Annotated in this window: 107 protein-coding genes and 1 pseudogene (1 of these 108 running past the window's edge); 50 read left to right on the top strand and 58 right to left on the bottom strand. The window is 68.7% G+C overall.

Features of this window, described 5'->3' with window-relative positions:
- The 3 genes from KL771_RS21145 to KL771_RS21135 all read left to right on the top strand — a co-directional run.
- Positions 1–928, top strand: the 3' portion of a protein-coding gene (locus KL771_RS21145) for an allantoate amidohydrolase (protein ID WP_261970495.1). Its footprint begins 338 nt before the window's first position; only the last 928 of its 1,266 coding nucleotides appear in the window; its start codon lies off the left edge, out of view; the stop codon is at positions 926–928.
- 10 nt (positions 929–938) lie between these two features.
- The gene (gene guaD / locus KL771_RS21140) at positions 939–2,240 is read left to right on the top strand and encodes a guanine deaminase (RefSeq protein ID WP_261970494.1); all 1,302 of its coding nucleotides are present in this window, start codon (positions 939–941) and stop codon (positions 2,238–2,240) included.
- 376 nt (positions 2,241–2,616) lie between these two features.
- On the top strand, positions 2,617–3,219 hold the full coding sequence (locus KL771_RS21135; RefSeq protein ID WP_261970493.1) for a transglutaminase-like cysteine peptidase: 603 nt from the start codon (positions 2,617–2,619) through the stop codon (positions 3,217–3,219).
- A 168-nt stretch (positions 3,220–3,387) separates the two neighbouring features.
- On the opposite strand, the gene KL771_RS21130 is transcribed toward KL771_RS21135, so the two are convergent.
- From KL771_RS21130 to KL771_RS21100, 7 genes are all read right to left on the bottom strand, one after another.
- Positions 3,388–4,722, bottom strand: coding sequence for a M16 family metallopeptidase (locus KL771_RS21130; protein WP_261970492.1), 1,335 nt, complete (start codon positions 4,720–4,722; stop codon positions 3,388–3,390).
- A gap of 58 nt (positions 4,723–4,780) precedes the next feature.
- Positions 4,781–6,286, bottom strand: a complete 1,506-nt coding sequence (locus KL771_RS21125) for a M16 family metallopeptidase (RefSeq protein ID WP_261970491.1) — start codon at positions 6,284–6,286, stop codon at positions 4,781–4,783.
- Positions 6,287–6,662: 376 nt separating this feature from the next.
- Positions 6,663–7,280 carry a hypothetical protein gene (locus KL771_RS21120; RefSeq protein WP_261970490.1) on the bottom strand — a complete coding sequence of 206 codons (618 nt, stop codon included), beginning with the start codon at positions 7,278–7,280 and terminating at the stop codon, positions 6,663–6,665.
- 136 nt (positions 7,281–7,416) lie between these two features.
- The gene (gene lspA / locus KL771_RS21115) at positions 7,417–7,917 is read right to left on the bottom strand and encodes a signal peptidase II (RefSeq protein WP_261970489.1); all 501 of its coding nucleotides are present in this window, start codon (positions 7,915–7,917) and stop codon (positions 7,417–7,419) included.
- Between the two features lie 82 nt (positions 7,918–7,999).
- Positions 8,000–11,074: an isoleucine--tRNA ligase gene (ileS, locus tag KL771_RS21110; protein ID WP_261970488.1), complete on the bottom strand. Its 3,075-nt coding sequence runs from the start codon at positions 11,072–11,074 to the stop codon at positions 8,000–8,002.
- A 291-nt stretch (positions 11,075–11,365) separates the two neighbouring features.
- On the bottom strand, positions 11,366–12,370 hold the full coding sequence (locus KL771_RS21105; RefSeq protein WP_261970487.1) for a bifunctional riboflavin kinase/FAD synthetase: 1,005 nt from the start codon (positions 12,368–12,370) through the stop codon (positions 11,366–11,368).
- Between the two features lie 255 nt (positions 12,371–12,625).
- A complete protein-coding gene (locus KL771_RS21100; protein WP_261970486.1) occupies positions 12,626–13,072 on the bottom strand; it encodes a MaoC family dehydratase in 447 nt (148 codons plus the stop codon).
- Between the two features lie 322 nt (positions 13,073–13,394).
- On the opposite strand from KL771_RS21100, the gene KL771_RS21095 reads away from it, so the two are divergent.
- Both KL771_RS21095 and KL771_RS21090 read left to right on the top strand, forming a co-directional pair.
- The gene (locus KL771_RS21095) at positions 13,395–13,778 is read left to right on the top strand and encodes a response regulator (RefSeq protein WP_054358575.1); all 384 of its coding nucleotides are present in this window, start codon (positions 13,395–13,397) and stop codon (positions 13,776–13,778) included.
- 70 nt (positions 13,779–13,848) lie between these two features.
- Positions 13,849–14,520, top strand: coding sequence for a protein phosphatase CheZ (locus KL771_RS21090; RefSeq protein ID WP_261970485.1), 672 nt, complete (start codon positions 13,849–13,851; stop codon positions 14,518–14,520).
- Between the two features lie 60 nt (positions 14,521–14,580).
- Here KL771_RS21090 and KL771_RS21085 read toward each other — a convergent pair whose 3' ends face one another.
- The gene (locus KL771_RS21085) at positions 14,581–16,050 is read right to left on the bottom strand and encodes an EAL domain-containing protein (RefSeq protein WP_261970484.1); all 1,470 of its coding nucleotides are present in this window, start codon (positions 16,048–16,050) and stop codon (positions 14,581–14,583) included.
- Between the two features lie 339 nt (positions 16,051–16,389).
- On the opposite strand from KL771_RS21085, the gene KL771_RS21080 reads away from it, so the two are divergent.
- Entirely contained in the window at positions 16,390–16,584 is a 195-nt protein-coding gene (locus KL771_RS21080; protein ID WP_261970483.1) for a heavy-metal-associated domain-containing protein, read from the top strand.
- Here the strand turns inward: KL771_RS21080 and KL771_RS21075 are convergent.
- Genes KL771_RS21075 through KL771_RS21065 form a run of 3 tightly spaced genes read right to left on the bottom strand, consistent with a single transcriptional unit; the run spans position 16,566 to position 19,668 of the window.
- The gene (locus tag KL771_RS21075) at positions 16,566–17,366 is read right to left on the bottom strand and encodes an ABC transporter ATP-binding protein (RefSeq protein WP_261970482.1); all 801 of its coding nucleotides are present in this window, start codon (positions 17,364–17,366) and stop codon (positions 16,566–16,568) included. The genes KL771_RS21080 and KL771_RS21075 overlap by 19 nt on opposite strands.
- Positions 17,363–18,604, bottom strand: coding sequence for an ABC transporter permease (locus KL771_RS21070; protein WP_261970621.1), 1,242 nt, complete (start codon positions 18,602–18,604; stop codon positions 17,363–17,365). The genes KL771_RS21075 and KL771_RS21070 overlap by 4 nt, the downstream gene beginning before the upstream one ends.
- Positions 18,604–19,668: an efflux RND transporter periplasmic adaptor subunit gene (locus KL771_RS21065; RefSeq protein WP_261970481.1), complete on the bottom strand. Its 1,065-nt coding sequence runs from the start codon at positions 19,666–19,668 to the stop codon at positions 18,604–18,606. Before KL771_RS21065 ends, KL771_RS21070 begins: the two co-directional genes overlap by 1 nt.
- 223 nt (positions 19,669–19,891) lie before the next feature.
- Here KL771_RS21065 and KL771_RS21060 point away from each other — a divergent pair, with 223 nt between their 5' ends.
- Together KL771_RS21060 and KL771_RS21055 are read left to right on the top strand one after the other, a co-directional pair.
- Positions 19,892–20,221: a cupin domain-containing protein gene (locus KL771_RS21060; protein WP_261970480.1), complete on the top strand. Its 330-nt coding sequence runs from the start codon at positions 19,892–19,894 to the stop codon at positions 20,219–20,221.
- A 100-nt stretch (positions 20,222–20,321) separates the two neighbouring features.
- A complete protein-coding gene (locus tag KL771_RS21055; RefSeq protein ID WP_261970479.1) occupies positions 20,322–20,723 on the top strand; it encodes a VOC family protein in 402 nt (133 codons plus the stop codon).
- A 51-nt stretch (positions 20,724–20,774) separates the two neighbouring features.
- Here the strand turns inward: KL771_RS21055 and KL771_RS21050 are convergent, their stop codons facing one another.
- Positions 20,775–21,332: a DNA-3-methyladenine glycosylase gene (locus tag KL771_RS21050; protein ID WP_261970478.1), complete on the bottom strand. Its 558-nt coding sequence runs from the start codon at positions 21,330–21,332 to the stop codon at positions 20,775–20,777.
- 178 nt (positions 21,333–21,510) lie between these two features.
- On the opposite strand from KL771_RS21050, the gene KL771_RS21045 reads away from it, so the two are divergent.
- The 3 genes from KL771_RS21045 to KL771_RS21035 all read left to right on the top strand — a co-directional run bounded on the left by KL771_RS21045 (position 21,511) and on the right by KL771_RS21035 (position 24,288).
- The gene (locus KL771_RS21045) at positions 21,511–22,077 is read left to right on the top strand and encodes a hypothetical protein (protein WP_261970477.1); all 567 of its coding nucleotides are present in this window, start codon (positions 21,511–21,513) and stop codon (positions 22,075–22,077) included.
- Positions 22,078–22,107: 30 nt separating this feature from the next.
- Complete coding sequence (locus KL771_RS21040) at positions 22,108–22,722, top strand: LysE family translocator (RefSeq protein WP_261970476.1); 615 nt, start codon at positions 22,108–22,110, stop codon at positions 22,720–22,722.
- A 147-nt stretch (positions 22,723–22,869) separates the two neighbouring features.
- Positions 22,870–24,288: an RtcB family protein gene (locus KL771_RS21035; protein ID WP_261970475.1), complete on the top strand. Its 1,419-nt coding sequence runs from the start codon at positions 22,870–22,872 to the stop codon at positions 24,286–24,288.
- 89 nt (positions 24,289–24,377) lie between these two features.
- Here KL771_RS21035 and KL771_RS21030 read toward each other — a convergent pair whose 3' ends face one another.
- The 3 genes from KL771_RS21030 to KL771_RS21020 all read right to left on the bottom strand — a co-directional run bounded on the left by KL771_RS21030 (position 24,378) and on the right by KL771_RS21020 (position 26,159).
- On the bottom strand, positions 24,378–24,617 hold the full coding sequence (locus KL771_RS21030) for a CDGSH iron-sulfur domain-containing protein (RefSeq protein WP_261970474.1): 240 nt from the start codon (positions 24,615–24,617) through the stop codon (positions 24,378–24,380).
- Positions 24,618–24,750: 133 nt separating this feature from the next.
- A complete protein-coding gene (locus KL771_RS21025; RefSeq protein WP_261970473.1) occupies positions 24,751–25,443 on the bottom strand; it encodes a ribonuclease HII in 693 nt (230 codons plus the stop codon).
- A 62-nt stretch (positions 25,444–25,505) separates the two neighbouring features.
- Positions 25,506–26,159 carry a DedA family protein gene (locus tag KL771_RS21020; protein WP_261970472.1) on the bottom strand — a complete coding sequence of 218 codons (654 nt, stop codon included), beginning with the start codon at positions 26,157–26,159 and terminating at the stop codon, positions 25,506–25,508.
- Positions 26,160–26,365: 206 nt separating this feature from the next.
- On the opposite strand from KL771_RS21020, the gene ade reads away from it, so the two are divergent.
- From ade to glyS, 11 genes are all read left to right on the top strand, one after another.
- Positions 26,366–28,159, top strand: a complete 1,794-nt coding sequence (ade, locus tag KL771_RS21015; RefSeq protein WP_261970471.1) for an adenine deaminase — start codon at positions 26,366–26,368, stop codon at positions 28,157–28,159.
- A gap of 46 nt (positions 28,160–28,205) precedes the next feature.
- Positions 28,206–28,721: a DUF721 domain-containing protein gene (locus tag KL771_RS21010; RefSeq protein ID WP_261970470.1), complete on the top strand. Its 516-nt coding sequence runs from the start codon at positions 28,206–28,208 to the stop codon at positions 28,719–28,721.
- Between the two features lie 651 nt (positions 28,722–29,372).
- Complete coding sequence (locus KL771_RS21005) at positions 29,373–30,524, top strand: DGQHR domain-containing protein (protein WP_261970469.1); 1,152 nt, start codon at positions 29,373–29,375, stop codon at positions 30,522–30,524.
- Positions 30,525–30,574: 50 nt separating this feature from the next.
- On the top strand, positions 30,575–31,321 hold the full coding sequence (locus KL771_RS21000) for a DsbA family protein (protein ID WP_261970468.1): 747 nt from the start codon (positions 30,575–30,577) through the stop codon (positions 31,319–31,321).
- Positions 31,322–31,414: 93 nt separating this feature from the next.
- Positions 31,415–34,873, top strand: coding sequence for a chromosome segregation SMC family protein (locus KL771_RS20995; protein ID WP_261970467.1), 3,459 nt, complete (start codon positions 31,415–31,417; stop codon positions 34,871–34,873).
- 454 nt (positions 34,874–35,327) lie between these two features.
- Positions 35,328–35,633, top strand: a complete 306-nt coding sequence (locus tag KL771_RS20990; RefSeq protein ID WP_390867362.1) for an AtpZ/AtpI family protein — start codon at positions 35,328–35,330, stop codon at positions 35,631–35,633.
- 188 nt (positions 35,634–35,821) lie between these two features.
- Complete coding sequence (locus KL771_RS20985; RefSeq protein WP_054358560.1) at positions 35,822–36,580, top strand: F0F1 ATP synthase subunit A; 759 nt, start codon at positions 35,822–35,824, stop codon at positions 36,578–36,580.
- Between the two features lie 87 nt (positions 36,581–36,667).
- A complete protein-coding gene (locus tag KL771_RS20980; RefSeq protein WP_054358559.1) occupies positions 36,668–36,892 on the top strand; it encodes a F0F1 ATP synthase subunit C in 225 nt (74 codons plus the stop codon).
- Between the two features lie 146 nt (positions 36,893–37,038).
- Positions 37,039–37,590, top strand: coding sequence for a F0F1 ATP synthase subunit B (locus tag KL771_RS20975; protein WP_261970465.1), 552 nt, complete (start codon positions 37,039–37,041; stop codon positions 37,588–37,590).
- A gap of 9 nt (positions 37,591–37,599) precedes the next feature.
- Positions 37,600–38,091, top strand: coding sequence for a F0F1 ATP synthase subunit B family protein (locus KL771_RS20970; RefSeq protein ID WP_054358558.1), 492 nt, complete (start codon positions 37,600–37,602; stop codon positions 38,089–38,091).
- 288 nt (positions 38,092–38,379) lie between these two features.
- Positions 38,380–40,656, top strand: coding sequence for a glycine--tRNA ligase subunit beta (gene glyS / locus KL771_RS20965; RefSeq protein WP_261970464.1), 2,277 nt, complete (start codon positions 38,380–38,382; stop codon positions 40,654–40,656).
- A gap of 570 nt (positions 40,657–41,226) precedes the next feature.
- Here glyS and KL771_RS20960 read toward each other — a convergent pair.
- Together KL771_RS20960 and KL771_RS20955 are read right to left on the bottom strand one after the other, a co-directional pair.
- Positions 41,227–41,751 (bottom strand): VOC family protein, encoded by a 525-nt coding sequence (locus KL771_RS20960; RefSeq protein WP_261970463.1) that lies wholly within the window; start codon positions 41,749–41,751, stop codon positions 41,227–41,229.
- A 402-nt stretch (positions 41,752–42,153) separates the two neighbouring features.
- On the bottom strand, positions 42,154–43,281 hold the full coding sequence (locus tag KL771_RS20955) for a PA0069 family radical SAM protein (RefSeq protein ID WP_261970620.1): 1,128 nt from the start codon (positions 43,279–43,281) through the stop codon (positions 42,154–42,156).
- Between the two features lie 230 nt (positions 43,282–43,511).
- On the opposite strand from KL771_RS20955, the gene KL771_RS20950 reads away from it, so the two are divergent.
- The gene (locus tag KL771_RS20950) at positions 43,512–44,183 is read left to right on the top strand and encodes a glycosyltransferase (protein WP_261970462.1); all 672 of its coding nucleotides are present in this window, start codon (positions 43,512–43,514) and stop codon (positions 44,181–44,183) included.
- Between the two features lie 77 nt (positions 44,184–44,260).
- Here the strand turns inward: KL771_RS20950 and moaB are convergent, their stop codons facing one another.
- Both moaB and KL771_RS20940 read right to left on the bottom strand, forming a co-directional pair.
- Entirely contained in the window at positions 44,261–44,830 is a 570-nt protein-coding gene (moaB, locus tag KL771_RS20945) for a molybdenum cofactor biosynthesis protein B (RefSeq protein WP_261970461.1), read from the bottom strand.
- A gap of 101 nt (positions 44,831–44,931) precedes the next feature.
- The gene (locus KL771_RS20940) at positions 44,932–45,285 is read right to left on the bottom strand and encodes an ArsR/SmtB family transcription factor (RefSeq protein WP_261970460.1); all 354 of its coding nucleotides are present in this window, start codon (positions 45,283–45,285) and stop codon (positions 44,932–44,934) included.
- 298 nt (positions 45,286–45,583) lie between these two features.
- On the opposite strand from KL771_RS20940, the gene KL771_RS20935 reads away from it, so the two are divergent.
- A complete protein-coding gene (locus tag KL771_RS20935) occupies positions 45,584–46,252 on the top strand; it encodes an HAD family hydrolase (protein ID WP_261970459.1) in 669 nt (222 codons plus the stop codon).
- Positions 46,253–46,340: 88 nt separating this feature from the next.
- Positions 46,341–47,816: an AMP nucleosidase gene (locus KL771_RS20930; protein WP_261970458.1), complete on the top strand. Its 1,476-nt coding sequence runs from the start codon at positions 46,341–46,343 to the stop codon at positions 47,814–47,816.
- Between the two features lie 114 nt (positions 47,817–47,930).
- Here the strand turns inward: KL771_RS20930 and KL771_RS20925 are convergent, their stop codons facing one another.
- Both KL771_RS20925 and mutY read right to left on the bottom strand, forming a co-directional pair.
- Entirely contained in the window at positions 47,931–49,046 is a 1,116-nt protein-coding gene (locus tag KL771_RS20925; RefSeq protein WP_261970457.1) for a trypsin-like serine peptidase, read from the bottom strand.
- A 101-nt stretch (positions 49,047–49,147) separates the two neighbouring features.
- Complete coding sequence (gene mutY, locus KL771_RS20920; protein ID WP_261970456.1) at positions 49,148–50,212, bottom strand: A/G-specific adenine glycosylase; 1,065 nt, start codon at positions 50,210–50,212, stop codon at positions 49,148–49,150.
- A 175-nt stretch (positions 50,213–50,387) separates the two neighbouring features.
- On the opposite strand from mutY, the gene KL771_RS20915 reads away from it, so the two are divergent.
- Positions 50,388–51,536, top strand: coding sequence for a site-specific DNA-methyltransferase (locus KL771_RS20915; RefSeq protein WP_315901517.1), 1,149 nt, complete (start codon positions 50,388–50,390; stop codon positions 51,534–51,536).
- 109 nt (positions 51,537–51,645) lie between these two features.
- Here the strand turns inward: KL771_RS20915 and KL771_RS20910 are convergent, their stop codons facing one another.
- The 3 genes from KL771_RS20910 to KL771_RS20900 all read right to left on the bottom strand — a co-directional run bounded on the left by KL771_RS20910 (position 51,646) and on the right by KL771_RS20900 (position 55,805).
- Positions 51,646–52,056, bottom strand: coding sequence for a hypothetical protein (locus KL771_RS20910; RefSeq protein ID WP_261970455.1), 411 nt, complete (start codon positions 52,054–52,056; stop codon positions 51,646–51,648).
- Between the two features lie 95 nt (positions 52,057–52,151).
- Positions 52,152–54,110: an SUMF1/EgtB/PvdO family nonheme iron enzyme gene (locus KL771_RS20905; protein ID WP_261970454.1), complete on the bottom strand. Its 1,959-nt coding sequence runs from the start codon at positions 54,108–54,110 to the stop codon at positions 52,152–52,154.
- Positions 54,111–54,869: 759 nt separating this feature from the next.
- Positions 54,870–55,805 (bottom strand): glycine--tRNA ligase subunit alpha, encoded by a 936-nt coding sequence (locus KL771_RS20900; protein ID WP_261970453.1) that lies wholly within the window; start codon positions 55,803–55,805, stop codon positions 54,870–54,872.
- A 328-nt stretch (positions 55,806–56,133) separates the two neighbouring features.
- Between KL771_RS20900 and KL771_RS20895 the strand changes: the two genes are divergently transcribed.
- Entirely contained in the window at positions 56,134–56,412 is a 279-nt protein-coding gene (locus KL771_RS20895) for a hypothetical protein (RefSeq protein ID WP_261970452.1), read from the top strand.
- Between the two features lie 31 nt (positions 56,413–56,443).
- On the opposite strand, the gene KL771_RS20890 is transcribed toward KL771_RS20895, so the two are convergent.
- The 3 genes from KL771_RS20890 to pabB form a co-directional block, all read right to left on the bottom strand.
- On the bottom strand, positions 56,444–57,301 hold the full coding sequence (locus KL771_RS20890; protein WP_261970451.1) for an aminotransferase class IV: 858 nt from the start codon (positions 57,299–57,301) through the stop codon (positions 56,444–56,446).
- Entirely contained in the window at positions 57,298–57,906 is a 609-nt protein-coding gene (locus KL771_RS20885) for an anthranilate synthase component II (RefSeq protein ID WP_261970450.1), read from the bottom strand. Before KL771_RS20885 ends, KL771_RS20890 begins: the two co-directional genes overlap by 4 nt.
- A gap of 102 nt (positions 57,907–58,008) precedes the next feature.
- Positions 58,009–59,403: an aminodeoxychorismate synthase component I gene (gene pabB, locus KL771_RS20880; RefSeq protein ID WP_261970449.1), complete on the bottom strand. Its 1,395-nt coding sequence runs from the start codon at positions 59,401–59,403 to the stop codon at positions 58,009–58,011.
- A 243-nt stretch (positions 59,404–59,646) separates the two neighbouring features.
- Between pabB and KL771_RS20875 the strand changes: the two genes are divergently transcribed.
- Both KL771_RS20875 and KL771_RS20870 read left to right on the top strand, forming a co-directional pair.
- Positions 59,647–60,003, top strand: a complete 357-nt coding sequence (locus tag KL771_RS20875) for a hypothetical protein (protein ID WP_261970448.1) — start codon at positions 59,647–59,649, stop codon at positions 60,001–60,003.
- Between the two features lie 230 nt (positions 60,004–60,233).
- Positions 60,234–60,410, top strand: a complete 177-nt coding sequence (locus KL771_RS20870) for a hypothetical protein (RefSeq protein ID WP_261970447.1) — start codon at positions 60,234–60,236, stop codon at positions 60,408–60,410.
- Between the two features lie 94 nt (positions 60,411–60,504).
- Here the strand turns inward: KL771_RS20870 and KL771_RS20865 are convergent, their stop codons facing one another.
- The 4 genes from KL771_RS20865 to KL771_RS20850 form a co-directional block, all read right to left on the bottom strand.
- Positions 60,505–60,699, bottom strand: a complete 195-nt coding sequence (locus KL771_RS20865) for a hypothetical protein (protein ID WP_261970446.1) — start codon at positions 60,697–60,699, stop codon at positions 60,505–60,507.
- Between the two features lie 70 nt (positions 60,700–60,769).
- Entirely contained in the window at positions 60,770–61,633 is an 864-nt protein-coding gene (locus KL771_RS20860; RefSeq protein WP_261970445.1) for a S49 family peptidase, read from the bottom strand.
- 489 nt (positions 61,634–62,122) lie between these two features.
- Positions 62,123–62,407, bottom strand: coding sequence for a hypothetical protein (locus KL771_RS20855; protein ID WP_261970444.1), 285 nt, complete (start codon positions 62,405–62,407; stop codon positions 62,123–62,125).
- A gap of 137 nt (positions 62,408–62,544) precedes the next feature.
- Positions 62,545–63,498 carry a uracil-DNA glycosylase gene (locus KL771_RS20850; protein ID WP_261970443.1) on the bottom strand — a complete coding sequence of 318 codons (954 nt, stop codon included), beginning with the start codon at positions 63,496–63,498 and terminating at the stop codon, positions 62,545–62,547.
- Positions 63,499–63,778: 280 nt separating this feature from the next.
- Between KL771_RS20850 and KL771_RS20845 the strand changes: the two genes are divergently transcribed.
- The gene (locus KL771_RS20845; protein WP_390867350.1) at positions 63,779–65,479 is read left to right on the top strand and encodes an electron transfer flavoprotein-ubiquinone oxidoreductase; all 1,701 of its coding nucleotides are present in this window, start codon (positions 63,779–63,781) and stop codon (positions 65,477–65,479) included.
- 139 nt (positions 65,480–65,618) lie between these two features.
- Here the strand turns inward: KL771_RS20845 and KL771_RS20840 are convergent, their stop codons facing one another.
- The gene (locus tag KL771_RS20840) at positions 65,619–65,996 is read right to left on the bottom strand and encodes a hypothetical protein (protein WP_261970442.1); all 378 of its coding nucleotides are present in this window, start codon (positions 65,994–65,996) and stop codon (positions 65,619–65,621) included.
- Between the two features lie 370 nt (positions 65,997–66,366).
- Between KL771_RS20840 and KL771_RS20835 the strand changes: the two genes are divergently transcribed.
- Positions 66,367–66,822 carry a type III secretion system chaperone gene (locus tag KL771_RS20835; protein ID WP_261970441.1) on the top strand — a complete coding sequence of 152 codons (456 nt, stop codon included), beginning with the start codon at positions 66,367–66,369 and terminating at the stop codon, positions 66,820–66,822.
- A gap of 51 nt (positions 66,823–66,873) precedes the next feature.
- Positions 66,874–68,001, top strand: coding sequence for a hypothetical protein (locus tag KL771_RS20830; RefSeq protein WP_261970440.1), 1,128 nt, complete (start codon positions 66,874–66,876; stop codon positions 67,999–68,001).
- Positions 68,002–68,076: 75 nt separating this feature from the next.
- Here KL771_RS20830 and KL771_RS20825 read toward each other — a convergent pair whose 3' ends face one another.
- Positions 68,077–69,021: a tRNA1(Val) (adenine(37)-N6)-methyltransferase gene (locus KL771_RS20825; RefSeq protein WP_261970439.1), complete on the bottom strand. Its 945-nt coding sequence runs from the start codon at positions 69,019–69,021 to the stop codon at positions 68,077–68,079.
- Positions 69,018–69,251 (bottom strand): putative signal transducing protein, encoded by a 234-nt coding sequence (locus KL771_RS20820; RefSeq protein ID WP_261970617.1) that lies wholly within the window; start codon positions 69,249–69,251, stop codon positions 69,018–69,020. The genes KL771_RS20825 and KL771_RS20820 overlap by 4 nt, the downstream gene beginning before the upstream one ends.
- A gap of 167 nt (positions 69,252–69,418) precedes the next feature.
- Here KL771_RS20820 and KL771_RS20815 point away from each other — a divergent pair, with 167 nt between their 5' ends.
- A complete protein-coding gene (locus tag KL771_RS20815) occupies positions 69,419–70,435 on the top strand; it encodes a polyprenyl synthetase family protein (protein WP_261970438.1) in 1,017 nt (338 codons plus the stop codon).
- Between the two features lie 67 nt (positions 70,436–70,502).
- Here KL771_RS20815 and KL771_RS20810 read toward each other — a convergent pair whose 3' ends face one another.
- Together KL771_RS20810 and KL771_RS20805 are read right to left on the bottom strand one after the other, a co-directional pair.
- Positions 70,503–71,711, bottom strand: coding sequence for an MFS transporter (locus KL771_RS20810; RefSeq protein WP_261970437.1), 1,209 nt, complete (start codon positions 71,709–71,711; stop codon positions 70,503–70,505).
- Between the two features lie 110 nt (positions 71,712–71,821).
- Positions 71,822–72,691, bottom strand: a complete 870-nt coding sequence (locus KL771_RS20805; protein WP_261970436.1) for a 4-(cytidine 5'-diphospho)-2-C-methyl-D-erythritol kinase — start codon at positions 72,689–72,691, stop codon at positions 71,822–71,824.
- A 440-nt stretch (positions 72,692–73,131) separates the two neighbouring features.
- On the opposite strand from KL771_RS20805, the gene KL771_RS20800 reads away from it, so the two are divergent.
- Positions 73,132–73,794 carry a hypothetical protein gene (locus KL771_RS20800; protein ID WP_261970435.1) on the top strand — a complete coding sequence of 221 codons (663 nt, stop codon included), beginning with the start codon at positions 73,132–73,134 and terminating at the stop codon, positions 73,792–73,794.
- A 428-nt stretch (positions 73,795–74,222) separates the two neighbouring features.
- Complete coding sequence (locus KL771_RS20795; protein WP_261970434.1) at positions 74,223–77,189, top strand: DUF2339 domain-containing protein; 2,967 nt, start codon at positions 74,223–74,225, stop codon at positions 77,187–77,189.
- Between the two features lies 1 nt (position 77,190).
- On the opposite strand, the gene KL771_RS20790 is transcribed toward KL771_RS20795, so the two are convergent.
- The gene (locus KL771_RS20790; protein ID WP_261970433.1) at positions 77,191–78,204 is read right to left on the bottom strand and encodes a hydantoinase/oxoprolinase family protein; all 1,014 of its coding nucleotides are present in this window, start codon (positions 78,202–78,204) and stop codon (positions 77,191–77,193) included.
- 186 nt (positions 78,205–78,390) lie between these two features.
- Here KL771_RS20790 and KL771_RS20785 point away from each other — a divergent pair, with 186 nt between their 5' ends.
- The 4 genes from KL771_RS20785 (at position 78,391) to KL771_RS20770 (ending at position 81,266) form a co-directional block, all read left to right on the top strand.
- Entirely contained in the window at positions 78,391–79,080 is a 690-nt protein-coding gene (locus KL771_RS20785; protein WP_261970432.1) for a HisA/HisF-related TIM barrel protein, read from the top strand.
- 451 nt (positions 79,081–79,531) lie between these two features.
- Positions 79,532–79,774, top strand: coding sequence for a hypothetical protein (locus tag KL771_RS20780; RefSeq protein WP_261970431.1), 243 nt, complete (start codon positions 79,532–79,534; stop codon positions 79,772–79,774).
- A 386-nt stretch (positions 79,775–80,160) separates the two neighbouring features.
- Complete coding sequence (locus KL771_RS20775; RefSeq protein WP_261970430.1) at positions 80,161–80,424, top strand: hypothetical protein; 264 nt, start codon at positions 80,161–80,163, stop codon at positions 80,422–80,424.
- A gap of 587 nt (positions 80,425–81,011) precedes the next feature.
- Complete coding sequence (locus KL771_RS20770; protein WP_261970429.1) at positions 81,012–81,266, top strand: hypothetical protein; 255 nt, start codon at positions 81,012–81,014, stop codon at positions 81,264–81,266.
- 252 nt (positions 81,267–81,518) lie between these two features.
- Here the strand turns inward: KL771_RS20770 and KL771_RS20765 are convergent, their stop codons facing one another.
- The 8 genes from KL771_RS20765 to KL771_RS20730 all read right to left on the bottom strand — a co-directional run bounded on the left by KL771_RS20765 (position 81,519) and on the right by KL771_RS20730 (position 89,200).
- Entirely contained in the window at positions 81,519–82,313 is a 795-nt protein-coding gene (locus tag KL771_RS20765; protein WP_261970428.1) for a trypsin-like peptidase domain-containing protein, read from the bottom strand.
- 354 nt (positions 82,314–82,667) lie between these two features.
- Positions 82,668–83,174 carry a formaldehyde-activating enzyme gene (gene fae, locus KL771_RS20760; RefSeq protein ID WP_054358524.1) on the bottom strand — a complete coding sequence of 169 codons (507 nt, stop codon included), beginning with the start codon at positions 83,172–83,174 and terminating at the stop codon, positions 82,668–82,670.
- A gap of 203 nt (positions 83,175–83,377) precedes the next feature.
- Complete coding sequence (locus KL771_RS20755; RefSeq protein ID WP_261970427.1) at positions 83,378–84,211, bottom strand: triphosphoribosyl-dephospho-CoA synthase; 834 nt, start codon at positions 84,209–84,211, stop codon at positions 83,378–83,380.
- Positions 84,208–85,113, bottom strand: a complete 906-nt coding sequence (locus tag KL771_RS20750) for an ATP-grasp domain-containing protein (protein WP_261970426.1) — start codon at positions 85,111–85,113, stop codon at positions 84,208–84,210. Before KL771_RS20750 ends, KL771_RS20755 begins: the two co-directional genes overlap by 4 nt.
- Positions 85,114–85,126: 13 nt before the next feature.
- Positions 85,127–86,089, bottom strand: coding sequence for a methenyltetrahydromethanopterin cyclohydrolase (mch, locus tag KL771_RS20745; protein ID WP_261970425.1), 963 nt, complete (start codon positions 86,087–86,089; stop codon positions 85,127–85,129).
- 13 nt (positions 86,090–86,102) lie between these two features.
- Entirely contained in the window at positions 86,103–87,272 is a 1,170-nt protein-coding gene (locus tag KL771_RS20740; protein WP_261970424.1) for an ATP-grasp domain-containing protein, read from the bottom strand.
- A gap of 7 nt (positions 87,273–87,279) precedes the next feature.
- Entirely contained in the window at positions 87,280–88,173 is an 894-nt protein-coding gene (locus KL771_RS20735; protein WP_261970423.1) for an NAD(P)-dependent methylenetetrahydromethanopterin dehydrogenase, read from the bottom strand.
- A gap of 49 nt (positions 88,174–88,222) precedes the next feature.
- On the bottom strand, positions 88,223–89,200 hold the full coding sequence (locus KL771_RS20730; protein WP_261970422.1) for a beta-ribofuranosylaminobenzene 5'-phosphate synthase family protein: 978 nt from the start codon (positions 89,198–89,200) through the stop codon (positions 88,223–88,225).
- Between the two features lie 89 nt (positions 89,201–89,289).
- Between KL771_RS20730 and KL771_RS20725 the strand changes: the two genes are divergently transcribed.
- The gene (locus KL771_RS20725) at positions 89,290–89,673 is read left to right on the top strand and encodes a 4a-hydroxytetrahydrobiopterin dehydratase (RefSeq protein ID WP_261970421.1); all 384 of its coding nucleotides are present in this window, start codon (positions 89,290–89,292) and stop codon (positions 89,671–89,673) included.
- 12 nt (positions 89,674–89,685) lie between these two features.
- Here KL771_RS20725 and KL771_RS20720 read toward each other — a convergent pair whose 3' ends face one another.
- From KL771_RS20720 to KL771_RS20695, 6 genes are all read right to left on the bottom strand, one after another.
- Positions 89,686–90,576 (bottom strand): HpcH/HpaI aldolase/citrate lyase family protein, encoded by an 891-nt coding sequence (locus KL771_RS20720; RefSeq protein ID WP_261970420.1) that lies wholly within the window; start codon positions 90,574–90,576, stop codon positions 89,686–89,688.
- Positions 90,577–90,746: 170 nt separating this feature from the next.
- Complete coding sequence (locus KL771_RS20715; protein WP_261970419.1) at positions 90,747–90,953, bottom strand: hypothetical protein; 207 nt, start codon at positions 90,951–90,953, stop codon at positions 90,747–90,749.
- A gap of 694 nt (positions 90,954–91,647) precedes the next feature.
- Complete coding sequence (locus KL771_RS20710; protein ID WP_261970418.1) at positions 91,648–92,460, bottom strand: formylmethanofuran dehydrogenase subunit C; 813 nt, start codon at positions 92,458–92,460, stop codon at positions 91,648–91,650.
- A complete protein-coding gene (gene fhcD / locus KL771_RS20705) occupies positions 92,460–93,365 on the bottom strand; it encodes a formylmethanofuran--tetrahydromethanopterin N-formyltransferase (protein WP_261970417.1) in 906 nt (301 codons plus the stop codon). Before fhcD ends, KL771_RS20710 begins: the two co-directional genes overlap by 1 nt.
- The gene (locus KL771_RS20700; RefSeq protein WP_261970416.1) at positions 93,353–94,990 is read right to left on the bottom strand and encodes a formylmethanofuran dehydrogenase subunit A; all 1,638 of its coding nucleotides are present in this window, start codon (positions 94,988–94,990) and stop codon (positions 93,353–93,355) included. The genes fhcD and KL771_RS20700 overlap by 13 nt, the downstream gene beginning before the upstream one ends.
- Complete coding sequence (locus tag KL771_RS20695; RefSeq protein ID WP_261970415.1) at positions 94,984–96,093, bottom strand: formyltransferase; 1,110 nt, start codon at positions 96,091–96,093, stop codon at positions 94,984–94,986. The genes KL771_RS20700 and KL771_RS20695 overlap by 7 nt, the downstream gene beginning before the upstream one ends.
- Positions 96,094–96,379: 286 nt before the next feature.
- Here KL771_RS20695 and KL771_RS20690 point away from each other — a divergent pair, with 286 nt between their 5' ends.
- Together KL771_RS20690 and KL771_RS20685 are read left to right on the top strand one after the other, a co-directional pair.
- Complete coding sequence (locus tag KL771_RS20690) at positions 96,380–97,993, top strand: sensor histidine kinase (RefSeq protein WP_261970414.1); 1,614 nt, start codon at positions 96,380–96,382, stop codon at positions 97,991–97,993.
- Entirely contained in the window at positions 97,990–98,676 is a 687-nt protein-coding gene (locus KL771_RS20685) for a response regulator transcription factor (RefSeq protein WP_261970413.1), read from the top strand. The genes KL771_RS20690 and KL771_RS20685 overlap by 4 nt, the downstream gene beginning before the upstream one ends.
- A gap of 264 nt (positions 98,677–98,940) precedes the next feature.
- Here KL771_RS20685 and KL771_RS20680 read toward each other — a convergent pair whose 3' ends face one another.
- On the bottom strand, positions 98,941–101,127 hold the full coding sequence (locus tag KL771_RS20680) for an InlB B-repeat-containing protein (RefSeq protein WP_261970412.1): 2,187 nt from the start codon (positions 101,125–101,127) through the stop codon (positions 98,941–98,943).
- A 431-nt stretch (positions 101,128–101,558) separates the two neighbouring features.
- On the opposite strand from KL771_RS20680, the gene KL771_RS20675 reads away from it, so the two are divergent.
- From KL771_RS20675 to KL771_RS20640, 8 genes and pseudogenes are all read left to right on the top strand, one after another.
- Positions 101,559–101,978 (top strand): organic hydroperoxide resistance protein, encoded by a 420-nt coding sequence (locus KL771_RS20675; protein ID WP_315901519.1) that lies wholly within the window; start codon positions 101,559–101,561, stop codon positions 101,976–101,978.
- A gap of 329 nt (positions 101,979–102,307) precedes the next feature.
- Complete coding sequence (gene pqqA, locus KL771_RS28395) at positions 102,308–102,385, top strand: pyrroloquinoline quinone precursor peptide PqqA (RefSeq protein WP_140940681.1); 78 nt, start codon at positions 102,308–102,310, stop codon at positions 102,383–102,385.
- A gap of 38 nt (positions 102,386–102,423) precedes the next feature.
- Complete coding sequence (gene pqqB / locus KL771_RS20670; RefSeq protein WP_261970411.1) at positions 102,424–103,335, top strand: pyrroloquinoline quinone biosynthesis protein PqqB; 912 nt, start codon at positions 102,424–102,426, stop codon at positions 103,333–103,335.
- 8 nt (positions 103,336–103,343) lie between these two features.
- The gene (gene pqqC / locus KL771_RS20665) at positions 103,344–104,060 is read left to right on the top strand and encodes a pyrroloquinoline-quinone synthase PqqC (protein WP_261970616.1); all 717 of its coding nucleotides are present in this window, start codon (positions 103,344–103,346) and stop codon (positions 104,058–104,060) included.
- Positions 104,061–104,240: 180 nt separating this feature from the next.
- Positions 104,241–105,262: pseudogene (gene pqqC / locus KL771_RS20660) on the top strand (pyrroloquinoline-quinone synthase PqqC).
- On the top strand, positions 105,259–106,386 hold the full coding sequence (gene pqqE, locus KL771_RS20650; RefSeq protein ID WP_261970408.1) for a pyrroloquinoline quinone biosynthesis protein PqqE: 1,128 nt from the start codon (positions 105,259–105,261) through the stop codon (positions 106,384–106,386). Before pqqC (KL771_RS20660) ends, pqqE begins: the two are co-directional and overlap by 4 nt.
- A 100-nt stretch (positions 106,387–106,486) precedes the next feature.
- Positions 106,487–107,203, top strand: a complete 717-nt coding sequence (locus tag KL771_RS20645; protein WP_261970407.1) for a hypothetical protein — start codon at positions 106,487–106,489, stop codon at positions 107,201–107,203.
- The gene (locus tag KL771_RS20640) at positions 107,190–107,576 is read left to right on the top strand and encodes a hypothetical protein (RefSeq protein ID WP_261970406.1); all 387 of its coding nucleotides are present in this window, start codon (positions 107,190–107,192) and stop codon (positions 107,574–107,576) included. Before KL771_RS20645 ends, KL771_RS20640 begins: the two co-directional genes overlap by 14 nt.
- Before the next feature lie 266 nt (positions 107,577–107,842).
- Here KL771_RS20640 and KL771_RS20635 read toward each other — a convergent pair whose 3' ends face one another.
- From KL771_RS20635 to KL771_RS20610, 6 genes are all read right to left on the bottom strand, one after another.
- Positions 107,843–108,271, bottom strand: a complete 429-nt coding sequence (locus KL771_RS20635) for a MarR family winged helix-turn-helix transcriptional regulator (RefSeq protein ID WP_261970405.1) — start codon at positions 108,269–108,271, stop codon at positions 107,843–107,845.
- A 392-nt stretch (positions 108,272–108,663) separates the two neighbouring features.
- The gene (locus tag KL771_RS20630; protein ID WP_261970404.1) at positions 108,664–109,455 is read right to left on the bottom strand and encodes a DNA adenine methylase; all 792 of its coding nucleotides are present in this window, start codon (positions 109,453–109,455) and stop codon (positions 108,664–108,666) included.
- Positions 109,456–109,590: 135 nt separating this feature from the next.
- Entirely contained in the window at positions 109,591–110,607 is a 1,017-nt protein-coding gene (locus tag KL771_RS20625; protein WP_261970403.1) for a phage late control D family protein, read from the bottom strand.
- A 4-nt stretch (positions 110,608–110,611) separates the two neighbouring features.
- Positions 110,612–110,824, bottom strand: a complete 213-nt coding sequence (locus KL771_RS20620) for a tail protein X (protein WP_261970402.1) — start codon at positions 110,822–110,824, stop codon at positions 110,612–110,614.
- The gene (locus KL771_RS20615; RefSeq protein ID WP_261970401.1) at positions 110,821–111,243 is read right to left on the bottom strand and encodes a phage tail protein; all 423 of its coding nucleotides are present in this window, start codon (positions 111,241–111,243) and stop codon (positions 110,821–110,823) included. The genes KL771_RS20620 and KL771_RS20615 overlap by 4 nt, the downstream gene beginning before the upstream one ends.
- The coding region (locus KL771_RS20610; RefSeq protein WP_261970400.1) for a phage tail tape measure protein at positions 111,240–112,958 on the bottom strand (1,719 nt) is incomplete at its 5' end. The genes KL771_RS20610 and KL771_RS20615, both read right to left, overlap by 4 nt.

Raw genomic sequence — 112,958 nt, 5'->3', positions numbered from 1 at the left:
ATTGCGCGCGCGCGGCATCGCGCTGCCGTTCGGACTGGAGGTCCTGGCCTTCGGCGACGAAGAGGGCGTCCGCTTCCCCAGTTCGCTGTCCTCGTCCTCTGCGGTCTCCGGCACCTATCGCGGCGAGTGGCTGGACACGGCCGACCGCAACGGCATCAAGCTGCGCGATGCGATCCGCGCCCATGGCGGCGATCCGGCGCGCATCCGCGAGGCGGTCATCCCGCCCGGCTCGGTGATCGGCTATGTCGAACTGCATATTGAGCAGGGACCGGTGCTCGAGCACCAGGGCGAACCGCTCGGCGTGGTCACCTCGATCGCCGGCCAGTCGCGCTTCCGCATCCTGATCACCGGCGAGGCCGGCCATGCCGGCACCGTGCCGATGGGCCTGCGTCGGGACGCCTTCGCGGCACTGGCCGAACTCGCCACCTTCATTGAGCGTGCCACGCGCGAGGGTACCGCCAATCTGGTCGCCACGATCGGCCGGGTCGACGTGAAGCCGGGCGCCACCAACGTCATCCCGTCGGAGGTCGAGGCGACGCTCGACATCCGGGCCAGCGCCGACGCGCCGCGTCTGGCCGCCATCGAGCGCATCCGCTACGAGGCCGACCAGATCGCCCAGCGCCGCGGCGTCAAGATCCGCTTCGAGCGTTTTGCCGACGTGCCGACCTGTCCGATGAACGAAGAGCTGCAGACCGGGCTCGCCGCGGCGGTCGCCTCGCTCGGCGAATCGACCCGGCGCCTGCCCTCCGGCGCCGGCCACGACGCCATGGCGATGGCGCGCGCCTTCCCGTCGGCGATGCTGTTCGTCCGTTCGCGCGGCGGCATCAGCCACAACCCGGCCGAGTTCACCAGCGTCACCGATCTGGGCCTGGCGGTCGAGGCCATGATCCGCTTTGTTGCCGGCATGGCGGCGCACCACGCCGCCTGAAGGAGGTACCATGAGGCTTCTCACCGGCCGCACCCTGTCCTTTACCGGCGATCCCGAGATCGACGGCAGCGGCGCGCTGCGCTGGGAGGAGCACGGCGCGATCGCGATCGGCGACGACGGCCGCATCGCCTGGACCGGCCCGCTCGCCGAATTGCCGCCCGGCCTCGGCATCACGGCGCGCGAGGATTTCGGCGAGATGATCCTCGCCCCCGGCTTCATCGACGCGCATATCCATTTCCCGCAATACCGCATGCTGGCCGCGCCGGGCCGCGACCTGCTCGACTGGCTCGCCCGCTTCACCTTCCCGGAAGAGGGCCGCTTCGCCGACCGAAGCCATGCCGAGGTCGCCGCGGAAATCTTCCTCGACCGCCTGCTTTCGAGCGGCACCACGGCGGCGCTCGCCTTCTCGTCCGTCCACAAAGGGGCCGCCGAGGTGCTGTTCGCGACCGCGGCGCGGCGCGGCATGGCGCTGGCGACCGGCAAGACCATGATGGACCGCAATGCGCCGCCGGTCGTGCTCGACGATGTCGAGAGTGGCGCGCGCGACACGCAGGACCTGATCGCGCGCTGGCACAACCGCGGCCGCCTGCGTTACGCGATCAGCCCGCGCTTCGCCATCACGTCGACGGAGGCCCAGCTCGAGGTCTCCGGCGCGCTTCTGAAGGCCCATCCCGGCTGCCTGATGCAGACGCATCTGTCCGAGAGCCGGCGCGAGATCGAGACCGTCCGGGTCCTGTTCCCGAACGATCGCGACTATACGGCGGTCTACGAGCGCTTCGGTTTGGTCGGCCCGACCTGTCTGTTCGCCCACGGCATCCACCTGTCCGACGACGAATGCCGGCGCCTGTCGGAGACGGGCTCGGCCGTGGTGCATTGCCCGACCTCGAACACCTTTCTGGGCTCCGGCCTGTTCGATCTCGGCCATGTCGGCGCCCCGGCCCGCCCGGTCGACTTCGGTCTTGCGACCGATATCGGCGGTGGCACCAGCTACTCGATGCTGACCACCATGGGCGAGGCCTACAAGGTCGCCATGCTGGCCGGCCGGCGCCTCGCCGGGGGCCGTGCCTTCTATCTGGCCACCTTGGCCAATGCACGGCTGCTGCATCTCGATGCCGAGATCGGCAGCCTCGAGGCCGGTAAGTGGGCCGATATCGTCCTGCTCGATCCGCGCGCCACGCCGGTGCTGGCCGCCCGCGACGATCTTTCCGAAAGCGTCGAGGATCGCCTCTTCGCCCTCGCCGTGCTCGGCGACGACCGGGCCGTGGCCGGCACCTGGGTGGCCGGCCGCAGGGTCTTCGCGCGCGCCGGCTGAAGCCGGCGAACTGACCGGCCGGCGTCCGATCCCCCGCCATCGAGCCGAGTGGCCCGGCTGCCGCCTGTCCGGCGGGGCCGGCCGGATTCGGCGTTTCCGCGCGCCTCCGGAGCGATATCGGCTGTTCGCATCTGCCATGCCTGAAAAATAGCCATGAGGAAAATATAGCCAGTCGTTCTGAAATGTTTCTTCTTAACACAAGACATGGAAATAAAGAGAGATCGGACGCACAGAAAACATTGCATGCTTTTCTCGTGCATCGTCGCCAAATGTGTTCGCATTGTAATTAACTCATCGAATTTCCAATTGTCATTAACATTGAAAAGGATAAATACTGTAGATAATCGTTCGCGCATCGAGTTGGGAAATTTCGACGATGCGCAATGTCAAGTTCTTCATTGCTGCCGCCGCCGCCATTTGGGTCATGTCCGGGACCGGGCAGGCGTTCAATCTCTCGGGCACCGCAACCCACTTCAAGAAGGCCCGTTCGGGCCTGATCCGGGAAGGCGGCTGGTCGGTCAGCCCGATGGGGCATGTCATGTTCTGTCAAACCCAGCCGGCCGAATGCCGCAAGCCGAGCCTGGTTCGCGCGATGCATGTCTCGATGACCGGCGCCCGCTTCGCCGCGCTTGAGACCATCAACAGGGCGGTCAACCGGGCCATCATCCCGCTCAACGACAGAACCGGCCCCGGCGTGATCGACCAGTGGAGCCTGGCGCCGAAATCGGGCGACTGCGAGGATTTCGCCATCACCAAGCGCCATCGCCTGGTCGCGGCCGGCTGGCCGGCTTCGGCGCTGCGCCTGGCGATCGGGCGCCTGCCCGACGGTGAGGGGCACGCGGTGCTGATCGTCAGGACCGACAAGGGCGACTTCGTGCTCGACAATCGCACCGACGACATCCGGCCCTGGCGCGGGACCGATATCCGCTGGGTCTCGATGCAGTCCGGCACCAATCCGCAGTTCTGGCGCAGCATCTGATCAACAAGAAGAGCCGGACCCTCTCTCCATGCCGACGTCCCGACGATCGGCCGCGCCTCAAGAAGCGCATACCGGCCCGCAAGAGTCCCCAAGACAACTGAAAAGCCCGCCGCTCTCTGACCGAGCGGCGGGCTTTTTCCTTTCGGAATGGACGGGTTCCTGATCGGTTCAGCTGCCGCCGGGGCCGACGGTCACCACGGTCAGCGGCTTGGACAACAGCCGTGCGGCGACCCGCTTCACATCGGCGAGCGTCACGGCGTCGACCAGCGCATTGCGCTTGTCGATATAGTCGATGCCGAGATCGTCCATCTGGATGGCGAGCAACTGGCCGGCGATCTTGTCGGAGGTGTCGAAGCGCAGGGCGTAGGAGCCGGTCAGATAGGACTTGGCCTTGTCGAGTTCAGCCGGCGTCGGGCCGACCTCGGCCATCCGCTTGATCTCGTCGCGGATCACCCGGATGCTTTCCGCGGCCCGGTCGGCACGGGTGCCGAGGCCGCCGTAGAAGACGCCGGTATGGTCGTAGGGGGCGAGCGAGGTATAGACCGAATAGGCCAGCCCCCGCTTCTCGCGCACCTCCGTATAGAGCCAGGACGAGAAGGAGCCGCCGCCCAGGATATGGTTCATCACATAGGCGGCGATGAAGTCCGGATCCTTGCGTTTCAGGCCCTCGGCCGACAGCCGGATCACGGTCTGCGGGTTCGGGATCGTCTCCGAGACGGTCAGCCCGGACAGGGGCGCGACTTCGGCGACCGGGGTCAGGCGCTGGCGGGCGGGCAGGTCGCCGAACACGCGGTCGAGCAGGGGCGCCAGCGTCTTGGCATCGATCGCGCCGACGACGCCGATCTTGAGCCCGTCGCGGGCGAAGACGCGACCGTGAAAGTCGCGGATGTCCTGCACGGTGATCGCCGCCACCGAAGCCTCATCGCCGTTGGACGGGCGTCCGTAGGGATGGTTCGGGAAGATCGACCGGGCCCACAGCCGGCTCGCGACGGTATCGGGATCGCGCTTCTCGCGGCGCAGCCCCGAGATCGCCTGCACGCGCATCCGTTCGACGGCGTCGTCGTCGAAGCGCGGCTTGGTCAGCGACAGGCGGAGCAGGTCGAAGGCCTCGTCGCGATGCGCCGACAGCGTCTTCATCTCGCCGTAGAAGGCGTCTCGGGAATCCTCGAAGGCGAGCCGGATCGACAGATCTTCGAGACGGCCCTGGAAGGTCTGCCCGTCCATATCGCCGGCGCCCTCGTCGAGCAGGGTCGAGAGGAGATTGGCGAGACCGGCCTTGCCGTCCGGATCCTGGGCATTGCCGCCCTTGAAGGCGAAGTTGACGGCGATCAGCGGAACCGCCTGCTCCTCGACGAGCCAGGCCTCGATGCCGCCGGGACTGACGACGCGCTGGATCTGGACCGCCTCGGCCGGGCCGGCGGCGAGCGCCGTCAGGCCGATGCCGGCGGCGAGGGCGAGGGCGCCGGTGGCGCGGCGGATGGACTGGCGGACGACGGACATCATGCCGGATCGTTCCTTGTGGTCGTTGCGGCGCGGGGCGAGGGGGCGAGGGGCGATCGGGTCAGCGGATCGCACCCGAACCCGGACCGGCGACCGGCCATTGCGCGCGGGCGGTCGGCTTCTTGCCCGTCGGCGGGGCGGAAACCAGGAAGGCGGTGGTGGCGATGTCCTTGCGCAGATAGGTGGTGGCCGCCTTCTTCACGTCGTCCGGCGTAACGGCATAGACCTTGGCCGGCCAGGTGCGCACATCCTCGACGGTCGACCCGGTGGTCAGCGCCGTTCCGAAGATGCGGGCGAGCGAGGCCTGGCTGTCCTGGGCGTGGATGGCGTTGGCGACGATCTTGCGCTTGGCGCGGTTGAGTTCGGTCTCGCTGACGCCGTCGCGCACCACCGCGGCCAGGACCTCGTCGACGGCCGCCTTGAGCTGGTCGAGGGTGACGCCGTCGCGCGGCGTCGCATAGAACATGATCTTGGTGTCGTCCCAGGCGGTCGACTGGTAGTAGCCGCCGGCCGAGGCGGCGAGGCCCTTGTCGATGACCAGTTCGCGATAGAGCCGGCTGGTCGGACCCGAGCCGACCACTTCGGCGAGCAGGTCGATCGCCTCAGCTTCGCCCTTCGCGGCCGTGCGGTAGGACGGCACCACCCAGGCCATGCGCAGGCTCGGCTGGTTGACGCGCTCGTCGGCCAGCGTCACGGTTCGACTGGCCAGCGCCTCGGGCTCGGTCGGCCGGTTGCGGATGCCGGGCTCGGCGCGGCGCGGAACCTTGCCGTAGGTCTCCTCGGCCAGCTTGCGCACCGCGGCCGGGTCGACATCGCCGGCGACGATCAGCACGGCATTGTTGGGCGTGTACCAGAGATCGTAGAACGCCATGGCGTCCTTGTAGGTCAACTGCTCGATCTCGTGGCGCCAGCCGATCACCGGAATGCGGTAGGGGCTCGCCTGATAGAGCGCCGCCTCCATGGCCTCGCCGAGCTGGGCGGAGGGGTCGTTGTCGGTGCGCTGCGAGCGCTCCTCGAGTACGACCTGCAACTCGGGCTTCGCGGTCGCCTCGACGAGCCGCAGGTTGGCCATGCGGTCGGCCTCCAGGCGCATCATCAGCGGCAGGTGTTCCTTCGCGACGCGCTGGAAATAGCCGGTATAGTCGTTCGACGTGAAGGCATTCTCCTGGCCGCCGATCTCCGAGACCTTCTTGGAGAAGGCGCCGGCCGGATTGTCGCGCGTGCCCTTGAACATCAGATGTTCGAGATAGTGGGCGATGCCGGACTTGCCCTTGGGCTCGTCGGCGGAACCGACCTTGTACCAGACCATATGGGTGACGACCGGCGCGCGGGCGTCGGGCACGACCACGACCTGCAGCCCGTTGCCGAGCGTGAAGCTGGTGACGTTGCCGCCGATCTCGGGGGCGGGCGGAAGCGCATTCGCGGCGGTCGCCGTCGCGCTGCCCTGCAGCGCCGTGTCGGCACCGGCCGGGATCGGCAGGCCGGCCAGGGCGACGGTGAGGAGCGCGGCGGCGAGACGCGCGCGGAGCGGATGGACGGTAGCGGGCACGGAGACCGGTTGCGTCACTGGGCTTTGTCCTCGAAGTCTCGGGTTCGGTCGGTGCAACACTATAGCGACAGTCAATCGAGTGCCTATGCCGCCAGCGTCACGCTTGCGTGACCCTTCGCGAATGGCTGCTCCGGAGCGGCCGGCCCTCTGTTACGGACTACCGGTGCGGCCGGATTGCGGCCAAGGACCGGCGCCGCCCGGGTCGATCGAGAATCAGGGGCTTTCGCACGCTCCGCCGTCGATCGCTGCCGGGTCGTCCATCCGCCCGTCTGCGACCATTCGGCAGGGTCGACGCGGTGAGACTCTCACGCGCAGTCGACAGGACACACCGGCTCCCGCCGGTGGGCGCGCGATTCGTTCTTGGAGAGGTCAGGTTGTGCTATGGGTCTGCCGCTCAGAGCGGCCACCAGGTCGGCTTCCAGCTGCTCGACTTCTGCTCGGCGGCTTCCGGATCGACCGGCGCCTTGGGCGAGGGCGTCCGATAGTCCTTGGGCAGGTCGGTCAGGCCCTTGCTGCGGCCTTCGCGCGCCGCGATGGCCTCGCGGTTGACCTTGAACTGGCCGGCCATCTCGTCCGGCGTCAGACGGCGCGACGTATCGCCGGGGCCGCCGGAGGTGCCGGCCGGCCGGCTGGCCAGCTTGTATTTGGCCAATTGATCCGGCGTCCAGGTCTTGGAAGCGTCCGGATCGTCGCGGCCGAACTTGTCGAGATCGCGCTGGCGGTCTTCCGGGTTCTTGGGGAAGTTGCTGCGCGCCAGCGCCACGTCGGCATCCTGCGGCGCCGGCAGGTCGCGCTTCGGCGGCACCACCAGCGGCGAGCGCGGCTTGTACTCGACCGGCTTCTCGCTCGGGTCGATCGCCCCGATGCCGGCCATGAAACCCTTGACCAGATTGGTGTCGCGCTGTTCGCCGGTCTGCTCGTCCTCGAAGCCGTTGGTCGCGCTGGCGCAGCCGCCGAGGGCGATGAGGCCGGCGAGGACCGCAGGGCGGGCGAGACGGATCAGGTGGATCATGCGCTATCCCTGCTGTTCGGCCCGCCCCAGGCAGGTCGCCCGGCCGTGTCGCGGTCCGGATGGTCTTGGCGCCGCAGCCTCGGCCGAAGCGTCGACGGCGACCGACTCCCGTCCGTCCGCCGGTCAAAATCACGTCTCACGAAGAGCCCGACTTTGTGGCGCTCTTGGGGCCATGGAAGGCCATGTCATACAGGAGGCCGGCCACACCGGCAACGATCCACATGTCGGCGAGGTTGAACACATACCAGGACAGCGACCGGTCCGGCAGGAACAGATGCACGAAATCAATCACTGCGCCGTAGACGGCCCGGTCGATGGCGTTGCCGATCGCCCCGCCGAGGATCAAGCCGAGCGAGACGGCGACGAGGCGCGACGTGCTGCGCGCCATCCAGACCAGGATCGCCACCGAGGCGGCGACCGACAGGGCGACCAGCAGCCAGCGGCCGAGATCGCCCTCCTGCCGGAACAGGCCGTAGGAGATGCCGTAGTTCCAGATCAGCCGGAACTCGGCGAAGGGCGCGATCCGGACCGGGCCGTTGACGCCCAACTCGATCCCGTTCAGCGCATATTGCTTGCTCGCCTGGTCCAGCACGAGGCCGAGGGCGGCGACGATCAGGCCGAGAAGGCGGGGCGACATGGCGGGCTCCGGTCGGTCGTCGGAAACCCTTCGCGCCCGGTCGGGGCGCGAAGGGAGGGGCGGGCCTCTGCGGGCCGTCGGGTCAGGCGGCGGTCCGGCGGGCTTCCCACTCGCGCATCGCGGCGGCGTCGCGCGGGGTCAGGTCCGGATAGTCGGGATCGGTGCCGACCTCGGCGCTGATCTTCCAGGACCGGGCGCATTTGCGGCCCTCGGCCCGGGCGGGTTCGACGGCGACGCCCGCGACCTCGTCGATGCGGATCGCCGTCGCCGGGCCCTCGCCGGCGACCACCGTCACGCCGCTGGTGATGGCGATCTCGGCGAGATCGATGCCGGCGACCGCGGCCATGAGGTCCGGATCGGCGATGTGGACGATCGGGGCGGCTTCGAGCGAGGAGCCGATCCGCTTGGCGGCCCGCTCCAGTTCGAGCGCGCCGGTGATCGCCCGGCGCACCCGGCGGATGCGCGCCCAGCGGGCGGCGAGCGCGTCGTCGCGCCATGCGGCGTCGGGCGCCCGGAACTGCTCCAGATGCACCGAGCGGTCCGGATCGCCGTGGCGCAGCGTCCAGGCCTCCTCCATGGTGAAGGGCAGCATCGGGGCGAGCCAGGTGACGATCGCGTCGAACAGGCGGTCGACCACGGTCAGCGCCGCGCGCCGGCGCACCGAGGAGTGCGGATCGCAGTAGAGGGCATCCTTGCGGATGTCGAAATAGTAGGCCGACAGGTCGACGACCATGAAGTTCATCAGCGCATTGACGACACGCTTGAAGTCATAGGCGGCGTAGCCCTCGCGAACCGCCTCGCCGACCTCCCAGAGCCGGTGCAGCATGGAGCGTTCCAGCTCAGGCATGTCGGCGAGCGCGACCTCGGCGGCCGGATCGTGATGGGCCAGCGTGCCCAGCATCCAGCGCAGGGTGTTGCGCATCTTCCGATAGGCCTCGGCATTGGTCTTCATGATCTCCGGGCCGATGCGCAGATCGTCGGCATAGTCGGAGGTCACCACCCAGAGCCGCAGGATGTCGGCGCCGGAGGTCTTGATCACGTCCTGCGGGGCGACGATGTTGCCGAGCGACTTCGACATCTTGCGCCCGTCCTCGGCCATGACGAAGCCGTGGGTCAGCACCGAATCGTAGGGCGCGCGGCCGCGCGTGCCGCAGCTCTCGATCAGCGAGGAATGGAACCAGCCGCGATGCTGGTCCGAGCCCTCGAGATACATGTCGGCCGGCCATTTCAGATCCGGGCGCTTTTCCAGCACGAAGGCGTGGGTGGAGCCGGAATCGAACCACACGTCGAGAATGTCGGTGACCTTCTCCCAGGCGTCGAGATCGTTGACGAGGCCGCCGAGGAAGCGCTCGCGCGCCTCCGGCGTGAACCAGGGATCGGCGCCTTCGGCCTCGAAGGCTGCGCGGATGCGCCCGATCAGGTCGTCGTTGCGGTCGAACTCCGGTCCCGGCGCGAGGCGGCCGGTCTCGCGGTGGCGGAACACGGCGATCGGCACGCCCCAGGCGCGCTGGCGCGAGACGACCCAGTCGGGCTTGGCCTCGATCATGCCGCGCAGCCGGTTCTGGCCCTGCGGCGGATAGAAGGTGGTCTCGCCGATCGCCTTGAGCGAGCGGGCGCGCAGCGTGTCGCCCGCGCCGGCAATGTCACGGTCCATATGGATGAACCATTGCGGCGTGTTGCGGAAGATGACCGGCTTCTTGGAGCGCCAGGAATGCGGATACTGATGCTTCAGCCGGCCGCGCGCCAGGAGCGCGCCGGCCTCCACCAGCGCGGCGATCACGGCGCCGTTGGCGTCGCCCTTCTCGCCCTTGTCGGTGATCACGCGCCGGCCCTCGAGGCCCGGCGCCTCGCGGGTCAGGAAGCCGTCGTCGTCGACCGTGAACGGGATGGCGGTGTCGATGCCGCGCGCGGCGAGCGCGCGGGCATTGTGGGTCCAGATCTCGAAGTCCTCGCGGCCGTGGCCGGGCGCGGTGTGGACGAAGCCGGTGCCGGCATCGTCGGAGACATGGTCGCCGTCGAGCAGCGGCACCTGGAAGCCGTAGCCGAGCGCGGCGAGCGGATGGGCGCAGACGAGACCCGCCAGCACCTCGGCCGGCACGGCGGCGCGCTTCGCCCAGGCGGTCGCCTTGGCCTGCTTCAAGACGTCGTCGGCGAGCTTGTCGGCCAGGATCAGCCGGTCGCCGGCCTTGGCCCAGTTGCCTTCGGGCGCCTCGGTGACCTCGTAGAGGCCGTATTCGATCTTGGACGAGAAGGAGATCGCCCGGTTGCCCGGGATGGTCCAGGGAGTTGTGGTCCAGATGACGACAGACAAATCCGAGGAGTTCTTTACTGCCTTCAATGCGGAAATAAATAGATCTATCTTTTCGGTGGCAGGCTGATCATTGAATATCCACTCATTTTCGTTATGGTCAAAGTTTGCAATAAAAGCAGTTCGAGAGTAATGCGCGCCAGTGACTGTGTCTAGGAGCGCTTTCACAGGGAACTTCACCCAGATCGTGTCCGACTGGTAGTCCTGATACTCGACCTCGGCCTCGGCCAAGGCGGTCTTCTCGACCACCGACCACATGACCGGCTTGGAGCCGCGGTAGAGCTGGCCGGAAACGGCGAATTTCTGCAGTTCGGCGGCGATCACTGCTTCGGCCTGGAAGGCCATGGTGGTGTAGGGATCGGCGAAGTCGCCGGTCACGCCGAGGCGCTTGAACTCGGCCGCCTGCACGCCGATCCAGTGCTCGGCGAACTGCCGGCATTCCTGGCGGAACTCGACGATCGGCACCTCGTCCTTGTTCTTGCCGGCGGCGCGATACTGCTCCTCGATCTTCCATTCGATCGGCAGGCCGTGGCAGTCCCAGCCCGGCACGTAGTTGCTGTCGAAGCCGTCCATCTGCTTGGCGCGCGTGATCACGTCCTTCAGGATCTTGTTGAGCGCGTGGCCGATATGCAGGTTGCCGTTGGCATAGGGCGGGCCGTCATGCAGCACGAACAGCGGCCGGCCCTTGGCCTTTGCGCGCAGGCGCCGGTAGAGGTTGCCCTTCTCCCAGCGCGCCAGGATCTGCGGCTCCTTCTCGGGCAGGCCGGCGCGCATCGGGAAATCGGTGACGGGCAGAAAAAGCGTCTCGGAATAGTCGCGGGCGGCGGCAGGTGCGGTGGATTCGGTCATCGGTGTTCTCGAAGCGATCGGGACGGGCCGGCCGCGGCTGGAAAGCCGGAAGCGGCCGGCGGGAAGGTCGGGTGTCGGCACGCAGGTCCCGGACTTCGACCGGCCGCGATCAATCGCGCCCGGACGAAGCCGGGCCCGTAATTCGGCGGGCGGGCCGCACGATCGCAAAGAACCGGCGCATGCACTGGGTTCCCGGGGTGGAACGATGGCCCGCGGTTCTATCAGCCGCACGCCCGCGAGGGAAGTCCGCTTCAAGTCAGCCCACGGGCTGTACCGGTCAAGCCGCCGCTGCTACGCCAGTTCGGCCAGCCGGCGGTCGAGCGCGGTGCCGGGGCCCATGGCGGCGAGCACGGCGCGCGCCTCGGCGCAATCCTCGCCCATCCGCTCAATCAGCGCCTCGACGCTCGGGAAGCGCAGTTCCGGCCGGAGATAGGAGGCGAAGCCGATCTGGACGGTGCGGCCGTAGAGGTCGCCCTTGAAGTCGAACACGAAGGTCTCGAGCAGCGGTGCGCCGTTATCGAATTGCGGCCGGCGCCCGTAATTGGCAACGCCGTGATGCTGCACCCCGTCGACCGTGAAGGTGACCGCATAGACCCCATGGGCCAGCCGGCAATCGGCGCCGAGCCGGACATTGGCGGTCGGGAAGCCGAGATCGCGGCCGCGCTTCTCGCCGTGGATGACGGTGCCTTCGACGAACCAGCGATAGCCGAGCAGCCCGTTGGCAAGGCCCAGATCGCCGGCCGCCAGCGCGTCGCGGATGCGGCTCGACGAGACCGGCCCGCCGCCCTCGTCCTGGAAGGCCTCGATCACCGAAACCGCGAAGCCGCGCGCCGCCCCCTCGGCCGCCAGGAAGGCCGGCGAGCCGCCGCGCCCGCGTCCGAAATGGAAGTCCCAGCCGACCACCGCTTCGGCGACGCCGAGCCGGCCGACCAGGATGTCGCCGACGAAATCATCCGCCGAGCGGGCGGCGAAGTCGCGGTCGAAGGGCAGCACCAGGAGCCCGTCGAGACCCGCGGCGCGGATCAGCCGGGCCTTCGGGCCGGGTGGCGTCAGCCGGAACACCGGCGTGTCGGGCCGGAACACGCTGCGTGGATGCGGCTCGAAGGTCATCGCGAAGGCCGGCCGGCCGGCCGTCTCGGCCCGCGTCGAGGCGGCATCGAGCACCGCCTGATGGCCGCGATGCAGCCCGTCGAAATTGCCGATCGCGACGATGCCGCCGCGGAGGCTCTCCGGAAACGCATCCAGGCTTTCGGCAAGGGCGAAGGGGCGGGGCGCCGGAGCGGCCGGATCATGCATGGGCGGACGGGATCTTCCGAGGGAACCAAGTCGGCCGGACCCTGCAACGCCGCGCCGTCAGGGTCAAGCGACCGAAGGTCCGTCGACCGCCCCGGGTCCGTGCCGCAGGCCGGGTTGGCCCGCCGGTCCGCCTGACGGCGTCGGCTTGGGCCGGCGGTTCCGTTCGGACGGCCGGCTTCGGCCGGTGGTTCTGTTCAAGTGGCCGCCTTTGGGCGGTGGTTCTTTTTGGATGGCCGGCTTCGACCGATAGTTCCTTTAAATGGTCGGCTTGGGCCGGCCGGGCACCATCACGGTCGCCTCGCCTTCCAGGACGACCTGGTTGTCGACCGAGCATTCGCAATGCAGCCGGCAGCGGCGGCCCTTCTCGACCAGTTCGATCACCTCGACATCGACCACCACCACGTCGCCGATCCGGACCGGGCCCATGAAATTCAGCGTCTGCGACATGTAGACCGCGCCCGGTCCCGGCAGGCGCGTGCCGAGCACGGCCGATATCAGGCTCGCCGTATAGAGGCCATGCGCGATGCGCTGGCCGAAACGGGTCTTCGACGCATAGACGTCGGACAGGTGCAGCGGATTGTCGTCGCCGGAGATCTGCGCGAAACCGACCACATCGGAATCCATGACCGTCTTCAGGATGGTTTCGCGCATTCCGATCTTGAGGTCTTCGAAATAGTAGGAATTCAGGACCGGCACGGTCATGGAGCGGCCTCGCTTCGCGCGACGATGACGCACCGTCGCCCCTTCGGCCGGGCTCCGGCGCCTGCCGGACCCCCGGCATCGATGCGGCCGGACCTTGGCGCCGGGCGCCGCACTTGGCAAGTCACCACATGGTCTCGGCCCGGCGACGCGCGGTCGCGGTCTCATTCAAAGCGAATTTTCGGCATTAACGGAAATTTTCGAAGGTCTGGCTAATGTGACGGTCGGGAAGCGGGCGGGGGCACATGAGGGCTCACCAACCGGAACCGAAGTGTTACGGCACCGCCCGGAGGGGACTGGGCCGCCGAGGAGTGGAGTTTAACAGATGGCGCTCGATCTTTCGATGCCGATCCTCGTCGTCGATGACTACAAGACCATGATCCGCATCATCCGCAACCTGCTGAAGCAGCTCGGTTTCGAGGATGTGGACGAGGCTTCCGACGGAACCGAGGCTTTCGCCAAGATGAAGGATCGGCGCTACGGTCTGGTCATTTCCGACTGGAACATGGAACCGATGACCGGCTACGAACTGCTCAAGCATGTTCGGGCCGACACGTCGCTGGCCAAGACTCCGTTCATCATGGTCACCGCCGAGTCCAAGACCGAGAACGTGATCGCCGCCAAGAAGGCCGGCGTGAACAACTATATCGTGAAGCCGTTCAACGCGCAGACGTTGAAGGGCAAGATCGAAGCGGTCTTCAACGACTGATTTGGCGATTTTCGGAAGCAACACGGCCGGCCGAGCCTCTCGGCATCCGGCCGTGGAAGGGGACTTGCACATGGCGCAGCCGACGGCGACCGAGATCGGCCGGGTGGTGGAATTCCTCCAGCAGGACCGCGAGGACGTCAAGCTCAACGACGTCATGGACCTGGCCGAGCGGATGGCGCAGAGCCTCGACGAGGCTGTGGCGACCACCGACAAGATGCTGCATGCGGAATTCCGCAGCATCGCGGAGCAGATCTCGTCCCTGAAGCGGGAAATCCGCGACCTGCGGCCCGATCAGTTCCGTTTCGAGCGCATCCCTGAAGCCGGCCGCGAGCTCGATGCCGTGGTCGAGTCGACCCAGGATGCGACGGAAACGATCATGGCGGCGGCCGAGGCGATCATGGCGGCCGATGCCACCGATCCGGTCGCCTACAAGGCACTCGTCGACGACAAGATGATCGTCATCTTCGAGGCCTGCTCGTTCCAGGACCTGACCGGCCAGCGCATCCGCAAGGTCGTCAAGACGCTGTCCTGGATCGACGAGCGCATCGAATCGCTCGCCCAGCGGCTCAATCTTGCCGAAACCGGCCCTGAAGAGACCGTGGAGGAAAGCGACGACGAGCGCCGCATGCGCGAGTTGATGCTGAACGGCCCGCAGATGAAGGGTCAGGGCGTGTCGCAATCCGATGTCGACGACTTCTTCTCGATGTCCGACCAGGAAGATATCGACAAGCTGTTCGACTGATCCGACCCACCTGGGACGACGGCGCCCCGGTTTCACCGGACCGGCCGCCGCGTTGAGCCCTCAGGTCTTTTGAGCGATGGCCCGCCCGAGCGCGTTGCGACGCGGCTCGGCCGCGGGCTTTGGCTTGTCTGCGCGCACCGGCGGTTCCATCCGGGCCGGCGGCGGTGTCGTGGGCGGCGTCATGCCCGGCGTCGCCATGGTGGCGGTCGGCGAGACGGTCGGCACCGGTTCGGCGGACGGCGGCTCGATCGCGCTTTGCAGCACGTCGCTGCGGACCGGGCGCGGCGGCGAGAAGACGAAGCCCTGGCCGAAGCGCACGCCGAAATCGAGCAGTTCCACGACCTGCGTCTCGCTCTCGACATGGTCGACGATCAGGTCGATGCCGAAACGGGCGAAGAAATTGGCCAGATCGGCCGGGTGGATGTCGGCGCCGAGTTCGTCCATCCGGTTCAGGATGCGCTCGGCACCGATCTTGGCGAACTTGAAGCCGCGCTCGGCCATCAATTGGAAGCTCGGCCTCAGGTCGGAAACCTGGTCGACCGAGAAGCGGAAGCCCGTCGACTGCAGGCTGCGCAGGGCTTCGTATTCGATCGGGTTCATCGATTTGATCTGGCGCTGGGTGAACTCGAACACCAGCGTGTCGGACAGTGCGCGGTTGGCCTCCAGGAAGGCGACGAACTCGCGGAAGAAGGCCGTGTCGCCGAGGCTCGCCATCGAGATGTTGCAGAAGAGCCCGATATCCTTGGTCCGGGTGACCAGCCGTCGCAGGATCTGCACCGTCCGGAACAGGATCTGATTGTCGAGCATCGGCATGATGCCGGAGGCTTCGGCGAGCGGAATATAGTCGGACGGGTAGATCGTATCGCCGTCCTCGGTGCGCAGCCGCGTCAGTGCCTCATAGTAGCGGATGCGGCGCTGCGGCAGTGTCACGATCGGCTGCAGGTGGATGTCGATCCGATTGGCCTCGATGGCCCGGCGGACGAGATCGAGAAAGCCGGCCTCGCCGAGATGGGCGAAGCGCCGGGGCAGGAGGGTCGGCTCCTCGACCACCGGTGCGGGCGGCGGCGCCGGCTTGGACGGCGTCGCTGCGGCCGGCGCGGTGCGCCCGGCGGCGGCCCCGCTCCGCACCTGGTGCGACAGGACGCGCGTCTCCATGTCGGCGACCGATTCGACCACCTGCCGGACCAGCGCGCCGATCACCTCGACCTCGGCGACCACCGCCTCGACATCCTGGTTCTGCCGACGTCCCTGGTTCTGCTCCAGCCCGCCGACGCGGCGCTGCAGGTTTGCAACGTCCTGGCCGAGTTCGCCGAGCCGCAGCGTCAGGCCGGCGACCTCGGCGGCCAGCCGGTCGCGATCGCGCCGGCCGTTGCCCTGGATGTTGACGATGGTCAGCACGGCCAGCATCGAGATCCCGCCGACCAGCGCGGTCTCCCAGCCGAACCCGGCCTGGAAGCGCAGCACCACCGCGGCCGCGATGGCGACGACGATGATGCAGGTGGTGATGAAGAGATCGGCGAAGCGATTCATAGACCCGCTCGAGTGCCCGGACCGGCGCGGGCCGGCCCCTCGAATCACCGGCCACTATGCGTGATTCACGGTTTCGAAACCATTCTCTCCGGGCGTTGCCTGAAGTTCACTGTCGGCATCCTCAGCCGGTTCGACAAAGCGCGCCATCCGCTTGACGGCAAAGCGTGTTGCGGTCGAGGGTTGAGGATCCTCGGGCAGGCTCCCCCGGCCGGGGGCCATCCGCAATCGTCCGGGTCCCGCCGCCCTTGACCTTGCCCCAAGGGGAAGGTCCATATCCCGCGACAGGTCCGGACCCGACGGCCCGTTCCACCCCGCGCCAAGCCAATGGAGCCGATGACCATGATCACCCTCACCGTGGAAGGCATGACCTGCATGGGCTGCGTGCGCAGCGTCGAGAAGGCGGTCGGCCGTGCCGATCCGGGCGCGCGCGTCGAGATCGACCTGCCGAGCGGCAAGGTTGCGATCGAGTCCGCCGCGCCGCGCGAGACCTTCGTCGCCGCGATCGAGGATGCCGGCTACGACGTCGCTGCCTGAGTGGGGGCTGCCTGAGTGGGGGCTGCCTGATTGGGGGCCGCCTGAGCGGGGCCCGCCGGCGGCGCGTTGCGCTCGTCGGAGACGATCCGGCCGTCGACCAGGTGGATGCGCCGGCGCATGGCCTCGGCGAAGGTCAGGTCGTGGGTGACCGCCACCACGGTCCGGCCCTGCTCGGCGACCAGCCGGGCGAGAATGTCGCGCACCTGCGCCGACGAGCGCGTGTCCAGGCTGCCGGTCGGCTCGTCGGCCAGGATCACCGGCGGGTCGTTGGCGAGCGCACGGGCCATGGCGACGCGCTGGCGTTGCCCGCCGGAGAGCTGTTCGGGCAGCTTGTCGAGATGGCCGCCGAGGCCGAGCTGTTCGAGCAGCAGGGCGGCGCGCTCGCGCATCGCCCGGGCGTCGAGCCGTCCGAGCTTGCGCATCGGGATCATGACATTGCCGAGCGCGCTGAATTCCGGCAGCAGGAAATGGAACTGGAACACGAAGCCGAGCGTCGCCAGCCGGGTCGCCGCCCGCTCGGCCTCGCTCATGGCGTGGGTCGGCCGGCCGCGGATCAGGACCTCGCCGGTGGTCGGCAGATCGAGCAGGCCGAGCAGATAGAGCAGCGACGACTTGCCGGACCCCGACGGACCGGTCACGGCGACGAATTCGCCGGTGCCGATCGACAGGGTGACGTCACTGACGAGCGTGGTCTCGACCGCGCCCGACAGGATGCGGGTGACGTTGCGCGCCTCGATCAGCGGGATCGCGGCGTCGTCCGGGGCCGGGCCGGGCGCGGTCACGTCGCCCCCCGGATGATGTCGACCGGCTTCACCTTGGCGGCCTTGCGGGCGGGCAGGAAGCCGGCGACGCCGGCCGAACCGAGCGCGAAGACGGCGGCGATCAGGTAGTGCAGGGGATCGCGTGCGACCGGCAGATGGGTCACCTCGGTCAGGCCACCCTTGAGCTCGAAACGGATCGAGCCGAGCAGTTCGGTCAGCCCGAAGCCGAGCGCCCAGCCGGCGGTCGAACCGAGCAGGCCGATCATCAGTCCCTCGATCAGGAAGATGTGGCGCATGTCGGCCTCAGCGAAGCCGAGCGATTTCAGGATGGCGATGTCGCGCGCCTTCTCGTGCACGATGGTCGAGACGATGTTGTAGATGCCGAAGCCCGCCACCAACAGGATCGCGCCGACCACCGTGAACATGATGATGTTGCGGATCTTGAAGGCCTCCAGGAGGCTCTGGTTGGCCTCCTCCCAGGACAGCGACTTGTACCCGATCTCGCGCTCGATCCGGGCGGCGACCGCCCGGGCCAGGCCGACCTCGTCGAGGCGGATCTTGATCTGGTTGATGGCGTTCGGCCGCTCGAACAGGATCTGCGCCGCCTTCAGGCCGACATAGCCGCTGCCGTCGTCCTGCGTGGTCACGCCGGTATGGAACAGGCCGACGATCTTCAGCCGCTTCAGGATGCCCCGGCTGGTCGAGACCGTGATCTGGTCGCCGAGCCCGGCGCCGAGCTTGCGCGCCACCCCGTCGCCGATGACGATGCCGTTGGGGTCGGCCGCCAGCGTGTCGAGCGAGCCCTCGCGCATGTCCTTGGCGATGCGCGAGACCCGCTTCTCGGCGGCCGGCTCGATACCGGCGACCGCCAGGCCGACATCGCCGCCGCCGTAGCGGGCGACCGCCTGCCCGGTCAGGGCGGGGGCGATCCGGCCCGGCACGAGGGCCCTCAGCAGCGTCAGCACCTCGGTCGGGTTGCGGATGCCGCGCCGGTCGTCGTCGGGTTTCAGGCCGAGCAGTTCGACCGCATCGAAGCGGTCGAGCGCCGGCTGGCGCGGCGGGTTGCGGGTCTCGTCGCTGACCGAGACATGCGGCAGGGCATCGATCAACTGGGTGACGAAGTCGTCCTGCGAGCCCTGCATCAGCGCCGCCATGGCGATCGAGAAGCCGACGCCGAGCATCACGCCGACGATCGACACCACCGTCTGCCGGAGCCGGCCGGCGATATGCGTATAGGCGATGTCGAACAGAAGCCGGATCACGGCGCGGCTCCCTTTGCCGCCCCCGGTGAGGCGGTGCCGCCCCCGGCCGCTCCGGGGACCGGCACGGCGCGCACCGGCCGGCCGGACTCGAACCCGGCCGGCACCGGCGCGATGACGCGGTCGCCCTCGGCGAGATCCGACAGGATCTCGACCTCCGCCGCGCTGCGGATGCCGATCTGCGGCCGGATCGCCACCGCCCGGCCATCCGCTCCGATGCGCCACAGCCGGTCGCCGTCGAGCGCCGTGCGCGGCAGAATCAGCGTGCCGGCCTTGCGGCGGATGACGACGTTGATGTCGACCGTCATGCCGATCATCAGCGGCGTGTCGTCCGGCAGCTGGATGCGCACCCGGTAGGTCTTGGCGACCGGATCGCCCTTCGGCGTGATGCGCGAGACGGACCCCTCCAGGCGGCGGTCCGGGAAGGCGTCGGAGCGCAAAAGCACCTCCTGGCCGGCCTCGATGCGCGGAATGTCCTCCTCGTTGACCTCGGCCAGCACCTCCAGCGGCCGCGGCATGCCGATCCAGAACAGCACCGTCGCGGTGTCGGCGACCTCGCCGATCTCGCCGTCGCGGCGCAGGATGGTGCCGTCCATCGGCGCGCGCAGGACATAGTCGTCGAGCCGTGCCGTCTGTGCCGCGATCGCGGCCTCGATCTGCGACAATTCGCTGACCGCCCGGTCATAGGCCTGCTGGCTGACGACGCGGCGGGCGAGCAGTTCCACGGTCCGGTCGAGTTCGCCCTTCGCGAAGGCCTCGCGCGCCTGCAGCTCCTTGAGCGACGCCCGCGCGACGCCGTCGTCGAGCCGGCCGATCTGTTCGCCGAGCCTGACCGTCTCGCCCTCGCATTTGCGGCAGAGATCGACGATGCGCCCGCGCACCACCGGCTGCACCTTGGCCCAGCGCGCCGGCTCGACGACGCCGGTCGCATAGACCACCTCGGCCGCCGAGCCGCGCCGGACCGCGACCGTCTCCACCGCCAGGGGCCGTTGCAGCCACCACCAGGCGCCGGCGGCCGCCGCGGCGATCAGACACAGAACGAGAAGCCAGCGGATCGGACGCATGCGGGTCTCGGGGGCTTGGAGGACGGGATCGGCAGACCCCGGGGCGAGCGCACCGTGACGGTGCCCGGGGAAGCCGTCAATCCGGGGCATGACGGGGAGGGTGCCGTCCGCCGGCATCGGGCGGCCGGGTGATGGCGGCATCCGTCGACGGAAGCACCGGTCGGGACCGGTCCGGCGGCGATCCGTCGGATTTCGGATACCGGTCCGTGCCATCCTGCGTGCCATGACCAATCTTCTCGACGCCCTTCCGACCGTGCCGCTCGCCGACGAGATCTTCACCCAGATCTTGACCCGGGAGGGCGTGCGCATCGAGCGGATCGTCTCGACCGGACAGTCGACCCCGGCGGAGGCGCCCTGGGACCAGGACCATGACGAATGGGTCCTGCTGCTGGCCGGCTCGGCCTGTCTCCGTCTCGACGGCGAGGCCGACCGGGTGCTGCGGCCGGGCGACCATGTGCTGATCCCGGCGCGGCGCCGCCACTGGGTGCTGTGGACCGATCCGGCCGGGCCGACCGTGTGGCTTGCGGTGCATTGGCCGCCGAAGCCGGACTGACGGCGCGGGCCTGTCGGCACCGGTGCGGATGGAACGTCCTTGCGCCGTGTGCGTCCCGCTGTCATGGCCGGCGACGCCGGATTTCGAGGAGGGAACAGGCATGCGCATGATCTTCGTCAACCTGCCGGTGAAGGACCTGAACGCCTCGAAGGCGTTCTTCCAGGCGCTCGGCTTCACCTTCAATCCGCAGTTCACCAACGACGAGGCGGCCTGCATGGTGATCGCGGAGAACCATGTCTACGCGATGCTTCTGACAGAGCCGCGGTTCCGCGACTTCATCACGGGCGAGATCGCGGATGCCGAACGCGTCAAGGAGGTGCTGAACGCACTCTCCTGTGCGAGCCGGGAGGAGGTCACCGACCTGAAGGCCCGCGCGCTGGCCGCCGGCGGGCGGGAATGGAAGCCCGACATGGACCACGGTTTCATGGTCGGGGCGAGCTTCCAGGACCTGGACGGGCATGTCTGGGAATTGATCTGGATGGACCCGGCCCATATCCAGTGACGCGCCCGCCTCCGGTGACGCACCGGTGTCCGGCGCCGCCGCCGGCCGGGCCTATCGGAACGGCCGGCTGAGATAGCGCGACCCCTCCAGGCCGAAGCGCCAGGGCCGCTCGATCGCCCGGCTGATGCCGATGCGCGGCCCGGTCCGGACCGGCACGGTCTCATCGGATAGCGCCAGTCCGAAAGGGAGGCTGGCGACGTCGAGCCCGTTTTCGGCGATCGTGATGCCGAGCGCCTGGCAGAGCCGGCCCGGGCCGGCGGCCAGCAGGCGCGGATCGGCGAGGCCGCGCCGGGCCGCCATGGCGTCGAGGCCGTCGAGCGGCTCGATCGCCCGGATCAGAACCGCCGCGCCGTGGCCGTCCGGGCCGGTGACCAGGTTCAGGCACCAGTGGATGCCGTAGGAGCGATAGACATAGACCCGTCCCGGCGGGCCGAACATCACGGCATTGCGCGCCGTTGGGCCGGAAAAGCTGTGCGAGGCCGGGTCGGTGCGCTCATAGGCTTCGGTTTCGACGATGCGGCCGCCGGCGCCGGCGAAGGTCAGGCGGGCGCCGATCAGTCCGTGCGCCACCGTCGCCGCGTCGCGCTCGAAGAAGCTGCGCCACTCCATGGCTCTGACCCTGCGTGGCGTTCTCGCCGGCCTCGGACTATGCTCCGTCTCCCGACAGGCGGAGCTTCGAATCATGCGTCTCGATCCTGCCCCGACCGATCGGCCCGCGACAGGGGCCGTGAGTCCGGCCTGCCGGCTTGCGCCGCGGCAGGGCAGGGCGCGCGCATTCGGCGCCGTCATGCTGCTGGCAGTCGCGGGCCTTGGTGCCGGGTTCCTGTCCGCCGGCACCGCCCCGGCCCGCGCCGGCCCGATCGCCGATGCGGCGGCGGAGGCGGAGAAGCTCGCCGCCGACGGCCGTAGCCGCGAGGCCTTCGACGCGCTGGCGCGCGCCGCCGATACCCTCTGGACGGCGGCGCCGCTGGAACTGCGCAAGCTTCTGTTCGTCGAGAACGATCCGAAGGGCTTCGGCGTCTACGATCCGCGCCCCGGGACCGGTTTCAAGGCCGGCGAGGCGCTGCGCATCTATGCCGAGCCCTTCGGCTTCGGCCATGTCCGCGAGGGCGACTGGTACAAGATCGCCTTCGAGATCCGGATCGCGGTCGCCAATCCGGACGGCAGCGAGGCGATCGCGCCGCGCGCAGGCGCCTTGCAGCTCAAGAGCCGCAATCCGAACCGCGAGTTCATGCTGCATTTCGCCTATGTGCCGAAGGGTCTGAAGCCGGGCGCCTATCTGCTGCTGGCCGAAGTCAAGGACACGGCGACCGGCAAGATCGCGCAGATCCGGATGCCGTTCCAACTCCAATAGGCCTGAGATTTGCCGGCCAAGGAGACGACCGTGACCCTGGAGCTCTACCTCGCCTTCGTCGCCGCCACGGTCGTGCTGATCCTGATTCCGGGCCCGAACGTGGCGCTGATCGTCGCCAATGCGCTGGCCTATGGCTGGCGCTACGGGCTCGTCACGGTCGCCGGCACGTCGTCCGCCATGGTGCTGCAACTCGCGCTCACGGTCGCCGGCATGACCGCCCTGGTTGCCGCCATGGCCGGGCTGTTCGACGTCCTGCGCTGGGCCGGGGCCGCCTATCTAGTCTATCTCGGCATCCGCGCCTGGCGGGCGCCGCCGGCCGATCTCGCGCGGACGCGCGCCGAGCCGAAATCCGTGCGCGCCATCTGGCTGCGCGGGTTCCTGGTCTCGATGACCAATCCCAAGACGCTGATCTTCTACGGCGCCTTCCTGCCCCAGTTCGTCGCTGAGGGCGCCGATCCGGGCGGCCAGCTCGTGCTGCTCGCCGCGACCTTCCTGGTGCTGGCCGTGGTGCTCGACGGCGTTTGGGCGCTCCTCGCCGACCGCTTCCGCGCCGTGCTCGCGCTCAAGGGGCGCCTGACCAACCGCATCACCGGCATCCTGCTGGTCGGTGCGGGGGCCGGTCTGGCCCTCGCCCGGCGCAGCTGATCGTCCGCCCGGGAGCGCACCTTCCCAACGGTTTGCGGGCCGGCGCCGGGGCATGGCCGCGTTCCGGACGGTTGCCTTCCGCGGTCATTCAAGGCACATTCAGCACGCTCGGACTATCGCCGGGATCACCTTCTGAGGATCCGCGATATGAGCATTACCGGACATCAATTGATCGAATGGGGCTTCGCGCCGGGCATCTGGTTCAAGGATGCGCTGCCGGTGGCCAATCGGCTTGCGGCCGAGGGCGCCGACGAGACGGCGATCCGGGCCGCCGTCGCCGGAATGGCGCCGCCCGCGACCGTGCCGCTCAAGGCGGCCGGTGCGGTCGCCTACCACCTGAACATCGAAGCCGAACATCCCCACGAGGTCGACAACATCGCGGCCGTCGAGCGCCACATGGCGGCGCTGATGCGCCTGCCGACGGCGGTTGCCGGCGCGATCATGCCGGATGCCTGTCCGGCCGGTGCCGCGCTCGGCACGATTCCCGTCGGCGGCATCGTGGCGACCGAGAACGCCATCCATCCGGGCATGCACTCGGCCGACATCTGCTGCTCGGTGGCGATCTCCGTGCTGGGCGATGTCGATCCCAGGCGCGTGCTCGATCTCGGCATGGTGCTGTCGCATTTCGGACCCGGCGGCCGCGCGCCCGACCGGCGCATCGCGCCGCCGGACGAGGTGATCGCGCGCTTCGACGGCAATCCGTTCCTGTCCGGCCTGCAGCAGCCGGCCGCGGAGCATTTCGGCACCCAGGGCGACGGCAACCATTTCTTCTTCGTCGGTCGGCTGAAGTCGACCGGCGCGGTCGCGATGGTCACCCATCACGGGTCGCGCAAGCCCGGCGCCATGGTCTACAAGCGCGGCATGACGGTCGCCGAGCGCTGGCGCCAGACGCTGTCGCCGGAGACGCCCGAGCACAATGCCTGGATCCCGGCGGAGACCCACGAGGGCCGCTACTACTGGGAGGCCCTGCAGACGATCCGCGCCTGGACCAAGGCCAACCATTGGGCGATCCACGACCTCGTGGCGGACGCGCTTCAGGTCACGCCCGAGGACCGCTTCTGGAACGAGCATAATTTCGTCTTCCAGCGCACGGACGGCCGCTACTACCACGCCAAGGGGGCGACCCCGGCCTGGGCCGATTTCGCGGCGGATTCGAGCGGGCTGACGCTCATTCCGCTGAACATGGCCGAGCCGGTGCTGATCACCCGCGGCCGCGACGCGGCCCACGGGATCGGCTTCTGCCCGCACGGCGCCGGCCGCAATTTCGGCCGGCGCGAGCATATGCGCCGTAACGCCCATCGCGCCGAGGCCGATATCCTGGCGGAGGAGACGAAGGGCATCGACGCCCGCTTCTACGCCGGCATCCCGGATCTGTCGGAACTGCCGAGCGCCTACAAGGACGCCAAGGCGGTACGCCGCCAGATCGAGCGCTTCGGTCTCGCCGAGGTGGTCGATGAGGTCGTGCCCTACGGCTCGATCATGGCCGGCGACTGGGAGCGGCCGCATCGCGAGAGCCGGATCGCCGCCAAGGCGGCGCGCCGCGAGGGCGATGCGGCAGCCGGATGAAGTGCGGCGGCGCGCTTTCCCGACCGGGTGCCCGCGCCGCCCGTCCGGCCCGCCCGGAAGAGGGTGGCGCGCCGGCCCGGACGTCAGGATCAAAGGGCCTTGTGGCTGCCGTCGCACATGGTCGGCGACTTGGTCGCCTTGCAGCCGCAGAACCAGGCCTTGCCGTCCTTGTCCGACACCCATTCGACCGGCGTGAGGCCGGTGCCCTCATGGGAGCCGTCGCAGAAGGGCTGGTTGGCCGAGCGCCCACAGGCGCACCACCAATAGGACTCGCCCTTCACGACTTCGACCGGGTAGGGCGCCTTCTGTGCAACGACGGGCTCGGTCATGACTTCCCCCTGATGGCATCGGATGACCAACCGGCATCCGGTCCGTGATTGTTCCGACTGCGAATTGGAACAATTCCAGGGAGGTTACCGCAGCGTCGCGGTCTTGTCTGTTCATGCCGGTCGAACAGACGGTTCACACCAGACGGGGCACGGACGCGTTCGCCGGCACCGGCGCCACGAGGCTCTTGACCGGTTCGAAACTGCGCCGGTGATGGGCGGAGGGGCCGAGCGCCAGGATGGCGGCGCGATGGGCGGCGGTGCCGTAGCCCTTGTGGATATCGAAGCCGTAGCCCGGGCACTGCTGCGCCAGCCGGACCATCAGCCGGTCGCGCGTCACCTTGGCGACGATCGAGGCGGCCGCGATCGAGAGCGAGCGGGCGTCGCCCTTGACCACCGCCTCGCCCGGGCAGCAGAGGCCCGGCGGCACGTCGAGGCCGTCGATCAGCGCGAAGGCCGGCGCCTCGCCAAGCGCCCGTACCGCCTGCGCCATTGCCCAGAGTGTCGCGCCGCGGATGTTGAGCCGGTCGATCCGGGCGACCGACGCACAGGCGACCGCGACCTGGTGGCCGGCGCAGATGCGTTCGAACAGAAGCTCGCGCGTCACCTCGTCGAGCTTCTTGGAATCGTCGAGCCCGTCGGGAATCGAGGCCGGGTCGAGCACCACCGCGGCCGTGACCACCGGCCCGGCGAGTGGCCCACGCCCGGCCTCGTCGACCCCGCAGACCGGCGCGCCGCGGGCCAGATCCCGGGCGACGCGGCGTTCGATCGTCAGATCGGGGCCACGGGCCAAGTCGAACAGGGCGGGCGATTCGGAACGTCTGGCCATGACCGGGATGCTGGCCCGCCGCGCTGCGCGTCGCAACGGGGACTGCCGGTTGGCCTCGGTCCTCAGGTGCCGCCGTCCGGCCTGCCATTGCCGAGAATACGCGGTGCATATCGGCGAACGGCGACGACCGCGCCAAGAATGACGGCGCCGAGCACGAGGCCGATCACCACGGCGCTGGTTTCGTTGCCCGACCGGAACTGGTCGATCAGGATCGTCACGGCGGCGCCGGGGAGGATCAGGACCGGAATCCAGAGGACGGCCGAGCCGATATTGGCCATCTGGAAGGCGGCCGGCCGCATTGCCAGCATGCCGGCGGCGAGCGGGATGGTGGCGCGCAGCGGTCCGATGAAGCGCCCGAAGAAGACCGCCGCCCAGCCCCACCGCGTGAACACCCGCTCGGCCGCCGCCAGCAGATGCGGGCGCGTCCGGAACGGCGGATAGCGCCGGATTTCGGGACCGAAGCGCCGGCCGAACCAGTAGCTGATCGAATCGCCCAGCACGGCGCCGACCGTTCCCCCGATCCACAATTCCCAGAACGAGATCACTCCGGCGCCGACCAGCGCCCCGGCGGCGATCAGTACGCCCGTCGCCGGAACCAGCATGCCGATGAAGGCGAGGGATTCGCCGAAGGCCAGCAGCGCGAACACGACCGTGCCCCAGGCCCGGTTGGCGGCGATGAAGGCGAGGACGGCATCGATCGACCAGTCGGCAGGCATGGCGGCTTCCGGTGGGGACTGCATCCCGGGATACCGTGACGTAGTCCAGCCCCACGCCGCCGTCCAGGGGCACCCAGCCCGGACGACCGCGCCGCCGCCGCCGCGCGCCGGACGGTGCGGCGACCCGCCCGCCGCGGGGCGCTGACGCGCGGCGGCGGCTCGGCTATTGTCGGCTGAGACAAGAGAGAACGCGAGGATGGCCGCCGATGACCCTGAAACCCTGGAGCGAATGCGCTGCGCGGCTCGTCGACGTGGCCACCGGCCGCAGCCCGGCCGACATGGTCGTGCGCGGTGCCCGCTGGGTGAACGTCCATTCCGGTGAGATCCTCGGCCGGCGCGACGCGGCGATCGCGGCCGGGCGCTTCGCGGCGATCGCCGAGGATCTGTCCTATGCGATCGGCCCGGACACCGTCGTGGTCGAGGCCGACGGCCGCTACATGATGCCGGGCCTGTGCGACGCCCACATGCACGTCGAATCCGGCATGGTCACCGTCACCGAGTTCGCCCGCGCGGTCATCCCGCACGGCACCACGTCGATGTTCATCGATCCGCACGAGATCGCCAACGTGCTCGGCCTGCCGGGCGTCCGGCTAATGCACGACGAGGCGCTGACGCTGCCGGTCAATATCTTCGTCCAGATGCCGAGCTGCGTCCCCTCCGCGCCCGGTCTGGAGAATGCCGGCGCGGCCATCGGCCCGGCCGAGGTCGCCGAGGCGATGACCTGGCCGGGCATCGTCGGGCTCGGCGAGATGATGAACTTTCCGGGCGTCGCCGCCGCCGACGCGCGCATGCTCGGCGAGATCGCCTCGACCATGCAGGCCGGCAAGACGGTCGGCGGCCACTATGCCTCGCCGGATCTCGGCCGCAACTTCCTCGGCTATGTCGCCGGCGGGCCGGCCGACGACCACGAGGGCACGCGGCTGGTCGATGCCGTCACCCGGGTCCGCCTCGGCATGCGTGCCATGCTGCGGCTGGGCTCGGCCTGGTACGATGTCGCCAGCCAGATCAAGGCGGTCACCGAGCTCGGCCTCGACGCGCGCAACTTCATCCTGTGCACCGACGACAGCCATTCCGGCACGCTGGTCCATGACGGCCACATGAACCGTGTCGTGCGCCATGCCATCCAGCAGGGTTGCAAGCCGGTCACCGCGATCCAGATGGCGACGCTCAACACCGCCGCCCATTTCGGCCTGGAGCGGGAGCTCGGCTCGATCGCGCCCGGCCGCCGCGCCGACCTGATCCTGACCTCCGACCTCGTCACCCTGCCGGTCGAGACCGTGATCGCCCGCGGCACGGTGGTCGCCGAGCAGGGCCGGCTCGTCGCCGAAATCCCGCCCTACGCCTATCCGGAAACGGCCCGCGGCACGGTCAAGCTCGGCCGCCCGCTGTCGGCCGCCGATTTCGAGGTCGCGGCGCCGGCCGGCGCCGGCGAGGAGGTCGAGGTCCGAGTCATCGGCGTGGTCGAGAACCAGGCACCGACCCGCGCGCTAACCCGCCGGCTGCCGGTCCGCGACGGCAAGGTCGAGACCGACCCCAAGGAGGATGTCTGCCGCATCGCGCTGGTCGAGCGCCATCGCGGCCTCGGCACGCTGACCAACGGCTTCGTGCACGGCTTCGGCTACGACCGGCCCTGCGCGATCGCCTCCACGGTCGCCCATGACAGCCACCACATGATCGTGGTCGGCACCGATCGCGACGACATGGCCCGCGCCGCCAACCGGCTCGGCGAGGTCGGCGGCGGCGTGGTGTGCATCTCCGGCGGCGAGGAACTGGCGCTGGTCGAACTGCCGATCGCCGGCCTGATGTCCGACGAGCGCGCCGAGATCGTCGCCGAAAAGGCCGCCAAGCTGGTCGCCGCGATGCAGCTGTGCGGCTGCCGGCTCAACAACGCCTATATGCAGCACTCGCTCCTGGCCCTGGTGGTCATCCCCGAACTGCGCATCTCCGACATCGGCCTCGTCGACGTGACTAGGTTCGAGAAGGTGGAGCTGTTCGTCTGAGGGGCGTCCCCTTGCATCCGCGCGGGCCGGCCCGCATCCTGGGCCCATGTCCGAACCCGATGCCAAGGCGAACCGATACGGCGCGCGCCCCGTCGCCGACCTGATCCCGGCCCTGATGCGGCCGGCAGCCAAGCGGCGCGGCTTCGCGTCGGTCGACTTGGTCGCCTATTGGGCCGACATCGTCGGGGCCGCCTATGCGGACTGCACGCGGCCCGAGCGGCTCGCCTGGCCAAAGCGGATCGAGGATGGCGGCGAGCAGGCCTACGAGCCGGCGACGCTGACCGTGGCAGTGGAGGGTTCGCGCGCCCTCCTGTTCCAGCACGAGGCCGCCGACATCGCCCGGCGCATCAATGCCGTCTATGGCTTCAAGGCTGTCGGCCGCATCCGCATCGTGCAGAAGCCGATCACCCGGATCGCCGTCGAGCCGTCGCCGCGTCCGCGCGCGCTCTCGCCGGCCGAGGAGAAGCGCCTCGCCGCCAGCCTCGACGGCATCGAGAACGAAGGCCTGAAGGCCGCCCTGGAACGGCTCGGCCGGGGCGTGCTCGCCGGTGGAAGTACATAGTGTGCGAGAGATATTGGTTGTAAAACGAGGTCGGACTTATTACGATTCATAATTGCACCTAGTTTTGACACGTTAATCGACCTGCTTGAAGTTGGGTAATTTATATGATTGCAGGGATTGAAGTGTATCTCAGGTCAATGTTCGGGAGGTGCGCATCGCTGTGCAATAGTGATGCCTTTAGAAATTTTTTAGCTTGTGGATCAGAAGTTTTATTTATTGCGTTTATATCTTGTCTTCCGATTTTTGTGAATGCATTCGTAGTTATATACTCTAGTGAGAGTTTAAGTGATTGGTCGGATTTGCTTGCCAGGACTGTAGGTAAGGGACAGTTATGGATTTATTCAATATCGACAGCTGCAACTGTTCTGTGGCTTTCGATTCATGTTGGTCGTATTGTAGTGAAAACAATATTCGTCATATTTTGTATTTCAATAGTTACCATAGTTTGTATTATAACCGTTATTGATTCTGATCTCAATAAAGTCAAAAACTTGTCTCTTGTAAATATGAGTATGTTTATATTTTTCATAATCAATGTCTTGTATGTTATTCTGCTTATAATTTCGAGAAAGGCTCCACCGTCCGTATCGGAATCTATTGGTAGCGGTGTCAACGCGTTGCGGCGCAGAGTCAAATCAAGGGCCAACCAAGATGCTTGATTTACGGGAGCCTCATCGCTCTATTAGATTAAAGGCTCTTAAAGTCTGTCAGCCAATAGGTGATTTTTATTTAGCTGTCATAGGCTCTAGCGCGCTTTATGAAATCGCAAAGTTCGACGTACGAAGATTAACTCAGAGACAAGGTATAGACGATTTTCTGGGCATCCAGAGGGAGGTGTCCAGCTCGCGCTTAAAAGAGCTAAAGACATATATTAGTTCTCCAGATGCAACCTTCCCAACATCTATTGTCGTTTCTATAGATGAGCGATGCGCAAAATTTGTTGAGAATGAGCTGGGTTGCGGAGAGTTAGTGCTATCTAACTATATTGATCCTGAAGATAAGGATCTTGATATACTATATCAAGACATTGCAAAAATAATTGATGGACAACATCGAATTAAGGCGTTTGAAGATGGTCACAATCCAAATTTTATACTATCTATTTCAGTATTTATTGGTGCCGATATAGCAACTCAAGCGGAGATTTTTTCAACAGTCAATCTTGCTCAAACGAAAGTCAATAGAAGCCTCGTTTATGATCTATTCTCGCTCGCAAAGACGCGGAGTCCGGAGAAGACGGCCCATGAGATTACAGTTCTTCTTGATTCAGATGAGGGGAGCCCATTTTTCCGTCGCATAAAGCGACTTGGAGTAGCAACAGAAGGTAGGTATGGTGAGGTTCTTTCTCAAGCTACAGTAGTCCGTGGAATACTAATGTTGATAACGCGAGATGCTTACACAGATAGGCTTACGGGAAAACGTGAGAGGATTTGGGCTTCTGATAGAAATGAAGATAGTAAATATATTTTCAGGCAATTCTTTATCGAAGGTAATGATGATATAATATACATAAATATGATAAACTACTTCAATGCAGTTAGAGAGTTGTGGCCGCTCTCGTGGTCTGGTGAGGGGCGCGGAAACATTCTGCCAAGAACGAATGGTTACATCGCCCTTATGAGATTTCTACGCATTGTATACAGTAATGCCGAGAAATCTGAAGGAGTTGTGTCAACGCAGAAGTTCACGGAGGCACTTAGGCGCACCCATTTAAGCGATGGTGACTTTGTCGCAACAAGATTCGTTCCTGGTACGGGAGGTGAGACGGCTCTCTTTAGAGCATTGAAAGAAGGCGTGAGCTGATCTGACGGCAACGTGACCCCGTCGCCCATGGTTTCGCCATCTTCCGCCCGTTGCGTGGCGGCGGCATTCGCGCGATGGTCCGCCCCGGATGGCCCGGCCGGCGACGGCTGGCCGGTGACCTGCGCGCCTCAACAAGGAACGATACCGCGATGCTTACCCGCCGCCGCTTCATCGCCCACACCGCCATCGCGCCCCTCGCTGCGACCGCTCTCGGCGGCTCGGCCTCATTCGCCTTCGCCCAGGCGGGCGTCGACGTGGCCGAACTGATGCAGCCGGGTCCGCTGCCGGAGAAGTGGCTCGGCGACGAGAAGGCGCCGGTGACGGTCGTCGAATATGCCTCGATGACCTGCGGCCACTGCGCCAACTTCCACAAGACCGTTCTTCCCTACATCAAAGAGAAGTACATCGACACCGGCAAGGTGCGGATGATCATGCGCGAGTTCCCGCTCGATCCGCTTGCCGCCGCTGCGTTCATGCTTGCCCGTTGCGCACCGGAAGACAAGTATTTCGACATGGTCTCGCTCTTCTTCGAGCAGCAGCCGGCGTGGACCCGGACCGACAAGCCGGTCGACGCGCTGCTCGCGCTGTCCAAGCAGGTCGGTTTTACACCGGATTCTTTCAAGCAATGCTTGACGAATCAGACCCTCCTGGATGGTGTGAACGCCGTGAAGGATCGCGGCGCCGACAAGTTCAAGGTCGACGCGACGCCAACCTTCTTCGTGAACGGCATGCGCGCCAAGAATTTCCAGTCGACCGACGGGGTCGACAAGACGCTCGCGCCGCTTCTGAAGAGCTGACGTCGCAACCGAGCCGCGGTCCGTCCCGGACATGACCGGGGCGGCCGGCCGGCCATGCTCCGGCGCGCCGCCCGGGTGCGGAGTGGGCGCCTCGTGAAATTCACCAAGCTCCGGCTCGTCGGGTTCAAGACCTTCGTCGAGCCGACCGATTTCCTGATCGAGACCGGCCTCACCGGTGTGGTGGGGCCGAACGGCTGCGGCAAGTCCAACCTTGTCGAGGCCATGCGCTGGGTCATGGGCGAGAATTCCTACAAGAACATGCGCGCGTCCGGCATGGACGACGTGATCTTCTCCGGCAGCCACCAGCGCCCGGCCCGCAACGCCGCCGAAGTCGTCCTGTTTCTCGACAATGCCGACCGCCGGGCACCGGCCGCATTGAACGGCCACGACCTGTTGGAGGTCTCGCGCCGGATCGAGCGCGAATCGGGCTCGGTCTACCGGATCAACGGCAAGGACGTGCGCGCGCGCGACGTGCAGATGCTGTTCGCCGACGCCTCCACCGGCGCCCGTTCGCCCGCCATGGTGCGCCAGGGCCAGATCGGCGAGCTGATCGCCGCCAAGCCGACCCAGCGCCGTGCCATCCTGGAGGAGGCGTCGGGCATTTCCGGCCTGCATTCGCGCCGCAACGAAGCCGAGATCCGGCTGCGCGCCGCCGAACAGAACCTGGAACGGCTCGAAGACGTGCTGACCCAGATTGACGGCCAGCTCGACGGCCTCAAGCGCCAGGCGCGCCAGGCCTCCCGTTATCGACTTCTGTCGGCCGAGATCCGCCAGTCGGAAGCGGCCATCGCCTGGCTGAAATGGGTCGCCGCACGCGAGCAGCTGGCCGAGGCCGAAGCCGCGCTGGCAGAGGCGGAACGGCGTCAGGCCGAGGCGGCAGCGGCGCAAGGCCAGACGGCCCGCGATCAAGCCGTGGCCGCCCATGACCTGCCGGCCTTGCGGGAGGCGCATGCGGCCGCGGGGGCGACCCTTCAGCGGCTCAGACTGGCCGTCGGCGAGATCGAGGCCGAGGGCAGGCGGGTGCGCGAGCGGCTGGCGGAAATCGACCGCCGTCTGATCCAGTTGGCGGAAGATCGCGCGCGCGAGGAGCGACTTGCCGGCGAAACCGGCGATGCCGTCGCCACCCTCGACGCCGAGGCGGCGGATTTGACCATGGAGGCCGAGGACGACGCCGAACGGGCCGCGGAGCTGGCCGACGGTCTCGCGGAGGCCGAGGCCCGGCTGGCCGAGGCGGAGGCCGAGGAAAGCGCCCTGCGCGGCGTCGCGGCCGATGTCGTCGCCCGCCGTGCCGCCTTGGAGCGCGAGGCCGCCGCCGCGGCGCAGCGCGTCGCACGCCTCGCCGACCAGACGGCAATGGCCACCTCCGAGCGCGATGCCCTGGCCGCGCAGGTCGCAGCGCTGGATGGATTGTCGCTGGAGCGCGAAGCCGCCGAGGCTGCCGCAGAGGCGGCCGAGACGGCCGAATCGGTCGCGCAGGAGGCCGAGGAGGCCGTCCGCAGCGCGCGGGCGGCCGCCGACCGGGCGCGCGGGCCGGTCGGCGAGGCCGAGCGCGCGCTCAACCGGTTGGAGACCGAGGCGCGCACGCTGTCCGGTCTGCTCCAGGTCGACGGCCTCGATCTGTGGCCGCCGGTGATCGATCAGATCGAGGTCGAGCCCGGCCTGGAGGCCGCTCTGGCCGCCGCGCTCGGCGACGATCTCGATGCCGGCACCGATCCGGCCGCGCCGGTGCATTGGCGCCAACCCGGCGCCGTCGGTGCGGACCCCGTCCTGCCGGCGGGGACGGAACCGCTTGCCGCCCACGTCAGGGCGCCCGCCCTGATGGCGCGCTGTCTCGCCCAGGTCGGTCTGGTGGAGGCCGCCGACGGTCCGGCGCTGCAGAAGCGTCTTGCGGCCGGCCAGCGTCTCGTCTCGCGTGCCGGCGATCTCTGGCGCTGGGACGGTCTGGTCATGGCCGCCGGTGCCCCCACGGCCGCGGCCCAGCGCCTGTCGGGCCGCAACCGGCTGGCCGCGCTCGAAGGCTTGGTCGAGACGGCGAGGGCCACCCATCAGGCTCTGAAGGCGGCGGCGGATCAGGCGCGGATGGCGATCGGCGCCGCCGAGGCGCGCGAGCGCTCGGCCCGGGAGACCCTGCGCGACGTGCGCCGCAAGGCCGAAGCGGCCCGGGACGCGCTGATCCGGGCGGAACGCGCGGCCGGCGAATGCGCCACGCGCCTGGCCGGCGCGGAGGTCGCCCTGGCCCGCCTCGTGGTCGAGGCGGCCGAGGCCGCGGAGGCGGTCGCGACGAGCCGCGCCGCCTTGGAAGCCCTTCCGGTATCCGCAGGTCTCGAGGAGCGGCTGGCCGGGCTGCGGGCCGCGGTCGCCACCGCGCGCGCCGAGGCGGTCGAGCGCCGCGCCGCCGCCCAGGGCCTCGCCCGGGAGGCGGATCTGCGACGTCGCCGGCTGGAGACGATCGCCCGCGAGCGTGCGGCATGGCTCGTCCGGGCCGAGAATGCGCGCGGCCAGCTGTCGGTCCTCGATCGTCGGCGTGAGGAGGCCGAGATCGAGAAGGAGGCGCTGGTCGACCGGCCCGACGAACTCGCGGCCCACCGGATCGCGCTCGGGGGCGAAATCGCCCGGGCCGAAACCGGGCTCGTCGAGGCCGCCGAGGCCCTCGCTGTCGCCGAGCGGCATGGCAAGGAGACCGACCGGATCGCGCGGGCGGCACTGGAGGCGCTATCGGCCGCGCGCGAGACCCGCGGCCGCGCCGAGGAGCGCCAGGCGGCGGCGCGCGGCCGGGCGGCCGAAATCGAACGGACGATCGCCGAGACTTTCGAGACGGCGCCCGCGGGGCTCGCCGCATTGGCCGGGCTCGACCCCGCCGCGCGTCGGCCGGATCTCGGAGCCCTCGAAACCCGACTGGAGCGTGTGAAGATCGAGCGCGAAAAGCTCGGCGGGGTCAATCTGCGCGCCGACGACGAGGCGCGCGAGGTCGAGACCCGGCGCGATACGCTGGTCGGCGAGCGCGACGACCTGATCGAGGCGATCAAGCGCCTGCGCCAGGGCATCGCCAGTCTGAACCGCGAGGCGCGCGAGCGGCTGATGGCGGCGTTCGAGACCGTCAACGGCCATTTCCGCTCGCTCTTCACCCATCTCTTCGGCGGCGGCACGGCCGAGCTGCAGCTGGTCGAGTCCGACGATCCGCTCGAGGCGGGCCTGGAGATCATGGCCCGGCCGCCCGGCAAGAAGCCCTCGACCATGACGCTGCTCTCCGGCGGCGAGCAGGCGCTGACCGCCATGGCGCTGATCTTCGCCGTGTTCCTGACCAATCCGGCGCCGATCTGCGTGCTCGACGAGGTCGATGCGCCCCTCGACGACGCCAATGTCGAGCGCTACTGCGATCTCCTCGACGACATGAGCCGGCGCACCGACACCCGCTTCGTGGTCATCACCCACAACCCGATCACCATGGCGCGGATGGACCGCCTGTTCGGCGTCACCATGGCCGAACGCGGCGTCTCGCAGCTCGTCTCGGTCGACCTCGAACGGGCCGAACGCTTCCTGGAAGCGGTCTGACCGCGCACTCTCCGGTGGCCGGCTGCCGTCCCGACGCTGCACTGCGGCAACTTCGACCAATTGCGAGGGTGCGGAGCCGTGCGGCGAATTCGTCGCAAACGGTGTTCGTCTCGTGAAATCAATGAGATAATAGATAATCGGCGATCCTTGACAGGCTCCTGACGGGAAACTATGGTGCCGCCGGCTTCGGGGTGGCGTCACGTCGTCTTGTCCATGCTGACCGCATGCGTGAACCGAAGGGGCGGGAACCCGTTCTTTCGGTACGGCATGGTGTCGAATGGATAGAGAGCGGGGTGAGGCAATGTCCGCAGACCAGTCCTCCGGGGATCGGGGATCGCAAGATCGCGGATCGGACGCGACCGATCGGAGCCGCCCAGCGGGTCCGCCGGGGGCGCCGGATCGGGCGGAATTCGACGATCGGCTGAAGCGGCTCGAGCGCGAGCTCGACGCGCGGATGCCGGCCAAGACGGCGCAAGCCGGCGGGCCGGCACGGCAAGGCGGCGGTTTCGCCGAGGCGCTGAAGGTCGGGTCGGAATTCGTTGCGGGCGTGCTGGTCGGCGCTGCGATCGGGTATGGCATCGACTGGGTGGCGGGAACGCGGCCCTTCGGCCTGATCCTGTTCCTGATGCTCGGTTTTGCCGCCGGGGTGCTCAACGTCCTGCGCTCGCAGGGCGCCATCGCCCAGCCGACCGAACGGCTCCGCAAGCGCGGGTCCGATGCGGATGGCGGACCGGGTGCCGGCGGCGCGACGAAGGGCTGATCGGTCTGGTGCCGATCGTTCGGACCGGGCGCGGCCAAAGAATTCGGATGCCATCGGCGTCCGCATCTGCTAGCGCTTCGCGCGCTTGACGTTTCGAGGAGCCGATCGCGGGCCGCAGCCCGCCGGTCGGCTCCGATCATGTCGGAGGCGGGGTCCGTCGGGCCCCCAATGGTTGCGAGGACCGAGCGGTGGCGAGCGAGAAGGTCGATCCACTTCACCAGTTTGCGATCGTGAAGATCCTTCCGATCAAGGTCGGCGGTCTCGACCTGTCCTTCACCAATTCCGCGCTGTTCATGGTCCTGACGGTCGCCGCGATCACGCTGTTCGCCACCTGGGCGACCACGAGCCGCGCGCTGGTTCCGGGCCGCGCCCAGTCGGTCGCCGAGATGCTCTACGAGTTCGTCGCGACCACGCTGAGGAATGCGGCCGGCCAGGAAGGCATGAAATTCTTCCCGCTCGTCTTCTCGCTGTTCTCCTTCGTGCTGTTCGCCAACCTGTTCGGCATGGTGCCCTACTTCTTCACCGTGACCAGCCACATCATCGTGACCTTCGCGCTCGCGATGGTGGTCATCCTGACGGTGGTCGGCTACGGCATCTGGCGGCACGGCCTGCACTTCTTCGGCCTGTTCGTGCCGCACGGCGTGCCGATGGCGCTCATTCCGCTGGTCACCGCGATCGAGGTCATCTCGTTCCTCTCGCGTCCGATCAGCCTCTCGGTCCGTCTCTTCGCCAACATGCTGGCGGGCCACATCACCCTCAAGGTTTTCGCCGGCTTCGTCTTCTCGCTCGGTGCGCTGGGCGGCATCGGCGTCGTCGGTTCGCTTCTGCCGCTGGCCATGACGATCGCGCTGACCGCGCTGGAGTTCCTGGTCGCGTTCCTGCAGGCCTACGTGTTCACCGTGCTGACCTGCATGTACCTGAACGACGCGGTGCACCCGGGCCACTGAGCCCGGGCGCCCCGCCGAGAGCCTAACCCATCCACGATCCCCAATCCGATCGCGAGATCGCCGGATCACCCAAGAAGGAGCATCGACATGAACGCTGACGCTGCCGCTCTCATCGGCGCTGGTATCGCTTGCCTGGGCATGGGCGGCGCCGGCATTGGTCTCGGCACCATCTTCGGCAACTACCTCGCGGGCGCCCTGCGCAACCCGGCGGCTGCCGACGGCCAGTTCGGCCGCCTGATCTTCGGCTTCGCCGTGACCGAAGCGCTGGGCATCTTCTCGCTGCTCGTCGCGCTGCTGCTCCTGTTCCGTTGATCGATCCGCGGCCGTTGCCGCCGAGGCCGGTTCCCTTGCGGGACCGGTTGCGGCGGCGGCCGGCCGGCACCGGCAAGAAGACCGTATTCGGCTCCCCCGACTGATCGGGGCGGGCCGAATCCGTCCATCCTCCTCCGGGGACCATCATGGCTCAGACTCCCACGACTCATGCCGAGGTCGGCCACGGCGGCGGCGAGGCGCATGCCGGCGGCTTCCCGCCGTTCGATTCGTCGACCTTCGCCTCCCAGCTGCTCTGGCTCGCGATCACCTTTGTGGCCCTCCTGTGGGTCGTCTCCAAGGTGATCCTGCCCCGGATCGGCGGTATCCTGGAGGCGCGCAGCGACCGGATCGCGCGTGATCTGGCCGAGGCCCAGCGCCTCAAGGCCGAGACCGACGCCGCGCTCGCCGCCTATGAACAAAGCCTCGCCGCCGCCCGCACCCGGGCGCAGGCGATCGCCACCGAGACCCGTGCGGCACTCAACGCCGACATGGACGCCAAGCGTGCCGCTGCCGAGGCCTCTCTGGGCGCCCGGCTGGCGGAAGCCGAAACCCGCATCGGCGAGATCAAGGCGCGCGCCCTGGGTGAGGTCGGCTCGATCGCGATCGAAACCGCCGAAGCTCTCGTGTCGGCGCTGACCAGTGTGTCGGCGAGCCGCGACGAGGTCGCCGGTGCCGTCGGCACCGCGATGGCCAAGTGAGGACGACCGATGGACGCGACAGGTTACGCTAGCTTCTGGGCCTTCGTCGCCCTGGTGATCTTCCTGGTTGCCATGGTGGTCCTCAAGGTGCCGGGCAAGATCGCCGGTGCCCTCGACGACCGGGCCAAGAAGATCGACGACAACCTTGCCGAGGCCGCGCGTCTGCGCGCCGAGGCGAGCGCGCTTCTGGCCGAATACAAGGCCAAGACGGCCGGCGCCGAAGCCGAGGCGGCCAAGATCGTCGAGGAGGCCAAGGCCGAAGCCGCGCGCCTCACCGCCGAAGCCACCAAGTCGCTCGAAGAGATGATCGCCCGCCGGACCAAGGCGGCTGAAGCGAAGATCGGCCAGGCCGAGACCCAGGCGCTTGCCGAAGTCCGCGCCCGTGCGGCGGATGTCGCCGTCGAGGCTGCCACGGCGCTTTTGGCCGTCAAGGTCAAGGGCGATGTGGCCGATGCGCTGGTGCGCAACGCGGTTTCCGACGTGCGTGCCAAGCTGGCCTGAACGCCGCTCGGTTTCGATCCCGACAGGCCCGCGTCCGGTAACGGTCGCGGGCCTTCGTATTTTCCGGGCCGTGTTTGCGGATCGTGTTTTTCGGGCCGTGCTTTTCGGGCGCCCTGGGGCTGACAAAGCGGCGCCGCGGGGCTAGACGAGAACCGTCCCGAGGTGCGGCCTCGTCGCGCGCCTGCGGGCGTTGCGTCCTCGCGCCCGTCCGCCCTCGGTCGCGCCTGCCCGCTTGCGGGCCGGACGTTCCTTCGCGCCTGAGCCGGCGCCCTGCCGTGAGCCATGACCATGCCCGATCTGCTGCTCGAACTCTTTTCCGAAGAAATCCCCGCGCGCATGCAGCGCAAGGCCGCGGAGGACCTCAGGAAGGCGATCACGGACGGTCTGGTCGCGGCGGGTCTCCTCTACGAGGGCGCCAGGGCCTATGCCACGCCGCGCCGCCTCGCCCTGCAGGTCACCGGCGTCCCGGCCCGCTCGCCCGACCAGACGGAAGAGAAGAAGGGGCCGCGCGTCGGCGCGCCCGAGGCCGCCCTGCAGGGCTTCCTGAAGGCGGCCGGCCTCGCCTCGATCGACGAGGCGGAGATCGTCGCCGACGCCAAGAAGGGCGAGTTCTACGTCGCCCGCCAGAAGAAGCCGGGGCGGGCGGCGATCGACGTGATCGCCGATCTGGTGCCGCAGGTGGTGCGCAATTTCCCCTGGCCGAAGTCGCAGCGCTGGGGCACCGGATCGCTGCGCTGGGTGCGGCCGCTGCATTCGATCGTCTGCACCTTCGGCCCGGAGACCGAGGAGCCCGACATCGTTCCCTTCGAGATCGACGGCATCCGTTCCGGCAACGTCACCTACGGCCACCGCTTCATGGCGCCCGGCCCGATCACGGTGAAGCGCTTCGAGGATTATTCGGCCAAGCTGCAGGCCGCCTACGTGATCCTCGACGCCGACCGGCGCAAGGATATCATCCTGCACGACGCCAAGGATCTGGCGCTCGCGCAGGGCCTCGAACTGATCGAGGACGACGGCCTCCTGGAAGAGGTCGCCGGGCTGGTCGAGTGGCCGGTCGTGCTGATGGGCGCCTTCGAGGAGGCCTTCCTGGCGGTGCCCGGCGAGGTCATCCGCGCGACCATCCGCGCCAACCAGAAATGCTTCGTGCTGCGCTCGCACCATGTCGACCAGCGCCTCGCCAACCGCTTCATCCTGGTCTCCAACATCATCGCCAGCGACGACGGCGTGGCGATCACGGCCGGTAACGGCCGGGTCGTCCGGGCGCGCCTGTCCGATGCGCGCCATTTCTGGGAGACCGACCAGCGCGACCTGCCGGGCTATGGCGACCGCGGCCTGAAGCCGCTCGACCAGCGCCTCGCCAAGATGCGCGACCTCGGCATCGTCTTCCACGAGAAGCTTGGCACCCAGGCCGAGCGCATCGACCGGATCGTCCGGCTCGCCCGCGACCTGGCGCCGGCCGTCGGCGCCGATCCCGATCTCGCCGCCCGCGCGGCGACGCTCGCCAAGGCCGATCTCCTGACCGAGGTGGTCGGCGAGTTCCCCGAGGTGCAGGGCCTGATGGGCGGTCGCTACGCCGCACTGCAGGGCGAGGACCCGGCGGTGGCGCGTGCGATCGAGGACCACTACCGGCCGCAGGGGCCGTCCGACCGCGTGCCGACCGATCCGGTCGCGATCGCGGTCGCGCTGGCCGACAAGCTCGATACCCTGATCGGCTTCTGGGCCATCGACGAGAAGCCGACCGGCTCCAAGGACCCCTACCAGCTGCGCCGCGCCGCGCTCGGCGTGATCCGGATCCTGCTCTCGAACGGCGTGCGGCTGCCGCTGCTGGCCGCCATGCCAGCGCCGTTCGGCGAGATCATGCTCGACAAGCGCCTGGTCGCGGTCGACCGGCAGATGGACATTGCCGACGAACTGGCTTCGGCCGGCGTTCCGGAAACGATCATGGTCGCCCTGCGCGAGCGCCTGCTGGCGCCGGTCGCCGACCCGCGCGCGGTCGAGTCCTATGCCGAGGCGACCGTGCAGGAGGCGTGGCTGAAGAGCCTCGATCTGCTCGCCTTCTTCGCCGATCGCCTCAAGGTGCAGCTGCGCGAGCAGGGCGCCCGGCACGACCTCGTCGACGCCGTCTTCGCGCTCGGCGGTCAGGACGACGTGGTCTCGATCGTCCGCCGGGTCGAGGCCCTCGGCGGCTTCTTGGCGGGCGAGGACGGGCGCAACCTGCTCGCCGGCTATCGCCGCGCGGTCAACATCCTGAAGGCCGAGGAGAAGAAGGACGCCGCCGCGGTCACCGGCGCGGTCGATGCGGGTCTCCTCGCCGAGGCCGAGGAGCAGGCGCTGGCCGCCGCGATCACGTTGGCTGCGCCGGCGGCCGCCGCGGCCGTGGCGCGCGAGGATTTCGCCGCCGCCATGACGGCACTGTCCGCCCTGCGCGCGCCGGTCGACGCCTTCTTCGACAAGATCCTGGTCAATGCCGCCGACCCCGCCCTGCGCCTCAACCGCCTCCGCCTCCTCGACCAAATCCGCGCTGCCTGCCACGCCGTCGCCGACTTCTCGAAGATCGCGGGGTAGGGCCGCCAGGGCCCGAAGGGGCGATGCCGCCAAGGCGAACCGCCGATCCTTCGGTTCCTTCCCCTTCGCCCCCTGCCAAGGGGGAGAAGGTGCTCGAAGGGCGGATGAGGGGGCCTGGATGCCGCGGCGACCGCAAAATTGCCGGTCCGGGCAAGGGCTTGGACACCAAATCTGGCGGCCTGATCTGGCGCTTCGGACCGCCCGTTCACCGTTCTGCCGCGCGATCGCCCCCCTCATCCGCCCTTCGGGCACCTTCTCCCCCCTTTGTTTGGGGAAGGGGATAACCTGTTGAGGGATTGTGCAGAGGTGGCCCGCAGATCCTTCGGTTCCTTCCCCTTTGCCCCTGCCAAGAGGCAGAAGGTGCCCGAAGGCCGGATCTAGCTGCTCGCTACATTCGAGATCAAGCGGCGGCCCGACGGGGCGCAGGGTGCAGTGGTCCGCCTGCAGGTCAGTCGGGGATACCGACGCGGGATTGGCCGCGCCGGCGCGAGGAAAACGGTTCGCGGTCCGGCTTGGCCGTGATCGTCCCGGAAAAGATCGGACGCCGAAAGGTCTGGCGGCGCTGCCCAGTCAATCGGGCAGCCGGACGGCGCCGGTCTCGTCGAAGCTCCAGAACGGGTTGTGGGCGACCTCCCAGAGATGGCCGTCGGGATCGGCGAAATAGGCCGTGTAGCCGCCCCAGAAGGCCTTGCTTGGCGGGCGGGTGACGCGGGCGCCGGCGGCGGCGGCGCGGGTCATCACGGCCTCGACCTCGGCCGGGGATGCGACGTTGCAGGCGACGGTGACGGCCGAAAAGCTGCCCCGGCCTCCGGGGCTCTCGCGGCTTCCGGGCTCCTGGCCCCCGGACCGCTCGCCTTCCGGTGCCGTGCCGTCCGGTCGAGCGCCGTCCGAGGGCCCTGCGGTGCCGGTCAGGCCGGCATCCTCGGCCAGGGCCGCCCGGCCGAACACCGACAGGACCAGCGCACCGACCTGGAAGAAGGCGACCGCCCCGGCCACGCTCTGCGCCGAGCGCACGAAGCCGAGCCGCTCGTAGAACGCGGCGCTCGCCTCGACATCGTCGACACCGAGCGTGATCAGATGAATGCGCGGGACCATGTCCGTCTCCTGCCAACCGTTGCCCGTCCGATCCGGGCCTCTGTCTCAATGCCGAAGCCGTTCCGATACGGCTGCCGTTTCGATACGGGGGCCGGCCCGTACGGCTGCTGGCGCGTACGGTGCTGGCGCGCGGGCGCCGGGCGACGGCGACACCCGCCTCCGCTCCCGCCGGTTGCCGCCATCCGGTCCCGCCGTGCCGCCGCTCCGTCCGGGACGACCCGGGACCGTCCCGGCGAACCGGCCCGGCTTTCTGTCGGTCGGCACCGGCGAACCGGGAGGATCCTCCATCGGTCGGCACCAGCGAACCGGGAGGACGGTCTCTCGGCGGCGCCGGCTGAACGGCACGGCGTGGCGCCGGCCGGGATCGTTGCGCCGCCGCCGGTTCCACGTCGGCAGCCGGTTCTAGAACAGGCTCAGCTGCACCCCGCGTCCGACCGGCGGCTCGAACAGGTCGGCCCTGAGCCGGGTGCGGCCGCCCTTCTGCAGGCCGAGCTTCTTGACCTGCAGTTCGAAGCGGCGGGCGATCTGCCAGGCATAGGGACCGGCGCCGCGCATGCGCTTGCCCCAGGTCGAATCGTAGTCCTTGCCGTCGCGCATCGCCCGGATCAGCGACATGACATGGCGATAGCTGTCCGGCCGGTTGACCAGCAGCCATTGCCGGAACAGCTCGGAGACCTCGAGCGGCAGGCGCAGCAGCACATAGCCGGCCTCGCGCGCCCCGGCCGCCTGGGCGGCATCCAGGATGCGCTCGATCTCGTGGTCGGTCAGCGCCGGGATGATCGGCGCGACCATCACGGCGGTCGGCACGCCGGCCTCCGACAATTCGCGGATCGCATCGAGCCGGCGGCGCGGACTGGCGGCGCGCGGCTCCATGGCGCGGGCGAGCCGGCCGTCGAGCGTGGTCACCGAGAGCGCCACCTTGGCGAGGCCCTTGGCCCCCATCCGGCCGAGAATGTCCTTGTCGCGCGTGACCAGGTGCGACTTGGTCACGATCGCGACCGGGTGGTTGGTCCGTTCCAGCACCTCCAGCACCTCGCGCATGATCCGGTGCGTCTTCTCGATCGGCTGGTAGGGGTCGGTGTTGGTGCCGATCGCGATGGTGCGGCACTGGTAGCCGGGCTCACCCAACTCGCGCTCCAGCATCGCCGCCGCATTCGGCTTGACGAACAATCTGGTTTCGAAATCGAGCCCCGGCGACAGGCCCATATAGGCGTGGGTCGGCCGGGCGAAGCAGTAGACGCAGCCGTGCTCGCAGCCGCGATAGGGGTTGATCGAGCGGTCGAAGGAGATGTCCGGCGACTGGTTGCGCGTGATGATCCGCTTCGGCTTCTCGACCTGGACCTCGGTCTTCAGCGGCGGCAGGTCGTCGAGGCTGTCCCAGCCGTCGTCGACGGCGACCCGCACTTCCGTTTCGTAGCGCCCGCTGGCATTGGTCACCGCACCCCGGCCGCGCCGCCGCTCGGCATCGATCCGGACGCCGATCTCCTCCGGTGCCGGCTCGAACACCTCCTCGGGCGACGGCTCGAACATCTCGTCCGGCGCCCCCGCCATCCCACCATCGGCTACCGCCCGCCGGACGGCACCGCGGCGCGAGATGCGCCCGACAGGCACATCCGGAGCCGAGTTTTGAATGTTTCGAAGCGGGGCCATGGCAAAAAGCTACCAAGCGGCACTGAACAAATCAAGAACATTCACGAAAATTCGACAGATAGCCTCATGGGCGACTCCCGACAGCATGGCTGACCTGTTATGACATTGCCATGCTTTCCGTGGTCATCCCGACCCTCAATGCCGAAGAAGGTCTCCTGCGCACGCTGGCCTCGCTGGTCCCGGCAGCCGCGGAGGGAGCCATTCGCGAAGTCGTCGTGGTCGACGGCGGGTCGCGCGACGGGACCGAGAAGGTCGCCGAGGCGGCCGGCTGCACGCTGCTGCAGCATCCTGGGCCCTGGGGCGAGCGCGTCGGTCAGGGCGTCGCCATCGCGCGCCGCGCGCCCTGGCTGATGATCCTGCCGCCCAACGTGCTGCTCGAAGGCGAGTGGTTCCGCGAGGTGATGGCTTTTGCCGAGCGGGCCGAGCGCAACGGCGCGGCCGGCGAGGCGGCGGCGTTCCGTCTGGCCTTCGATGCCTTCGGCTGGCGCGCGCGTGTCGCGGAGGGCACCGTCGGGGTGGCCAGTTCGGTCTTCGGGCTGCCGCTGCCCGAGCAGGGGCTGATCCTGAGCCGGCGGGCCTGGGACACGGCGCGCCGGCACGCCCCGATCCGCGACCACCGCGACCTGATCGGCCGAATCGGTCGCCGGTCGATCCATATTCTCCGGTCCAACGCGGTCGCGATCGCCAGCCGGCACGACGGCCGCGACCTGCCGGCCGGCGGTGCCATCGCCCGCCACGTGCTCGCCGCGCTCGGCGTCCCGATCCGCGCCACGGGCGCCTGATCGCTGCGCCCGGCGCCCGTGCCGATTGCGATGACCCTGCGTCTGTTGCGAGGTCACTGCGGCTGTTCGGGCCGGCCTCAGCCCGGGACGGGCGCGCCGCGCAGCTTGCCGCGCTTCAGATGCTCGTCGAGCCGCGGCATGATCTCCACGAAATTGCACGGCTGGTGGCGATAGTCGAACTGCGCCGCCAGGATGCCGTCCCAGGCGTCCCGGCAGGCGCCCGGCGAGCCCGGCAGGCAGAAGATGAAGGTGCGGCCGGCGAGCCCGGCGGTGGCGCGCGACTGGATCGTGGAGGTGCCGATCTTGTCGTAGGACAGGCGGTGGAACAGGATCGAAAAGCCGTCCATGCGCTTGTCGAACAGCGGTTCGACCGCCTCGGGCGTCACGTCGCGACCGGTGAAGCCGGTGCCGCCGGTGGTGATCACCACGTCGATCCGCCCCTCGGCGATCCAGGTCTCTACGATCATCCGGATCTCGTCGATATCGTCCGGCACGATCGCCCGCTCGGCGAGGTCGTGGCCGGCCGTCGCGATGCGCTCGGCGAGCAGATTGCCCGACTTGTCGTCGGCCAGCGTGCGGGTGTCGGACACGGTCAGAAGCGCGATCCGGACCGGAATGAAGGGTTTGGTTTCGTCCAGTCTCGACATGCTCGCTTGCTCCGTCTCGGTCCCGCGTCCGTTCTGGTCTAAGCCAGCGGCGGGCCGGCGCCAATCCGCAGGATGCCGGGTCCGCCCGACGCGATCTGCCGTCAGGCAGAAATGGCGTGGCCGCGGACACAGACCGTTTCGCTGCGCCGGGCGGCCAGGACGCTCGCAATCACGCCGGGAAAACGGCGTTCGATCTCGTCGAGACGCAGGCGGTTGAGCAGTTCGACGCCGCGCCGTTCGCTGCGCACCAGGCCGGCCTCGCGCAGAATGCGGAAGTGATGCGACAGCGTGGACTTGGACAGGCCCTGCAGCTCCTTGGCCGAGGAGATGCAGTTCATCTCGCAGCCCGCCGTCGACAGGCAGAGCACGATATCGAGGCGGACCGGATCGGACAGGGCATGCAGCAGGGCCGCAAGCGTCACGTCTTCGATCACCGGATGGGAGAGTGGGCGCATGTCCTGTCCGTTCTCGGGCGCCTGCCGGGCACGCGCTGGAAAGGCGGCCCGGGGCCCGAGCCTCGACCGCCAATGTGGTTCGCCGCGCCCGCGGATTCAATCGCCGAAGCCGCCGTCTGGCGCAGACGTGAAGCCCGCCGTGCGGTTCCCGCCCGCAAATGCGGCACGGGAGCCGCGCAAATGCGGGACCGAGTCCCATGCGAATGCGGGACCGACAGGGCTCGCCTGTCCGCCCGGGCGTTCCGTTCCGTCGCCCGAGGCGCTATGACGGCGCCGGACCTGGAGACGGACGACCGACATGCTGGTGATTTTCGACTGCGACGGCACCCTGATCGATTCCGAGATCATCGCCTCGGCCATCGATGCGGAAGCCCTGACCCGGCTCGGCCGACCGACCACGCCGGCGGAATTCTCCCGCCGCTTCACCGGCATCCCGTACCGGGACATCTGGGCGCTGATCGAGCAGGAACTCGGCCGGCCGCTGCCGGAGGGCTTCCTGGAGGAGATGAAGACCGTCTCGCACAAGCGTTTTGCCGAGGAACTGACGGTGATCGACGGCGTCCACGACGCGGTCGAGGCGGTCGCCGGCCTCGGGCTGAAGCGCTGCATCGCCTCCTCGACCCAGCTCGAGGGCCTGCGCCGCAACCTGACCACGACCGGGCTGCTCGAAGTGTTCGATCCGCATGTCTTCTCGGCCAGCCAATGCGCGCGCGGCAAGCCGGCACCGGACGTCTTTCTGCTCGCCGCCTCGCAGATGGGCGCCGATCCGGCCGATTGCCTGGTGGTCGAGGATTCCGTCGCCGGGGTCACGGCGGCGCGCCGGGCCGGCATGCCGGTGATCGGCTTCACCGGCGGCGGACATGCCGACGACGAACTGGCCGACCGGCTGAGCGCGGCCGGCGCCGCGGTGGTGCTGTCCGCCATGCGCGACCTGCCGCGCATCGCCGCCGCCCATTTCGGCGTCTGATCGGCCGGCTCCGACATCCGGGCGGCCCTTGACCCCCGCCGGATCGGCGCCGATGGTCCGGACCGTCCGAGCCATCCGGAGTTCCGCCATGCTGGGCGTCGATTCGCCGCCGCCGATCGCCTTCGAGGACTTCACCGCCGCCGAACCGGCCGTCGAACGGCTGGAGGCCCTCTATCGTCGCAACACGGCCTTCCTGGCCGAGCGCTTCGCAGCGATGATGTCCGGAGCGATGCCGTCGGGGCGGGTCAGGGCCTGCTATCCGGAGATCCGCGTCGGCACCGATACCCATGCCCGGCTCGATTCCCGGCTTGCCTACGGCTTCGTCCACGGCCCCGGCACCTATGCGACCACGATCACCCGGCCGGACCTGTTCCGCAGCTATCTGGTCGAACAGATCGGGCAGGTCATCCGCAATCACGGCGTGGCGGTCGGCATCGGCGAATCGCAGACGCCGATCCCGCTGCATTTCGCACTCGCCGGCGATGCCGGGCTGTCGTTCGAAAGCGCCGCACGGCTCGACCGGCCCCTGCGCGACGTGTTCGACGTGCCGGATCTCGCCAATACCGACGATGCCATCGTCAATGGCGAGCAGCGGCTGGCGCCGGGTGCGCCCGCCCCGCTCGCCCCCTTCACGGCGCCGCGCATCGACTATTCGCTGCACCGGCTCGCCCATTATACGGCGACGCACCCGGAGCATTTCCAGAATTTCGTGCTGTTCACCAACTACCAGTTCTATATCGACGAGTTCGTCGCGCTCGCACGCGCCCGCATGGCCAGCGGCGACGGCGTCTTCGAGGCCTTCGTCGAGCCCGGCAATGTGATCACCCGGCCGGGCGCGGAGACGCCGTCGGGCGGGCATCCGCCGGCGCGGCTGCCGCAGATGCCGGCCTACCATCTGGTCCGGCCCGGCCATGCCGGCATCACGATGATCAATATCGGCGTCGGCCCGTCCAACGCGAAGACCATCACCGACCATGTCGCGGTGCTGCGGCCGCATGCCTGGGTGATGCTCGGCCACTGCGCCGGCCTGCGCAACACCCAGAAGCTCGGCGACTACGTGCTCGCCCATGCCTATGTGCGCGAGGATCACGTGCTCGACGCCGACCTGCCGGTCTGGGTGCCGATCCCGGCCCTGTCGGAAATCCAGGTGGCGCTGGAGGAATCGGTCGCGGAAGTGACCGGGCTGACCGGCTGGGAGCTGAAGTCGATCATGCGCACCGGCACGGTCGCCACCATCGACAACCGGAACTGGGAACTGCGCGACCATTCCGAGCCGGTCCGCCGCTTCTCGCAGTCGCGCGCCATCGCGCTCGATATGGAATCCGCCACCATCGCGGCCAACGGCTTCCGCTTCCGCGTGCCCTACGGCACCCTGCTGTGTGTCTCCGACAAGCCGCTGCACGGCGAACTGAAGCTGCCCGGCATGGCCAGCGAATTCTATCGCCGGCAGGTCAACCAGCACCTCGCCATCGGCATTCGCGCCATGGACAAGCTGCGCGCCATGCCGTCGGAACGGCTGCATTCGCGCAAGCTGCGCAGCTTCGAGGAGGTCGCCTTCCAGTAGGCGGCCCGGCGGCTGCCCACCGGCGGCAAAGAAAAGCCGCCGGCCGCGTCTGACGCGCCGGCGGCTTCCGGTCTCGTTCAGCCCCCTGAGACGCGAGGCGGGCCGGTCGCGCGGTCAGCAGTTGCCGGCGAGGCGGGCGCAGGCGGTCGTGCGCATGGTGGTGAAGTCGGCGTTGAGGATCGAGGAGCCCTGGTAGAAATAGGGCGACGGGCCGCCTGCGGGGCCGTAGGAGGTCACGCCGACGATCCGGTTGGCGACCGAATTGGCGACCAACTGGCCGGAGCCGACCGTGCCGAAATCCTCGATCCAGGGGCCGCCCGACGAACCGCCGGCCATCGAGGAGCCCATCACGCCGGAGGTCGAGCCGTTCGGGCGCGTCTCGCCCTGGTTGGCGATCATCCGCCCGCCGGAGTCGATGTTGCCCGGATAGCCGAGCGCGGTCAGGTGGTTGTAGTTGAGCCGGGCGGTCGCGGTGGCATAGTAGCCGAGATAGCCGCCGATGGTGCGCGAGACGCCGCCGATGGTCCGGTTGGCGATCTCGATGATGCCGAAGTCGGAGACGTTCGGAACCGTGCCGCCGCCATTCTGCCAGGCCGGGGTGGTGTAGACCGCCGACCAGGTCCACTGCCCGTAGGGCTGGGTGCCGAGCGTGGCATTGTAGCCGGGCGTGAAGCGGAAGTCGGTATAGAAGCGCTTGCCGGTGGCGTTGTAGACGCAATGGCCGGCGGTCAGCACGAGGCGATACGAGATGATCGCCGCCGAGCACATGTACCAGCTGTTGGTCACGCTGTCCCGGAACAGGAGCTTGCCGGCCATCCGGTAGGGGGCGGTCGAGACGGCCGTGTCCGGGAACACCCGCGTGGTGGTGAACGGATAGCCCGAGGATCCCTTCGAGCGGCTGTCGTCGGTCTGAGCCTCGTAGCGGATCAGCGGTCCGTCCCAATCGGCCGGCGGCGTCAGCGCCGTCGTCTCGGCCGGCGCCGGTTCCTCGGCCGGCACGAAGCCCGGAAAGACCTGCGGCGTGCCCTTGGCGGCCGCCTTGCCGCCGGCGCCCTTGCTCTCCCGGGGCAGCGGCAGCGGGGCAATCGCGCGCAGCTGCTCGGTGGTCAGGTCGGCCGGCTTCTGCCGGTTCTGATTGACGATCCAGGTTTGCGCGGAAGCCGCGCTCGCCCCCGCAAGCGTCAGGATGGCGGTCAGGGCGGGAACGGCGAGAAGTACTTTGCGGGACATGCGGCAACCCGGTTGGCGGTCGATCTTGTGTCCGTTTGTAACTGCCTCCCGTTACGGAAGATTGCCGCCGATCCGTCAAATTGTGCGCAACCGGCCGATTGTCACGATCCGGACGCCTTCTGGGCGGCGTCGACGACCTTGCGCATCACGCTCGGCAGCGCCTCGCCGGCGAGATCGGCAGCCGTCGACCACCAGTAGCCGTCCGGGGCCGGGTCGCCGACCGGCCGGCGCGCCAGCCGGACCTCCAGGATCAGGTGGAAATGCGTGAAGGTGTGTTCGATCCGGCCGGCGGCGGCCCAGTTGCCGGGCAGGGGCGGGCTCTCCGCCGGCAGGGCCGCGGCCGGCGTCCAGTCGGTCGACGGCACCTCGCTCATGCCGCCGAGCAGACCTTTCGGGGGGCGGCGGCGGAGAAGAACCGCTCCGTCGGCCCGCATCGCCACATAGGCGATGCCGCGCCGGGTCGGTCGTTCGGCCTTCGCCCGCTTGCGCGGATAGGTCTCCGGCGCCCCCGCGGCCCGGCCGAGACAGGCGTCTGACCAGGGGCAGAGTGCGCAGCTCGGCTTGCGCGGCGTGCACAGGGTGGCGCCCAGATCCATCATGGCCTGCGCGAAGTCGCCCGCGCGCCGCTTAGGGGTCAGCGTCGCTGCAAGCCGCTTCAAGGCCGGCTTGGCGTCGGGGAGCGGCTCCTCGACCGTGAACAGGCGGGACACGACACGCTCGACATTGCCGTCGACGACGGTCGCGGGCCGGTCGAAGGCGATCGCCGCGATCGCCGCGGCCGTATAGGCCCCGATCCCGGGCAGGGTCAGCAGGGCCGCCTCGGTGTCCGGAAACCGTCCGCCATGCCGCTCGACGACGGCGTCCGCGCAGGCCTTCAGGTTGCGGGCGCGCGAATAGTAGCCGAGCCCGGCCCAGGCCTTCATCACCTCCGCCTCGTCGGCGGCGGCCAGATCGGAGACCTGCGGCCAGCGCGCCAGGAAGGCGTCGAAATAGGGTTTCACCGCCGTCACGGTGGTCTGCTGCAGCATGATCTCCGACAGCCAGATCCGATAGGGGTCCGGCTTCGCCCCGGCCGCCCGGTCGGCGGGGCCGATCCGCCAGGGCAGGCGGCGATGGTGGCGGTCGTACCAGGCGAGAAGGGCTGCCGAATCGGGTCGCGTCGTCATGGGGCGATCCTGGCAATGGCGTGGCCCCGGGGAAAGCCGCCGCCTGCCGCCGGCGCTCCGGCGCTGCCGTTCCGCCGCCCCGGCCTGTCATCGCCCGGTCCGGCGCTTAACGTCGCTTTTACCGGATTGGGTAACCTTAATGATGGTATCCGCGTAACCCGGACGAGTGGTGTTCATGAGTATAGTGCGTAAGGTTGCGGCGGCGCGTGCCGTCCGCCCCTCGTCCTCCATTGTCGCACCGGCCGAGGCCTGGCTGGATCGCATCCATATCGGTGACTGCGTCGCCGAGATGGCCCGCATGCCGGCCGCCTCGGTCGATCTCGTCTTCGCCGACCCGCCCTACAATCTGCAGCTCGAAGGCCAGTTGCACCGACCCGACCAGAGCCGGGTCGATGCGGTCGACGACGCCTGGGACCGGTTCGACAGCTTCGAGGCCTATGACGCCTTCACGCGCGCCTGGCTGATCGCGGCGCGCCGCCTCCTGAAGCCCGACGGCGCCCTGTGGGTGATCGGCTCCTACCACAACATCTTCCGGGTCGGCACGATCCTGCAGGATCTCGGCTTCTGGATCCTGAACGACGTGGTCTGGCGCAAGACCAACCCGATGCCGAACTTCAAGGGCCGCCGCTTCCAGAATGCCCACGAGACCCTGATCTGGGCCTCGCGCAGCCAGGAGGCCAAGCGCTACACCTTCAACTACGACGCCCTGAAGGCCTTCAACGAGGACCTTCAGATGCGCTCCGACTGGGTGATCCCGATCTGCACCGGTTCCGAGCGGCTGAAGTCGGATGGCGGCGACAAGATCCACCCGACCCAGAAGCCGGAGGCGCTGCTGCACCGCGTCCTGCTCGCCTCGACCGAGCCCGGCCATGTGGTGCTCGATCCCTTCTTCGGCACCGGCACGACCGGCGCGGTCGCCCGCCGCCTCGGCCGCCGCTTCATCGGCATCGAGCGCGACCGCACCTATGCGGCCGCCGCCGAGGCGCGCATCGCGGCCGTCGAGCCGGCCTCCGACGCTGCGCTCGCGGTCATGCGCGGCAAGCGGGCCGAACCCCGCATTCCCTTCGGCAGCCTGGTCGAACAGGGCCTGGTCGCCCCCGGCGAGACCGTGCAGGACGCCCGCGGCCGCCACAAGGCGACGGTCCGCGCCGACGGTTCGCTGCAATCCGGCGAAACCACCGGCTCGATCCACCGCGTCGGCGCGATCCTCCAGGACCTCGACGCCTGCAACGGCTGGACCTTCTGGCACGTCCTGCGCGACGGCCGCCCGATCCTGATCGACGACCTGCGCAAAGTGGTCCGCAACGCCCTCGGCGAGGGCTGAGCGCGAGGCCAGCCGGGCGCCGCAGCCGCCCGGACTGCCGGCGGTTCGATCCAGACGGGCGGATCTGGTCCGTCCCGTCCCGGCAATCCGATCCCCGCAGGCTTGACCGCTACAGCGCGGCTGCATCGGCTGCAGTGAGTGGGACCTGAAGCGCGGCGACGTTTTCTTCCAGATGCGCAATGGACCGCGTGCCGGGTATAGGCACGATCATGGGGCTGAGACTGACGCCCCCACAACGGGCCGATAGGGCTCCAGCCGCCTGGCGATGGATGTGATCGCGGGCGTGGAACCGGTTCCTCGGCTTCTCGATACCAAGATTTGCGCGGGCAAGGTGCCCTGGTCTGTCTCGCTGAGACGCGGCTTCCACGAGGCATTCGAGCCTGTCGAGAGCAACCGATTGAATCCGGTCGCCGAGCGGAATTTTCTGCTTGCGGGGGATGATCTCGACCGTCGGCCCCAGCCGCAGCGAAATCTGAATATGTGGGTCAATGGGCGGACCCGTCTGTCGAGCCGGATCCATGTCCCCTCTTAAGAATGACCGCCCGCCAGGAGCTTCGCCCCTGGACCCCGGCGAAGAGAAGTCAGGAAGAATAGACAAGAATAAATATATAAAGACTATGGATTTAATGTTCTCGCAACACGGAAGCCGTAACGAAGGTCCCGGTTGAAGGGGTAGGTCCAGAAACGTTGAGCGGCACGAAGTCTCCACGGCAGCTCGGAATAGGACCCGCCGCGTAGAATGCGGGTATCACATCCTTTTATTACATTTGCTGAGCCGTCCGTTGGTGCATCCTTATAGTTCTGGGAAGAACAGTCCTCGACCCATTGATTGACGTTACCGAGCATCTGGTAGAGACCGAATGGGTTCGCCGAAAAGCTGTCTACCGGAAGCGTATACATCCTATACAATCCTTTCTGATTGCTGGCATACGTATAGTTGCCGTCGTAGTTCGCCTGGTTTGTAGAGATCGTCGGGCCCCACCAGAACGCCGTCGTCGTGCCAGCCCGCGCTGCGTATTCCCACTCCGCCTCCGTCAGAAGCCGATAACTCTTCCCAGTCACCTTCGACAGCCAAGTCACAAACGCTTGCGCATCCTCCCACGACACATTAACCACCGGTAAAATTCCGCGGTCCCAACCCCTTATTACTAGCGGCCGATAGCCTTTGCAGCCGCCTCCCGCAACGCATGCATCCCATTCCGCAAAGCTCACCGTAAACTTGCCGACCGCAAATGGCTTCCCAATCCGAACCGTCCGCTGCGGGCCTTCGTTGCTTTCACGCTTCTTCTCGCTCTCCGGCGATCCCATCGTGAACGACCCCGCAGGAACGACAACCATCGCAGGGCAGTCTGCGCACTCCCGGAACTCGTCCTTCGCCTTCAGGCAACGCTCCTCAGACGAGGTCAGAACGCCGGCCGACCGACTGCCTAGCGACACCGTCTGCGCACCCCCGTCGCAAGACCCTCCATCCGGGCGCGTCGATGGCGGAAGACCCGCAACCTCAATCTTCCCTGGTGCCGTTACGACCGGCGTCGTCGTGACGGCTGGGGGTGGCGCCGAAAGAGCCGCCAGACGCTCGCGCGCCGCCTCGATCAGAAAGCCGGACTTGTATCGGTCGATGAAGGCCTGCCACACCGCCCGCGAATTCGCCTGTTGGGCAATCGCAAAATCCGACCGCATAGCCGCGTCCGGATCGGCGACCGCGGGCGTAGGCGGCGAGCCTACCGCCCGATTGATCACGATCGTGCCCGGCACTTCGTCATAATAGGCCGGTTGCTGGCTGTGCCCGACCGTCGACGCCAGCGTCCGGACACCCGTTTGCAGCCGCTTGGCGATCTCGATATGGGTCAGTCCAGGCGTCCGCAATAGCGGGATCAACTGCCGCGTAAACACAGAATTCGGATCAGGGTCCCTGTCCGAAAGACGATCCAACGCCGACTGGCCGGCGCCCGCAGCCATCAGCACGAATGTGCCCGACGGGGTATCCACCCGCCCGAGACCGCGATCCAGCCCGACAGATCGGCGGCCCGATGAAGCGAACGGATTGTCCCGGCAGGCATCGAGGACCACAATCTGGTTGCCGGCGCCTCGCCGCGCGATCCGCTCGATCAGACCGCTCACCGAATAGCCTTCATCCTTGACCGTGTTCTCGCCGCCGGGCTGCAGTTGCTCCATGTCGGTCGAAAGCAGGTAGTTGCTGCCCTCCAGGGCCACACCGTGGCCGGCAAAATAGAACAGCACCGTGTCGCCCGGGCCGATCGCCTGATCGAACTCACCAAGCTTCCGGTTCAACTCCCGACGGCTCAGGTTCTCGCCCGAGATCACCTCGAAACCGATCTCCTTCAGGACCGCCGCCACCGCCCGCGCGTCGTTCACCGCCTTGCGCAGCGGCGTCACGGAGACATAGCGGTCGTTGCCGATTACCAGCGCCACCTGCTTCTCGGCCAAAGCCGGAGCGCATGTCGTGATTGCAAGAAGAAGACCGAGAAGCCCGTAACCGAGCAGGCGGCAAAATCTCATAACAACAGTCTCCACCATCAATCCGATGATGAAGATCGATACCCCCTCACGCAAGGGCACGACCCCGCAACCGAATGGGACCCGTAGCGGGGGCTTGATACAGTCTTTTGCCCCGACCGGCGACAAGGGGAACGATAGGCAGCGAGGAGACGGTCCGATGACCGCCCGAACCGACCGCAATCTGCGCCTCGGGGCATCCGCCCTCGGGTTTTTGCCTGAATGCCCAAAAGCGAGATCCGACAGCCGCCCCCCGCGGCGCCCGTCTCCGATCCCGCGGCCCCGTCCCCCATCCCACCGCCCTCCCGGCACCTTCCCCTTCGCCCCCTGAAGGGGGGAGAAGGGGATAATCTGTTGATGGGCTGTGCAAAAGGGCGCGATGGAGGCCTCGTGGCGGTCCTCGAGGCCCTGAACCTCATATCCTACGCTCTCAGCGCCGCGGTTCGTGCGCACCCATTCTTCAAACTCCTGAACCCCGCAGCCCGCATCTCAGCCTCCGCGAACCCTAATCTACGGCCGCGGCTGCGATGCCGCCCCGCCCCCTTCCCAACGACCTCCTGGCTCCTTCCCCTTCGCCCCCTGAAGGGGGGAGAAGGTGCCCGAAGGGCGGATGAGGGGGACCGAACCCGAAACCGTGGCCGAGTTTCCGGCTCAGATCTCGGCCTCCGCAGGCCTCGTCGCCCGAGATCTCGAATTCCCGTTCCGAACCGCCGTTTCGACGGCGTGCGGCCGGATGGGGGATCAGGCCCGAAACCTCTTCCGGATTGTCGGCCCGGACCGCGATCCGGCGCGTCATCCGATGCGCGGCCGCCCCCGTCAGGCCGCAGCCTTGCCGCCGGCTTCGGTGGCGAGCCAGGCGGCGCCGCAGGCCTTGGCGAGTTCGCGGACGCGCAGGATGTAGCTCTGCCGCTCGGTCACCGAGATCACGCCGCGGGCGTCGAGCAGGTTGAAGACGTGGCTCGCCTTGATGCACTGGTCATAGGCCGGCAGCGCCATCAGGTGGCGGTCGCCCGACCAGCCGGCCTCGAGATATTTCCGGCAGGCGGCCTCGGCCTTGCCGAACAGGTCGAACAGCATCTCGGCGTCGGAATGCTCGAAATTGTGCCGCGAATATTCCTGCTCGGCCTGCAGGAAAACGTCGCCATAGGTCACCTTCTCGGCGCCCTCGCGGCCGTTGAAGTTGAGGTCGTAGACATTGTCGACGCCCTGCACATACATGGCCAGCCGTTCCAGGCCGTAGGTCAGTTCGCCGGAGACCGGCGCGCATTCGAAGCCGGCGACCTGCTGGAAATAGGTGAACTGGCTGACCTCCATGCCGTCGCACCAGCATTCCCAGCCGAGACCCCAGGCGCCCAGCGTCGGGCTCTCCCAGTCGTCCTCGACGAAGCGGATGTCGTGCAGCGCGGGGTCGATGCCGATCGCATAGAGGCTCTTCAGATAGAGCTCCTGCAGGTTCGGCGGGTTCGGCTTCAGGATCACCTGATACTGATAATAATGCTGCAGCCGGTTCGGGTTCTCGCCGTAGCGGCCGTCCTTCGGCCGGCGCGAGGGCTGCACATAGGCGGCGCGCCACGGATTGGGGCCGAGCGCGCGCAGCGTGGTCGCCGGATGGAAGGTGCCGGCGCCGACCTCCATGTCGTAGGGCTGCAGGATCACGCAGCCATAGTCCGCCCAGAAGCGCTGCAGCGTCAGGATGAGACCCTGGAACGAGCGGTCCGGGCGCATATGGGCGGGCAGGCTGGGGTCGATCATGTGCTTTCGCCGGTTCGAAAATGTGCCGGGACCGTAACGGCGCGGGCAGGGCGGGTCAATCGCCGGGACCGGCCGCACCGTGCCTAGAGCATTTCCGGATCGGATGGAATCATCCGATCCATAAGGAAATGCTCCAGCATCAACACCTTGAGCCAGTCCTTTTCGTCTGGATCGCTTCGATCCAGACGGGACAGGCTCTAGGCACCCGCCGGATTCGTGTTTCGGATCTTTGCCGGCGGTATTCCGATACCATCAACTGTGCCATACGGCACAGCCGGGGCATCGGCCGGGTCGCATGATGCCGCCGCCGGCGCAAAGGAACCCCGTCATGACCGCGATCACCTCGGCCCTGTCCTCTTTGACTGCACAGCTGACGACCAGCCTGTCGACGGCTTCGGACGACCAGACCAACACGACCGATGCCGAGGAGAAGGAGGCCGAGCAACTGGTCGCCGCGGCGCCGGGATCGAGCACCGCGCTTTACGACCTGTTCTCGAACCTGCCGGGTTCGACCACCGACGCGACCACCGGCGCCGACCGCAATGCCTGGCTCGGCAACGTGACGGTCCGCACCGTCACCCTCGAACTCTATCAGGAAGACGAGTGATACCGGGGACGCCGGCTCCCGGCCGTTCCGGTCAGCCACCGAGCGGCAGCGTGACGCCGCATTCGGCCTCGATGTCGGCCCTCAGCATCTCCAGGATCAGACGCGCCGGCCCGCAGGCGGCCGGATCGTAGCGGCGATCCTCGAAGGCCTCGACCGGTGTGACCAGCCGTACGCTGTTGGTCAGGAACAGGCCGTCCGCTGCGGCAAGATCGGCGATGTCGAGATCGGTCTCCTCGACGCCGAGGCCGAGCAAGGGCGCCAGGGCCAGGACGCGCGCGCGCACGATGCCCGGCAGCACCGCCCCGGCGAGACGCGGCGTCTTCAGCCGCCGGCCTTTCAGGACGAACAGATTGGCCATCGTCGACGAGGCGACGCGCTCGGCCGTGTCGAGCAGGACCGCGTCGTCGAAACCGCGCCCGGCGGCGCGCTCGGTCTCCAGCACGGCATCGAGATAGCCGAGCGACTTGATCGCGCCGGTTGGCGAGCGGTCGTTCCGGCGCGCCTCGGCCAGCGCGGCGCGGACCGGGCGGAACACCAGGTCCGGTGTCCAGGGCGCGAGCGTCGCCAGGAGCGTCGGCCGGGGTTCGGCCGGCGGCTTCAGCCCGCGTGGGCCGGGACCGCGGGTCAGCGTGGTGCGGAGGACCGCGCCCGCGGCCGGGGCGAGCGGCGCCAGCGCGTCGAAGGCGGCCTCGATCCGGTCGCGCCCGATCGGAATGCCGATCCGGTCCGCACCGGCGATGAGGCGCGCCAGATGATCGTCGCGCCGCCAGACCCGGCCGCCGAACAGCGTTGCGGTATCGAACAGACCGTCGCCGAGCAGGAAGCCGCGGTCGGACGGATCGATCGCGGCCTGTTCGACCAGACGCCCGTTGAGGAAGATCGCGCTCACGCGACCGACCGGACGGGACGGCCGGCACGCCAGTCGGCGGCCAGGCGCAGGAAGTTGGCGCACATCACCAGCCCGCCCTCCGTCAGCACGGATTCGGGGTGGAACTGCACGCCCCAGGTCGGGTGCTGGCGGTGTTCGAGACCCATGATCTCGCCGTCTTCCGAGCGCGCCGTGATCCGCAACGGACTGGCCTCCGGCCGGTCGATCTCGACCACCAGGGAGTGATAGCGGCCGACCTCGAGCGGGTTCGGCAGGCCTGCGAAAAGCCCGGTGCCGTCATGGGCGATCATCGAGGCGCGGCCGTGCATCGGCGTCTTCGCCCGCGTCACCCGCTCGCCCCAGACCGCCCCCATGCACTGATGGCCGAGGCAGATGCCGAGGATCGGGATCTGGCCCGAGAGCGCCGCGATCGCCGCGTTCGAAATGCCGGCCTCGGCCGGGGTGCACGGTCCGGGCGAGATCACGATGGCGTCGGGGGCCAGCGCGCGGATGCCATCGAGGCCGATCCGGTCGTTGCGCACCAGCCGCGTTTCGGCGCCGAGCACGCGGAAATAGCGCGCCACATTGGCGACGAAGCTGTCGTAATTGTCGATCACGAGGATCACTGGACCCTGATACCTCCGCCGCCGGGCTTCGCCCCCGCACCGTCCGATCATGTCGGGCGTGGACGGCGAACCGTCAAGTCGCCTTGCGGTCGCGGACCGGCCTCAGGCCGGGGCGTTCCGATCGGGCCTGAAGGCGGCGAAGATGCGGGCCGCCTTGACCAGCGTCTCCTCGTATTCGGCCGCCGGATCGCTCAGAAGCGTCACGCCGCCGCCGGCATGGAACACCGCCTCGCCGCCGCGAAAGGTCACGGTGCGGATGGCGATGTTGAGGTCCATGGCACCGTCGAAGCCGAGCCATCCGATCGCGCCGCAATAGACGCCGCGCGCGTGGCGCTCCAGTTCGGTGATGATCTCCATGGCGCGGATCTTCGGCGCCCCGGTGATCGAGCCGCCCGGGAAGCTGGCCCGGATCAGGTCGACCGCACCCAGACCCGGCTCCAGCCGTCCGGTCACGACCGAGACGAGATGATGCACCGAGGCATAGCTTTCGAGCCCGCACAGCGCCGGCACCTCGACGCTCTCGGCCCGGCAGACGCGCGACAGGTCGTTGCGCAGCAGGTCGACGATCATCACGTTCTCGGCGCGGTCCTTGGCCGAGGCCATCAGTTCGGCGGCGTGCGCGGCATCCTCGTGGGCATCCGGCGAGCGCTTCGCCGTGCCCTTGATCGGCCGGGCCTCGACCTCGCCGTCGGCGAGCCGCACGAAGCGTTCCGGCGAGGAGGAGGCGACCGCGAAGCCGTCGCAATCGAGATAGGCAGCGAAGGTCGCCGGGTTGACGTGCCGCAGACGCAGGTAGAAGGCGAGCGGGTCGAAGTCCTCCGGCAGGCGGGCGGCGAAGCGCTGCGCCAGATTGGCCTGGAAGATATCGCCGGCGCGGATCCATTCGACCACGCGGGCGACCGCCGTCTCGTAGTCGGCGCGGGTGAAGTTCGACATCCAGGCCAGCGTCGCCGTGCCGGGCCCTTCGGGCGGTGCGCCCGGCCGGGCCAGCCGCGCGGCGAAATCGGCGGCGCGCGCCTCGGCCCGGGCCGCGCGGGCCTCAGGGTCCTGCTCGGGCCAGCCGGTCGAGACGATCGCGGTGCGCCCGGTGACGTGGTCGAAGGAGACGACCACGTCGTAGAAGCCGAGCCGCATATCGGGGATCGAAGGCTCCGGCACGGCCGGCTCGGGCAGGCTTTCGAGCGCCCGGCCGAGTTCGTAGCCGAGATAGCCGGCCGCACCGCCCTGGAACGGTCCCGGACCCGGCACGGTGCCTTGCGGATAGAGCGCGAGCCGCGCGCCCAGCGCCTCCAGCGGATCGCCTTCGAGCGCGGCGCCGTTCCAGAAGGCGGTCCCGCCGACGACCGTGAAGACCCCGAAAGGATCGGCCGCGACCGAGGAGAAGCGTCCGAGCGCAGGGTCGCGCATGGCGCTTTCCAGGACGCAGAGGCCCGGAAGACCGGCGAGGCTGAGCGCCGCCGCGATCGGATCGGTGAGGCCGATATCGAGGATCCTCATGCCGCGCCGCCGCTCCTTCCCTTCCGCTCGGCCGATTTCAGGCCGCATTCCTTTCACGCCGGACCCGGCCTGTCGATGGCCGACAAGGTCGCGCTTGCGGCCGTTCTCGGATGAATGCCGCGCTCAGGGCAGGTTCAAGCCGGGAAGGCGATCATCAATCCCATTGGAAGCAACGAAGTTCCGCCTGGATGGCATGATGCCCGCAAACCGAATGGCTGCGGGCGAAACCGAAAGGACGTGACGATGATGAAGTCGCTTCTCTTGGCCGCAACCCTCGCGCTCGCCTCCGTCGCCGTGATCGGCGGTGCCTCGCTGGCTCTCGCCGCCGACACCGGCGGGGGGCGTGGCGGCAACGGCGCCGGCGGCACGGGCGAACCCGGCGGCAACGGCGGATCGGGCGGTTCCGACGGGATCCTGCGTCTCGGCGAACCGGGCAACATCCCCGGCGGTCCGGGCGCCGTCCACCGGCATCCCCGCCCGCGGCCGCTGCCGCATCTGGCGGCGCGCCATGTCGGCGAGGCCTGCCCGGATCGGTTCGTCTACGAACGCTTCGGCGCCACCTACATCTATCGGTGCCGCGATACGATCGTGGACGACTGATCCGAGACGCGCCGTGGGCCAGCAGGCCCTGGCGGCGGACCGGCCTCCGGCCCGCCGCCAGCGACACTCTGACCGGTGGACAAACCCAACATGACCGGCGCGTTCAGTTCCAGTTCAGCCCGGGTGCGTTAACAATTCTGCAACAAGTACGAAACCGCTGTCGGGCTGAGGCGTTTTACCCACGACCGACGAGGGAGCCGATCATGGACTGTCGTTACAAGTTAAGATTTATGGCGACTTCCGTCGCACGCTCCGCGATCCGCGTCGAGATCGATCCCATGGCGGACTATATCGACGCCTACGATTCGTCGCTGGTCGACGAGATCGACGCCCTCCTGCTGCAGGAGCGCATGCTCGGTCGCCGCTTCGAACTGCTGGCCGGTTCCTTTTCGGCCACGGTCCATTGACCGCCTACGGTCCATTGACCGCCTACGGTCCATTGACCCACTGCCGCTCCGCGAGCGGCCACCGGACATGGAACGGCAACCCCGCCGATCGGGCTCAGCCCTGGCGGTCGACCGGACGATAGACCCCGTCGGCACCGCGCACGAGCGTCCCACCGCGCACCGGAGTCCGGGCTTCCGCCTCGCGCAGTTCGCCGAGCGAACGTCCGACACGCCCCATTTCCCGCTTCAAGAGCTTGTATCCGGCAAGTGCGGCCGCACCGGCGGCGGCGATGATCAGGATATGCGGCATGGGCTTACCCTCATGAAGGTGCCGGCAGGCTGGACCCCGACTGCGGCGAATTCTGGATGGTCCGGGACGGTCACAGTCCGTAGCGTGCCCACAATGCCCGCGCTTCCAACGTCGCCAGGGCTTCCGCGGCGAGGCCGGCCGGCAGGCGCACGCCGTCGCTGCCGCCGCGGCGGATGGTCAGGCCGCGCGGCTCCCCGATCAGCCTGATGCGGACGGTCTCGCCGTAGCGCTCCCTGAGCGTGCCGCGCAGGTCGCCGAGCCGGTCGACGAGGCCGAGTTCGAGCCCGCGCTTGCCGGTCCAGAACAGGCCCGTGAACAGATCCTCGTCATGCTTCAGCCGCGAGCCGCGCCGCTCGCGCACCATGTCGATGAAGGTCTCGTGGACCTCCTTCTGCAACTGGTGGAGATGGGCGATGTCTTCCGGCCGCTCTGGCCGGAACGGATCGAGGATCGCCTTGTTCTCGCCGGCCGTATGCACGCGGCGCTCGACGCCGAGGCGGTCGAGCAGTCCGACGAAGCCGAAGCTCGCCGAGACGACGCCGATCGAGCCGACGATCGAGGACGGATCGGCGATGATCTCGTCGCCCGCGCAGGCGATCATATAGCCGCCCGAGGCGCCGGCATCCTCGATGAAGACCAGAACTTTCTTGTCCTCTTCGTCGGCGAGCGCGCGGATGCGCTCGTAGATCAGCCGCGCCTGCACGGGCGAGCCGCCGGGCGAGTTGACGATGATCGCCACGGCCGGCGCGCGGGCGATCGAGAAGGCGGCCTCCAGTCGCGTCGCCACGTTGCCGATCGAGAGACTGGCGCCGAAACCGCCCGGCATGCCGATCGGCCCCGCCAGCCGCACGACCGGAATGGTGACGATGTCGCGGCGAAAACGGGCAGGTATCAGCGATTTCGCAAAATCGCGCACGGACTGCAGAACGTTCATCGGACCTCGCGGTAGCTCTTGCCACCGAAGATAGGGCCGAGCGCGCCTGTCCGCCACCCCGGGCCGGCGGTGACGACGGATATCGGCCGGAGGGCATCGGCCTGCGGCGCCCCATCGGCGGCATGGCGCTCCGGCTAGAGCCTGTCCCGTCTGGATCGAAGCGATCCAGACGAAAAGGATTGGCTCAAGGTGTTGATGCTGGAGCATTTCCGGATCGGATGATTCCATCCGATCCGGAAATGCTCCAGTGGTCAAGGAGCCATCGGCTCGTTGAAGGGCGCATCGGAACGCGATCGGAAGCAGGCAATTTCAACTCTGTCATCCCCGGGCTTGTCCCGGGGATCCAGGCCTTTCAAGGGCTCGGCCATTGCACTGGATCTCCGGGACAAGCCCGGGGATGACAGAATGTCGAGTTCGGAGTGTCTTGCAGAAGCCCGTCGGCGGTTCGGATTCACGAGACGGTCGGGACCATCCGTCTCGATCGGGCCGCTAGCCGCTTCGGGCCGCCGCCTCGTAGGCCTTGACGGCGGTGCCGGGGCGCTCCGGCTCGCCGCCGACGCGTTCTTGGATCGAGACCTGGGCGGCCGCCATCCGGTCCATCAGGCGCTGGAACGGCGTCGTCGTGTTGATCACCGGCCCGCTGGCGATCGATTGCGCCTGCTCGACGAGACGGCTCGCGGTGCTTTCGCTGGTCTCGCTGGCCGGCGCGGTCTCGCGCACGGCGGCGGCGGGCGGAATATAGCCGAAGGACGATCCGAGCGCAGTGATCGACATGGTTGCAGGCCTTTCCCGGCGCCGAACCTTCGTGCGGCGCGCAAGCCCTCATCCCCGTGTTCGAGACTGACCGGAAACCTGCAAGAAACCATAACCGAAATCGACGGCATTTTACGCGTTTTGCGCGAATGTGCCCCCTATGTGGGCACGCCGTCGTCGAGCGCGCGGCGCAGGGCCAGGAAGTCGCGCCAGGCGAGCCGCTTCTGCAAGGGCTGCCGCAGGAGATAGGCCGGGTGCAGGGTGGCCAGCGCCCGGATGCGGCGCCGGCCGGTGTCGTAGTCGAGCCAGCGCCCGCGCAGCCGCGTGATGCCCTCGGTGGTGCCGGCGAGGGCCGCGGCGGAAGCGCCGCCGAGAAAGACCAGCACGTCCGGGTCGGCCAGTTCGATCTGCCGGGCGATGAACGGCCGGCAGATCTCGGTCTCCTGCGGCGTCGGCGTGCGGTTGCCGGGCGGTCGCCAGGGCACCACGTTGGCGATGTAGACTCCGGTCCGGTCGAGCCCGATCGCCTTCATCATCCGGTCGAGCAACTGTCCGGAGCGGCCGACGAAGGGCAGGCCGGCCTCGTCCTCCTCCCGGCCCGGGGCCTCGCCGACGAACATCACCCGGCCGGCCGGATTGCCGTCGGCAAAAACCAGCGACTTGGCGGTCAGGCGCAGGTTGCAGCCCTCGAAGCGGGCGAGGATTTCGCGCAAATCCTCAAGGCTCCCGGCCGCGCGTGCCGCCTCGCGGGCCGCGGCGACGGTCTGGTCGCCCGGAACTCCGGCGCCGAGCGCAGGTCGGGCCACCGGCTGCGGCGGCGGGTCGAATCGCGGTCGCTCCGGCGGCATCGGCACGGGCGGGCGCCCGCCCTGAGGCGGCCCCCCGGCCGGCGGGGCGTAACGATCGGCCGTCGGGGCCCCGGAGTTAGATGCGGCAGCGGCCGGCCGCGACGGGACGGCGGCCGGCGGCGGGGCGGCCGCGCGCTGGCGGCGGGCTTCCAACTCGGCGCGGGTCTCGGCGAAACGGTCGCACGGCGCCTCGCCGAGGCCGACATCGACCCCGGCCGCGACATACCAGTCGATGAGCGCCGCCAAAGCGGCACGGTCGACCATCCCCTCTGCCCCCAGTCCTGCCGACACCTCGGACGTCCGCCCTTTCGATCAAGCTGTCCCGCCCGTGGCGCCCCGCCTGTGCCGGACGCGCTCGAACCTGCCCACCGAACCGATTTCCGGTCGATCGGACGAATTCCGTCCGGGCGGAACATGCGCTAAGACGACCAGGACACTAGCGCCAGTTCGGCCCGGACGGAATGACCGGGCGGACAGAACCGGCGTCGGACCCATGATTGACGATCAGGCGTGTCGCGCGGGTCCCGGAGGATCCGGGCGGCCGATGGCGAGCGCGAAGGAGCGGAGCGAGATGGCGGCGATGGAACTTCCCGAGCGCGAGAGCATGGAATTCGACGTCGTCATCGTCGGCGCCGGCCCGGCCGGCCTGTCGGCGGCGATCCGGCTGAAGCAACTGGCGGCGGCGCGCGGCGAGGACATCTCCGTCGTCGTGCTCGAGAAGGGCTCGGAGGTCGGCGCCCATATCCTGTCCGGCGCCGTGATCGACCCGATCGCGCTCGACCGGCTGCTGCCGGACTGGCGTTCGGAGAAGGACACGCCGCTGAAGACGCCGGTCACCGAGGACCGCTTCCTGCTGCTCGGCCCGGCCGGTTCCCTGCGCCTGCCCAACTTCGCCATGCCGAAGCTGATGGACAATCACGGCAACTATGTCGTGAGCCTCGGCAATGTCTGCCGCTGGCTGGCCGCCAAGGCCGAGGCGCTGGGCGTCGAGATCTATCCGGGCTTCGCCGCCAGCGAGGTGCTCTATGACGAGGCCGGCGCCGTGATCGGCGTCGCCACCGGCGATATGGGCATCGGCCGCGACGGCCAGCCGAAGGACGGCTATACCCGCGGCATGGCGCTGCTCGGCAAGTATACGCTGATCGCCGAGGGCGTGCGCGGCTCGCTCGCCAAACAACTGATCTCGAAATACGACCTGTCCGCGGGGCGCGAGCCGGCCAAGTTCGGCATCGGCCTGAAGGAATTGTGGGTGGTCGACCCGGCCAAGCACAAGCCCGGCCTGGTGCAGCATTCCTTCGGCTGGCCGCTCGATCTGTCGACCGGCGGCGGATCCTTCCTCTACCACCTCGAAGACAACCAGATCGTGGTCGGCTTCGTCGTCCACCTGAACTACAAGAATCCCTGGCTGTCGCCCTTCGAGGAGTTCCAGCGCTTCAAGACCCATCCGGCGATCCGCGACATCTTCGAGGGCGCCAAGCGGGTTTCCTACGGGGCACGCGCGATCACCGAAGGCGGCTGGCAGTCGGTGCCGAAGCTGACCTTCCCGGGTGGCGCGCTGCTCGGCTGCTCGGCCGGCTTCGTCAACGTGCCGCGCATCAAGGGCAGTCACAATGCGATGCTGTCCGGCATGCTCGCCGCCGAGAAGATCGCCGACGCGCTCGCCGCCGGCCGGGCCCATGATGAGGTCCACGAGATCGAGACCGAGTGGCGCGGCAGTGATATCGGCCGCGACCTCTACAAGGTGCGCAACGTCAAGCCGCTCTGGTCGCGCCTGGGCACGGTTGCCGGCGTCGCGCTCGGCGGGCTCGACATGTGGACCAACGAACTGTTCGGCTTTTCGCTGTTCGGGACGATGAGCCACGGCAAGGCGGATTATGCCAGCCTGGCGCCGGCGGCGACCATGCCGAAGATCGCCTATCCCAAGCCGGACGGGAAGATTTCCTTCGACCGACTGTCCTCGGTGTTCCTGTCGAACACCAACCACGAGGAGGATCAGCCGATCCACCTGAAGGTCAAGGACCTGTCGCTGCAGCGTACCGACGAACTCGGCACCTATGGCGGGCCGTCGAACCGCTATTGCCCGGCCGGCGTCTACGAATGGGTCGAGAAGAACGGCGAGCCGACCTTCGTGATCAACGCGCAGAACTGCGTCCACTGCAAGACCTGCGACATCAAGGATCCGAACCAGAACATCACCTGGACCACCCCGGAAGGTGCCGGCGGCCCGAACTATCCGAACATGTGACGGTGCGGCGCCGGTCGGCGCGCGCGAGACCATGAACGTCGAACGGCCCCCGCCCTGAAGGATTCAGGCCGGGGGCCGTTCTGTTTGGACTGTCTGCGATGTCCCGGCGATCCGGCGGCGGCGGATCGCTGCCCGAGCCTCAGCGCGACAGGTCGAGGGTGCCGTAGCAGTCCGGGCCCTTCCAGTTGGCCGTCACGCGGCGGCCGTTGACCTTGCCGGCATAGGTGACGGTCTTGCCGCCCTGGATCGCCTGGCTGGCCGAGAAGGCGCCGTCCTTGCCGATCGTGGCGACGACGGGCGAATCGGTGCCGTCATAGGCGACGTAGCGGATCGTCACCGTGCCGGCCGAGACGATCGCGTCGGCGGGCGCGTTGCCCCAGCATTTGCCGGTGCCGCCGGCGATCGAGGAGGCGCCGGAATAGCGCCCGTCGAGCGACTGGGCGAAGGCCGGCCCGCCGGCCGCGGTGGCGAGGATGCCGGCCAGGACGAGGGTGGCGGCGAGCAAACGGTCAGTCATGGGGTCCCCCCGGATCGGGCGATGCTGCGAATGGGGCGGGAGAGTAGCCCTTTGCCGCCCGGCTTGGAACGCCCCAAAGCGCCCACCGGGTTGCTCCGCTCACGCTTCATCGGGACCCGGCTTGGACGCGGCCTGTCATATCGATGACACCAGGATGCGCGCTTGCGTGGGACAAGATGTTCCATGATCTCGACAGCGAATGCAGTCGCGTCAAGGCGGCGCCGGATGGCGGGATCGAAACAAACGAACCGGGGTGGACTGGCCCTTCATTACGGACATGATCATTGCATGCAATTTGTGCATCGGTCATGCTCCCCGGGCAAGTCAAACGCCGGCGAGACGGTCAGCGCCAATAGAGGATGGGACGGGCATGGGACCGAACGACATAAGCATCATGCTGGCCCGGGTGGCCGAAACGGCTGGCTGGCAGAGCGTCACGGCCTATGAAACCTCCGGCTTGTGGGTGGTCGAACTGGACGCCGAGACCGAAGTGGCGATCCAGGTCGAAGCCGAGCGTGGTCTGATCTATGCGACGGTCGATGCCGGCGCGCTGGCCGATGCGACCGGGTCGGCGGACGAGACGATCCGTCTCCTGATGACGATGAACGGCGAGGCGGCGGCGACCGGCGGTCTGGCTTTCGGCCTGTCGCCCGACGGTGCCCGGATCACGCTCGCCGCTCCCTTCGCGTTGCAGGGCGCAGAGGCCGCGCTGGCCGCCGGCCTGCCGGCGCTCGCCGCCCGCGCCGGGCAGTGGCGCACGGTGCTGACCGCGCCGGCCGAACCGGCGCAGCCGCTTTCCGGCGACGAGATGGTGATGCGGGTCTGAGCCCGGCCGCCCCCGACAATCGAACCTTTCAGAGACTTGGAGGACCTCGTCATGGTCAATCTGAACACCAGCCGCATCGCCCATACGCCGACCGGCAACCAGAATGTCGCCTCCTTCAGCGACATCGCCAATGTCGCCTCGCAATCGAAGGCCGACGGCCATATCCGCGCCAAGAGCGATGGACTGGGCGGCGTCGTGGTCTACGGCCACAAGGGGGGCTTCCGGTCGCTCTTCAACAAGAGCAATCCGCAGCGCCAGGACGCCGGCACGCTTGAGGTCAAGAAGAGCGTCGACAACTACGTCCAGGGCAAGAACCCGAAGGTGCAGGCGCTGGCCGATCAGTTGATGAGCCGCTTCGTCAGCCAGAATGGCGATGTCGTCGCGCGGATGACCAACCAGGATGTCATCGCGATCAAGCAGCAGCTGGACGACGCGGAGAGGATCGCCGGCTCCATCGACGGTCTGGCGCGGTCGCTGCAGAACGGCGGCGACCTGACCACGGCCTTCAGGGACAATCTCCCCGGGATCGCCTTCGCGTTCGGCCAGATCAACAGCGGGAGGAAGTCGGACGAGGTCGACCTGGCGGTGAAGGGGCTCTGCGTTCCGGAACTGGGCGCCGGCACCGCGCTGGCGATCATCGACACGCTCAACAATGGCGGCCCGCTCGACGACGGCACCAAGTCCCTGCTCAAGGCCATGTTCCCGAAGAACAGCTTCGGCGGCAAGGCCGATCTCGACAAGGTCTTCCATGATTTCGAGACCTCGCAGAATCGGGACAACCTGGTCAACGACCTCTGCGACATCGCGAACCGGCGCTGGTTCAACCCGGAATCCATCGGTTCTTCAAAGCAAACCCAGCACTACCTTATCCGGACGCCGAACGACCAGCATGCGCCGCTGTTCCTGGACGACCTGGAAGCGCAGGACAAGCTCCAGGGATTCGACCAGGCCAATCCGTCGGGCAAGCTCGGCAAGCTCAAGGACGCCTTCGAAAAGCACATGGCGGCCAGAAACGAGATCAACGAACCCAACCGCGAATATCTTTCCGACAATTCCTATGCGGTCGACTGGGACGCCCCGAAGAACATGCCCTACTACGATCGCAATCACTCCCCGTCGCCGTCCATCGCGCTGATGTCGGGGCTCGATCGCCTGCTGTCGGCGGTCAAGATCGGCTGATCGGAGACCTGAGGGTTCGCGATCGCGCGCGGACCCTCGTCGGCCGCCAGTCTTCGCCGGGCGCCGGCCCGCCCGTCACAATCCCGCTTCGCCTCGCAGGATCGCATCCGCTCCGGGCAGGTAGTCGCTGCCCGCGGGCGGATGCAGCACGAGTCCGGGCAGGATCGCCGGAGCGGCGCGGCTGCCCTTGCGGCCGGTGACCAGGAGCCGGTGCGCCGGCGCCTCGGCGCGCGGATGGATCGGCCGGATGGCGAGCGCACCGAAGCGGCCGTCGAGGGCGGCGAGAATGTCGCTAAGCGCGTCGCCCCGGAAGATCAGGGCCAGCATCCCGTCCGGCCGGGCGAGTGCGGCCGCCGCGCGCGTCCAGAGCGCCAGCCCGTCGCCGTCACCCTGCCGCCGTGCCGCGCCGGGCGCCGGGGAGGGGGCCGGGCCGCCGCCGTCGGATTCCGACCGCCCGGCCGCTTCGGGCAGCACATGGGCGGCGGCGCGGGCGCCGGCCGGCGAGGCGCGCACCCGGCCCGGGGCGAAATAGGGCGGGTTCATGATCACGATGTCGGCACTTTCGCGCCCAAGCCCGGCGGCCTCGCGCAAGGATGCCTTGGCGGCAATGTCGATCTCGATGACTGCGATCGGCGCCGTCCGCCCGCCCGCGACCAGCCGCGCCGCATTGGCGCGGGCGAGCCGCGCGGTCGCCGGGTCGCGCTCGACCAACTGCACGGCGAGGCCCGGCGCGCGCAGGCCGGCCGCGAGCCCGGCGGTGCCGACACCGGCCCCGAGATCGACCAACAGGCCGCGGGCCTCGGCCGGCACGGTCGCGGCCAGCAGGATGGCATCGAGCCCGGCCCGATGCGCCCCGCGTGCGGGCTGCTCGATGATCAGGTGCCCGCCGAGGAAACGGTCGAGCGTTGTGGCGGGATCGCCGGGAGGCGGCGGATGCGCGCGCCGGTCGCCGGCAGGCGCCCCGGATGGCGCACTGTTCGGTGCCGGCAGCCCAATGGCGGATGCAGGCACTGCGCTCACTCGCTTTTCGCCGGACGCAGTTCGTGGCCGAGGCCGGCATCGGTCAGAATGCGTCGGGCACGGGCGATTTCGTCGCTGTCGACCAGGATTCGCCGCGGCAGGATGCCGAGCGACCCTTCCAGCGTCGCCATATGGGTGTCGAGCAGGAGATGGGCGATGCCCGCGCCCTGGAGCAGTGCATCCACCGTCGTGATCAGGACGATGTCGTTCGACCGCACCAGTTCTTCCATCGTCATGGGTCCTCCCGCCGGTCAAGCTTAGAGCATCCCGGACGCCGACGGAATTCATTCCCGCATGGCGGGACTATCTCCGCGACGATCCACGACGTCAGCGTCTCTTGTCCCGGGACCGCCACATCCCTATGCTCCCGCGCGCACGAAATAAGGAGCCTTCCTCCGTGGGCGTCGTCGTACCTTTTGAAGAGATCCAGAATCCTGAGCCGTCGATCGACCGGCTCATCGGCCTCGTCGCCGACGACATGGACCGCGTCAACGCCCTGATCCTGTCCAAGGCGGGTTCCGATGTCGCCATGATCCCGGAGGTCGCCAATCACCTGATCTCTTCCGGCGGCAAGCGGCTGCGGCCGATGCTGACGCTCGCCGCCGCGCAGATGTGCGGTTATCGCGAGGACGGCCATATCCGGCTCGCCACCGCGGTCGAGTTCATGCACACCGCGACGCTGCTGCATGACGACGTCGTCGATGAGAGCGACATGCGCCGCGGCAAGCTGGCCGCGCGCAAGCTGTGGGGCAATCAGGCCAGCGTCCTGGTCGGCGACTACCTGCTCGGCCAGGCCTTCCGGATGATGGTCGAGGTCGGCGTCATGCAGGCCCTGTCGATCCTGTCCGATGCGGCGGCGATCATCGCCGAGGGCGAGGTGATGCAGCTCGCCGCGGCCAAGAACATGGCCACCACCGAAGACGAGTATCTGGCCGTGATCCGGGCCAAGACGGCGGCGCTGTTTTCGGCGGCGGCCGAGGTCGGCCCGGTCGTGGCCGGCCGGCCGCGCGGCGAGCAGGCCGCCTTCCGCAGCTACGGCACCAATCTGGGCCTCGCCTTCCAGCTCGTCGACGATGCGCTCGACTATGGCGGCTCGTCGGCCAAGCTCGGCAAGAATGTCGGCGACGACTTCCGAGAGGGCAAGATCACCCTGCCGGTCGTGCTCGCCTATCGGCGCGGCTCGGACGAGGATCGCGCCTTCTGGACGCGCTGCCTGCAGGGCGGGGAGATCGCCGACGGCGATCTCGGCCGCGCCGTCGACCTGATGAAGCGCCACAATGCGCTCGCCGACACGGTCGACCGGGCGCGCCACTACGGCGCCGTCGCGCGCGACGCGCTGGCGCCGTTCCGCGAGACCGAGCACAAGCGCGCGCTGCTCGAAGTGGTCGAGTTCTGCGTCGCCCGCGCCTACTGACCGACGCTTCCGAACGCTGCCCGCGCGCCGGCGGCCGTTTGCGCCGCCGGACGGGCCGCCCTGCGTGTCAGGCGGCGGCGCGGACCCGGGCGACGATCCGGGCGACCGCCGACAGCGCGACCATGGCGACGAGGCTCAGCACGGCCATCAACGCGAGCGCGTGGTCGGCGCCGGCATGATCGATGATGAAGGCGGTGACGGCCGGGGCGGAGGCGATCGCCATCTGCCGGGCGATGCCGATCCGGCCGAGCAGTTCGCCGAAGCCGCCGGCCCCGAACAGGGCGAGCGGGATCGTGCCGCGCACGATCGAGAACAGCCCTTGGGTGGTGCCGAGCAGCATCGCGAAGACCCAGAGCGCGATCGGATTCGGCGCACCGAAGGCACCGATGACCAGCGACAGCGCCATGCCGGCCGTCATGGCGATGCCCTTGGTCAGCGGATGCACACGCTCGCCCGCGATCAGTTCGGTCGCGCGGGCGATCACCGAGGCTGGTCCCTTCATGGCCGCGATGGCGATGATCGTGCCGGGCGCGGCGCCGAGCGAGGCGAACAGCGCCGCGAAGGTCAGCTCGATGGCATTGAACACGAAGCTCATCGCGGCGATCGCGATCGCCAGCAGGATGCCGATCTGCAGGGCGGCGCGGCGCGGCAGCGGTGCGACCGGCGGCAGGGCGGCCGCGGGCTCCGCAGGCCGGCCGTCCGACGATGACCCTGGGATCTGCCGGCGCGGCGCGAAGGCGATGACGTAGATCGGGACGCAGACCGCGAGTTCCAGCGCCGCCAGGGCCATCAGGGCCTGGCGCCAGCCGAGCCAGTCGGACAGCAGGCCGGTCACCGGCCAGAAGACGGTCGACGCGAAGCCGCCGAACAGCGTCACGGTGGCGATGCGCCGCCGGGCGCCGGCGGCATCGACCTTGGCGAGGGCCGGAAAGATGGTCTCGTAGAGCGCCATCTGGCTGCCGATCTGCAGGGCCAGCAGCGACAGGCCGATGCTCGCGACCCCCTGGGCGGCGGACAGTCCGACGAGCCCGATCGCGCCCATCACCGAGCCGGCGATCAGAATGCGGCGCGCACCGCCGCGATCGATCTGGCGGCCGAGCGTCGGGCCGAGCAGGCCGGCGGTCAGCATGGCTGAACTGAGCAGGCCGAAGACCATGGCGAGCGAAACGCCGGTGTCGCGCGACAGGGCCGGCGCGATTACCGCGATCGTGAAATAAATCGTGCCGATGCCGACGAGCTGGGCGCAGCCGACGAGCATGAAATGGAGAAGCGGCATGGCCGGCGGGCCTGTCTCGGGCTGCGATTTCGGGGAGGGCCGGCGCGGCGCGATCCGCAAGGCGCCCGGAGTTTCGTGGCTAACATGACAGGGATCGGCCGGCTAGCCGCTCAATCCGCCACCCACCAATGCGGAAATGTCCGGCGCAGCGCATGCGCGGCCCGGGCGGCGGCGCTCCGATCGGGAAAGAGCCCGAAGACGGTCGCGCCCGAGCCGGACATGCGTGCGAAGCGGCAGTCCGGACAGGCGGCGAGCGCGCGCTCGGCCTCGGCCACCGCGGGAACGAGGCCGATCGCCGGCGCGCGCAGGTCGTTGCGGGTCCCCCCGAGCCATCGGGCGAGGTGATCGAGGTCGGCGAAATGCGCCGGCAGGGCCGGCAGGGGAGGATTGTCGCGCCGCTCGAGCCCCCGGAACACGTCGGGGGTGGCGATCGGCACGCCCGGATTGACCAGTACGAGCGCGAAGGACGGCAGGCCGGCGAGCGGCGCGACCGTCTCGCCGATGCCGGAGACCCGCGCCGGCCGGCCGGCCAGGCACATCGGCACGTCGGCGCCGAGCGTCAGCCCGATCGCCGCCAGGTCCGCGGCCGTCAGGCCGGCATCCCAGAGCCGGTTCAGCGCCCGGAGCGTTGCCGCCGCATCGGCCGAACCGCCGCCGATGCCCGACGCCACCGGCAGGGCCTTGTCGAGCGTCAGCCGTGCGCCCGGTCGCGGCCGTCCGCGCGCGGCGACCCGGTCCGCCAGGGCGCCGGCCGCGCTGAGGACGAGATTTCCCGGCCCGGCGGAAAGACCCGCCGCGAAAGGACCGGTGAGCGCGAGCGACAGGGTCTCTGCCGGCTCGGCCGCGATCCGGTCGCCGAAGCCCGCGAAGGCGACAAGCATGTCGAGGTTGTGATAGCCGTCCGGCCGCCGCCCGGTGACATGCAGGGCGAGGTTGAGCTTGGCCGGGGCCGGTTCGGCGACGAAGGCGGGGGCGGACACGAGCGGCTCCGGATGGGACGGCCGTGTCTTAGCAAGTCGCACCGGCCGGCGGCAATCGGCATCGCCGGCCGCGGGCCGGCCCCGGCTCCCGGCATCGGCCCCCGGCACGGGGCTGCTCAGCGCCGCCGTGCGCATTTCCCGTTCGGCAGCCGGTAGCTGGCCCCGCCGCGTTGGAGCAGAGTGCTACCGATGGTTATAATCCAAACCGATGATTGGACTATCTTTATGATTGATTTATTTTAGGGTATTAAACCCTTGGTCGCAGTCAGCGGGCGACAGTAGGCGTCTGACTCAGGGGGCGACAGCATCGCCTGCATCAAAGGTCCGAGATCCCTCCAAACTGGAATGGCGCCATGCGGTCAGGAGTTCGAATCACCGTGCTACTCGCTGCCTGCTGGCTTAGTGAGGCTGCATCGGCGGCCCCCGTAGACGCCGAGATCTTGAACACCGAGGGCGTCGATCTCGAGAAGGCGGGACGACCTTGCGATGCCTTGGAACGCTACCGGGCTGCGTCCGATTTGGGTGGCGGCAAGGGGGCCGCGAATGCTGCGCGTATCCTGTTCGCGGGACGATGCGGGGATGCGGATGTTCCGATGGCCGTCTCATTCATGACGCTGGCCGCTCGGCGGGGTGAAAAGACGACCCAACGAGTGCTGGCCAGTCTATACTTGGACGGCAAACATGTTAGCCAAGATATTTACTTATTCCACTACTGGGCCCGCAGGGCACTTTCGCTCGGTTCCGAGTTGCTGCTCGATGACAGTTTGGAAGGTTTGAGCAACCAGGTTGAGGATATGATCGCCCAACGGAACCTCACTGCAGCAGCGACGGTTGCAGGAAACGTACTGAAGAAGAACGGCTATGATATCGCTTATCCTGCGTTCAAACATGCGCTGGTTCTCTATGGTTGGGATGTCGGTTGCAGCTATTTTGGCGTCTTGCCTGCGGTCCTGGCTATTGATGAAATAAAAGATAAATATTGCGGGTCTGCGAGCTATGATAAGAGAATTTGTGAAGGTTACTACTCGGCCGTCGTTAAGTCGTACCAACCTAAGATATTTTCATCAGTCCCTTGCATCGGATCGCGACTGCGCGACTGGTAGGTTTTTACGGAACCGTACAGACTCGCGAAGGGCAATTGTTGAGCGCGCCTATGATCGCTGGCAATACGACACCGCGTACGCAGCAGAACGAAATTGTTCGGCGCATTATGCCCATAGTTCTTTTATTCCATGCAGTGGATTTAGGTTTGGCCTGCTTCGTTGCGAGAGTGCTGTTTCAATAAAAGTACAATCATAGGCTAATTTTAGCTGCGAACCGCGAGTCTGTACGTTGCCAATCCGGCTGCTCATCGCCGATGGCCGATACGTGTCCGGGGGCGATCTTGGTTTTTTCACTCGGTTGGATGTCTGCAGTAGGCAACCGACGATCAATGCCGAACCGCAAGCGGCTGCCGACGGGCCGCAACACTCTTGAAGGACGACAGCGTGACTGCTATTATGAACAATGTTCATTTTAGGGATGATCGACCATGGACGGTCTGGCAATCCTCGGCATCCTGCTCGGGCTCTCGATTCCAGCGGCCGGGGTCATCGGCTTCTTTCTCAGTCTCGGTGCGCGCCGACGCCTCAACGACCTGACGGCGAACCGCCGCGGGCTGGAACTTGCCCTGGAGGATGTCGCCCGCCGCATCGACCGGGTCGAGCGGCGCCTGAGCGCGCTTGAGGCCCGCGGGATGGTGCCGTCTGGCCCCGGGACCGTACCGGAAGCCGGATCGGCCGCCGCCGCGGTCTCTTCGGACGTGTCGGCTGGGGACATGTCGCCCGGCGACTACATGCTGGATGAGCGGGGCGCCGTCATCGGCCGGTTCCGCGAGACCCAGGAGGCCGCCGAGGACGAGGCCGCGGCGCTCCGCGCGGTCCGCACGGCTGCGGAAGCCGGCCCTGCGGACTCCACCCCGACCGGCCCGGCCGAAGCCGCCGCCGCAGAGGTGGAAAGCCCGCTCCCCAGTGCATCTCCTGTCACGGACGCGCGCCCTGCCGACGCGGTCCCGCCGCCCCCTCCGACGCCCGCCCCGCCGCCGCGCAGCCTGGAGGAGACCCTCGGCACCCGCTGGACCGTCTGGATCGGCGGGCTGGCGCTCGCGCTCGGCGCGGTCTTCATGGTCAAGTATTCGATCGAACAGGGCTTCTTCGGCCCGGCCGCGCGCATCGCCTTCGCGGCGCTGTTCTCGGCAGCCCTGCTCGCTGCCGGCGAATATCTGCGCCGCAACGAGATCACCCGCCCGATCGGCGAGATCCCGGTCGCCCACATCCCCGGCGCCCTGACGGCGGCCGGCACGATCGGCGCCTTCGCGACCGTCTATGGCGCGCATGCGCTCTATGGCTTCATCGGACCGGCTACCGCCTTCCTCGGTCTTGGCCTCGTCGGCCTCGCCACCCTGGCGCTCGCCCTGCTGCACGGGCCCTGGCTGGCAGCGCTCGGCCTGCTCGGCGCCTATGCGACGCCGCTCCTGGTCGAAAGCAAGGATCCGAACGTCCCGGCGCTGATCTCCTATCTCCTCATCGTCACCGCCTCGTCCTTCGGACTGGCGCGGCTGCGGCTCTGGCGCTGGGTCGCCGGCGGCGCCTTCGCACTCGCCGCGGCCTGGTTCTTCCCCATCCTGGTCGAGATCGGCCGACCGAGCCCCGAGACCGGCTGGCTCCTGGCCTATGTGGCCGGGCTCTACGGCCTGACCGCCGCCATCCTGGTCGTCTCGCTGCATGGCTGGTCCCGGCAGCCCGAGGACCGGCCGACCGACCGCTTCGCCGTGCTGGCGCTGTCGGTCATCGCCGCACTGGCCTTCGTCGGCACCCTGCAGGACCTGCAAGGCACCGGCAGCCGTCTGCTCGCCAGCATCGTGGTGGTCGGGCACTTCGCGCTCGCCTGGGGGGTCGGGGCGGTCGCCCCGGCGACGCTCGCCGCCAGCCTGCTCGCCGTCATCTCGGTGCTGGCCTGGAAGGTCGAGGTCAATCCGGCCTTCTGGGCGGACACCTTCGCCTATGGGGCGGACGGGCTCGTCGCCCTGCGGCCGCGCGTGGTCGTCGATTTCCTCACCGTGGCGGGCCTCGCCGGCGCGCTGACCGGCGGCTTCGGCCTCCTCGGCGCGCGCCGAGCGACGCCCGATGCCGACCGCACCGCCGGCTGGTTCGCGCTCGCCGGCGTGATCGGCCCGGTGCTGATCCTGGTCGTCGCCTGGCTGCGCACCGCCGGCTGGGAATCGAGCGCCGCCTTCGCCGGCGGCGGCCTCGCCCTGGCGGCGGCCTTCGCGGCGGCGACCGCGCTGCTGGTCCGCCAGGAGCGGCCGGACCTGCCCGCGCGCGCCGTCGCCGCCTATGCGGTCGGCAGCATCGCGGCGCTCGGCGCCGGCCTCGCCATCGGGCTCGAACGCGGCGCGCTGACCGTGGCGCTCGCCCTGATGGTGCCGGCGCTCGCCCATGTCCACGGCGCCCGGCCGATCCCGACGCTGCGCCCGCTCGCCGCCATCGCCGGCCTCGCCGTGCTGGCCCGGGTGTTCTGGGATCCGCGCATCGTCGGCGACGATCTCGGCACCCGCCCGATCCTCAACTGGCTGCTCTACGGCTACGGCATCCCGGCCGCCGGCTTCGCCTATGCGGCCTGGACTTTCGGCCGGGCGGGTCGCCTGGCGGGCGGACGCGACGGCGACGACGTCTGGCAGCGCATCCTGGAGGCGCTCGCGGTCGTCTTCGCCGGCCTGCTCGTGCTCTTCCAGATCCGCCATCTGGCGCATGACGGCGATGTCTTCGCGCCGGGATCGAATCTCGGCGAGGTCGGCCTCTCCGCCACCATGGCCTTCCTGATGAGCGCCGGCCTCGCCCGGGTCGCCGCCCGGCTCGGCTCGCGGGTCTACGATGCCGCCGGGGTGATCTTCACCGGCGCCGGCGTCGCGGCCGCCGGGCTCGGCGCGCTGGTGCTGGAAAACCCGATGCTGACCGGCGAACCGGTCATCCAGCTCGTCTTCTCCACCCTGATGCTCGGCTATCTGCTGCCGGCGGCGGCCGCGCTGGTCGCCGCGAAGCTCTCCGAGGGCGTGCGACCGCCGCAACTGATCATGAGCCTCAGGACCCTCGGCGTCGTGCTCGTCTTCACCTGGATGAGCCTGATGGTCCGCCGCGTCTACCAGGGGCCGGATCTCTGGCACGGCCCGACCGGCGACGCGGAGCTCTGGACCTATTCGGCGGTCTGGCTCGGCTTCGGCGTCGCGCTCCTCATCGGCGGCCTGCTGGCGGCCTCGCAGCCGGCCCGGCTGGCCTCCTCGCTGATCGTTACGCTGACCGTGCTGAAGGTCTTCCTTTACGACATGTCGGCCCTGACCGGCATCTGGCGGGCCCTGTCCTTCATCGCGCTCGGGGCGATCCTGATCGGCATCGGGCTTCTCTACCAGCGCCTGCTGTTCCGCCATCCGGCGTCGGCATCGTCCGAGGCGCGGCCCGAATAGCTCAGGACAGCGCCATGGCTGCGGCGGGCGCGCAGGCTGCCGCCGCCATGGCGAGCGCGGGATCCGCGGCTGGGATCAGGCCCGCGAGCGGCCGGCAGGGCCGGACGAGCCGGCGGGCGACCTCCTCGATCGCGAAGGCGCCGACCCCGCAGGCGACGACCGGCGCCTCGTCCGGCAGTCCGGCACCGGACAGGACCGTGGCGGCGGCATCGTGGACACGCCGGATCTGGGCCTCCGCGAAGGCGGCGGCGAGATCGCGCCAGGCCGTCTCGCTCGCCTCCGCGACATCGACCCCGACCATCCGGGACAGCCGCAGCCGGCTCTCGACGACCGACTTGCCGCGCCCGTCCGCCGTGCCATGCTGGTCGGCGTCTTGCGGCAGGCGGCCGAGCAGGCGCCAGATGTCGGCGGTGGTGGCGAAGTGCTCGGCCATCACGCCGAGCCGACGGCCGGCGAAGGGGATGTCGGCGGCCAGCGCCATCAGCGGCGTCCGCACCACGCCGGTATAGACGAGTTCTCCCGATGCCAGCCGCTCGGCGTCCGAGTAGCCCCGCGCCGCCGCCGCGCCGGCCCGGACCGGGATGATGTCCGTGGTGGTCGAACCCATGTCGATCAGCAGCGCCGCGCCGAGCGCGGCGCCGGTCAGCCCTGCGGTCGCGTGCCAGTTGGCGGAGGCCACGTCGTTGGCATGCGTCGCGGCGCCGTCGACGGCGACCTGTCCGGCCCGGCCGGCATAGATGGTCACGTCCGCACCGAGATGGCGTGCGGCGCGCGCCGCCAGGGCGGCGACGCCCTCGGCCCGGCTGGTGAAGAGGTCGACCAGTTCTCCCGTCATGGTGGCCCGATGCCGGCCGCCGGTTCCGATCCGGTCGAGAATCGCCGCAAAGGCGTCGTCGAGCCGGTCGAGCCCCAGCCACAGGGCGCAGGGCTCCTGCACGACCGCGACGATCCGGCCGTCCTCCGCAACCGCCGCCTTGAGATGCGCCCCCCCGATGTCCCAGCCGATCCGCCGCATGTCCGTCTCCCGTCTCACGTCGGTGCGAGGAAAAGCAGGCCTGCGGTCCGAACGCCAGCCCTGCCGCGGTCGCACCCGGGGGTGCTCGGGACAGGCTCTGGCGGGCGCATGCCAAGGTCGCGCGGCCGTGCTTGCGCGCGCCGCATGCGGCGTCCAAGGTCGCGGCCGCGAATCCCGGAGGCCGCCTTGGACGTCGTTCCCGTTCTCGATCTGAAACAAGGTTTGGTCGTGCGCGCCCGCCACGGCGACCGCGATGCCTATCGGCCGATCGAGACGCCGCTCGCACCCTCGGCGGCGCCGCTCGACGTGGCACGCGGACTGCTCGCGCTCCATCCGTTCCGCCGCTTCTATCTGGCCGACCTCGACGGCATCGAGGGGCGGGGCCGCTCGGATGCGATCGTCGATGCCCTGGCGGCCGCCTTGCCGCAGGTCGAATTCTGGGTCGACAACGGGCTCGCCGACGCGGCCGCCTGCCGGGATTGGCTCGACGGCCGTCGCGCGCGCCTGGTGATCGGTTCGGAAAGTCAGACCGGCATCGACACCGCCCGCGCGCTCGGGGCCGGGGCGGTGCTCTCGCTCGATTATCGCGGCGACGCCTTTCTCGGACCGGCGTCCCTGGAAACCGACGCCGCGCTGTGGCCCGACGACGTCATCGTCATGACCCTGGCGCGGGTCGGCAGCGGCGCCGGGCCGGATCTCTCCAAACTGGCTGCGGCGCGCGGCCGGTCCTCCGGCGCCAGGCTCTGGGCTGCCGGTGGCGTGCGCGGTGTCGACGACCTCGCGGCGCTGCGCGGCCTCGCTGTCTCCGGCGCACTGGTGGCGACCGCCCTGCATGATGGTCGTCTGACCGCCGCGGATCTCGCTACCCTGGCCTGAATCCGTGGCTCTTGTCGGGCGCCGGACCACCGGGGGGCGGGGTCGGGGTCGGCTGCGCCTCTGTTCCGACCACCCGCCGTCGTGACCCGCTCCGTCGATCCGAACCGGCGCCGCTGGGTCGGATGCGGGCGGGCGGATCCGGCCGCCTCTGCCCCGGCTGGTCCGGTGTTGACGATCCAAAATCCGGGCACAGTGGCCGTCCTCGCCAAATGACAAAGATTACAAATGTGCAATGTTGCGATTGTTCCCTGGAAAATCTCATTTACAAAAATAACGGGACGTTCAAGTGCTATCACAAACGCATGATCTGGTCGTGATTATATAGTAACGGTCATGTCAACATAGAAATTGGCGATCGGTATTGAAGGTCGACGGTGGTGGATTAAATATCTTGTTGTGAACTTGCTTACGACGGGCCGCCGAGCCGGCGGCTCTCACACAGGAGCCTAAGATGTCGATGATCAAGACGAGTGCCTTTGCCCTGATCCTGTCCGCTGCCGCCATCGGTGCCGCCTCGGCCGAGCCGGACGACGCCGCCTCCCGCAGCAGCGTCTACGATGCCGCGTCGGTTTCGACGGTCTACGAAGGCCGTCAGGCGACCCCGATCCTGGCTCCGGCCGCCTCCAATGCGGCTGGCCAGACGAACCTGCAGTGGTTCGAGCAGCGCGAAATGCAGGACGTGAACAAGAACTGATCCGCCGGGCGGGCGCACGGGACCCCTGATCCAGCGCGCCTTGCCCCTCAGATCATGCCGACGGCGGTCCGGCTCCCCCTGCCGGGCTGCGGTTCGGTCGCCGAGCCGTCGCCCTTGCGGCGACGCATCCCATGCGTCCGGAGACGTCGGCGCGTTCGTTTGATCGATTGATTTCGTTTTCCGCTTGACCCGAATTCGGGCATCGAATTCTTGTTTCAAGTGCGATCACGAAGTAAAAATAGTGATGCCGAGGCATAGTAACACAGTCGTCACTATTCAGAAAACCGAGATAAATCGTCAAGCAAACGGGTTATCGTCAACGGATTCGATCTGAATACACGTATCTATATGCTGCAACGACGCAGCAATCAAAAAGGAAGAGAAAAATGTCCCTCATCACCAAGACCGGTGCCCTCGCCCTGATCCTGTCCACGGTCGCCATCGGCGCCGCCTCCGCCGAACCCGACGACGCCTATACCCGCTCGGGCGTCTATGATGTCGGCCCGGCGCTTCCCTCGGCGCGCGCCGCCACCGTCTACGAGGGCCGCCAGGCGACCCCGATCCTGGCTCCGGCCGCCTCCAATGCGGCTGGCCAGACCAACCTGCAGTGGTTCGAGCAGCGCGAAATGCAGGACGTGAACAAGAACTGAGCGCGGCGATCCCTGTCGGAGTCCGGCGACGTCCGACGCGTCATCTTGCTTGCCCCTGTCCCAAGTGAGCGTGTCGCGCGTCGTCAACAACCCGCCGTACCGCCCGTTATGGTTTGCCAAGGCCAATCCGATCGGAGCGGACCGCTCTGATCGGATCGGGCGCTGGCGCCTTGGATCGTTGGTTTGACCCGCCAGCCGAGCCTATCGGCGCCCCCGTTCCGATCCGAGGCGGCCTCGCCACCCAATCCATCCCGATCGGCCGCCGCTGTTGACCCGGCCGGCGGCCGACCGGGATCCATCTCTGTTTCTCATGAGGCGTCGCATCCGAACCAACCGGATGCGACGCCGTTTCCGTTTGCGCGTTGATTTTCTCTTTGCGAACTTGTGAATATGTTTTCATGGACCATGGAAGCGATTTCAAGTGCGATCACGAAGTGATGATACAGGCGTCATCTTGTTATCACGCAACCGTCAATGTTCAGGATTCGAGACAGTACCGTCAAACGATCGAGGGGTTTTTCTGGATGTCGAACTCATTACATGAGCTCTCATGCTGCAAGGACGCAGCAAGCAAACGGAGACTTTCGATGTCCATCCTCACCAAGACCGCCGCTCTCGCGTTCCTCCTTTCGGCCACCGCCATCGGCGCCGCCTCGGCCGAGCCGGACGATGCCTATACCCGCTCGGGTGTCTACGACGTGGTTCCGACCGCGCCGGCGGCCCGCGCCGCGACGGTCTATGAAGGCCGCCAGGCGACGCCGGTGACCGGCCTCAGCCAGGCCGACCGTGAGCGCCTGCAGCAGTTCGAGCAGCGCCAGGCTCAGGACCAGAACAAGAACTGATCCGGTCAGGTCGTCCGGGACGGCGCGATGCGCCGTCCCCGACCTCGATCGCCGCCCGATCATGTGGGATCGGCAAGACGATGCAGACGGGCCGGACGACGAACCGTTCGGAACGCAAGATGGGTTCAGGCAAAGTCCCGATCCGCAGGCGGTCCTCGAAAGGCCGGATGCGGATCGGGACTTTTTTTATGGCGACATCGCTTCGCCGCGCGCGGCTCTGCTGGGCGACGGCTGAGGCCGGCCGCCGTCCGGTCAGTCGGCCACGGCGGCCTTGAAGCGCCGTTCGGCCGTGGTGCCGAAGGTGTAGTGGCTCGACGAATAGGGGGCGGCGCTGCCGGGCGTCGCGGAACGATAGCCGACATGGATGCCGACGATGGCCGGATCCGGTCCCGTGGTCAGATAGGCGGCACCGGACAATCCGCCGCGCCCGGTGCAATCGGTCCGGATCTCGCGCGGTCCGCCGTCGCTCTTCTCGACCACCTCGCGGACCTGGCAATGATCCACGGTCCGGCCCCGTTCGGGGCTGTAGGAGACCACCACGATTCCCTGTCCGGGGCTCGGCGGCATGCCAAGGCGATAGGGGCGGATCCCCGTGACCGGTTCGGCCAGGCGACCGACCGCCCAATCATGGTGACCGGCCATGCCGTAAGGCCGTGTCGAGCCGCAGCGCGTCGGGTCCGGTTCCAGATCGATGGAGCGGGTGGTGCCGCCGACGGCGATGATGAAGCGGCAGGCGCCCGATGCGGCGCGGGACTGGCCGTTCTCGTCATAGAGCGCATGGGCGGCGGTGGTCACCAGATCGCCGCGCCCGGTCAATTGTCCGGTCGAGCGCATGCCGCCGCATTCGATGGTGCCGGTGGCGCCCCAGGACCCTGCGAAGGCCGATTTGCCGACTTCGCCCGGCGGCAACGCGCTGCTGCGCGTATCGCGGCCAACCACCACCGTCGCATCCGGCCCGGTCACCGGGGAGGAGAGGGCCGGTGTGGCTCCGGCAAAGGCCAGAAGCGTGTATCCGAGCGTTCCATACCACGTCAGACGTCTGGTCATCCGGAGAGCCTCGCCACTCTTCACGATCCTGCGAGCGTAATGGGCGAAGCGGCCGTTTGTCGAGCGATTGAATTAAGCATGAATGGACCGCTCTTTGGGCGGCTTTCGTGACGTTCATGTCAGGCTTGGGCTGTGCAATGATTGCGTTTGAAAGACGTTTGGGGGCAAGGCATTGCCTGAATGCCGGCGCGGATCGGATTTCTTCGCTGCGATGCGGAAACGAAAACGGGGACGGCGCGTTCGCCGTCCCCGTTTCGCTCTTCGGGCCTATTTGCCGAAGAATTTGGCAACCAACCGCTGGAGCAGACCCCGCGGCATCGCCGGGGTTTCCGGCTGCCCAGGGTGGTTTCCTATCTAAGCGCCGAAGGGGTGCTTCACAGAATCACGCTTGGCGGTGACTTCGGCCGCCTTGGGTTCGCCGGCCACGGCGCGCTTCAGAGCGAGCTTGGTGGCTTCGTAGTTGAACGACTGGATCTTCGCGTCGTCCTCGGCTTCCCAGTGGATGAACACGCCGACCAGCACGTAGACGTCGTCGGCTTCGTCGGCCGGAATGGTGCCGTCAGCGACGCAATCCTGCACGGCCTTGGCGACCGCATACTGAGCCGGTCCGAACATCTGGACGGCCTGCTTGGCGCCCTTGATGGTGACCTTGTTGAACATCAGCGTGTTCGGCTTGCAGGGCAGGTTCGGCGCGATGACCGCGAGCAGCGACGTGAAGCCGTCCTTGTTGTTGGTCAGGCTGTTGCAGAACGCCGCCTCGGCGGCGCTGTTGCGCGGGCCGACCAGCAGATCGATGTGAGCGATCTCGTTGCCGTCGCCGACGAGAGCTTCGCCGACCATGACCTTGTTGATTTTCGCCATCAGTAAACCTCCCGGTACACAAAGAAATTCCACGGCAGGGCGATCCCTGCACCGCGGACCCCCGGTCTATCCTTGCAGCAGCACCCGGCATTCGGCACGATCCGAAGCGCGAGCCGGTTCGCCAGATAGGACGGACATTTCCCAGACGGAGCGGAGCCTAATCCGGCCGCCGCCGGGCGGCAAGAGAGGCGGCCTACGCGACTTCACGGAAACCGCCGGATGAGGTGCGGCAAAATCGTCGCAACCGTCAAATCCGCACTGGTTCCGGGGTTTATGCCGCGCTGCTTCCAGGCCGTGTCCCATTCCATCAGCGCCGCCGGCCCGCCTGCCCTTACGGTAGATCCGATCAGTCTTTCCGCGGTTCTTTGCACGTCCTCGGCGATCTCGACGCCGAATTTTCGAAGGATGTGGCTATCCGGGCGAGCGGCGAGCCAGGCGAGATAGACGTCCGTGACCGCGTCGGGCCCGAACGGGGAGCGACGGATCGCCGCGGCAAGCGCCGGCAGGCCGATCGTCCACAGATCCGCGAATCCGGTCGCATATTGCCGCGCGATCGTGTCCCGGTCGGCCGCGGCGGCCATCGCGACGAGAAGGTCGCCGGCCGGCCCGGTCACGTCGTGCTCCGGGACCCGGCCGAGACCGCCCGGATTGGCCCGGCGGATGGCCGCGAACACGTCTTCCGCGTCCTGGCGATCGAGTTCGGCCAGGATTGCGCCGAGGTCCGCCCGCAGATCGCCGCCACGCTCCGCCGCGGCCAGGATCGGGGCGGCCAGCAGCAGGATGCCGAGATTGGTATTCTGCCCGACCGCCGCCATGGTGGCCTCGACCGCCTCGCGCACCCGACGGCCGACCCGCGCCCCCGGTCGCGCCACCAGCGGCGCGGCGACGGCGGCGCTCAGTTCGAAATCCGCGACCGTCATGCGATGGCCGGGCGCATGGATATGGACGTTGCCGGGCTTCAGCGCCTGCAGTTCCAACAGGCAGGCCTGCTCGAAGGCCGCCGCCAGGGCGGACGGGCCGGGCGCGCCTGCCGTCATGGCTGCGACGCCGTGTCGAAGGCGGCCGCCATCAGGTCGGCGGCGATGCGCCCGGCGATGTCGATCGCCGTCACGCTTTGCAGGCCGGTCCAGGCCGGCATCGAATTGACCTCCAGCACCATGTAGCCGCCCGCGCCGTCCTCGATCAGGTCGACCCCGGCGAGATCGGCGCCGACGGCCTGCGCCGCCGCCAGGGCCAGGTCCGCCGCCGCCTTATCCGCCGCCCAGGCCTCCGGCCGGCCGCCCTGGTGGACATTGGTGATCCAGGTCTCGCCATGCCGTCGCATGGCGGCGATGACCCGCCCGCCGGAGACCAGCACGCGATGGTCGCGGAAGCCGCCCACGGCCGGACCGACGAAGCGCTGCAGATAGTAGAGGCCAGCGACCGCCTCCGGCGGCGGCAAGTCGGCGGCCTCGCGCACCAGCGCCAGCCCCTTGCCCTGCGCGCCGAACAGCGGCTTCAGCACCACCGGCCCGCCCGCCTCCGCCAGGATGGCGGTGGCCGTCTCGCGGCTCTCGGTCACCCAGGTCTCCGGGGTCGGCAGGCCGGCGCGCGCGACCAGGAGGCTGGTCATCGACTTGTCGACGCAGGCCTCGATCGCCCTCGGCCGGTTCCAGACCGTGCAGCCGGCGGCGACCAGGGCATGCAGAATGCCGAGCCGCACCGTCACGGCTTCGAAACTGCCGGCCGAGATGGTGCGCACGAAGGCGGCGCGCGGCAGGCGCCCGTCGAGGCCCGGGATGCGCACCGGGTCGCCGGCGCCGCCGGTCGCGATCGTCACGCGCTCCAGGGGCACGATCAGGCTGTCGCGCCCGGCTGCCGTGAAGCCGGCGACCAGCCCGCGCACATGGCTGTCGCGGCCGTCGGCGAAGACCACGATCGTGTCGGAAAAGCCCGGCACCCTCTCGTCCCCGTCAACCGAACGAGGCGTCGACGAGACCCGGCGCGACCGCCCCGGCGCGGTGGCTGTTGCCCGATTCGACCGCCGTCACGATCACCTCGGCGGGCGAGAACAGCATGCCGTCGATGGCATAGAAATCACCACCGAAGCGGCGGAAAACCTCGCCGAACGGGGCGCCGTAGTCGCGCGAGGTCGAACTCGGCAGACGATGCGCGAGATCGCGGGCGTCGTCATCGGGTCCCTCGACGAACAGATGCACGGTCCCGCCATAGATGATCGCGTCGTTGGTGCGGCCCATGGCGGTGACGAAATCGGGCGAGGGCGGCGCCAGCGGGGCGATGCCGATGCCGTCGACGATGCGCTCCATCGGAAAGTGCAGGGCATGCACCTTGTGCAGCGCGACCTCGAGCACGCGGCCGACCACCTGGGTCGAGCCGGCCAGGCTCTGGGTCGGGGCGTAGAGGAAGGTCAGCGCTGTCGGATCGAGCCCGGTGCCGTCGGCGACCATGCGGACGACCGCCTCGGTCGGGGCGGTGTCGGTCTCCAGCACCAGCGCGCCGGTCTCCGCCCGGTCCGCATAGGCGATATCGGCGAAGATGTCCTCCTTGGCGTAGAGCGCGCGGGCCGGACCGGAGCCGAGCGCGAACCAGCCGTCGTCGGCGAGGCTCCAGCCGGCATACTGACTGCCCAGGCAGGAGACGACCGGGTCGGTGGCGCCGACGCGGATCGCGAAGGGCCAGCGTGGCGTGGTCGGTGCCGGCACGATCGCGACCTGGCCGAGCCCGCCCATGCAGATTTCCGTCAGCCGCCGCCCGGCCTCGATGCCGCCGCGCCGGGTGGCTCCGGCATCGATCAGGCGGCACCCGAGCGGTCCGGTCAGGACGGCGATGCGCAGATTGTCCGCCTCTGCCGCCATCGCCGCCACGAGCGGCGCCGCCGACCGGTTCACGCTCGGCTTGGTCCCCGTTTCCGCCATCGACCTCTTCCCCCTACGTCGTGCCGCATTCCCTGCGGAGCCATGCCGCGCGCCGCTCGATCTCGGTCAGGACCCTCGCGAGGTCCGGCGCTTCCGCCGTCACGGTCGCGATCGGATCTCCCGCCCCGATCGAACCGCCCGGTTCCGGCCTATCGAACACCCAAGCGGGCCACGCGGCAGCGAGCACCGCAGCAATCGGCTTCGTCGCATAGACGATCCCGATCCCTCGGACCATAGTGGAAACGACTTTCCTTTCAGGCAAATAGCCGCGGCATGCTGCAATATGCGCGGCCAGCAGCGGCACTTCGCCGCAATCGAGCACATCGAGCGAAGCCCCCGGGCGCGGATTGATTTCGACCAGCGACCAGTCCTCGCCGTCCAGCACGGCGTCGAGACTGGCGAGGCCGCGCAACCCGAAGCGGCGCGCGAGCCGGCGCGCGGCGGCGATCATGCCGGCTTCGACCGTCCCGGCCAGCCGGATCGGGCCGGCCATGCCGCCAAAGCGCCACGGCCGCGCCGGCGTCGGCGCACTCCATTGTTCGGCAAAGCCGATCGGGCGGATGTCGACCCCGTCCGACAGGAAGCCGAGCGAGACCGAGCGGCCGGGCACGAAGGCCTGCGCATAGTGGCCGGGCGGCAAGGCGCCGGACCGGCGCGCGCGCCGGACATGGGCGCCGCCCGAGCCGCCGATGCGCTTGACCAGCCACTCGCCCGCCTCCGGCACGGCGCGCGCGATCGGCGGGTGGGGAATGCCTTCCTGGCGGCAAGCCGCGGCGAGGCCATGCGGATCTTTCGCCGCGCGCACGCCCGGACCCGGCGTGCCGAGGAGGCCGTAGCGCGCCGCCAGCCGCTCGATCAGCCGCGGCCGGTCCTCGAAGCCGGAGCCGAGCACCAGGCCGATCGGCGGGGAGGGGGCATCGGCGGCGAGCCGGTCGAGCGCGGCGACCAGACCGTCGCGCCGGAAGCCGGTCGCCAGGGCGCCCTCGACGGCGATCGCGGCGGAACAGAGCGCGCGGGTGTCGCTGTCGGCGAACAGATCGGCGACCAGCGGCACGAACCCGGCCCGCCGCGCGGCGGTTGCAAGGGCGCGGCCCGATTGCGCGGCCACGAGCACGCATTGGCCGTGGCCGCCGGCCGGCCGGGCGGCCGGATCGGCCGCCGCCCGAATGGCGTCGGCGTCCACGGTCCCGTCAGCCGATGAAGGCACGGGCCTCGGCATAGGCATGACGGAAATCCAGCACCAGCGGTTCGCTGGTGGTGATCATCCGCCGGAACAGCCGATTCTGCGCCTGATACTTGACGTTGCCGATGGCCAGCGCGCCGAGCCCGACGCCGTCGCCGATGCCGAGCGGCTCGCCGTTGGCGAATACGTCGATGCCGTGGATGCCGGGCGGCGGCACGGCATTGACGTCGCCGGCGACGAGCAGCTTCTTGGCCGCGGCGACCTGGTCGGCATTCAGGATCTGCACGCCGGCCGGGCCGGCCGCGAACAGCACCTCGGCGTCGAGCGCCAGGTCGGCATTCTTCTCCGGCGAGGAGCCGTCGGCCGGTTCCACGTCGACGCCGAAGCGGGCCTTCATGTCGGCCGCGATGGCGCCGACTCGCTTGGTGCCGTCATAGCCGACCAGCTTGACCCGGGCACCTTCGCCGGCGGCGATCACGGCGGCCGAGAAGGCGACCACGCCGGTGCCGCCGTAGATGACCACGGTCTTGTCCTTGAAGCTGGTCTGGAACCGGGTTTCCAGGAGCTTCGCCGCACAGGCGACCATGCCGGCGGCGGTGGTGAAGGAGCCGGCCGGGTCGGCCATCAGGTTGATCAGGAAGGGCGGCACGAGGCTGTCCTCGGCCGTCTTCATCATGTCGAGCGCTGCGATCGCGTTCTTGCCGGCAAAGAAGACGCCCTGGCGCACCGCATCGGCCGGCGAGCGCGAGAAGATCGCGTCCTGGACCAGGCCGCGCACCTCCTCGGGGGTGACCGACGTGTAGGTGGCGATCACGTCGAAGCCGGCATCCGCCGCCATGTTCACGTCGAACGGGCTCATATGCTTGAGCGGCGTCAGCATGTGCAGGATGTTCTTGGACATTTCCCCCGGACTCCTCGCGCCCGTCTGGCGGGCGATCCGCAGCGGCCGCTTATTCGGCCTCGATTACGGCTCCCTGGTTTCTGCCCCTGACGATGATGAAATTCAAACCGTCCGCGATGCGGTCATTCAGCGCAAGGGCGGCGACGGCGGCCTCGGCGGCGCGGTCCGAGGCGAAGAGTGCGAAGCCGGTCGGACCCCAGGAACTCTGCCCATGGCCGGCCGCGCCGGCTTGCGCGAGAGCCGCGAGCGCGGCCGCGACCCGCGGCGACGTGAAGCGGCCGCCGCCCTGCGCGGGGGCGAAATGGTCGCCGAGCCGGGCCTGGATCTCGGTCACCGCCGCGCCGAAGCCGGCGATGTCGGCCTCCGCCAGCGACGGCAGCATGCGCATCAGCACGAGCCGGCAGAGATGGGCGGCATCGGCGGCCGGGAAGGTCGGCAGCGCCCGGAAGGCGGCCAGTTCGTCGTCGCCGTGGACGCCGTCGGTGGTTTCGTCGAGGACCAGCACGATGCGCCAGGCCTCCGGGATCGGCAGCCGGGCGATGATCGGCGGCGCCGCCGGCCCCGCGCCCTTGCCGCCGTCGAGCACGAAGCCGCCGCCCTCGAAGGCCGCCACGCCGATGCCCGAGCGGGCGCCGCGATCGAGCTCGGCGGCGATCGCGCCCGCGTCGAAAGGCAGACCTTCCAGCCGCGCCACCCCGGCCGCGATGGCCAGCGCCAGCTGGGTTCCGGACCCGAATCCGGCATGGGCCGGCATGGCGCCGGCGACGACGAGATCGTGGCCGGGCTTGGCTCCGAGCACCCGGCAGGCGGCGACCAGATAGCGGTGTGCGCGGCCGACCTCGGCGCCGGACACGGCGGTGACGCCGGCGCGTGCGATGCGGATGATGGCGGCCGGCCGGTCGACGGCGAGGCCGATCGAGCCGAAGCGCCGCCCCAAATCGCCGTTGAGATCGAGGAAGCCGATATGCAAGCGCGCGGGAGCGGTCACGCGGACCAGCCCGGGCCGCGTCTGGACGGACACCATCATCGCCCCTAGGTTTCTGCCTTGTCAGGGTCCGACGCAATGTCGTGACCAGTCGACCGGGATTTTGGCCCGTCGAGCCGGAGAGCGCAACGATGAGCGAGCGTCAGACCGAGAAGACCTATACGGACGACGAGGTCCGCGCCCGGTTGGCCGCCGACCTGCCGCATTGGCGCCTGGAGGACGGCTGGATCCGGCGCACCTACCGCACCTCCAGCTGGAAGGGCACCCTGATGGTGATCAACACGGTCGGCCATCTCGCCGAGGCCGCCTGGCACCATCCCGACCTGACGGCCTCCTATGCCTGGGTCGAGGTGCGGTTGATGAACCATGCCGCGAAGGGCATCACCGACAAGGATTTCGCGCTCGCCGCCAAGATCGAGGAGGTCGTGCAATGGCAGCCCGGCCTTGAGGGCAAGGGCCTCGAAGGCACCCCCGACAAGGACCTGCGCTTCGCCTATATCAAATACGATTCCTGAGGCTGGCGGTTCTCAAGCGGCGGACGCGGCCGCGAGGGCTTCGGCGCGTTCGATGAGCGCGCAGGCGCGCCGATAGGTCGGCGGTTCGATCCACAGACCGTCGACCAGCACCCGGTCGGCGCCGCGGGCCCGGGCTTCGTCGAAGGCGGCGACCACGTTCTGCGCGTGGCGGAGCGCATCGGCGTCCGGGCTGAACACCGCGTGCAGGATGGCGACGTGGCCGGGCGTCACGGTGCTCTTCGAGCGGTAGCCGGCTGCGGCGGCCCTGCGGGCCTCGCTTGCGCAGCCGGCCTCGTCCGCGAAGGTGTAGGGCGGATCGACCGGCTCGATACCGAGCGCACGGCATTCGAGGAGAAATCGGGCACGCGCATAGGCGAGTTCGCCGCCTTCGCGGGTGCGCGGCGCCATGAGATCGGCCGCCAGATCCTCGGCACCGAGGACGGCCGACCGGATGCGGGCGCTTGCGGACACGATCGCCTCCAGCCTGAGGACGCCGCGCGCCGTCTCCACGGTCGGCACGATCTCGATGGTCCCGGGTTCAAGTCCATGCAGGGCCTCGCGTGTGCCGATGGCCGCATCCAATGCCGCGATCTCCGCTGCCGATTCGGCCTTCGGCAGCAGGATGAGGTCGGGACGCGCGGGGACGACGGCGTCCAGGTCGAGCAGGCCGCCGTCGGCGAGACGGTCGATGCGAACCGCCGCCATCGCGCCCGCCTGCCGGCAGGCGGCGAAAAGCGCGGCGGCACGCGACCGACCGGTCTCCTTCAAAGGCCGCGGCGTGAAGTCCTCCAGATCCTGAATGAGCACGTCGGGCCGCGCTCCGAGGGCCTGGTCCTGGGCGACCGCGTCGGCACCGGCCACGAAGATCAGGGACCGGCGCAGGTCCGGACTGCGATGAGCCATGGCGAAGCATCCCGGTCAGAGGCGATGCATCGTGGCTCACGCGGTCCGGACCGCGCAAGACCGTCGGGGGCCGAACGGTCGAGCGGGGAGCGCCAGGACCGGGCCGGCGGCATGCTGGGCACAGGACCGGCGCCGAGGCGCGGGACCGCCGTCTTCGTCGGGACCGGGATTCAGATCCGATAGCCGTCGCGACCGGCCGGTCCGCAGCGCCAGCGCTCGATCTTCCACTTGGGATGCGACTGCGACCACTCGGCGATGATGGGCTGAGCGCCGATCATGCATTGCATGGGGGCGACTTCCTCGACGCTCACCGACAGACGCTCTTCCCGGCAATCGCCGGGCGTGGACAACATGCAAACGGCCAGGATCAGTTCCATGGGGTGCGACCTTCCGTGTCAGGGTCGGATGTCACCCTCCGGGTCGTTCTCTCACCTCGCTTGCCGCCGATCCTCCGGCCTCGCGTCGTCGGGATCGCTCGGATCCCTGTGGAATCGCCCCAGAGGTCGCGGTCTGTTCGTCTTTCGTTACGGTCCCGCCGCCGGTGTTATCCGCGGTCCGCCGTACAGGCATAGGTTGGCAAGCCCCGTGCCACGCGCGGCCCCGCAGCCGCCGTGGGGCCGGGCCGGCCCGCAAAGGCGAGTTCTGAAATTCCAGCTCGGGGGCGAAAAGGGCCGAAGTCTCAACAGGGACAACCGGTCTCGGTGCCCTTACGTCACAATCATGTGATCGCGCCGTTCGGGCGGATGTCGGCCCCGCGGCGTCCCGGCAAAATCCCCACGAAATATTGCGATGCACACAAAACTTGTGCGCCGCACATCGGTCGATCGCCCAAAAACCGGGCAACCTGCGGGGAAGTGTCTGCGATCTTTTGTCACGGCCGGGATCGGGACTGATCGATAAACCGGCAAACCGACGGCGGCGCGCTTCCTGCCGCCTCCGGGCAGCTGATCGTCGACCGTCGACGCGACCCGGACGGCCTTGGCCGCGATCCGGCGCCGCGCCGAGGCATGCCGGCACCGATCGGGCCGTCCGCCAGGGCACGACCGTCCTTCCGCGCGGAAAGGACAGGCTTCAGCCGGCCCCGATCAGGATCTCGCCCTTGCCGAGCGCCGCCATGTCGCCACGCCAACGCATGGCCCGTTCGGGTATCAGCCCGGCGGCCACCGGCACCGTTGTGGCAATGTGCCGGGCCAGAAGGCGCAGAAAGGGCAGTTCGTAGCGGCCGGCCGGCACGAAGGTCGGGCCGAGATCGCCGTGCCGCCCTGCGACCATCGTGCCGCGCTTCATCAGGGTGCCGGGCTCGGCGCCGAGTTCGGCCGTCACGATAGTGCCGCCGGACATGCGCGCGCCGGCATGGGCGCCGGTCCCGGTGAGAGCCACCAGCAGGCCGCGGCGCATGCGGTCGCCGGCCCGGTCGCCGACCCGGCCGCCGACCACGATCACGCCGCCGGCCTGGCCCGCCATGGCGCCGGACGCGGCGGTGCCGCCGGTGAAGTCGCCGGCATCGCCGCCGATGGTCAGGAGCCCGCCGGTCATGCCGGCACCGGCCCGGTGCAGGGCCGATCCGGTCACCCGGATCGCGCCGCCCTTCATGCCGGCGCCGACATCGAGGCCGGCATCGCCGACCACGGTGATCCGGGCCGCGCCGGTCAGGCCCGCGCCGATCCGGTCGAAACGGTCCGAGCCGCCCTCGAACACGATCTCGCCCGTGTCGTCGCCGATCACCTCGAAGAGATCGCCGACCGTGGGCGCCTGTCTGGTGGTTCCGATCACCAGGGCGGCGATCGCGGCGCGGTCGAGACCGGCGAGACCCGCCCGGGTCAGGGCCGAGAGATCGAGCCGTTCGGGTGGGGCGGCGCGCAGGCGGAAGACGAGGGCGGCCATCAGAGAAGGTCCCTCAGCTTGAAGTGATGGCGGCCGAGATTGCCGCCGTAATTGCCGGCCGAGATGCGCAGGATGCCGTGCTCCGGCCCGAACGCGCAGGCGGCGTGCAGGCCGCGGCGCATGGATTCCTGGATCGCCTCGAAGGACAGCCCGTCCATGACCAGTTCCATCACGCAATTCGTGTCGGCGTCGAGCTCCGAGCCGGGGTCGCCGCGCAGCACCGGGCAGAAGGCGTTATTGGTCGAGGCGATCAGCGCCTTGTATTTCGAGCCGACCTTGGAGCCCGAGCGCACGATGCCGCCCGGAAAGGGCAGGATCACGTCGGCGACCGTCGAGGCCGCCGCGACGGCCGCCTCCGATGCCTCCAGCACCTCGGCATGGCTGCGCCCGAGGATCAGCAGGTTGCCGCCGCCGATCGCGCTTTCCGAAAGGCCGGTCGAATGCTCGACCAGGAACTCGCCGTCCATCACCGGCACGCGCCAATAGTGCTTGCCGCCGAGCCGCTTGGAGATCTGGTTGCCGTCGCCGAAGAAGCGCAAGGTGGCGCCGAGCTTCAGCTTCCTGGTGCCCTCGAGGCCCGCGAAACAGGCCGAGCCCGGGCTGGTCAGCACGCATTGCCCGACCCGGTTCTGGATCTGCATCTCCAGGCCCTTGCCGTCGAAGCCGAACATCAGCACCCGGAAGCCCGGCCGTCCGTCCGGGGTCTCGTCGGGGGCGAGTTCGCGGTCGATGCCGGCCTCGACCCCACAGGCGATCACCGAGGTGGCGAAACCGGTCATGGTGCGGGCGGCGATCTCGGCCCAGCGCGCGGTCGGCGCGGTGATGACGAGGCCGGTCGCGGCCATGTCGAAGGCCTCGGCGAAGCTGTCGTCGATCGTGACGCCGTTGAGACTCAGTGGCTGCATGGCTCGACCTTGAAGACGTGGCGTTCGCCGAAGGCGTCGTCGGGAACCGCGAAGGCCTTGGCGCCGACGCCGTAGCGGTCGGTCAGATAGGTCTCGACCTCGCGGGTCATGGCGGCGTCGTAGCCCGGTTTCAGGGTATGGGTGCGGCCGAAGATCCAGCCGGTGCAGCGGCCGTCGCGCACCGCGACCCGGCCGTCCTTCAGCACCAGCCGCGCCGCGCGGAACATGGCGGCGCGGTCGGCGAGGTCGTCATAGACGGCGATGTCGGCGACGGCGCCGGGCTTCAGATGGCCGCGGTCGGCGAGCCCAAGCAGCCGGGCCGGCGCGGCGCGGGTCATGATCGCCACCTCGTCGAGGGTATATTCCCGCTCCAGGGCGGCGAGGCCGCAGCGCCGCTTCGCCTCTTCGGGCATGCGGGCGATCCAGCGCGCGCGCTCGCCGCGGTCCATGAGCAGGTGCAGGATCTCGGGGTAGGACGTGAACGGGCCGCCATTGGGATGGTCGGTGGTCATCAGGCAGCGCCAGGGATCGGGCGAGAGCAGGAACAGTTCGAGCCCGATCGCCCATTGCAGCTGGTTGACCCAGCTCTTGGCCCGGTAGTCGATCGGCACGATGCCGCCGCCTTCCGCGTCGCCGTCGACCAGCGCCCATTTCTTCGGGCTGGCATGGGCGTGGCCGGAATACTGCTTCATGATGTCGAGCGAGATGGTCACGGTCGGCCCGAACATGACCTGGCCGACATCGACCGAGACGTTCGGATGGGCCGCCAGCGCCGCCGCGACCGCCTCGGCGCCCGAGCGGAACAGCCCGGCCGGGTCCTCCTCATAGGCGTAGAACTGGATATGGGCGAGATGAATCGGCCGCCCCTCGGCGCCCGCCATGGTCGCCCGGACGGTCTCGGTCGCGCCCGGCACGCCGAGATTGTTGCAATGCACGTGGAGCGGATGCGGCACGCCGATCTCGGCGGCCGCGTCGAGCAGCCCGGTCACGATCCGGCGCGAGGTGAGCCCGTAATGGGGCACTTCGTCGTCGAACGAGAAGCTGCGCAGGTTCGACTTGAAGGCCGGCGCGCCGCCGGCATTGATCACCTTGAGGCCGAGGCCGCGCGAGGCGGCGAGCGCGTGGGCGACCGCGTCGCGCACCGCGTCCCGGCTCTCCCGCTCACGCAGCAGCTTCAGGAGCAGGTCGTCGTTGCCGACGACCGTCAGCGCGCCCTTGTCGATGACCGGCAGGTCGGCCAGTTCCAGATGGGTCTGCAGCGCGTGGGTCGGCGCCAGCGCCGGCTCGATCACCGTGGTGAAGCCCATCTCGGCATAGAGCCGGCCGATCTCCCAGCTCGACCAGCGCGCATGGGCGAAGGGCATGCCGTCGGGCGAGGGCGCCTCGTTGACATGCAGTTCGGGCAGCAGGAGCCGCGCCAGCGTCACGTTGCCGCCGGCGATGTGGCTGTGCACGTCGATGGCGCCGGCCATCACGATGCGGCTGCGGCAATCGTGGGTCTCGTCGACCGCCTCGCCCGGTTCGGGGGCGGCGACGATGCGGCCGTCGCGGACATAGATGTCGCCGACCGCGTCGAGCCCCTGGACGGGATCGATGACGCGGCCGCCGGCGAGACGGATCAGCATGCCGCGCCTCCCTGGATGATTTGTGCGAGGCGTCCGATCACGGCCGCCGCGCGCGGGCGCGCCGTCGGCGCCGACGGCTCCACATAGCTGAGCCCGTCGCGGCGCGCCTCGTAGAGCGTGCCGCCATGGTCGATGCCGGGCACGCCGACCTCGATCGTCACCTCCGCCGCCACGGCCTGCCCGGGCGGCACCAGCGCGACCGTGCCGGCCGCGGGCAGCCAGTCCGGCAGGCCGGCGGCCAAGGGGCCGACCCACAACACCGCGTCGGCCTCGCCGGAGGCGACCAGCCGGCGGCCGTCGAAGCGCCAGTCGTCGCCCTTCGGCACGCCGCGGATCATGCCGAAGCGGCCGGGCAGGCCGACGGTCCACAACCCCGCGAGCGCGGCGGCCTTGCCGTTGAGCGCCGGCGGCGGCGTCAGCGCGGAGAAGCGCGTGGCGGCGTTCATATCCTTGACGAGGCCCTGCGCCAGTTCGATGCCGAGCGCGCCGAGCCCGGCCGGGTCGTAGACCAGCACGCCGAAGGCCGCGGCCTTGATCTCGGCCGCTGCCGCGGCGATCGCCGCCAGGGTCGGTCGGTTGTCCCTGGGCGCGCTGAGGCCGTGGCCGGCCGCGGCCGCGCGCAGGGCCGCCAGGACCGGGCGCAGATGGGCGGGATCGGCGTCGAGATGGGTCACGGCGACGGTGGTGGGTCCGAAATCGACCGCCGGGGCGTCGCCGCAGCCGATCAGCACGACCTTGCGCCGGGTCCGCCAGGGATAGAGCGGGTTCGCGGCCTCCTCGAACAGGCCGACCGCGACCGCATGGGCCAGCGCGGCCGGGCCGGCGACAACGACGAGGTCCGCGCGATGCCGCGCCTCGGCCGGGGTGGTGTTCATCTGGCCGGAATCGGCGAAGGCGCGCATCTCGGCGGCGAGCGCGTCGCCGGCGGCCGGATCGACCGCCGCGCCGGTCAGGTCGGCGAGCGCGAAGGCCGCCCGAATCGCGTCCAGGTCCGCCGCCAGCCCGGCGATCAGAGGCAGGCGCGCCCGTCCGATGAGCGTCGCCGCCCGCGCTTCGGCCTCGGACGCCGGCCGGCCGACCGCCGCTTCGCTGATGACCGCCACGATTCCTCCCAAGACATGCGAATGGTGTCAGGCTGCGAAGCAGACTGCCGAACCCTTGTTGTGGTCAGGTTAGTCCGCTGACCGGCTTCCGCAAAACGTCGCAATGGTCGCCGAGACAACTCGACGCAGGCCCGGTCGGGGATCGGCCGGCCGACGGCAGCCTCTTCCCTGTCCGGCTCCGTTTCGGCACCTTGGCGCGCCGCGCCCCGTATCGCGGCTGGGATCGCAGGCCGGCGGGCGGCCGGTCCGTTCCGGCCGCGCGGCGCGCGGTGCGGGGGAAAGGTTCATGAAACTCAATACCGCCTCGATCCGCTTCCGCATCGCCGCCGTCGCCGGTCTGGCCGCCGCCTCCGCCATCCTGGCCGCGGTCGCGGTGGTCTGGTCGCTGTCGCTCGCCGAGGACCGAATCGCCGGCGCCCTGTCGTCGCAGCGCCGGCTCGATCTGTGGAGCGCGGTCTCGGCCCGGATCTCCGACTACACCTTCGTCGCCCTCGATACCGCCGAGCGCGGCGCCGCCGGCAACCGCCGCATCGAGGAGGCCCGGCGCGGCGTCGACAGCGCGTTCGCGTCCATCGACAGCGCCGTCATCGAGGCGATCGAAACCGCGCCGACCGACGGGCTGAAGGCCGCGAGCGCCAATCGCGGCCGCATGCTGGCCCGGCTCCGCGCCGGCTTCGAGGTGCTCGACCGGCAGATCGGCGAGCGGATGGCCGAGCCGGACGGTGCCGTGGCCGACCAGATCCGCGGCGCGCTGAACGGGTTCGCGGTCACCTTCGCCCCCAATCTGTCCGCCATCATGGACGACGAACGGCGCACCGGCGGACGCATCCAGGAGGAGATGCGGGCGCTGCGCGGCCGGCTGACGCTGGCGGCGGCCGGGGCCGTCGCGCTCGCCCTGGCGCTCGCGCTCTGGTTGTTCCGGGCGGTCGCCCGTCCCCTCGTCCTCCGTCTGGCCGAACTCGGCCGCGGCGCCGGGGCGATCGGGCGCGGCGACCTGCGCGCCCGCCTCTCCGTGACCGGACGCGACGAATTGAGCCTGGCGCTCGCCGGCTTCAACCGCATGGCCGCCCGGCTCGAACGGCGCGAGGCGCGGGTGGCCGCCGACCGTGCGCGGCTCGAACAGACCATCGCCGAGCGCACCGCCGATCTGCGCGACGCCAACCAGCGCCTGGCCGCCGTCGACGCCGCGCGGCGGCGCTTCTTCACCGATGTCAGCCACGAATTGCGCACGCCGCTGACCGTGATCCTCGGCGAATGCGATCTGGCGCTGCGCCGGCCGGCTCGCGAGGCCGGCGATCCCGCCGGCGAGGCACTGACGACGATCCGCACGCGCGCCCAGCGCCTGCACCGGCGGGTCGAGGACCTCCTGCGCGTCGCCCGGTCGGAAACCGGCGAGATCGATCTGATGCTCGCCGACACGCCGGTCGGAGGCCTGATCGGGGAGGCGGCCGAAGCGGTCGCGGCGCTCGCCCGGCGCGGCGGCGTTTCGCTCGGCGTCGAGGCTGGGGAGGGGCTGGCGGCGCGCGCCGACCGGGACTGGATGCGCCAGGTGATCGAGGGCCTGCTGGCCAATGCGATCCGCCACACGCCGGCGGGCGGCAGCGTCCGCGTCGTCGCCCGGGCCGAGGCCGGCCTGGTGGCGATCCTGGTCGCCGATACCGGGGCCGGCATCGCCGAGGCCGACCTGCCGCACATCTTCGACCGCTTCTATCGCGGTGCCGGTTCGGAGGCCGGCAGCGGCTTCGGAATCGGTCTGGCGCTGGCAAAATGGGTGGTCGAGAGGCATAAGGGCACCATCGCGGTCACCAGCGCGACGGCCGACGGGGTCGACCGGCCCCGCGGCACGACGGTGACGATCAGGCTGCCGGCCGTGGAGCCGGAAGGCGGGAGAACGGCATGACGATCCTGGTGGTCGAAGACGATCCGGATATCGGCTCGCTGTTGCGGCGCGGCCTCGGCGAGGAAGGCTACGCGGTCCATGTCGTCGATACCGGCGCGGCGGCCCTGCCCGAGGCGCGGCGCCTGGCGCCGGAGGCGATCATCCTCGACGTGATGCTGCCCGACCATTCAGGCATCGAACTGTGCCGCAGCCTGCGCGCGGAAGGCTTCGCCATGCCGATCGTGATGCTGTCCGCCAAGGCGGCGATCTCGGAGCGTGCCGAGGGGCTGGAGGCCGGGGCGGACGACTATGTGGTCAAGCCCTTCGCCTTCGGCGAACTGGTCGCGCGGCTGAAGACCCACATGCTGCGCCGCTCCGACGCGCCGCAATCCGGGCGCTACCTGACGGCAGCGCCGCTGACCCTGGATCTGGAGACCCGCATCGCCCGCATCGGCGAGGCCGAGACCCGCCTGACCGAGCGGGAAAGCGCGCTCCTGGTGGTCCTGATGCGCGCCGCCGGCCGTCCGGTCGCGCGCGGCGACATTTTCGACCAGCTCTGGGCCGACCAGGGCGGCGCTTCGCTCAACGTGGTCGACGTCTATGTCGGCTATCTGCGCCACAAGCTCGGCGAGATCACGCCGCCCGGCCAGCAGCTGATCGTCACCGTCCGCGGCCGCGGCTTCATGTTCAAGGCCGACGGCTAGAGCAAGATCCGATCAAGGCGGCTCGCTCTGATCGGAAAAAGCTTGCGCAACCAAATACATGCAGAGCATCATCCGGTCCGCTCAGATCGGATGGTGCTGTCGCCGACACAGGGCGGCGCGGGATCGGCCGGCGGGCTGCCGACAGAACGAACGGGCGCGGCTCCGCTCCGGGCGATACGGTCGCGGAGGCCTCGAGCCGCCGGCCGGAGACGCCGCCGCGAAGGCGGCACCCGGCAGGGCGCATCGGCGCCTCCGGCCGCCGTCTCACTTCTTGGCGAAGTTGGCGGTGACGGACTTGTCCGTGCTGGCTGTGAAGGTGCAGGTCGCGCTCTTGCCCGAGCATGCGCCCGACCAGCCCTTGAACTTGGTCTTCTTGCCGACCGTCGCGGTCAGCGTGACCGACGTTCCGGTATTGACCTGCATCGAGCAGGTCGAGCCGCAATTGATGCCGGACGGGCTGCTGGTCACCGTGCCGGTACCGCTGCCGGTCTTGGTGACGGAGACCAGGACCTTGCTGTTCGAGGTGTTGAAGGTCGCGGTCACGGAGCGGGCCGCCGACATGGTGACGGTGCAGGTCGACGACGAACCCGAGCAGGCGCCGCCCCAGGCACTGAAGCTGGAGCCGTTGGCGGCCACGGCGGTCAGCGTCACGCTGGTATTGGTCGCAAAGGTCGACGAACAGGTCGCGCCGCAGTCGATGCCGGACGGGCTGCTGGTCACCGTGCCGGAGCCGGTGCCGCTCTTGGCGACCGTCAGGGTCTGCGGATCGGAGGCATTGGTGAAGGTGGCGATCACCGACTTGGCCGCATCGGCGCTGAGCGTGCAGGTGGTCGAGGTTCCGGCGCAGGAGCCGCTCCAGCCGCCGAACACCGACGCATTGTCGGGCGTGGCGGTCAGGGTGACGCTGGTCGCGTAGGCGAAGGTGGTCGAGCAGGTCGAGCCGCAGTCGATGCCCGACGGGCTGCTGGTGACCGTGCCGGCGCCGGTGCCGTTCTTCGAGACGGAGACGGAGATCTGCGTCGCCACGAAGGTCGCGGTCACCGACTTGGCCGCGTCCATGGTCACCGTGCAGGTCGACGACGAGCCCGAGCAGGCGCCGCCCCAGGTCGAGAAGGTCGCGCCCACAGAGGCGGCCGCCGTCAGGGTGACGCTGGCATTTTCCGCGAAGTTCGCCGAGCAGGTCGAGCCGCAGCTGATGCCGGAGGGCGAACTGGTCACCGTGCCGTTGCCGGTCTTGGTCACCGACAGCGCATAGGTGGTCGCCGGGGTCTTGAAGGCCGCCATGGTGGCGGCGCGCTCGTTGTGGACGCGCGCATTGTCGTGGGTCTGGGCGGTGCCGGTGGCGATGCTGTTGTAGGTCACGTTCGGGTTCGAGAAGCGGCCGATGCGCGGGCAGGACCCGCAGGCATTCACATAGGCCATGATGGTCCGCCAGGAGGTCTGGTAGACATAGCCGTGGCCATAGGCATAGGGCGTCGTCGAACTGTCGACATAGGGGTCGTGGCGGGCGCCGAAATTATGCCCGATCTCGTGCTCAAAGGAATGGTTGGAGACGGCGCAGTCCCAGTAGACGACGCTGTAGGCGGTGGTCGAGGACGAGTTCAGCCAGCCGAGCCCGCAATAGGCCGTGCCGTTGAACATGAAGCTGACCACGTCCGCGCCGATCGCCTCGCGCTTGGTGTTGATCGGGCCGAGACCGCCGGTGCCGTTGGTCACGTCGTCCAGCGCGGTGTTGAAGTCGGTGCCGGTGTAGGAGGTCTGGATGGTGCCGGCGAGGCGCAGGCGAGCATTGACGCCGCTGTCCGAATAGGCGGTGTTGGCCGTGTCGACCGCCAGCTGGGCATAGGCATCCATGTCGCCGCCATAGGCATTCTTGGCGGCGGTGTTGTAGGCGACCAGGATGTCGATATAGGTCAGCGACCCCTTGGTGGCGACCTTGGCCTTGGGGTCGATGCCGCCGTTGCCGCGCGGCAGCGCGCCCGGAGGATGCTCCGGCGGGAAGGCCGACACGTCGCGTTCGATGATCGCGTGGGTGCCGTTGCCGACCGGACGGATATCGAAGCTGCCGCGGTCGCTGGTGATCGTGCCGGTGATCGAGCCCTTGCGGACGACCAGAATGGCGCGGCCGTCCTTGCCGTCCAGCTTGCCGACCCAGGTCAGGTCGTCGTTGCCGCGCTTCTCGGTGGATTTCAGCGTCAGTTTGCCGATCGCGCTGCCGAAGTCGATCGCCCCGGTGGCCGCATCGATCGGCAGGCTGGAGCCGGCCTGGAAGTAGCGGACCGACTTCTTGCCCTTCAGTCCGGCCATGGCCGGATCGGCGTTGCGGGCCTGGACGGTCGCGGAATCGGCACTGAGATACCGGACGCTCAGGGTTTTTCCCGAGGGCTCGGCTGCCGTCGCGGAGCCGGCCAGAGCAGCCGCAATGATCAGTCCGAGCATCCATTTCAGCATTGCAAACCGCTCCGGTGGGTTTCGCCACGGTTGTGGCGGGCGAATCACGCCCTCTTTCATGCAGTTATTAAGTGCAATCTGTAAATCAAGAAACAATCGCGTTCTTCGAAGTGAGCGAAAATTGTCGCCATTCGACGCCTCCGTGCATCAGCGACTGTGATCGGCGGCCGTGGTCGGAGCCGGGCGGCCGAACCGGGCCGTCTCTGCACCCGGCACGGTTCCGCATGGAACCCAGCACGGTTCCGCATGGAACCCGGCATGGCCCTGCTTCAGAACCCGGCTTGAATATGCTTTGGCGGCCGAACGGGTCCGGATCGGGCGCTGCGGTCACGATTCCGGCATCCCGGGCAATTCGTCGGAAGGGTGCTTGCATTTAAATTGCGCGCAATATAATGGTGTCGTCCTCAATAACCGAGGAGGCCATCATGGGCATTCAGGCGGTCTACAAGGCGACCGCAACTTCGACCGGCGGCCGGGAGGGCCATTCGCGCTCCTCCGACGGCGTGCTGGATGTGAACCTGTCGGTTCCGAAGGACATGGGCGGTCCCGGCGCGGCCGGCGCGACCAATCCGGAGCAGCTCTTCGCCGCCGGCTACTCGGCCTGCTATCTCGGTGCGCTGCGCTTCGTCGCCGGCAAGCAGAAGATCAAGATCGTCGACGAGGCGAGCGTGACCGCGACCGTCGGCATCGGCCAGATCCCGGGGGGCTTCGGTCTCGAGGTCGCGCTGCATGTGTCCCTGCCGGGCATCGAGCGGGCCACCGCCGAGGAGATCGTCGAGGCGGCCCACAAGGTGTGCCCCTATTCCAACGCCACCCGCGGCAACATCGACGTGACCACCACGATCGCCTGATCGCGGCCGGACTGCGACATTCCGCTGCGGCGACGCGCGGCGGTATCCGGGTTCAACTGACCGGCCGGCTCCGAGGCCCGTGCGAAAGCGCGGGCCTCGCCTGTATTGAGGCTGAAAAGCTGCACATTCGACTTCATTCTTATGGTTTTCTTATTTATTGCAGTGCAGAAATACTAAGATTTCTCTTATCCTATTTTGTTTGACACTCCATGGAACCCTGCAAATATACGGAAGCTGTCGCACATTCGATGCGGCCGGGACGGACCTTCTCAGAAATTTCTTAGAAATAAGACTTGGCTGGGCGGGTCGCACAAACTGGAGGAAAAACCATGCGTTGGAACAAGCCCCTCGTTCAGGAAATCTGCGTCGGTCTCGAGATCAACGGCTATTTCCCGCCGGAATACTGAGATCGACGACGGGATCGTGATGCGTGGACGATAGGGGCATGACTGTCCGTCTCCGCGCGATCGTTCTCGGTTCGGCAGCCGGCGGCGGCGTTCCGCAATGGAACTGCCGCTGCCGCGTCTGCCGGATGGCCTGGAAGGGCGACGGCTCGGTCCGTCCCCGCACCCAGTCGAGCGTAGCGGTATCCGCAGACGGCGAGCGTTGGCTTCTTCTGAACGCCTCGCCCGACATCCGCCAGCAGATCTGGTCGGCGCCGGCGCTGCACCCGCAGACGGGTTCGCGCCATTCCCCGATCGCGGCGGTTCTGGTCACCAATGGCGACGTCGATCACGTGACGGGTCTTCTCGGCCTTCGCGAACGCCAGGCCTTCGACCTCTACGGCACCGACGAGACGCTCCGGACGATCGCCGACAACCAGATCTTCGCCGTGATGGCCGCCGACTGCGTGACGCGCAGGCGCGTGGCCTTCGGCGAACCGTTCCGGCCGCTGCCGGGGCTCGACATCGAAATCTTCCCGGTTCCCGGCAAGGTCCCGCTCTGGCGCGAGGATCAGAGCCTCAGGATCGGGGAGGAGGGCGAGAACACCGTGGGGGTGACGATCAGCGCCGGCGGGGCGCGCCTCGTCTATATCCCCGGCTGCGCCCACGTCACCGACGCGGTCAGGGCGCGCATCGACGGCGCGGATGCCCTGTTCTTCGACGGCACGCTCTACACCGACGACGAGATGATCCGCGAGGGTCTCGGCGCCAAGACCGGCCGGCGCATGGGGCACATCTCCATGTCGGGGCCGGACGGCAGCGCCGCCGCACTCGCCGGTCTGACGGTCGGCCGACGCTGCTTCATCCACATCAACAATACCAACCCCGTCCTGATCGAGGGCTCGCCCGAACGCCGGGCGATGGAGGAGGCCGGTTGGGAAATCACCCATGATGGCCTGGAGGTGGTCCTGTGACCCGTCTGATGACCCCCGACGAATTGGAAGCCGCCCTGCGCAAGGTGGGCGCGGAGCGCTATCACAACCTGCATCCGTTCCATCACCTGCTGCATGGCGGCAAGCTCAGCAAGGGCCAGGTCCAGGCCTGGGCGCTGAACCGCTACTGCTACCAGTCGGCCATCCCGCGCAAGGACGCGGCGCTGATGTCGCGCTGCGACGACCGCGACCTGCGCCGGGAATGGATCCACCGGATCACCGACCATGACGGAACGGGTGAGGATTCCGGCGGCATCGAGCGCTGGCTGGTGCTGACCGACGGCCTCGGCCTCGACCGCGACTATGTCGTCTCCAAGCGCGGCGCCCTGCCGGCGACCAAGTTCGCCGTCGAGGCCTATGTCCACTTCACCCGCGACAAGCCGCTGCTCGAAGCCGTCGCCTCGTCGCTGACCGAACTGTTCGCGCCCGGCATCCACAAGGAGCGCATCTCCGGCATGCTGGAGAATTACGACTTCATCGACGAGAAGGTGATCGCCTATTTCCGTCGCCGGCTCGACCAGGCGCCGCGGGACGCCGATTTCGCGCTCGAATACGTCAAGAAGAACGCGCGCACCCCGGACCAGCAGGAGGCCGTGATCGCCGCCCTGACCTTCAAGACCGAGGTGCTCTGGTCGCAGCTCGACGCGCTCTACTTCGCCTATGTCGAACCGGGCCTGCCGCCGCCCGGCGTGTTCCGGCCGACCTGAGGCCCCGCCATGCCGCCGGTCGCTCCCGCCGTCTCCCGCGTCGCGCCCAGCCTTGTCCGGGGCGGGCACGATCGGCATGGGGCGGTTCGGCGCGGGGCTGGCCGGCGCCGGGTACCGCGCCCGGGGCCGGGCCGGCATGCTATCACTCCGCGCGCAAGCCGAGCGCAGGGGAGTGACAGCATGGCCCGGATTCTCAGTCCCGCGGAACTGGAGGAGGAACTCCGCCAGGTCGCCGCGCGGCGCTACTATCACCTGCACCCGTTCCACCGCCTGCTCAGCGCCGGCCGGCTGGACCGGGCACAGGTCACCGCCTGGGCGCTCAACCGCACCTACTACCAGGCCATGATCCCGGTGAAGGACGCGCTGGTGCTGTCCCGCCTCGCCGATCCGGCCGACCGCCGCTCCTGGCGCCGGCGCATCGTCGAGCAGGACGGCGAGGGCGAGGGCGAAAGCGGGCTCGATCGCTGGCTGCGTCTGACCGACGGCCTCGGCCTCGATCGCGGCAAGGTGCTGGCCTTCGAGGGCGTGCTGCCGGCGACCCGCTTCGCCGTCGACGCCTATCTGCAATTCGTCCGCGAGCGCACGCCGCTCGAGGCCGTCGCCTCCTCGCTGACCGAGCTGTTCTCGGCGACCGTGGTCTCCGAGCGCATGTCCGGCATGCTCGCCTCCTACGACTTCATCGCCCGCCGGACGCTCGCCTATTTCGACGAACGGCTGGCCCGGGTGAACCGCGATGCCGACTTCGCGCTCGCCTATGCCAAGGCTCACGCCACCACGGCCGAGACCCAGGCTCTGGCGATCGCGGCCATGCGCTTCAAGTGTGACGTGCTCTGGTCGCAGCTCGACGCGCTGCATTTCGCCTATGTCGATCCGAAGCTGCCGCCGCCGGGGGCCTGGATCCCGGACGAGGAGACCCGATGAAAGCCGATGCCGCCACCGACGAGGCCGTGCCGCGCCTACCGCGCGGGGTGAAACTGCGTTTCGACCAGGTGCGCAACAGCTGGATGCTGCTCGCCCCGGAACGCGCCTTCCAGATCGACGAGGCGGCGGCCGGCATCCTGAAGCTCTGCGACGGCCAGCGCACGCTCGCGACCGTGATCGCCGAGACGGCCGCCGCCTACAATGAAGAGCCGTCGGTGATCGATGCCGACATCCGCGCCATGCTGGTCGATCTCGCCAACAAGAGGGTGCTGGAGCTATGAACGCACCGCGGCCCGTTTCCGTCCCGGCACCGCTCGGCCTGCTCGCCGAGCTGACCCACCGCTGCCCGCTGAAATGTCCCTATTGCTCCAATCCCATGGAGCTGGACCGGCGCTCGGTCGAACTCGACACCGAGACCTGGAAGCGGGTCTTCACCGAGGCTGCCGCGCTCGGCGTGCTGCACACCCATCTGTCCGGCGGCGAGCCGACCGCCCGGCGCGACATCGTCGAGCTGACCCGCCACTGCGCCGAGGTCGGCATCTATTCCAACCTGATCACCTCCGGCGTCGGCGTCTCGCAGGACCTGCTGACGAAGCTGGTCGATGCCGGCTTGGATCACGTCCAGCTTTCGATCCAAGGCGCGGACGCGGCGGTCAACGACCATGTCGCGGGCTATCGCGGCGCCTATGAGAAGAAGCGCGAGGTCGGCCGCTGGGTCGTCGATGCAGGCCTGCCGCTGACCCTCAACGCCGTCATCCATCGCGGCAACATCCACCAGGTCGGCGACCTGGTCGACCTCGCCGTCGCCATGGGGGCGAAGCGGCTCGAGGTCGCCCATACCCAGTATTACGGCTGGGCCTATGCCAACCGCGCCGCGCTGATGCCGGCCAAGCCCGAGGTCGACCGCGCGATCGCGCTCGTCGAGGCCGCCCGCACCCGCCTGGAGGGTACGCTGGTCATCGACATGGTCATCCCGGACTATTACGCGAAATATCCCAAGGCCTGCTCGGGCGGCTGGGGGCGCCGGTCGATCAATGTCGCGCCGTCCGGCAAGGCGCTGCCCTGCCATGCCGCCGAGACCATTCCGCATCTCGAATTCTGGAACGTGCGCGAGCATTCGCTGCGCGACATCTGGCTGCACTCGCCGGCCTTCACGGCCTATCGCGGCACCGACTGGATGCCCGACCTGTGCCGGACCTGCGAGCGGGCCGAGATCGACTGGGGCGGCTGCCGCTGCCAGGCGCTGGCGCTCGCCGGCGACGCCGCGGCGACCGATCCCGCCTGCCACAAATCGCCGCTGCACCACAAAATCGTGGCCCTCGCCGAGGCGGAGGCCGTGACAGCCACACCGCCGCCCTATCAATATCGGGAAATGACGACCCGGGCTCGCGAACCGGCGCAATGACGGCATCCCGGACCGGACTTGGCTCCGGCCCGACGTCGACATGCAAAGAACCGGCGCGGGCGGCGGGCAGGACAGTCTCGGGAGGAGATGACCCTTGTCGATGATGGAATTCGGAAAGCGCACCGCACGGGCTGCGGTCTGCGCCCTCGCCCTAGCCCTAGCGCTCGGCGCCGTTGTGCCCGCGGCCGAGGCGGCCGGGCCGGCGGCCTCCGCCGCCGCCAAGGCCGATGTCGGCGAAGTCCTGTTCGAGGGCGAGCACTATCTCAAGGCACCGCCCGGGACGGTCTTGAAATACGGTTTCGAGCGCAGCGTCCGCGATCCCGACAAGGTCAAGCCGGGCTTCAAGGACGTGGTCGAGTTGACGCTGGAGCCGGGCGAGGCCGCGGCCAAGCGCAACGTCATCGTGACGCTGTTCAAGGGGCCGCAGCATCGTGCCGCCGGCCCGTTCGACAATGTCGCCTTCAATCCGACCGCGATCCTGATGCTGGAACTGCATCTCGGCGATTTCGCCAAGCTGCTCGGCGGCAATCCGCGCTACTTCAAGAACGCGATCCGGACCGGAATGCGCGAGGCCGCCAGCGCCGAGCCGGTCAAGATCAAGCTCGGCACCGGCGAGGTCGACGGCACGCAATTCACCGTCAGGCCCTATGTCAACGATCCCCAGAAGGCCCGCATGGCCGCCTTCTCGGAAACCGTCTACCGCTTCACGGTCTCGCCCGAAGTCCCGGGCCTCATCTACGAGATCCGGATCACGACGCCTGCGCCCGACGGCGGCGCCCCGCTGGTCGAGGAGGTCACCCGCTATGTCGAGAACTGATCGCCGCCGGGCCGGCACGGCCCTGTTCGCATGTGTCGCCGCGCTCGCCCTGTCCGGGCCGGCGCTGGCGCAGAACGGCGTGGACCCCGGCACCCTGAATGACTTCCCGACCGCCGCGCGCGCCGACTATGTGTTCGGCTGCATGGCCGCCAACGGGCAGACCCGCGACGCGCTGATGCGCTGCTCCTGCTCGGTCGACGTGGTCGCCTCGATCCTGCCCTACGACAAGTACGAGCAGGCCGAGACCATCCTGATGATGCGCCAGGGCGTCGGCCAGGCCGCCTCGACCTTCCGCGCCAACACCGCCATGGACGAGACCATCGCGGATCTCCGCCGCGCCCAGGCCGAAGCAGAGATGCGCTGCTTCCCGTAAGGCCGCCGCCTCGCCAACCCGCCCGAACGGGGTCCCGCCTCCGGGCCCGGACGGATGTCGAGGCAGGGCGTGGCCTTCACGGGACGACGCTCGGTCGCGCGCCGCCGGGGCACGCGGCCGCCGAGGGGGCCGGGCCTGCCGGGTCGTAGGGCGGGACCTTGGAGGCCGACGGCCGCCGGGGACGGTCCCAACTCCGCGCTGGCCATGGTCTGGCGGGGCGCAATCTCCGCCCGCGCCACCGGGATGCGCCCGCGCCACCGGGAGGGTCACTTCGACAGGCTGGCCTTCAGGGCCTTGATGCCGTCGCGCAGCGTGGCGAGGTCGCCGGCGGGCTGTCCGATCAGACAGCCGATCGCGCGGACCGCCGCGGCGGCCGGTTCACGCAGGGCGTCGCCTGCAGGGGTGAGCGCCACGCGCACGACCCGCTCGTCGGCCTTGTCGCGGCTGCGATCGAGGTAGCCGGCGCCTTCCAGGCGCTTCAGAAGCGGGGTCAGCGTGCCCGAATCGAGCCCGAGGCGTTCGCCGATCTCGCCGACCGAGAGCCCGTCGCGTTCCCACAGCACCAGCATGACCAGATATTGCGGATAGGTCAGCCCGAGCGGCTCCAGAAGCGGCTTGTAGGCCCGCGTCATGGCCTGCAGCGCCCCGTAGAGGGCAAAACAGATCTGGTCTTCGAGACGCGGCGGCGTATCCATGGCGCCATCCTATAGTGCGCAATGGAATGGCGCGAGTCCGGATTGCTGCGGGCAGACATGACGCGCGGCCGCCCGCCGTCCAAACAGAAGGTTGGCCGGATACTCCGCCACTCAGCTTCTTCGGACAGTCGGCAACCTCCCGCGTTGCCCGACCCACGGGTTTGCAGCCCGTAGCGGCATCGCCCCCCTCATCCCGCCTTCGGGTGTCCAGCGGATGGATCGGGGGCGATGAATCCTGCGATCTCTCAACGGGTTACCCCTTCTCCCCCTAAGGGGGGAGAAGGTGCCCGAAGGGCGGATGAGGGGGTCGGTCTGGCGGCCGACCGGATCGGTGTAGCGCGACACTTGATTTCGGAGTCACGGACACTTGGTTTTGTAGCACCTGGCACGCCTCACCGATCCGTGGAAATGATCAGCTCGCCCGCCCGCGTCGTGTTACCGGAGCCGATGGTGTAGGTCACCGCAGCCGTCTCCATTCGGAAGCCCCGGAAGATGCGGCGTACCTCCGGGTGGTCATTCAGGGTCAGCACGAACGAGCCTCGAAGACCCTTCAAAGCCGCTGAAAGGCGGTCGTAGTCGCTCCTCTCGAAGAGCCCTCGACCGTAGTAGTGCTCGGTGCCGTAGTAGGGTGGATCGAGGAAGAAAAGAGTTTGCGGCCTATCCCATCGGGCAAGGAAATCGGGCCAGTCCAGGCACTCGATCCAGACCCCGGCGAGGCGCTCGTGGGCCTCGGCGAGAAGAGGCGCCAGACGATCGACGTTGAAGCGGCCGGGCCCTCTGGGGTCAACCCCAAAGGTGCGGCCCGCGACCTTGCCGCCGAAGGACAGTCGCTGCAGGTACAGAAACCGTGCGGCTCTTTGCAGGTCGGTCAGGCGCTCGGGGTCCATACCGTTCAGCCGTTCGAACTCGTCGCGGCTCGTGAGCTGCCACCGGAGCATGTCCATGAAGGCCTGATAGTGGTTCTGCAGGATGCGGAAGAATGTCGCGACATCCCGGCTGCGGTCATTGATCACCTCCACCTTCGCCGGAGCCGACCGCCGAAAGAAGACACCACCCATCCCGACGAAGGCCTCGGCATAGACCTCGTGATCGATCGCGGCGATCCGCTTCGCCAGCCTGCCGGCCAGCTGTTTCTTACCACCCACATAGCCGGCAGCCGGGCGGGCACGCGTGCTCTCAACCATTCCTTTATCCCTCTTGCCCTACTCCCAGCCTGCACGCTCGACGTGCGCAAGGCGGAGCGACATCAGGGGACTCCTGTCGGGCGGGAACCGGTCGCCAAACTAGCCCCGCCGCCGGCGAAAGCTGGCCTCCGCCACCTATTTCTTTTTGTCTCCGCTCCCTTTCGTCTCGACCTGGACGGTCGTGATCCAGCCCTTCTCGGGCTCGACGACGTGCTCCGCCGAGGAGCAGACCCACTCGGTCCCGTCGATGTCGGAACCGAAGCCCGAGCAGATGACGGGCGCCTCGGCGACCGCGAGCGGGTTGCCGGGCATCTCGAAGGAACCGGAGCCTGAGTTCCGGCCATGCTCCCGCCCGGCCGCCTCGGCGCCGAGCTTCGCCTCTGCCTGGCTCGGATAGGGATGCATCAGGGCATGCCGGCCGGCCGAATAGCCCGGCTGGACCTTCTCCCGACGACGCTGGGCCTGCGCCGGGTCGTACCAATCGCCGCCCATCTCGCTGTATTGCGGCCGCGGCTCGATCTCGGCCTCGAAGCGATAGTTCGGGTCGTAGCGGACCTCGACAGGCGGCAGGGACGACCCGCCGGCGCTCTTGCCCTCGCCCCGCTTGGTCACGACCAGGCGACCCATCTGCGCCTTGACCATCGCGCCCACGTCGTCGCCGAGCGCAGTCGCGAAGTCGATCGCCGATTGCTGCCAGCGCAGCCGGTAGGGCATCTGGATGCCGGCAATCTCCGGCGCGACCACGGCCGAAAGCCCGGCCTTCGAGGCGATGTCGCGGAAGATGTCGCCGGCGGTCTTCTGGTCGTAATGGGTCGAGCCGACTTCCTTGAGCTTGTCGACCATGTCGGCCGCCCGGCAGGTCACCCGCAGCGTGGTGCCCGAGCCCGGATCGCCGCCGCCGCCGACCCGCTGCACCGTGTACTGGCCGACGAAGGCCGGCCCGCCATCGGCCCAGGCCAGCTCGACCCGATAGAGCGTGCCCTTGGGCGGGAAGGTCCAGCCCGGCGGCTCGGCGCGCAGCACGATCTCGGCCGTGTCGCTCTCATAGCCCCGGTTGTCGGTCACCTTCACCGAGACCAGCGACTGGCCCCAGATGCCGGCAAGGTCCCGCCCCGTAGGCCCCCAGACGCGCACGATCGGCCGCCGGAACATGGTCTCACTCCCACGGCCGGACGACGGTCGCGACGACGGGCTCGGGCGCCGGCGGCACCTCGATCACGGTCCCGCCGGGCACGAAGGGCCCATGCGCCGCCAGACCCGGATTGGCTTCCAGGAGGGCCTCGACGGTGCCGCCTCGCTCGCTGCCGTAGATCGCGCGGGCGATCCGGTCGAGCCGCTCCTCGACGCCGGGAACCGTGTAGCTGGTCACAGGAAGCCTCCGAACGCCCCGCCGGTGTCCGAGACCAGCACCAGCTCGATCTGCACATCGACAATCCGGCCGACGCCGTCGGCCGGGTGCAGGCGCTCCTCGTCGATCTGCAGGGATTTCAACCCGACCAGGCCGCCGATCGAGGCCGCGAAGTTGCGGCCCATGCGGATGTAGTTGACCGGCCGGTTGGCGCGCAGATGGCCGAGCAGGGTCGTGATCGCGTCGAGGCCGCCCATGAAGTGCGGCAGCGTCCGGGCCTGGATGGTCACGGTCTGATCGCCGACCCCGGTGAACTGGTAGTCGGTCGCGTACCAGGTCGCGGTGCCCGGCACCCGGGCCTCCGCCCGCATCGACAGCCGCCCCGGGTTCAGGCCGAGCCGCTCCAGCCGCGCGCCGCCGATCGACACCAGCACCCTCATGCCCAGCTCCCGAGATCGTGCAGCGCGCCGGCCATCGCCGTCCGCACGGCCCGGGCCTGCTCGCGCTGGGCATGGCGAGCGGTCGCCGCCGGATCGGTGCCGTGGATGTGCTGGGTCACCTGGACGTTGCCGCCCCCGGTGCTGGTCTGTTTGCCGATGCCGCCACCGCTCTCTCCGCCGCCGCCGCCCGCCGGCGCCGCGCCCCCGAAGTTCGGCGCGATCGTGGGCGAGGCCGTGAAGCCGAAGATTGACCGGAGCTGCCCGACGATCCGTTGCGCAGCCGCGACGGCGCGGGCGCCGCCCTCCTCGATCGCCTTGACGTAGCCGTCCATGCTTTCCGCGCCGGCCGCGCCGAAGCTGCCCGACAGGGCATCGGCATTCTCACGCTGGAAGCGCTCGACCTCGCCGCGGGCCTCCCGCAGCTTGGCGATCGCCTGGGCGATGTCGCCGTCGATGGTCCCGATCTCGGTCCCGAGGTCTCGGACCCGTGCTTCCGCGCCTTTGCGGGCGCTCTTGCCGATGACGGACGGCAAGGCCGTCTCGGCCTTCGTCTTCTCCTCGCCCACCTGGTTGCGGCGCTCCTGCAGCCGCATCAGATCGAGCAGTGCCCCGTCGGCCCTGGCCGACTTCTTGCGCAACAGGTCGCGCGCCAGGTCGCGCTCCAGGCCGGGCGCGGCCGCCCCCAGCATCTGCCAGCCGGTACCGCCCGAGGCCGCCGCCTTGTCGGCGCGGTCGACGCCGTCGAGCGTCTGGTCGATCGCCTGGTTGATCCCCGGCAGCATCCACCGGGTCAGGCGATCGGAAATCTCGGAGACCTGGGCCTTGAAGCGCTGCAAGTGGTTGTCCGCCGTGCTTTGCTGGATTTCCAGGCCGCGGAACAGAGACCCTTCGTAGTTCTTGGGATCCTTCAGCGCATCGCGTTGCTTTCGGTACTCGGGGCCCGCCTCGGCGACCCGCGCGGTCTCGTCCTGCCACTCCAAGCCAAACAGCCGGGTGAAAATCGACGTCTTATTTTCAGCCTTGGATACGCGCGCCCAGAAGTCATCCAGGGTCTTATCTGCGTCGTTCTTAATTCCGTCTGCCATCTCCTGCGGCGTGTAACCCAGATCCTTCAGGGCGCCTGCGACGCGCTTCGGCTGATCGGGAGCGGTGCGAAGTGTCGTGATGAAGGCACTGAACCATCGCGCCGAGACATCCGGTCGTACACCTGTGCTCTGGGCAGCGGTCAATGTGGCCAAGATCGTATCTTCACTCAGGCCTGAGACCTTGGTGTTCGGTCCCGCGATTCCGAACGCATGACTGATGTTCGCTTCTCTGGCTGCCGAGTTGTCGCCAAGAAAGTTGATCTTGTCTCCCAGGATTGCGAGTTCGGGAATTGTCTTGTTCATTCCAGACTTCGTTTCAGACATCGTCTGCGCGGCGCCCCGTGGGTCGATGTCCCAACCGACCGCTTGTGCAATGGCTATCCGCACGAATTGGCCGAGATCTGCATTGGCAATGCCGTTTTTGGACGCCTCTGAGAACATGCCAGCCACGTCGTTCCGGGGCACCCCGTACTTGATCGCCATCCGCACCATCTGACTTTCGAAGTCCTTCAGCTCCCCTGCGTCGGTAATGCCCGAGGCCTTCCGGAACTCAGCAAAGGCCTTCTCGAAGCCGATGGACTGATCGAGCATCCGCTTGCCGCCATAGGCCGCGCCGACCGGGGCGATATA

Origin of the sequence: Prosthecodimorpha staleyi (assembly GCF_018729455.1) — a bacterium.
Taxonomy (GTDB): domain Bacteria; phylum Pseudomonadota; class Alphaproteobacteria; order Rhizobiales; family Ancalomicrobiaceae; genus Prosthecodimorpha; species Prosthecodimorpha staleyi.
This window is presented reverse-complemented; position numbering and strand designations above follow the sequence as displayed.

Excerpts from the sequence above, each read along its gene's own strand:
- guaD (WP_261970494.1), top strand. The coding sequence starts at position 939 with ATGAGGCTTCTCACCGGCCGCACCCTGTCCTTTACCGGCGATCCCGAG.
- KL771_RS21135 (WP_261970493.1), top strand. The coding sequence starts at position 2,617 with ATGCGCAATGTCAAGTTCTTCATTGCTGCCGCCGCCGCCATTTGGGTC.
- KL771_RS21130 (WP_261970492.1), bottom strand. The coding sequence starts at position 4,722 with ATGATGTCCGTCGTCCGCCAGTCCATCCGCCGCGCCACCGGCGCCCTC.
- KL771_RS21120 (WP_261970490.1), bottom strand. The coding sequence starts at position 7,280 with ATGATCCACCTGATCCGTCTCGCCCGCCCTGCGGTCCTCGCCGGCCTC.
- lspA (WP_261970489.1), bottom strand. The coding sequence starts at position 7,917 with ATGTCGCCCCGCCTTCTCGGCCTGATCGTCGCCGCCCTCGGCCTCGTG.
- ileS (WP_261970488.1), bottom strand. The coding sequence starts at position 11,074 with ATGACCGAATCCACCGCACCTGCCGCCGCCCGCGACTATTCCGAGACG.
- KL771_RS21105 (WP_261970487.1), bottom strand. The coding sequence starts at position 12,370 with ATGCATGATCCGGCCGCTCCGGCGCCCCGCCCCTTCGCCCTTGCCGAA.
- KL771_RS21100 (WP_261970486.1), bottom strand. The coding sequence starts at position 13,072 with ATGACCGTGCCGGTCCTGAATTCCTACTATTTCGAAGACCTCAAGATC.
- KL771_RS21095 (WP_054358575.1), top strand. The coding sequence starts at position 13,395 with ATGGCGCTCGATCTTTCGATGCCGATCCTCGTCGTCGATGACTACAAG.
- KL771_RS21090 (WP_261970485.1), top strand. The coding sequence starts at position 13,849 with ATGGCGCAGCCGACGGCGACCGAGATCGGCCGGGTGGTGGAATTCCTC.
- KL771_RS21085 (WP_261970484.1), bottom strand. The coding sequence starts at position 16,050 with ATGAATCGCTTCGCCGATCTCTTCATCACCACCTGCATCATCGTCGTC.
- KL771_RS21080 (WP_261970483.1), top strand. The coding sequence starts at position 16,390 with ATGATCACCCTCACCGTGGAAGGCATGACCTGCATGGGCTGCGTGCGC.
- KL771_RS21065 (WP_261970481.1), bottom strand. The coding sequence starts at position 19,668 with ATGCGTCCGATCCGCTGGCTTCTCGTTCTGTGTCTGATCGCCGCGGCG.
- KL771_RS21060 (WP_261970480.1), top strand. The coding sequence starts at position 19,892 with ATGACCAATCTTCTCGACGCCCTTCCGACCGTGCCGCTCGCCGACGAG.
- KL771_RS21055 (WP_261970479.1), top strand. The coding sequence starts at position 20,322 with ATGCGCATGATCTTCGTCAACCTGCCGGTGAAGGACCTGAACGCCTCG.
- KL771_RS21050 (WP_261970478.1), bottom strand. The coding sequence starts at position 21,332 with ATGGAGTGGCGCAGCTTCTTCGAGCGCGACGCGGCGACGGTGGCGCAC.
- KL771_RS21045 (WP_261970477.1), top strand. The coding sequence starts at position 21,511 with ATGCTGCTGGCAGTCGCGGGCCTTGGTGCCGGGTTCCTGTCCGCCGGC.
- KL771_RS21035 (WP_261970475.1), top strand. The coding sequence starts at position 22,870 with ATGAGCATTACCGGACATCAATTGATCGAATGGGGCTTCGCGCCGGGC.
- KL771_RS21030 (WP_261970474.1), bottom strand. The coding sequence starts at position 24,617 with ATGACCGAGCCCGTCGTTGCACAGAAGGCGCCCTACCCGGTCGAAGTC.
- KL771_RS21025 (WP_261970473.1), bottom strand. The coding sequence starts at position 25,443 with ATGGCCAGACGTTCCGAATCGCCCGCCCTGTTCGACTTGGCCCGTGGC.
- KL771_RS21020 (WP_261970472.1), bottom strand. The coding sequence starts at position 26,159 with ATGCCTGCCGACTGGTCGATCGATGCCGTCCTCGCCTTCATCGCCGCC.
- ade (WP_261970471.1), top strand. The coding sequence starts at position 26,366 with ATGACCCTGAAACCCTGGAGCGAATGCGCTGCGCGGCTCGTCGACGTG.
- KL771_RS21010 (WP_261970470.1), top strand. The coding sequence starts at position 28,206 with ATGTCCGAACCCGATGCCAAGGCGAACCGATACGGCGCGCGCCCCGTC.
- KL771_RS21005 (WP_261970469.1), top strand. The coding sequence starts at position 29,373 with ATGCTTGATTTACGGGAGCCTCATCGCTCTATTAGATTAAAGGCTCTT.
- KL771_RS20990 (WP_390867362.1), top strand. The coding sequence starts at position 35,328 with ATGCCGGCCAAGACGGCGCAAGCCGGCGGGCCGGCACGGCAAGGCGGC.
- KL771_RS20980 (WP_054358559.1), top strand. The coding sequence starts at position 36,668 with ATGAACGCTGACGCTGCCGCTCTCATCGGCGCTGGTATCGCTTGCCTG.
- KL771_RS20975 (WP_261970465.1), top strand. The coding sequence starts at position 37,039 with ATGGCTCAGACTCCCACGACTCATGCCGAGGTCGGCCACGGCGGCGGC.
- KL771_RS20970 (WP_054358558.1), top strand. The coding sequence starts at position 37,600 with ATGGACGCGACAGGTTACGCTAGCTTCTGGGCCTTCGTCGCCCTGGTG.
- glyS (WP_261970464.1), top strand. The coding sequence starts at position 38,380 with ATGCCCGATCTGCTGCTCGAACTCTTTTCCGAAGAAATCCCCGCGCGC.
- KL771_RS20960 (WP_261970463.1), bottom strand. The coding sequence starts at position 41,751 with ATGGTCCCGCGCATTCATCTGATCACGCTCGGTGTCGACGATGTCGAG.
- KL771_RS20955 (WP_261970620.1), bottom strand. The coding sequence starts at position 43,281 with ATGTTCGAGCCGTCGCCCGAGGAGGTGTTCGAGCCGGCACCGGAGGAG.
- KL771_RS20950 (WP_261970462.1), top strand. The coding sequence starts at position 43,512 with ATGCTTTCCGTGGTCATCCCGACCCTCAATGCCGAAGAAGGTCTCCTG.
- moaB (WP_261970461.1), bottom strand. The coding sequence starts at position 44,830 with ATGTCGAGACTGGACGAAACCAAACCCTTCATTCCGGTCCGGATCGCG.
- KL771_RS20940 (WP_261970460.1), bottom strand. The coding sequence starts at position 45,285 with ATGCGCCCACTCTCCCATCCGGTGATCGAAGACGTGACGCTTGCGGCC.
- KL771_RS20935 (WP_261970459.1), top strand. The coding sequence starts at position 45,584 with ATGCTGGTGATTTTCGACTGCGACGGCACCCTGATCGATTCCGAGATC.
- KL771_RS20930 (WP_261970458.1), top strand. The coding sequence starts at position 46,341 with ATGCTGGGCGTCGATTCGCCGCCGCCGATCGCCTTCGAGGACTTCACC.
- KL771_RS20925 (WP_261970457.1), bottom strand. The coding sequence starts at position 49,046 with ATGTCCCGCAAAGTACTTCTCGCCGTTCCCGCCCTGACCGCCATCCTG.
- mutY (WP_261970456.1), bottom strand. The coding sequence starts at position 50,212 with ATGACGACGCGACCCGATTCGGCAGCCCTTCTCGCCTGGTACGACCGC.
- KL771_RS20915 (WP_315901517.1), top strand. The coding sequence starts at position 50,388 with ATGAGTATAGTGCGTAAGGTTGCGGCGGCGCGTGCCGTCCGCCCCTCG.
- KL771_RS20910 (WP_261970455.1), bottom strand. The coding sequence starts at position 52,056 with ATGGATCCGGCTCGACAGACGGGTCCGCCCATTGACCCACATATTCAG.
- KL771_RS20900 (WP_261970453.1), bottom strand. The coding sequence starts at position 55,805 with ATGATCGACCCCAGCCTGCCCGCCCATATGCGCCCGGACCGCTCGTTC.
- KL771_RS20895 (WP_261970452.1), top strand. The coding sequence starts at position 56,134 with ATGACCGCGATCACCTCGGCCCTGTCCTCTTTGACTGCACAGCTGACG.
- pabB (WP_261970449.1), bottom strand. The coding sequence starts at position 59,403 with ATGAGGATCCTCGATATCGGCCTCACCGATCCGATCGCGGCGGCGCTC.
- KL771_RS20875 (WP_261970448.1), top strand. The coding sequence starts at position 59,647 with ATGATGAAGTCGCTTCTCTTGGCCGCAACCCTCGCGCTCGCCTCCGTC.
- KL771_RS20870 (WP_261970447.1), top strand. The coding sequence starts at position 60,234 with ATGGCGACTTCCGTCGCACGCTCCGCGATCCGCGTCGAGATCGATCCC.
- KL771_RS20865 (WP_261970446.1), bottom strand. The coding sequence starts at position 60,699 with ATGCCGCATATCCTGATCATCGCCGCCGCCGGTGCGGCCGCACTTGCC.
- KL771_RS20860 (WP_261970445.1), bottom strand. The coding sequence starts at position 61,633 with ATGAACGTTCTGCAGTCCGTGCGCGATTTTGCGAAATCGCTGATACCT.
- KL771_RS20855 (WP_261970444.1), bottom strand. The coding sequence starts at position 62,407 with ATGTCGATCACTGCGCTCGGATCGTCCTTCGGCTATATTCCGCCCGCC.
- KL771_RS20850 (WP_261970443.1), bottom strand. The coding sequence starts at position 63,498 with ATGGTCGACCGTGCCGCTTTGGCGGCGCTCATCGACTGGTATGTCGCG.
- KL771_RS20845 (WP_390867350.1), top strand. The coding sequence starts at position 63,779 with ATGGCGAGCGCGAAGGAGCGGAGCGAGATGGCGGCGATGGAACTTCCC.
- KL771_RS20840 (WP_261970442.1), bottom strand. The coding sequence starts at position 65,996 with ATGACTGACCGTTTGCTCGCCGCCACCCTCGTCCTGGCCGGCATCCTC.
- KL771_RS20835 (WP_261970441.1), top strand. The coding sequence starts at position 66,367 with ATGGGACCGAACGACATAAGCATCATGCTGGCCCGGGTGGCCGAAACG.
- KL771_RS20830 (WP_261970440.1), top strand. The coding sequence starts at position 66,874 with ATGGTCAATCTGAACACCAGCCGCATCGCCCATACGCCGACCGGCAAC.
- KL771_RS20820 (WP_261970617.1), bottom strand. The coding sequence starts at position 69,251 with ATGGAAGAACTGGTGCGGTCGAACGACATCGTCCTGATCACGACGGTG.
- KL771_RS20810 (WP_261970437.1), bottom strand. The coding sequence starts at position 71,711 with ATGCCGCTTCTCCATTTCATGCTCGTCGGCTGCGCCCAGCTCGTCGGC.
- KL771_RS20795 (WP_261970434.1), top strand. The coding sequence starts at position 74,223 with ATGGACGGTCTGGCAATCCTCGGCATCCTGCTCGGGCTCTCGATTCCA.
- KL771_RS20790 (WP_261970433.1), bottom strand. The coding sequence starts at position 78,204 with ATGCGGCGGATCGGCTGGGACATCGGGGGGGCGCATCTCAAGGCGGCG.
- KL771_RS20780 (WP_261970431.1), top strand. The coding sequence starts at position 79,532 with ATGTCGATGATCAAGACGAGTGCCTTTGCCCTGATCCTGTCCGCTGCC.
- KL771_RS20775 (WP_261970430.1), top strand. The coding sequence starts at position 80,161 with ATGTCCCTCATCACCAAGACCGGTGCCCTCGCCCTGATCCTGTCCACG.
- KL771_RS20770 (WP_261970429.1), top strand. The coding sequence starts at position 81,012 with ATGTCCATCCTCACCAAGACCGCCGCTCTCGCGTTCCTCCTTTCGGCC.
- KL771_RS20765 (WP_261970428.1), bottom strand. The coding sequence starts at position 82,313 with ATGACCAGACGTCTGACGTGGTATGGAACGCTCGGATACACGCTTCTG.
- fae (WP_054358524.1), bottom strand. The coding sequence starts at position 83,174 with ATGGCGAAAATCAACAAGGTCATGGTCGGCGAAGCTCTCGTCGGCGAC.
- KL771_RS20755 (WP_261970427.1), bottom strand. The coding sequence starts at position 84,211 with ATGACGGCAGGCGCGCCCGGCCCGTCCGCCCTGGCGGCGGCCTTCGAG.
- mch (WP_261970425.1), bottom strand. The coding sequence starts at position 86,089 with ATGGCGGAAACGGGGACCAAGCCGAGCGTGAACCGGTCGGCGGCGCCG.
- KL771_RS20735 (WP_261970423.1), bottom strand. The coding sequence starts at position 88,173 with ATGTCCAAGAACATCCTGCACATGCTGACGCCGCTCAAGCATATGAGC.
- KL771_RS20730 (WP_261970422.1), bottom strand. The coding sequence starts at position 89,200 with ATGATGGTGTCCGTCCAGACGCGGCCCGGGCTGGTCCGCGTGACCGCT.
- KL771_RS20725 (WP_261970421.1), top strand. The coding sequence starts at position 89,290 with ATGAGCGAGCGTCAGACCGAGAAGACCTATACGGACGACGAGGTCCGC.
- KL771_RS20720 (WP_261970420.1), bottom strand. The coding sequence starts at position 90,576 with ATGGCTCATCGCAGTCCGGACCTGCGCCGGTCCCTGATCTTCGTGGCC.
- KL771_RS20715 (WP_261970419.1), bottom strand. The coding sequence starts at position 90,953 with ATGGAACTGATCCTGGCCGTTTGCATGTTGTCCACGCCCGGCGATTGC.
- KL771_RS20710 (WP_261970418.1), bottom strand. The coding sequence starts at position 92,460 with ATGGCCGCCCTCGTCTTCCGCCTGCGCGCCGCCCCACCCGAACGGCTC.
- fhcD (WP_261970417.1), bottom strand. The coding sequence starts at position 93,365 with ATGCAGCCACTGAGTCTCAACGGCGTCACGATCGACGACAGCTTCGCC.
- KL771_RS20700 (WP_261970416.1), bottom strand. The coding sequence starts at position 94,990 with ATGCTGATCCGTCTCGCCGGCGGCCGCGTCATCGATCCCGTCCAGGGG.
- KL771_RS20690 (WP_261970414.1), top strand. The coding sequence starts at position 96,380 with ATGAAACTCAATACCGCCTCGATCCGCTTCCGCATCGCCGCCGTCGCC.
- KL771_RS20685 (WP_261970413.1), top strand. The coding sequence starts at position 97,990 with ATGACGATCCTGGTGGTCGAAGACGATCCGGATATCGGCTCGCTGTTG.
- KL771_RS20680 (WP_261970412.1), bottom strand. The coding sequence starts at position 101,127 with ATGCTGAAATGGATGCTCGGACTGATCATTGCGGCTGCTCTGGCCGGC.
- pqqA (WP_140940681.1), top strand. The coding sequence starts at position 102,308 with ATGCGTTGGAACAAGCCCCTCGTTCAGGAAATCTGCGTCGGTCTCGAG.
- pqqB (WP_261970411.1), top strand. The coding sequence starts at position 102,424 with ATGACTGTCCGTCTCCGCGCGATCGTTCTCGGTTCGGCAGCCGGCGGC.
- pqqC (WP_261970616.1), top strand. The coding sequence starts at position 103,344 with ATGACCCCCGACGAATTGGAAGCCGCCCTGCGCAAGGTGGGCGCGGAG.
- pqqE (WP_261970408.1), top strand. The coding sequence starts at position 105,259 with ATGAACGCACCGCGGCCCGTTTCCGTCCCGGCACCGCTCGGCCTGCTC.
- KL771_RS20645 (WP_261970407.1), top strand. The coding sequence starts at position 106,487 with ATGATGGAATTCGGAAAGCGCACCGCACGGGCTGCGGTCTGCGCCCTC.
- KL771_RS20640 (WP_261970406.1), top strand. The coding sequence starts at position 107,190 with ATGTCGAGAACTGATCGCCGCCGGGCCGGCACGGCCCTGTTCGCATGT.
- KL771_RS20635 (WP_261970405.1), bottom strand. The coding sequence starts at position 108,271 with ATGGATACGCCGCCGCGTCTCGAAGACCAGATCTGTTTTGCCCTCTAC.
- KL771_RS20630 (WP_261970404.1), bottom strand. The coding sequence starts at position 109,455 with ATGGTTGAGAGCACGCGTGCCCGCCCGGCTGCCGGCTATGTGGGTGGT.
- KL771_RS20625 (WP_261970403.1), bottom strand. The coding sequence starts at position 110,607 with ATGTTCCGGCGGCCGATCGTGCGCGTCTGGGGGCCTACGGGGCGGGAC.
- KL771_RS20615 (WP_261970401.1), bottom strand. The coding sequence starts at position 111,243 with ATGAGGGTGCTGGTGTCGATCGGCGGCGCGCGGCTGGAGCGGCTCGGC.